Origin of the sequence: Sessilibacter corallicola, assembly GCF_021290925.1 — a bacterium.
Taxonomy (GTDB): Bacteria; Pseudomonadota; Gammaproteobacteria; order Pseudomonadales; family Cellvibrionaceae; genus Sessilibacter; species Sessilibacter corallicola.
Map to the genome: position 1 here is coordinate 980,418 of NZ_JAJSLX010000001.1, position 115,343 is coordinate 1,095,760.

At 44.8% G+C, this 115,343-nt stretch carries 98 protein-coding genes and 1 other RNA gene (2 of these 99 cut by a window edge); 42 read left to right on the forward strand and 57 right to left on the reverse strand.

The genetic code is table 11. The features are described 5' to 3' along the window. The 6 genes from carB to grpE all read right to left on the reverse strand — a co-directional run. Nucleotides 1-3,018, reverse strand: the 5' portion of a protein-coding gene (gene carB / locus LU361_RS04100; RefSeq protein ID WP_233087080.1) for a carbamoyl-phosphate synthase large subunit. The gene continues 198 nt to the left of window position 1, outside the view; the window shows 3,018 of its 3,216 coding nt (coding positions 1-3,018); its start codon is at nucleotides 3,016-3,018; its stop codon lies off the left edge, out of view. Between the two features lie 120 nt (nucleotides 3,019-3,138). Then, nucleotides 3,139-4,266: a glutamine-hydrolyzing carbamoyl-phosphate synthase small subunit gene (gene carA / locus LU361_RS04105; protein ID WP_233087083.1), complete on the reverse strand. Its 1,128-nt coding sequence runs from the start codon at nucleotides 4,264-4,266 to the stop codon at nucleotides 3,139-3,141. Between the two features lie 759 nt (nucleotides 4,267-5,025). Next, nucleotides 5,026-5,832, reverse strand: a complete 807-nt coding sequence (dapB, locus tag LU361_RS04110; RefSeq protein ID WP_233087084.1) for a 4-hydroxy-tetrahydrodipicolinate reductase — start codon at nucleotides 5,830-5,832, stop codon at nucleotides 5,026-5,028. A gap of 107 nt (nucleotides 5,833-5,939) precedes the next feature. Continuing rightward, nucleotides 5,940-7,061, reverse strand: coding sequence for a molecular chaperone DnaJ (gene dnaJ / locus LU361_RS04115; protein WP_233087085.1), 1,122 nt, complete (start codon nucleotides 7,059-7,061; stop codon nucleotides 5,940-5,942). A gap of 260 nt (nucleotides 7,062-7,321) precedes the next feature. Beyond that, nucleotides 7,322-9,253 (reverse strand): molecular chaperone DnaK, encoded by a 1,932-nt coding sequence (dnaK, locus tag LU361_RS04120; RefSeq protein WP_233087086.1) that lies wholly within the window; start codon nucleotides 9,251-9,253, stop codon nucleotides 7,322-7,324. Between the two features lie 169 nt (nucleotides 9,254-9,422). Next, on the reverse strand, nucleotides 9,423-9,998 hold the full coding sequence (grpE, locus tag LU361_RS04125) for a nucleotide exchange factor GrpE (RefSeq protein WP_233087095.1): 576 nt from the start codon (nucleotides 9,996-9,998) through the stop codon (nucleotides 9,423-9,425). A gap of 479 nt (nucleotides 9,999-10,477) precedes the next feature. Between grpE and recN the strand changes: the two genes are divergently transcribed. Continuing rightward, nucleotides 10,478-12,130: a DNA repair protein RecN gene (recN, locus tag LU361_RS04130; protein WP_233087096.1), complete on the forward strand. Its 1,653-nt coding sequence runs from the start codon at nucleotides 10,478-10,480 to the stop codon at nucleotides 12,128-12,130. Nucleotides 12,131-12,263: 133 nt separating this feature from the next. On the opposite strand, the gene fur is transcribed toward recN, so the two are convergent. Next, entirely contained in the window at nucleotides 12,264-12,674 is a 411-nt protein-coding gene (gene fur, locus LU361_RS04135) for a ferric iron uptake transcriptional regulator (RefSeq protein WP_233088197.1), read from the reverse strand. Nucleotides 12,675-12,749: 75 nt separating this feature from the next. Between fur and LU361_RS04140 the strand changes: the two genes are divergently transcribed. Then, on the forward strand, nucleotides 12,750-13,196 hold the full coding sequence (locus LU361_RS04140) for an outer membrane protein assembly factor BamE (protein WP_233087097.1): 447 nt from the start codon (nucleotides 12,750-12,752) through the stop codon (nucleotides 13,194-13,196). Between the two features lie 253 nt (nucleotides 13,197-13,449). Here LU361_RS04140 and LU361_RS04145 read toward each other — a convergent pair whose 3' ends face one another. The 3 genes from LU361_RS04145 to LU361_RS04155 form a co-directional block, all read right to left on the reverse strand. Then, nucleotides 13,450-13,767: an RnfH family protein gene (locus LU361_RS04145; protein WP_233087098.1), complete on the reverse strand. Its 318-nt coding sequence runs from the start codon at nucleotides 13,765-13,767 to the stop codon at nucleotides 13,450-13,452. 256 nt (nucleotides 13,768-14,023) lie between these two features. Further along, nucleotides 14,024-14,455: a type II toxin-antitoxin system RatA family toxin gene (locus LU361_RS04150; RefSeq protein WP_434064652.1), complete on the reverse strand. Its 432-nt coding sequence runs from the start codon at nucleotides 14,453-14,455 to the stop codon at nucleotides 14,024-14,026. 21 nt (nucleotides 14,456-14,476) lie between these two features. Continuing rightward, a complete protein-coding gene (locus LU361_RS04155) occupies nucleotides 14,477-14,743 on the reverse strand; it encodes a hypothetical protein (protein ID WP_233087099.1) in 267 nt (88 codons plus the stop codon). 423 nt (nucleotides 14,744-15,166) lie between these two features. Here LU361_RS04155 and LU361_RS04160 point away from each other — a divergent pair, with 423 nt between their 5' ends. From LU361_RS04160 to LU361_RS04190, 7 genes are all read left to right on the forward strand, one after another. After that, nucleotides 15,167-16,588: a sodium-dependent transporter gene (locus LU361_RS04160; protein WP_233087105.1), complete on the forward strand. Its 1,422-nt coding sequence runs from the start codon at nucleotides 15,167-15,169 to the stop codon at nucleotides 16,586-16,588. 42 nt (nucleotides 16,589-16,630) lie between these two features. Next, on the forward strand, nucleotides 16,631-17,977 hold the full coding sequence (locus LU361_RS04165; RefSeq protein ID WP_233087107.1) for a sodium-dependent transporter: 1,347 nt from the start codon (nucleotides 16,631-16,633) through the stop codon (nucleotides 17,975-17,977). A gap of 213 nt (nucleotides 17,978-18,190) precedes the next feature. Further along, on the forward strand, nucleotides 18,191-18,670 hold the full coding sequence (gene smpB / locus LU361_RS04170; protein ID WP_233087114.1) for an SsrA-binding protein SmpB: 480 nt from the start codon (nucleotides 18,191-18,193) through the stop codon (nucleotides 18,668-18,670). 47 nt (nucleotides 18,671-18,717) lie between these two features. Continuing rightward, a complete protein-coding gene (gene nrtS / locus LU361_RS04175) occupies nucleotides 18,718-19,044 on the forward strand; it encodes a nitrate/nitrite transporter NrtS (protein ID WP_233087123.1) in 327 nt (108 codons plus the stop codon). Nucleotides 19,045-19,417: 373 nt separating this feature from the next. Continuing rightward, nucleotides 19,418-19,882, forward strand: a complete 465-nt coding sequence (locus tag LU361_RS04180; protein WP_233087125.1) for a hypothetical protein — start codon at nucleotides 19,418-19,420, stop codon at nucleotides 19,880-19,882. Nucleotides 19,883-20,593: 711 nt separating this feature from the next. Then, nucleotides 20,594-20,988: a transfer-messenger RNA gene (gene ssrA / locus LU361_RS04185) on the forward strand. Then, nucleotides 20,952-21,212 carry a hypothetical protein gene (locus LU361_RS04190; protein WP_233087127.1) on the forward strand — a complete coding sequence of 87 codons (261 nt, stop codon included), beginning with the start codon at nucleotides 20,952-20,954 and terminating at the stop codon, nucleotides 21,210-21,212. Before ssrA ends, LU361_RS04190 begins: the two co-directional genes overlap by 37 nt. 94 nt (nucleotides 21,213-21,306) lie before the next feature. Here LU361_RS04190 and LU361_RS04195 read toward each other — a convergent pair whose 3' ends face one another. Further along, nucleotides 21,307-21,573 carry a hypothetical protein gene (locus LU361_RS04195; RefSeq protein ID WP_233087129.1) on the reverse strand — a complete coding sequence of 89 codons (267 nt, stop codon included), beginning with the start codon at nucleotides 21,571-21,573 and terminating at the stop codon, nucleotides 21,307-21,309. A 447-nt stretch (nucleotides 21,574-22,020) separates the two neighbouring features. Here LU361_RS04195 and LU361_RS04200 point away from each other — a divergent pair, with 447 nt between their 5' ends. Then, nucleotides 22,021-22,812 (forward strand): hypothetical protein, encoded by a 792-nt coding sequence (locus LU361_RS04200; RefSeq protein WP_233087131.1) that lies wholly within the window; start codon nucleotides 22,021-22,023, stop codon nucleotides 22,810-22,812. Here LU361_RS04200 and LU361_RS04205 read toward each other — a convergent pair. From LU361_RS04205 to LU361_RS04220, 4 genes are all read right to left on the reverse strand, one after another. After that, nucleotides 22,767-23,567, reverse strand: a complete 801-nt coding sequence (locus tag LU361_RS04205; protein ID WP_233087141.1) for a class I SAM-dependent methyltransferase — start codon at nucleotides 23,565-23,567, stop codon at nucleotides 22,767-22,769. The genes LU361_RS04200 and LU361_RS04205 overlap by 46 nt on opposite strands. Before the next feature lie 17 nt (nucleotides 23,568-23,584). Then, complete coding sequence (locus LU361_RS04210; protein ID WP_233087149.1) at nucleotides 23,585-24,538, reverse strand: tyrosine-type recombinase/integrase; 954 nt, start codon at nucleotides 24,536-24,538, stop codon at nucleotides 23,585-23,587. Nucleotides 24,539-24,797: 259 nt separating this feature from the next. After that, on the reverse strand, nucleotides 24,798-26,288 hold the full coding sequence (locus tag LU361_RS04215) for a peptidoglycan-binding domain-containing protein (protein WP_233087151.1): 1,491 nt from the start codon (nucleotides 26,286-26,288) through the stop codon (nucleotides 24,798-24,800). A gap of 49 nt (nucleotides 26,289-26,337) precedes the next feature. Next, nucleotides 26,338-26,676, reverse strand: a complete 339-nt coding sequence (locus LU361_RS04220; RefSeq protein ID WP_233087153.1) for a hypothetical protein — start codon at nucleotides 26,674-26,676, stop codon at nucleotides 26,338-26,340. A 479-nt stretch (nucleotides 26,677-27,155) separates the two neighbouring features. Between LU361_RS04220 and LU361_RS04225 the strand changes: the two genes are divergently transcribed. The 3 genes from LU361_RS04225 to LU361_RS04235 all read left to right on the forward strand — a co-directional run bounded on the left by LU361_RS04225 (nucleotide 27,156) and on the right by LU361_RS04235 (nucleotide 32,614). Then, a complete protein-coding gene (locus tag LU361_RS04225; RefSeq protein ID WP_233087155.1) occupies nucleotides 27,156-28,274 on the forward strand; it encodes a hypothetical protein in 1,119 nt (372 codons plus the stop codon). Nucleotides 28,275-28,560: 286 nt separating this feature from the next. After that, nucleotides 28,561-29,172, forward strand: coding sequence for a TRIC cation channel family protein (locus LU361_RS04230; protein ID WP_233087166.1), 612 nt, complete (start codon nucleotides 28,561-28,563; stop codon nucleotides 29,170-29,172). 400 nt (nucleotides 29,173-29,572) lie between these two features. After that, the gene (locus tag LU361_RS04235; RefSeq protein ID WP_233087168.1) at nucleotides 29,573-32,614 is read left to right on the forward strand and encodes a TonB-dependent receptor; all 3,042 of its coding nucleotides are present in this window, start codon (nucleotides 29,573-29,575) and stop codon (nucleotides 32,612-32,614) included. A gap of 186 nt (nucleotides 32,615-32,800) precedes the next feature. On the opposite strand, the gene LU361_RS04240 is transcribed toward LU361_RS04235, so the two are convergent. Together LU361_RS04240 and LU361_RS04245 are read right to left on the reverse strand one after the other, a co-directional pair. Beyond that, nucleotides 32,801-33,697, reverse strand: coding sequence for a tetratricopeptide repeat protein (locus LU361_RS04240; RefSeq protein ID WP_233087170.1), 897 nt, complete (start codon nucleotides 33,695-33,697; stop codon nucleotides 32,801-32,803). Then, nucleotides 33,682-35,115, reverse strand: a complete 1,434-nt coding sequence (locus LU361_RS04245) for an aspartate kinase (protein ID WP_233087172.1) — start codon at nucleotides 35,113-35,115, stop codon at nucleotides 33,682-33,684. The genes LU361_RS04240 and LU361_RS04245 overlap by 16 nt, the downstream gene beginning before the upstream one ends. A 796-nt stretch (nucleotides 35,116-35,911) precedes the next feature. Between LU361_RS04245 and LU361_RS04250 the strand changes: the two genes are divergently transcribed. From LU361_RS04250 to LU361_RS04260, 3 genes are all read left to right on the forward strand, one after another. Further along, nucleotides 35,912-36,337, forward strand: coding sequence for a DoxX family protein (locus LU361_RS04250; RefSeq protein WP_233087174.1), 426 nt, complete (start codon nucleotides 35,912-35,914; stop codon nucleotides 36,335-36,337). Between the two features lie 150 nt (nucleotides 36,338-36,487). Next, the gene (locus tag LU361_RS04255) at nucleotides 36,488-37,393 is read left to right on the forward strand and encodes a LysR family transcriptional regulator (protein ID WP_233087176.1); all 906 of its coding nucleotides are present in this window, start codon (nucleotides 36,488-36,490) and stop codon (nucleotides 37,391-37,393) included. A 162-nt stretch (nucleotides 37,394-37,555) separates the two neighbouring features. Continuing rightward, nucleotides 37,556-38,254 carry a pirin family protein gene (locus LU361_RS04260; RefSeq protein ID WP_233087177.1) on the forward strand — a complete coding sequence of 233 codons (699 nt, stop codon included), beginning with the start codon at nucleotides 37,556-37,558 and terminating at the stop codon, nucleotides 38,252-38,254. Between the two features lie 91 nt (nucleotides 38,255-38,345). Here the strand turns inward: LU361_RS04260 and LU361_RS04265 are convergent, their stop codons facing one another. Genes LU361_RS04265 through LU361_RS04280 form a run of 4 tightly spaced genes read right to left on the reverse strand, consistent with a single transcriptional unit; the run spans nucleotide 38,346 to nucleotide 44,122 of the window. Continuing rightward, the gene (locus LU361_RS04265; protein WP_233087179.1) at nucleotides 38,346-38,876 is read right to left on the reverse strand and encodes a condensin complex protein MksE; all 531 of its coding nucleotides are present in this window, start codon (nucleotides 38,874-38,876) and stop codon (nucleotides 38,346-38,348) included. A 4-nt stretch (nucleotides 38,877-38,880) separates the two neighbouring features. Continuing rightward, a complete protein-coding gene (locus LU361_RS04270) occupies nucleotides 38,881-40,326 on the reverse strand; it encodes a hypothetical protein (protein WP_233087181.1) in 1,446 nt (481 codons plus the stop codon). Nucleotides 40,327-40,356: 30 nt separating this feature from the next. Then, entirely contained in the window at nucleotides 40,357-43,308 is a 2,952-nt protein-coding gene (locus tag LU361_RS04275; RefSeq protein ID WP_233087183.1) for a coiled-coil domain-containing protein, read from the reverse strand. Nucleotides 43,309-43,312: 4 nt separating this feature from the next. After that, entirely contained in the window at nucleotides 43,313-44,122 is an 810-nt protein-coding gene (locus LU361_RS04280; RefSeq protein WP_233087185.1) for a hypothetical protein, read from the reverse strand. A gap of 371 nt (nucleotides 44,123-44,493) precedes the next feature. Between LU361_RS04280 and hisI the strand changes: the two genes are divergently transcribed. The 5 genes from hisI to LU361_RS04305 all read left to right on the forward strand — a co-directional run bounded on the left by hisI (nucleotide 44,494) and on the right by LU361_RS04305 (nucleotide 48,668). Beyond that, the gene (hisI, locus tag LU361_RS04285) at nucleotides 44,494-44,910 is read left to right on the forward strand and encodes a phosphoribosyl-AMP cyclohydrolase (protein ID WP_233087195.1); all 417 of its coding nucleotides are present in this window, start codon (nucleotides 44,494-44,496) and stop codon (nucleotides 44,908-44,910) included. Then, nucleotides 44,910-46,250 (forward strand): dihydroorotase, encoded by a 1,341-nt coding sequence (locus LU361_RS04290; RefSeq protein WP_233087197.1) that lies wholly within the window; start codon nucleotides 44,910-44,912, stop codon nucleotides 46,248-46,250. The genes hisI and LU361_RS04290 overlap by 1 nt, the downstream gene beginning before the upstream one ends. A gap of 23 nt (nucleotides 46,251-46,273) precedes the next feature. After that, nucleotides 46,274-47,164 (forward strand): GTP cyclohydrolase FolE2, encoded by an 891-nt coding sequence (gene folE2 / locus LU361_RS04295; protein ID WP_233087199.1) that lies wholly within the window; start codon nucleotides 46,274-46,276, stop codon nucleotides 47,162-47,164. An 85-nt stretch (nucleotides 47,165-47,249) separates the two neighbouring features. Next, complete coding sequence (locus LU361_RS04300) at nucleotides 47,250-47,810, forward strand: DapH/DapD/GlmU-related protein (protein ID WP_233087201.1); 561 nt, start codon at nucleotides 47,250-47,252, stop codon at nucleotides 47,808-47,810. A gap of 396 nt (nucleotides 47,811-48,206) precedes the next feature. After that, complete coding sequence (locus LU361_RS04305) at nucleotides 48,207-48,668, forward strand: hypothetical protein (protein ID WP_233087203.1); 462 nt, start codon at nucleotides 48,207-48,209, stop codon at nucleotides 48,666-48,668. 483 nt (nucleotides 48,669-49,151) lie between these two features. On the opposite strand, the gene LU361_RS04310 is transcribed toward LU361_RS04305, so the two are convergent. The 5 genes from LU361_RS04310 to LU361_RS04330 form a co-directional block, all read right to left on the reverse strand. Then, nucleotides 49,152-51,413 (reverse strand): EAL domain-containing protein, encoded by a 2,262-nt coding sequence (locus tag LU361_RS04310; RefSeq protein ID WP_233087205.1) that lies wholly within the window; start codon nucleotides 51,411-51,413, stop codon nucleotides 49,152-49,154. 461 nt (nucleotides 51,414-51,874) lie between these two features. Continuing rightward, a complete protein-coding gene (locus LU361_RS04315) occupies nucleotides 51,875-53,044 on the reverse strand; it encodes a type III PLP-dependent enzyme (RefSeq protein WP_233087207.1) in 1,170 nt (389 codons plus the stop codon). Between the two features lie 171 nt (nucleotides 53,045-53,215). After that, a complete protein-coding gene (gene speE / locus LU361_RS04320) occupies nucleotides 53,216-54,061 on the reverse strand; it encodes a polyamine aminopropyltransferase (protein ID WP_233087209.1) in 846 nt (281 codons plus the stop codon). 2 nt (nucleotides 54,062-54,063) lie between these two features. Beyond that, on the reverse strand, nucleotides 54,064-54,543 hold the full coding sequence (speD, locus tag LU361_RS04325; RefSeq protein WP_233087212.1) for an adenosylmethionine decarboxylase: 480 nt from the start codon (nucleotides 54,541-54,543) through the stop codon (nucleotides 54,064-54,066). A 461-nt stretch (nucleotides 54,544-55,004) separates the two neighbouring features. Next, nucleotides 55,005-55,667: a DsbA family oxidoreductase gene (locus LU361_RS04330; protein WP_233087214.1), complete on the reverse strand. Its 663-nt coding sequence runs from the start codon at nucleotides 55,665-55,667 to the stop codon at nucleotides 55,005-55,007. A gap of 309 nt (nucleotides 55,668-55,976) precedes the next feature. Between LU361_RS04330 and LU361_RS04335 the strand changes: the two genes are divergently transcribed. After that, complete coding sequence (locus LU361_RS04335) at nucleotides 55,977-56,492, forward strand: TrmH family RNA methyltransferase (RefSeq protein ID WP_233087216.1); 516 nt, start codon at nucleotides 55,977-55,979, stop codon at nucleotides 56,490-56,492. A 28-nt stretch (nucleotides 56,493-56,520) separates the two neighbouring features. On the opposite strand, the gene LU361_RS04340 is transcribed toward LU361_RS04335, so the two are convergent. Further along, nucleotides 56,521-58,488 carry a tetratricopeptide repeat-containing sulfotransferase family protein gene (locus LU361_RS04340; RefSeq protein ID WP_233087218.1) on the reverse strand — a complete coding sequence of 656 codons (1,968 nt, stop codon included), beginning with the start codon at nucleotides 58,486-58,488 and terminating at the stop codon, nucleotides 56,521-56,523. A 122-nt stretch (nucleotides 58,489-58,610) separates the two neighbouring features. Then, the gene (locus LU361_RS04345; protein ID WP_233087220.1) at nucleotides 58,611-61,205 is read right to left on the reverse strand and encodes a TonB-dependent receptor; all 2,595 of its coding nucleotides are present in this window, start codon (nucleotides 61,203-61,205) and stop codon (nucleotides 58,611-58,613) included. A gap of 288 nt (nucleotides 61,206-61,493) precedes the next feature. On the opposite strand from LU361_RS04345, the gene LU361_RS04350 reads away from it, so the two are divergent. From LU361_RS04350 to LU361_RS04360, 3 genes are all read left to right on the forward strand, one after another. Continuing rightward, nucleotides 61,494-63,062 (forward strand): BCCT family transporter, encoded by a 1,569-nt coding sequence (locus LU361_RS04350; protein WP_233087228.1) that lies wholly within the window; start codon nucleotides 61,494-61,496, stop codon nucleotides 63,060-63,062. Between the two features lie 61 nt (nucleotides 63,063-63,123). Continuing rightward, nucleotides 63,124-63,609 (forward strand): MarR family winged helix-turn-helix transcriptional regulator, encoded by a 486-nt coding sequence (locus LU361_RS04355; RefSeq protein WP_233087230.1) that lies wholly within the window; start codon nucleotides 63,124-63,126, stop codon nucleotides 63,607-63,609. After that, entirely contained in the window at nucleotides 63,560-64,264 is a 705-nt protein-coding gene (locus LU361_RS04360) for a YceI family protein (protein ID WP_233087232.1), read from the forward strand. Before LU361_RS04355 ends, LU361_RS04360 begins: the two co-directional genes overlap by 50 nt. 83 nt (nucleotides 64,265-64,347) lie before the next feature. Here the strand turns inward: LU361_RS04360 and ribA are convergent, their stop codons facing one another. The 10 genes from ribA to nrdR form a co-directional block, all read right to left on the reverse strand. After that, nucleotides 64,348-64,959: a GTP cyclohydrolase II gene (gene ribA / locus LU361_RS04365; RefSeq protein ID WP_233087234.1), complete on the reverse strand. Its 612-nt coding sequence runs from the start codon at nucleotides 64,957-64,959 to the stop codon at nucleotides 64,348-64,350. Between the two features lie 22 nt (nucleotides 64,960-64,981). Continuing rightward, nucleotides 64,982-65,647 (reverse strand): retropepsin-like aspartic protease family protein, encoded by a 666-nt coding sequence (locus tag LU361_RS04370; RefSeq protein WP_233087237.1) that lies wholly within the window; start codon nucleotides 65,645-65,647, stop codon nucleotides 64,982-64,984. A 66-nt stretch (nucleotides 65,648-65,713) separates the two neighbouring features. Continuing rightward, complete coding sequence (locus LU361_RS04375; protein WP_350337991.1) at nucleotides 65,714-66,331, reverse strand: phosphatidylglycerophosphatase A family protein; 618 nt, start codon at nucleotides 66,329-66,331, stop codon at nucleotides 65,714-65,716. After that, nucleotides 66,291-67,253, reverse strand: coding sequence for a thiamine-phosphate kinase (gene thiL / locus LU361_RS04380; RefSeq protein ID WP_233087239.1), 963 nt, complete (start codon nucleotides 67,251-67,253; stop codon nucleotides 66,291-66,293). The genes LU361_RS04375 and thiL overlap by 41 nt, the downstream gene beginning before the upstream one ends. Before the next feature lie 91 nt (nucleotides 67,254-67,344). After that, nucleotides 67,345-67,785, reverse strand: coding sequence for a transcription antitermination factor NusB (gene nusB, locus LU361_RS04385; protein WP_233087249.1), 441 nt, complete (start codon nucleotides 67,783-67,785; stop codon nucleotides 67,345-67,347). A 10-nt stretch (nucleotides 67,786-67,795) separates the two neighbouring features. Beyond that, a complete protein-coding gene (gene ribH, locus LU361_RS04390) occupies nucleotides 67,796-68,266 on the reverse strand; it encodes a 6,7-dimethyl-8-ribityllumazine synthase (protein ID WP_233087251.1) in 471 nt (156 codons plus the stop codon). Between the two features lie 50 nt (nucleotides 68,267-68,316). Further along, nucleotides 68,317-69,429, reverse strand: coding sequence for a bifunctional 3,4-dihydroxy-2-butanone-4-phosphate synthase/GTP cyclohydrolase II (ribBA, locus tag LU361_RS04395; RefSeq protein WP_233087253.1), 1,113 nt, complete (start codon nucleotides 69,427-69,429; stop codon nucleotides 68,317-68,319). Between the two features lie 94 nt (nucleotides 69,430-69,523). Then, nucleotides 69,524-70,195: a riboflavin synthase gene (locus tag LU361_RS04400; RefSeq protein WP_233087255.1), complete on the reverse strand. Its 672-nt coding sequence runs from the start codon at nucleotides 70,193-70,195 to the stop codon at nucleotides 69,524-69,526. 84 nt (nucleotides 70,196-70,279) lie between these two features. After that, nucleotides 70,280-71,419 (reverse strand): bifunctional diaminohydroxyphosphoribosylaminopyrimidine deaminase/5-amino-6-(5-phosphoribosylamino)uracil reductase RibD, encoded by a 1,140-nt coding sequence (ribD, locus tag LU361_RS04405; protein WP_233087263.1) that lies wholly within the window; start codon nucleotides 71,417-71,419, stop codon nucleotides 70,280-70,282. After that, entirely contained in the window at nucleotides 71,419-71,880 is a 462-nt protein-coding gene (gene nrdR / locus LU361_RS04410) for a transcriptional regulator NrdR (RefSeq protein WP_233087265.1), read from the reverse strand. The genes ribD and nrdR overlap by 1 nt, the downstream gene beginning before the upstream one ends. A gap of 111 nt (nucleotides 71,881-71,991) precedes the next feature. Here nrdR and LU361_RS04415 point away from each other — a divergent pair, with 111 nt between their 5' ends. From LU361_RS04415 to hemL, 3 genes are all read left to right on the forward strand, one after another. Next, complete coding sequence (locus LU361_RS04415; protein WP_233087267.1) at nucleotides 71,992-72,414, forward strand: CopD family protein; 423 nt, start codon at nucleotides 71,992-71,994, stop codon at nucleotides 72,412-72,414. Nucleotides 72,415-73,151: 737 nt separating this feature from the next. Beyond that, nucleotides 73,152-73,967, forward strand: coding sequence for a bifunctional hydroxymethylpyrimidine kinase/phosphomethylpyrimidine kinase (gene thiD / locus LU361_RS04420; RefSeq protein WP_233087269.1), 816 nt, complete (start codon nucleotides 73,152-73,154; stop codon nucleotides 73,965-73,967). Between the two features lie 246 nt (nucleotides 73,968-74,213). Then, on the forward strand, nucleotides 74,214-75,494 hold the full coding sequence (gene hemL, locus LU361_RS04425) for a glutamate-1-semialdehyde 2,1-aminomutase (protein ID WP_233087271.1): 1,281 nt from the start codon (nucleotides 74,214-74,216) through the stop codon (nucleotides 75,492-75,494). Nucleotides 75,495-75,612: 118 nt separating this feature from the next. On the opposite strand, the gene LU361_RS04430 is transcribed toward hemL, so the two are convergent. The 4 genes from LU361_RS04430 to mrcB all read right to left on the reverse strand — a co-directional run bounded on the left by LU361_RS04430 (nucleotide 75,613) and on the right by mrcB (nucleotide 81,914). Next, nucleotides 75,613-75,987 (reverse strand): PilZ domain-containing protein, encoded by a 375-nt coding sequence (locus LU361_RS04430; RefSeq protein WP_233087273.1) that lies wholly within the window; start codon nucleotides 75,985-75,987, stop codon nucleotides 75,613-75,615. After that, the gene (locus LU361_RS04435; protein ID WP_233087275.1) at nucleotides 75,987-78,344 is read right to left on the reverse strand and encodes a DUF1631 family protein; all 2,358 of its coding nucleotides are present in this window, start codon (nucleotides 78,342-78,344) and stop codon (nucleotides 75,987-75,989) included. Before LU361_RS04435 ends, LU361_RS04430 begins: the two co-directional genes overlap by 1 nt. A 628-nt stretch (nucleotides 78,345-78,972) precedes the next feature. Then, the gene (locus LU361_RS04440; RefSeq protein WP_233087277.1) at nucleotides 78,973-79,419 is read right to left on the reverse strand and encodes a hypothetical protein; all 447 of its coding nucleotides are present in this window, start codon (nucleotides 79,417-79,419) and stop codon (nucleotides 78,973-78,975) included. Between the two features lie 155 nt (nucleotides 79,420-79,574). Next, nucleotides 79,575-81,914, reverse strand: coding sequence for a penicillin-binding protein 1B (mrcB, locus tag LU361_RS04445; protein ID WP_233087279.1), 2,340 nt, complete (start codon nucleotides 81,912-81,914; stop codon nucleotides 79,575-79,577). 280 nt (nucleotides 81,915-82,194) lie between these two features. Between mrcB and LU361_RS04450 the strand changes: the two genes are divergently transcribed. The 3 genes from LU361_RS04450 (at nucleotide 82,195) to LU361_RS04460 (ending at nucleotide 85,166) form a co-directional block, all read left to right on the forward strand. Next, nucleotides 82,195-83,196 carry an adenosine kinase gene (locus LU361_RS04450; protein WP_233087281.1) on the forward strand — a complete coding sequence of 334 codons (1,002 nt, stop codon included), beginning with the start codon at nucleotides 82,195-82,197 and terminating at the stop codon, nucleotides 83,194-83,196. Between the two features lie 328 nt (nucleotides 83,197-83,524). Continuing rightward, on the forward strand, nucleotides 83,525-83,731 hold the full coding sequence (locus LU361_RS04455) for a cold-shock protein (RefSeq protein ID WP_233087283.1): 207 nt from the start codon (nucleotides 83,525-83,527) through the stop codon (nucleotides 83,729-83,731). 592 nt (nucleotides 83,732-84,323) lie between these two features. After that, the gene (locus LU361_RS04460) at nucleotides 84,324-85,166 is read left to right on the forward strand and encodes a ParA family protein (protein WP_233087285.1); all 843 of its coding nucleotides are present in this window, start codon (nucleotides 84,324-84,326) and stop codon (nucleotides 85,164-85,166) included. A 16-nt stretch (nucleotides 85,167-85,182) separates the two neighbouring features. Here the strand turns inward: LU361_RS04460 and hemB are convergent, their stop codons facing one another. The 7 genes from hemB to rpe form a co-directional block, all read right to left on the reverse strand. Continuing rightward, the gene (gene hemB / locus LU361_RS04465) at nucleotides 85,183-86,181 is read right to left on the reverse strand and encodes a porphobilinogen synthase (protein ID WP_233087302.1); all 999 of its coding nucleotides are present in this window, start codon (nucleotides 86,179-86,181) and stop codon (nucleotides 85,183-85,185) included. Between the two features lie 962 nt (nucleotides 86,182-87,143). Next, the gene (trpC, locus tag LU361_RS04470) at nucleotides 87,144-87,944 is read right to left on the reverse strand and encodes an indole-3-glycerol phosphate synthase TrpC (protein ID WP_233087312.1); all 801 of its coding nucleotides are present in this window, start codon (nucleotides 87,942-87,944) and stop codon (nucleotides 87,144-87,146) included. Nucleotides 87,945-88,046: 102 nt separating this feature from the next. Beyond that, nucleotides 88,047-89,084 (reverse strand): anthranilate phosphoribosyltransferase, encoded by a 1,038-nt coding sequence (gene trpD, locus LU361_RS04475; protein WP_233087314.1) that lies wholly within the window; start codon nucleotides 89,082-89,084, stop codon nucleotides 88,047-88,049. 28 nt (nucleotides 89,085-89,112) lie between these two features. Next, nucleotides 89,113-89,691, reverse strand: coding sequence for an anthranilate synthase component II (locus tag LU361_RS04480; RefSeq protein ID WP_233087316.1), 579 nt, complete (start codon nucleotides 89,689-89,691; stop codon nucleotides 89,113-89,115). A 21-nt stretch (nucleotides 89,692-89,712) separates the two neighbouring features. After that, the gene (trpE, locus tag LU361_RS04485) at nucleotides 89,713-91,179 is read right to left on the reverse strand and encodes an anthranilate synthase component I (protein ID WP_233088200.1); all 1,467 of its coding nucleotides are present in this window, start codon (nucleotides 91,177-91,179) and stop codon (nucleotides 89,713-89,715) included. Nucleotides 91,180-91,457: 278 nt separating this feature from the next. Further along, entirely contained in the window at nucleotides 91,458-92,165 is a 708-nt protein-coding gene (locus LU361_RS04490) for a phosphoglycolate phosphatase (RefSeq protein WP_233087318.1), read from the reverse strand. 34 nt (nucleotides 92,166-92,199) lie between these two features. Further along, nucleotides 92,200-92,883, reverse strand: coding sequence for a ribulose-phosphate 3-epimerase (rpe, locus tag LU361_RS04495; RefSeq protein WP_233087320.1), 684 nt, complete (start codon nucleotides 92,881-92,883; stop codon nucleotides 92,200-92,202). Nucleotides 92,884-93,144: 261 nt separating this feature from the next. On the opposite strand from rpe, the gene LU361_RS04500 reads away from it, so the two are divergent. Continuing rightward, nucleotides 93,145-94,263, forward strand: a complete 1,119-nt coding sequence (locus LU361_RS04500; protein ID WP_233087322.1) for a DUF3530 family protein — start codon at nucleotides 93,145-93,147, stop codon at nucleotides 94,261-94,263. Here the strand turns inward: LU361_RS04500 and murU are convergent. After that, on the reverse strand, nucleotides 94,260-94,940 hold the full coding sequence (murU, locus tag LU361_RS04505; RefSeq protein ID WP_233087324.1) for an N-acetylmuramate alpha-1-phosphate uridylyltransferase MurU: 681 nt from the start codon (nucleotides 94,938-94,940) through the stop codon (nucleotides 94,260-94,262). The genes LU361_RS04500 and murU overlap by 4 nt on opposite strands. Before the next feature lies 1 nt (nucleotide 94,941). Beyond that, on the reverse strand, nucleotides 94,942-96,039 hold the full coding sequence (locus LU361_RS04510) for an aminoglycoside phosphotransferase family protein (RefSeq protein ID WP_233087326.1): 1,098 nt from the start codon (nucleotides 96,037-96,039) through the stop codon (nucleotides 94,942-94,944). Between the two features lie 224 nt (nucleotides 96,040-96,263). Between LU361_RS04510 and LU361_RS04515 the strand changes: the two genes are divergently transcribed. The 6 genes from LU361_RS04515 to LU361_RS04540 all read left to right on the forward strand — a co-directional run bounded on the left by LU361_RS04515 (nucleotide 96,264) and on the right by LU361_RS04540 (nucleotide 103,453). Continuing rightward, nucleotides 96,264-98,846, forward strand: coding sequence for an LPS-assembly protein LptD (locus LU361_RS04515; RefSeq protein ID WP_233087328.1), 2,583 nt, complete (start codon nucleotides 96,264-96,266; stop codon nucleotides 98,844-98,846). 48 nt (nucleotides 98,847-98,894) lie between these two features. Then, complete coding sequence (locus tag LU361_RS04520) at nucleotides 98,895-100,244, forward strand: peptidylprolyl isomerase (protein WP_233087330.1); 1,350 nt, start codon at nucleotides 98,895-98,897, stop codon at nucleotides 100,242-100,244. Between the two features lie 9 nt (nucleotides 100,245-100,253). Beyond that, nucleotides 100,254-101,243 carry a 4-hydroxythreonine-4-phosphate dehydrogenase PdxA gene (gene pdxA / locus LU361_RS04525; protein ID WP_233087332.1) on the forward strand — a complete coding sequence of 330 codons (990 nt, stop codon included), beginning with the start codon at nucleotides 100,254-100,256 and terminating at the stop codon, nucleotides 101,241-101,243. 22 nt (nucleotides 101,244-101,265) lie between these two features. Next, nucleotides 101,266-102,096 (forward strand): 16S rRNA (adenine(1518)-N(6)/adenine(1519)-N(6))-dimethyltransferase RsmA, encoded by an 831-nt coding sequence (gene rsmA, locus LU361_RS04530; RefSeq protein ID WP_233088201.1) that lies wholly within the window; start codon nucleotides 101,266-101,268, stop codon nucleotides 102,094-102,096. A gap of 133 nt (nucleotides 102,097-102,229) precedes the next feature. Next, nucleotides 102,230-102,604, forward strand: coding sequence for a Co2+/Mg2+ efflux protein ApaG (gene apaG, locus LU361_RS04535; protein ID WP_233087334.1), 375 nt, complete (start codon nucleotides 102,230-102,232; stop codon nucleotides 102,602-102,604). Between the two features lie 24 nt (nucleotides 102,605-102,628). Continuing rightward, the gene (locus tag LU361_RS04540; RefSeq protein WP_233087336.1) at nucleotides 102,629-103,453 is read left to right on the forward strand and encodes a symmetrical bis(5'-nucleosyl)-tetraphosphatase; all 825 of its coding nucleotides are present in this window, start codon (nucleotides 102,629-102,631) and stop codon (nucleotides 103,451-103,453) included. Between the two features lie 20 nt (nucleotides 103,454-103,473). Here the strand turns inward: LU361_RS04540 and galE are convergent, their stop codons facing one another. Next, the gene (gene galE, locus LU361_RS04545; protein ID WP_233087338.1) at nucleotides 103,474-104,499 is read right to left on the reverse strand and encodes a UDP-glucose 4-epimerase GalE; all 1,026 of its coding nucleotides are present in this window, start codon (nucleotides 104,497-104,499) and stop codon (nucleotides 103,474-103,476) included. A gap of 420 nt (nucleotides 104,500-104,919) precedes the next feature. Here galE and LU361_RS04550 point away from each other — a divergent pair, with 420 nt between their 5' ends. From LU361_RS04550 to LU361_RS04560, 3 genes are read left to right on the forward strand one after another with little or no spacing between them, the layout of a single operon-like run. After that, entirely contained in the window at nucleotides 104,920-106,842 is a 1,923-nt protein-coding gene (locus LU361_RS04550; RefSeq protein ID WP_233087341.1) for a PrkA family serine protein kinase, read from the forward strand. 42 nt (nucleotides 106,843-106,884) lie between these two features. Next, the gene (locus LU361_RS04555) at nucleotides 106,885-108,165 is read left to right on the forward strand and encodes a YeaH/YhbH family protein (RefSeq protein ID WP_233087343.1); all 1,281 of its coding nucleotides are present in this window, start codon (nucleotides 106,885-106,887) and stop codon (nucleotides 108,163-108,165) included. Beyond that, entirely contained in the window at nucleotides 108,162-109,667 is a 1,506-nt protein-coding gene (locus tag LU361_RS04560; protein WP_233087345.1) for a SpoVR family protein, read from the forward strand. Before LU361_RS04555 ends, LU361_RS04560 begins: the two co-directional genes overlap by 4 nt. Before the next feature lie 184 nt (nucleotides 109,668-109,851). On the opposite strand, the gene LU361_RS04565 is transcribed toward LU361_RS04560, so the two are convergent. Further along, entirely contained in the window at nucleotides 109,852-110,418 is a 567-nt protein-coding gene (locus tag LU361_RS04565; RefSeq protein WP_233087347.1) for a response regulator, read from the reverse strand. Between the two features lie 489 nt (nucleotides 110,419-110,907). On the opposite strand from LU361_RS04565, the gene LU361_RS04570 reads away from it, so the two are divergent. Beyond that, nucleotides 110,908-112,170 (forward strand): hybrid sensor histidine kinase/response regulator, encoded by a 1,263-nt coding sequence (locus LU361_RS04570; protein ID WP_233087349.1) that lies wholly within the window; start codon nucleotides 110,908-110,910, stop codon nucleotides 112,168-112,170. A 1-nt stretch (nucleotide 112,171) separates the two neighbouring features. On the opposite strand, the gene LU361_RS04575 is transcribed toward LU361_RS04570, so the two are convergent. From LU361_RS04575 to tsaD, 4 genes are all read right to left on the reverse strand, one after another. Next, nucleotides 112,172-113,131: a DMT family transporter gene (locus LU361_RS04575; RefSeq protein ID WP_233087359.1), complete on the reverse strand. Its 960-nt coding sequence runs from the start codon at nucleotides 113,129-113,131 to the stop codon at nucleotides 112,172-112,174. A gap of 298 nt (nucleotides 113,132-113,429) precedes the next feature. Then, on the reverse strand, nucleotides 113,430-113,963 hold the full coding sequence (folK, locus tag LU361_RS04580) for a 2-amino-4-hydroxy-6-hydroxymethyldihydropteridine diphosphokinase (RefSeq protein ID WP_233087368.1): 534 nt from the start codon (nucleotides 113,961-113,963) through the stop codon (nucleotides 113,430-113,432). A gap of 15 nt (nucleotides 113,964-113,978) precedes the next feature. Further along, complete coding sequence (gene folB / locus LU361_RS04585; protein ID WP_233087370.1) at nucleotides 113,979-114,332, reverse strand: dihydroneopterin aldolase; 354 nt, start codon at nucleotides 114,330-114,332, stop codon at nucleotides 113,979-113,981. A 66-nt stretch (nucleotides 114,333-114,398) separates the two neighbouring features. Further along, nucleotides 114,399-115,343 carry the 3' portion of a tRNA (adenosine(37)-N6)-threonylcarbamoyltransferase complex transferase subunit TsaD gene (gene tsaD / locus LU361_RS04590; RefSeq protein ID WP_233087372.1) on the reverse strand. 99 nt of this gene lie beyond the right edge of the window, so only the last 945 of its 1,044 coding nucleotides appear in the window; its start codon lies off the right edge, out of view; it ends in the stop codon at nucleotides 114,399-114,401.

Sequence of the window (115,343 nt, forward strand, 5' to 3'; positions counted from 1 at the left end):
GTTCTTGATCAAATCAACAATATTTGGTCTGGCCTGATTCACTTTATTGACCGCTGTCACTTCCAAACCTAGCTCAGAAATCGCAGCTGCGGTTCCAGGAGTTGCAACAATCTTGAATCCTAAATCCAAGAACTCTTTCGCCATTTGACCGATATTAGGTTTATCGAAGTCGCGAACACTCAAAAATACCGTGCCACTTTCAGGAATCGCATCACCAGCACCTTTTTGCGCTTTGGCATAAGCTTCTGCAAAGGTTTCGCCAACTCCCATCACTTCACCGGTAGATTTCATCTCTGGGCCGAGAATTGGATCAACAGCTGGGAATTTATTGAATGGGAATACGGCTTCTTTAACGCTGTAATAAGAAGGAATTACCTCTTTAGTGAAGCCTTGAGACTCCAACGACTGCCCCGCCTGACAACGAGCAGCAACCTTCGCCAAGGAAATACCGATACATTTTGATACAAACGGCACAGTACGTGAGGCGCGTGGGTTCACTTCGATAACGTAAATCTCGCCACCTTGGTAAGCCAACTGTACGTTCATCAAACCAACCACACCCAATTCAAGCGCCATGCGTTTTACTTGATCACGCATTTGGTCTTGAACGTCATTTGGCAGTGAGTACGGCGGTAAAGAACACGCGGAGTCACCAGAATGGACACCACATTGCTCAATGTGCTGCATGATTGCGCCAATCACAACCACTTCACCATCAGACACGGCGTCGATATCGACTTCAATTGCCGAGTTTAAGAAGTGATCCAACAACACTGGCGCGTCATCAGATACCTGAACCGCTTCACGCATATAGGTGACAAGCTCAGACTCTTTATGAACGATTTCCATAGCACGGCCACCCAAAACGTAGGACGGACGAACCACCAATGGATAACCTACCGCTTCTGCTTTGCGAAGCGCTTCTTCGGTGGTGCGAACAATGGCATTGGACGGTTGTTTTAAACCCAAACGCTCAATCATTTGCTGGAAACGCTCACGGTCTTCAGCACGATCGATCGCTTCAGGTGACGTACCAATAATCGGCACACCTTCCGCTTCCAAAGCACGAGCCAGTTTCAGTGGGGTTTGACCACCAAACTGAACAATCACACCTTTTGGTTTTTCTTTGTGAACAATTTCAAGCACGTCTTCAAGCGTTACCGGCTCGAAATACAAACGATCGGACGTATCGTAATCGGTAGAAACGGTTTCTGGGTTACAGTTCACCATAATGGTTTCGTAGCCGTCATCGCGCATCGCGAGAGCGGCGTGAACACAGCAGTAATCGAACTCGATGCCCTGACCGATACGGTTTGGACCGCCACCGAGCACCATGATCTTGTCACGATCACTCGGGTTAGATTCACACTCTTCTTCGTAAGTGGAATACATGTATGCTGTTGATGTGCTGAATTCTGCCGCACAAGTATCAACGCGCTTGTAGGTTGGCATTACGCCCAACTTACGACGCTGATTGCGCAGCGCTTTTTCACTCACGCCAAGCAAGCTCGCCAAGCGTACATCGGAGAAACCTTTGCGCTTGAGATAAAACATGGTTTGAGCGTCGATTTCAGCCGATGGCTTGCTCGCCAATTGGTTTTCGATATCGACCAATTCTTCAATTTGAACCAAGAACCAACGATCAATTTTTGATGCGTTGAATACTTCATCCACACTCATACCGGCGCGGAAAGCATCAGCGACATACCAAATTCGGTTCGCACCTGGTGTGCTTAAATCGCGGAAAATTTGTTCTTTTGCGTCGTCAGACCCGAGATCAACGATAGGTTCAAAACCTGCTGAGCCAACTTCCAAACCACGCAATGCCTTTTGCATGGATTCTTGGAAAGTACGGCCGATGGCCATGACTTCACCCACAGATTTCATTTGCGTGGTTAAACGCGCATCTGCTTCACCAAATTTTTCAAAGGTGAAACGAGGAATCTTGGTAACAACGTAATCAATGGACGGCTCGAACGACGCAGGCGTTGCGCCACCGGTGATGTCATTTTTCAGCTCATCTAAGGTGTAACCAACCGCTAATTTCGCTGCAACTTTTGCAATCGGGAAACCAGTCGCTTTTGATGCCAAGGCAGAAGAGCGAGAAACACGCGGGTTCATCTCGATCACAACCAAGCGGCCGTTATCAGGATTTACTGCAAACTGAACGTTAGAACCACCGGTTTCAACACCGATTTCACGCAAGACGGCCAGCGAGGCGTCACGCATGATTTGCAACTCTTTATCGGTCAACGTCTGTGCCGGTGCAACCGTAATGGAGTCACCCGTGTGAACGCCCATTGGGTCAAAGTTTTCGATGGAACAAACGATAATGCAGTTGTCGTTTTTATCGCGAACCACTTCCATCTCGTACTCTTTCCAGCCGAGTAAGGATTCGTCGATCAACAATTCATTGGTTGGGGAAAGATCCAAACCGCGAACACAAATCTGCTCGAACTCTTCCCAGTTGTAGGCGATACCGCCACCGGAACCACCCATAGTGAACGATGGCCGAATAATTACCGGGAAGCCCAAACGCTTAGGCACTTCCATCGCTTCATCGAGAGTGTGTACGATTTCCGCACGTGCACACTCAAGACCAATGCGTTTCATGGCTTGGTCGAATAGGTTTCGATCTTCGGCTTTGTGAATGGCTTCGTAGTTCGCACCAATCAGCTCAACGTTGTACTTTTCAAGAATGCCGTTTTCGTGCAGATCCAGCGCGCAATTCAACGCCGTTTGACCACCCATGGTTGGCAGAATCGCATCTGGGCGTTCTTTTTCGACAATTTTCGCAACGGTTTGCCACTCGATAGGCTCAATGTAAGTAGCGTCGGCCATGGCCGGATCGGTCATGATGGTTGCCGGGTTGGAGTTGACGAGAATGACTCGATAACCTTCTTCACGCAACGCTTTACACGCTTGTGCGCCAGAGTAGTCAAACTCACACGCCTGACCGATAACAATTGGGCCGGCACCAATGATGAGAATACTTTTAAGGTCGGTTCTTTTTGGCATAGCGAAAAATCTGTATGTCTCTTAAGTTTTCAGCGCAATTCAAATCGCTGCTGATAAATTATTCGGTGTGACTTTGCGTCGTTGGTGATATTTGCGTTGCTGGCAATAACCGTTGGTTGGTTACGCCATCATCTCTACAAACTGATCAAACAACGGTGCTAAATCGTGCGGCCCTGGGCTTGCTTCTGGATGCCCTTGGAAACTGAACGCTGGATGCACAGTGCTGGCAATTCCTTGAAGCGAGCCGTCAAACAACGATTTATGAGTGACCTTGAGCGTTTCCGGCAAGCTGGTTTCATCCACAGCAAAACCGTGGTTTTGCGAGGTAATCATCACCTTTCCGCTTTCGATGTCTTGCACCGGATGGTTACCGCCGTGGTGGCCAAACTTCATTTTTACCGTTTTCGCACCGCAGGCAAGGCCCAACAATTGATGGCCCAAGCAGATGCCAAACGTTGGAATGTTGCTCGCAAGGATTTCTTTGATCGCCTCGATGGCGTAATCACAAGGCTCTGGATCGCCGGGACCGTTGGATAAGAACACACCGTCTGGTTTCATCGCAATCACCTCTGAAGCCGGTGTTTTTGCAGGTACAACCGTGAGTTCACAGCCGCGCTCAGCCAACATTCTCAGAATATTGCGCTTCACACCAAAATCGTAAGCAACCACTTTGTATTTGGGCGACTCAATATCACTGTGACCTTCACCAAGCTTCCAAACACCTTCTTTCCATTCGAACGGCTTTTCGGTGGTCACTTCTTTAGCGAGATCCATTCCCTTGAGACCCGCGAAGGATTTCGCCATCTCAAGTGCTTTCGCTTCGTCCACATCGCCGGCCATGATGCAGCCGTTTTGCGCGCCTTTGTCACGAAGAATTCGGGTCAATTTACGCGTGTCAATATCACAAATTCCCAGGATGTTGTGTTTCTCAAGGTATTCGTCTAATGACTGTTGATTGCGGAAATTGCTGGCAAGTAATGGGAAATCGCGAATAATCAAGCCTGAGCACCAGAGCTTTTCACGCTCTTCGTCTTCGCTGTTGGTTCCGGTATTACCAATGTGTGGATAAGTTAAAGTGACTATCTGACGTGCGTATGAAGGGTCGGTAAGTATCTCTTGGTAGCCCGTCATGGATGTATTGAAAACCACTTCCCCTACGGAAGCACCCTGTGCACCAATGGATCGTCCGCGAAAAATCGTGCCATCTTGCAGAACCAATACGGCGGGTTTTAATTCCCCAAAAAACAAAGCTGCCTCCTAACTCAGAGCACCTGTGTTGACAAGAATCTAGGTTCATCTCAACAACACAGAATTAAGATGAAATACAACACCAATAATAGTTGGTGAATTAAAAAACTTTTACTACTTTACGTGTCGGCAAAGGCCAAATTTTTGCCGAACACTACCGCCACACAAACTGCGCGGTGTCCGGAGATTGAAGCCTCGGGATTTTTTAGTTCAAGACAGGTGATTTACTGCTACCTATCTTTTTTGAAACACATTCGCGTACAAAAAAGCGAGACAAAGCTATTTGCTTCACCTCGCTTTTACAGACTGTGGATTGGCTCCGTAACGGATGCCACATTCCAGCGTATTACGTTTGGTTACAGGCGCACTTACTGTTTGTTCAAACTTTATCACTTATTCAAAATAGGGCGATAATTTTGAACGTAGCAAAATTACCAGCGACCAGAGCACGTCTTTTATTTAGATACCTAAATAAATCCAATTAATGTGGATTTAGGCCCTGCCTATAAATGATTTAGCTGCCTGAAATTAACGGCGCATTTTAGTGAATCGGCCGAGACTTGTCCACGTCAAAGCAGAATAAAATACCCAGAAAACAATCTCAGCTCGACACGCATTCACACACTGAACCGCTTAAGCCTCCAGAACAGGGAACAGCAACAGCCAAAACTCAATGTTGAAAAGTGCGCAAGAAAAGCAGAAAAGTGAGCAACGGTTGCCACTCACTTTTCGTATATTAGGAAGGGGGTAAGGTTAAGACTAAGACAGACCTAACACGTCTTGCATGTCGTAAACGCCCGGCTCTTTCTTCACCAACCAAGTTGCAGCGCGAACGGCACCGTGCGCAAACGCCATACGATTAGAAGCTTTATGAGTTACTTCAAGGCGTTCACCGTCAGCCATAAACATCACCGTATGATCACCAACCACATCGCCACCGCGAACGGTTGAGAAACCAATAGTATCTTTGCGGCGCGCACCAGTAATGCCTTCACGAGCAAACAGGGCAAACTCTTTAAAATCCAAATTGCGAGCTTTTGCAATGGTTTCACCCATCACCAATGCGGTACCAGAAGGTGCATCAACCTTGTGACGGTGATGGGCTTCGACTATTTCGATATCCACATCTTCATCAACCGCTTTAGCAGCCAACTCTAATAATTTAAGACTGATGTTCAAACCCGTGCTGTAGTTTGCGGCAATGCACATTGGAATTTTTGAAGACAGCTCAGTCAGCTGTTGCTTTTCTTCGTCGGAAAAGCCGGTCGTTCCCACAACAATAGGGGTGCCGTTATCTGCGCAAATTTGCGCATTGGCTAATGTCGCACTCGGAGTGGAAAAATCGATAATCACTTCTGTGCGAGAAATAATAGAGGACAAATCCCCAAGCACAGGAACACCAATACGGCCAACACCCGCAACTTCACCCGAATCATTACCAATTAAACTAGAACCTGGATGATCTAGCGCACCCACCAAAGAAGTTGCTTTGTTGGTATGCACAGATTCAACAAGCATTTTACCCATTCGGCCGCAAGCACCGGTTATTGCAATCGCAGTTGTCATTTTTCTCTCCGTCAAATTCAAGAAAACTCGATCAGGTCATCGAGTTTCTCGCGATACAGTGGCGTGTCGTCAATTTATAAAACACTCAGAACTTTTACTTGAGTGTATTAGAGCTTCATATCACCGAAGAAATTTTTCATTCCTTCAAACCACGTGCTTTGTTTAGGGCTGTGTTTGTCGTCGGTCACCAACGCCTTAAATTCACGCAGTAGCTCTTTTTGTTTTGCCGACAAGCTCACCGGAGTTTCAACCAATACGCGGCACATCAAATCACCCGTTGCTCCGCCGCGAACAGGTGAAACACCTTTGCCGCGCAAACGGAACAATTTACCGGTTTGAGTTCCCTCTGGAACCTTGAGCTTCACTCGACCATCCAGCGTCGGAACTTCCAACTCACCACCAAGCGCCGCATCGACAAAACTGATCGGCACTTCACAGTATAGATTGTTTCCTTCACGCTCGAAGATGGAATGTGGGCGAATGTTCATCTGAACGTACAAATCACCCGCCGGACCGCCATCGGCTCCCGCTTCACCTTCGCCAGCCAAGCGAATGCGATCGCCAGTATCAACACCAGACGGCACTTTTACAGACAGAGTTTTTGTTTCTTCAATACGGCCGTGACCGTGACAATCGGTACAAGGATCGGAAATAACCTTGCCGCTACCGTGACAATTAGGACAGGTTTGCTGAACAGAGAAGAATCCCTGCTGCATGCGCACCTGGCCGTGCCCACCACAAGTGGTACAGGTTTTTGGAGTTGAGCCTTTTTTAGCACCAGTTCCGTCACAGGTTTTACAGGCAACCAGTGTTGGGACTTTGATTTTCACCGTTGTGCCACGAACCGCGTCTTCTAAATCCAAATCCAACGTGTAACGTAAATCCGAACCACGCGCAGGGCCTCCGCGACCGCCGCGACCACCACCGCCAAAAATATCGCCGAAGACATCGCCGAAAATGTCGCTAAAGTTGTTGAAACCACCGCCCGCACCACCAGCGGATTGATCGACACCGGCATGACCGTACTGATCGTAAGCTGCACGCTTTTGATCGTTCGAGAGCACTTCGTAGGCTTCGTTAGCTTCTTTAAACTTTTCTTCCGCCGCTTGGTCATCGGGATTACGGTCGGGGTGGTACTTCATCGCCACACGACGATAGGCTTTTTTCAGGTCTTTATCTGAGACACTACGGTCTACGCCGAGAATTTCGTAATAATCGCGTTTGGACATGGATAATGATTCTGCGTGATGGTTGGATTACTGTTGTTCGAGCGTGGTTAATCACGAAGACAACCTGAGTATTTGCAGCAATTGGCGGACGCTGTTCACGGTTAAGAAGGGAAACAACGCAAAACCAAGTACAATTTTGGTAATGACTACAAACAGCAAACGCGGGCAAGCCCGCGCTGGAAAACAACGAATTTGAAGCGGAGCACCGTCGGCGCTCCTAAACCTGCCCTTTTTGGCTTTCGCCGAGCAGGTTTTAAGACTTATTTTTTATCGTCTTTAACTTCTTCAAACTCCGCGTCTACCACGCCGTCATCGGCTTTTTTATCGTCGCCGCCAGGAGCTGCACCAGGGCCTGCGTCACCGCCAGCTTGCTGCTGTTCTGCGTACATTTTTTGAGCCAAAGAGCCAGAAGCTTCGGTCAATTTGTTCAACGCAGCTTCCATTGCAGCCTTGTCGTCGCCTTTAACCGCAGTTTCAGCTTCTGCGATTGCAGCTTCGATAGCGGTTTTCTCTTCTTCGGTCGCTTTGTCGCCAGCTTCCGATAAAGTTTTGCGAGTGGCGCTGATCAAACCGTCAAGGTTGTTACGCGCTGAAACCAACTCTTCGAATTGCTTATCAGCTTCAGCGTTCGCCTCTGCGTCGCGTACCATGTTTTCGATTTCGTCATCGCTCAAACCAGAAGACGCTTTAATGACAATAGACTGCTCTTTGCCAGTCGCCTTGTCTTTTGCGCTTACGTTCAAGATGCCGTTGGCGTCGATGTCGAAGGTTACTTCAATTTGTGGCATGCCGCGTGGTGCTGGTGGGATGTCAGCCAAATCGAAACGACCCAAAGATTTGTTTTGTGCCGCTTGCTTACGCTCACCCTGAACTACGTGAATAGTTACCGCAGTTTGGTTGTCATCAGCAGTTGAGAACACTTGTGATTTCTTAGTAGGAATCGTGGTGTTTTTCTCGATTAACGGAGTCGCAACACCACCCATGGTTTCAATACCAAGCGTTAGCGGGGTTACATCTAACAACAATACGTCTTTCACGTCACCAGACAGTACCGCACCTTGAATTGCTGCACCCATAGCAACTGCTTCGTCTGGGTTTACATCGCGGCGCGCTTCTTTACCGAAGAACTCAGCGACTTTTTGCTGAACCATTGGCATACGAGTCTGACCACCTACCAAAATCACATCGTCGATTTCAGAGGTAGAAAGATCAGCGTCAGCAAGTGCTTGTTTTACAGGCGCCAGTGAATTAACCACCAACTCTTCAACCAAAGACTCAAGCTTGGCGCGAGTTAATTTAACAACCAAGTGCTTAGGACCGGTTGCATCAGCCGTGATGTAGGGCAAGTTAACTTCGGTTTGCTGGCTAGAAGACAATTCGATTTTGGCTTTCTCTGCCGCCTCTTTTAAGCGCTGCAATGCCAATGGGTCATTGTGAAGATCAATGCCGTTTTCTTTCTTGAATTCATCGGCCAAGTATTCGATCAAACGTAAATCGAAATCTTCACCACCGAGGAAAGTGTCACCGTTAGTCGCCAATACTTCGAACTGGTGCTCACCGTCTACATCAGCGATTTCGATGATAGAAATATCGAAGGTACCACCACCCAAGTCGTAAACAGCGATGGTGCGATCGCCTTTGGCTTTATCCATACCGTAGGCTAACGCTGCTGCGGTTGGCTCATTGATAATACGTTTTACGTCTAGGCCCGCGATTTTACCTGCGTCTTTGGTGGCCTGACGCTGAGAATCGTTGAAGTATGCAGGCACAGTAATTACCGCTTCGGTAACGGTCTCACCAAGGTAATCTTCCGCAGTTTTCTTCATTTTTTTCAAAACTTCAGCGGAGATTTGTGGCGGTGCTTTTTTCTCGCCTTTAACTTCAACCCACGCGTCACCGTTATCGGCAGCGGCGATGGTGTAAGGCACCATAGAAATGTCTTTTTGCACGACGTCGTCAGTAAACTTACGGCCGATCAAACGTTTTACCGCAAATAGCGTGTTAGTTGGGTTAGTGACTGCCTGACGTTTTGCGCTCTGGCCAACTAGGATTTCGTTATCATCGGTAAATGCTACGATTGAAGGGGTGGTGCGATCGCCTTCTGCGTTTTCAATAACCTTTGCTTTTTCACCTTCAAGTACACTCAAACATGAGTTAGTTGTACCCAGGTCGATACCAATAATTTTGGCCATCTGTTATCTCCAAAAAATCGAATAAGTTTCTTACGTTCCCGCGCGGTCTGATTCGCGCTGTGGGCAATTTTTTTGCTTGTTGTCTATATTGGCGCGCCTTGATTGATTTCAAGACTCATTGCAAGGAAAAATCTCGCAAATTTTCCGCCTGATAAATTCAGCCGATCACTTAGGCTTTGGCGACGACAACCATCGCTGGGCGAACTAAACGTCCGTTTAGGGTGTAGCCCTTTTGAAAAACATTAAGCACAGTATTTGGCTCAACGTCTGGGTTTTCCACCATCGTCATTGCCTGGTGCAAATTCGGGTCAAACGGCTGTCCTTCAGGATCAACCACTTCAAGATTGTTTCGGCCTAACGCATCGACAAGCGTCTTTAACGTCAACTCAACACCTTCAAGTAAAGGCTTAGATGCTTCGTCAGCACCTTCGAACGACTGAACCGCACGCTCTAGGTTGTCGGCGACCGGCAACATATCGTTGGCAAACTTTTCAACGGCAAACTTATGTGCTTTTTCAACGTCTTGCTCAGCGCGACGTCTCGCATTTTGCACTTCGGCTTGAGCACGAATCACTTGTTCTTGAGCTTGAGCAAGTTGGTCTTCCAACTCTGCAATTCGAGAATCCAACGCTTGCTCTTCATCGCCAGCGCCGTGCTCGGTTTCTTCTGATTCGACTTCCACTTCTGGGTTAACCGCTTCGCCCTGTTCTTGCGAAGTTACTTTCTCTTCTTCGTTGGACACCATTCACTCCGATATCTTTAAGGGTTAGGTTCGCTAAGCTCCACCCTATATGGGGTCTTGCCAGTGTCCTTCAAGGGCAGTTTTTTTGATTTGTCAGCAATTTTTTGCGGAAAAAATCGCCGACAACACTATCTCCACAATCGAACTTCCCGATCTGGCAACGGCTGTTAAACAACCGAGCACAGCAACTCGCCATACATTCTCGATCAACAATTGGTGACAAATTCGCAAATCTGATAAAAAAATCATCATCAAGCTCTTGGCGTAAACCAACAAAATACTGTATAAATAAACACTATTGTGATGGCGCGATCTTCAGTGAACTTTTCCTCCCCCAAGCGGGATCGCAAGAACTGCATATTGCACACTCACACATTTGCACACTCAAAAATTGTCGCTCGAACCCTTGAGCCAAGCGCGACTTAACACCAAGCGCGCGCAATCAACAACAATGCAGTCAGCTTCTAGAGGAATCCGACTCCGTGTTAACTCATCTCAGCATTCAGAATTTCACCCTGGTCGATAAACTCGATTTAGAAATTTACCGTGGAACGACTGCCGTAACCGGTGAGACCGGAGCGGGCAAATCCATCATGCTCGATGCACTCGGCCTTGCATTAGGTGACCGAGCCGACGCCGATCGCGTGCGACACGGCAGCTCAAAAGCCGAAATTTCAGCGTCCTTTGATGTGAGGAAAATTCCCGCCGCCAAAGCTTGGCTCAACAAACTCGATTTAGACGATGGCAATCACTGCATTTTGCGACGCGTCGTCACCGCAGAAGGTCGCTCGCGCGGCTACATCAACGGCCAACCAACAACCATGAGTCAGTTGCGTGAACTCGGCGATATGTTGATTGATATCCACAGCCAGCACGAACACCAATCGCTGTTAAGAAAAGACACTCACAGAAAACTGCTGGATGAATTTGGTAATCTTTCTTCCCTCACCGATAAAGTCGAGTCCGCTTACAAATACTGGCATTTGTTACGATCGAAACTCAACGATTTACAGCAGCAGTCTCAAGAAACCGAGCAACGCCAGCAGTTATTGAGTTTCCAAGTTGAAGAGCTGAATTTAATCGATCTAAAAGAAGGCGAGCTAGAAGCACTGGAACAAGAGCAAAAAAATCTTGCCAATGCAGAATCCAACTTACACGCCTGCCAGCAAGTCATCGACATTTCCCAGCAAGAGGAATACGGGCTGGATAACCAATTGCGCTTGGCCATTCACAAGCTTGGCGAATTGGCGCAAGACCACCCGCCTCTTGCCAACGCTCTGGAATTAATGACCAGCGCGGAAATTCAAATTCAAGAAGCCAATAATGCAATTGGCGATTTCGTCAGTGCGACCGAAATTAATCCCGAACGTCTCGAAGACGTTGAGCAGCGTTTGTCGTGTATTTACCAATGCGCACGCAAACACAAAGTACACCCAAGCAAGCTAATCGAGCTGCACCAAGCTTTGTGTGACGAACTCGAAAACCTAACCAGCGTTGAACGCCTGAACGAACTCATTGAAGCGGAAATCCAGGCAAAACAGGCGTACCTCGATATTGCCGAGGTCTTATCCGATGAGCGAAAAAAAGCGGCCGAGAAACTCACCAAAGCAGTGAACGGTCAGCTCAAAAAGCTCGCCATGACGAACGCTCGCTTTGCCATTGCTTTATCGCCGTTAAATGAAAAGCTCAGCGTACACGGCCTTGAGAACATCGAGTTTTTAATCAGCACCAACCCAGGCAATGAACCCAAAGCGTTGGCAAAAGTGGCCTCCGGCGGCGAGCTGTCTCGAATCAGCCTTGCCATTGTGGTGGTCACTGCAAAAACGTCGCGCATTCCCACGCTTGTTTTCGACGAAGTTGACGTTGGCATTGGTGGCGAAACCGCAGATGTTATCGGCTCGTTACTGAGAGAACTCGGAAAACGTGGTCAGGTTATTTGCGTTACTCATCTCGGCCAAGTTGCGGCGAAAGCCCATCAGCATTTTCAAGTAGAAAAGCAGTTCAGCCGAAAAACAACGTCGAGCCGACTTATTTCTCTGGATGAAGATCAGAAAATTGCTGAAATCGCCCGCATGATCGGCGGCAAGCAAAGCGAGCAGTCTTTAGCGCACGCCAAAGCTATGCTGAACCATTAACAGAACGTCAAACAGACAACTAATTAGAAGAAAAAAGAAAGAGAGAAAGGAAGAAGGGGCAAGAATCAGAATCGGATTCAGAGAGGAACAATCAAAACCAGAGCGCGCTCATCGACAGCGCGCTCCAAGAAACTTAGCCTTCTTTACGGCGAACGTATAAAACCAGGCTGTGGCCGGTCAGTTCAAAACCATTTTCTTCGGCAATTTTCTCTTGCAGATGCTCAATTTCTTCGCTGTGGAACTCAATCACTTCACCAGTATCCACGCAAACCATGTGGTCATGGTGATCACCACGATCAAGCTCAAAAACTGAATGACCACCATCAAAATTGTGGCGCTCAACCAATCCAGCACTTTCAAATTGAGTTAAAACTCGGTAAACCGTTGCCAAACCAACGTCTTCACCAGATTCCATCAGTGATTTGAATACATCTTCTGCGCTCAAGTGGCGCTGCTCGGAAGATTCTAATATTTGCAGGATTTTGACCCTTGGCAATGTAACCTTAAGACCTGCCTTTCTAAGTTCGTGATTTTCCACGTTTATTTTATCCCCGAGTCTATCCAGAATTAAATCGTTTGAGTATTATCCCCGTTCGTTTTCGAATGTGGAACCCCTACTATGCAAAAAACGGTACGCCTGTTGTTAACCGCTATCCTGTTAAGTGCGTTAGGTGGTTGCTCCTATCTCAAATTTCCGGGTGTTTATAAAATCGTTATCCAGCAAGGTAACGTAATCACGCAAGATATGATCGACGAACTTGAACCGGGCATGACCCGACGTCAGGTCCGCTTTGTTTTAGGAACACCACTTATTGATGATCCATTTGCCGATGATCGCTGGGATTACTTTTACAGTTTCACCGACCCCAATGGCCGAGAGTTCAGCCATTATGTCACCGTAGTTTTTCAAGACGATAAATTACAGTACTTGGTCGCGAGTGAGGAATTTAAGATTCCCGAAACATTGTTACCAGAGAATTCCCAAGAGACGGTCGAAGCACCGACTGCTAGCAACAACGAAGACGACAATAGTTCAGAAAACTCGTCAGAAAGTTCTGATTATTAACGTCTCATCTAGCGCCTAACCTTATATTTTCTAAGGAAATTCAGAGACCTACATAAGCATGATAGGTTATCTTGAAGCTTCCTGCGACACAGGGATGTGCCGCTCACTTCTATTTTTTGCAAATTTGTCTTCTGACTAAACCGCAAATAACCCGCCCAAGCCCGATTATTCAGGGCTTATTTAGATCGATATTAACGTATTATTTTTATTTAAGTTCTTTACAAGAAACTGGCGCTTACGCCTATTCAGCCTTTTACTTTTTTGCTGATTTTTCCGCTCTGCGTCGGCGTGCTTCTTTCGGATCCGATTTTAACGGGCGATAAATTTCAACACGATCACCGGCTTGCAGCACATGTTGATTCGGTGCCTTTAATCCTTTGGTGCCAAGTGCCTGACCAAAAATACCCATCTTTGCTGAGGAGATATCAATTTCAGGAAACTCAGACGCAATACCCGATTTTTCGACGGCTTCGAGTGCCGTGGTTCCTTCTTCTACTTCAAGAGAGAGGATTTTCTGCCGTTGAGGTAATGCGTAGGCAACTTCAACCACAATAACGTTTACGTGTGACATGTTTTTAAAACTATTCTAATAACAATAAGACTTTATTGGTTTCAAACTTATTGAAACCGTTAGTGTGCTTGGTACTTATATGTTCAGTACTCAATCGCGAACATCATTTTACTTAAACTCAAATTACCCAAACTCAAAAACAAGTAAGGCTGTTCGCCGTTTTATGTTTCCGATTAGAGCATGAATAACCGCAAACACTTAATCTGAATACTTTCTATAAATAAACTAATTTACTCGTCAATTAGCCATAAATATTCTAGGTGTATATTTGTTTGGCTCTACGACACAAAGATTCCACTTGATGAGTGGCAACAGTTTCAAACAATTTACCTGCGGCCATAGCCACCAATTTATTTTTGAACTCAAATTCTAATCGTAGCTGAACCTTGCAAGCTTGGTCTTTTAATTGTTTGAAACTCCAGTGGCCACGGAAGTATTTAAACGGGCCGTCAACCAACTCCAAACCGATTTCATTGGGTTCAGTCATGGTGTTGCGTGTAGTAAAGCTCTGGGTAATTTTCGCCTTGCTCAACTCCAAACGAGCAACCACCCAATCCTGCCCTTGCTCCAAAATAGTCGCGCCACTGCAACCGTCCATATACTCAGGATAACGTTCGATGTCTTTGACCAAATCAAACATTTGACGATCGGAAAAATTAACGAGGGCGGATCTTTCTACAGTTGTCACGATAGTTACCAAATTCTTAAATTAGCTTGAACAGTGTTCTTTAGACAGCCAAAGCTGCCAAGACGCTGCAATCGTCCACAGCACCAGTTCAACAGGCAGAACCGGCGCAAACACCCGATTCATCGCGAAAACTGATTCAAAACTGCTTAAAATCAAACAAAAACCCTTACATTCGGTGATTTGCAAGAATTTCTGGCGGCATTGACGGATTCTTTCGTCATAAGGCCAAGGGCGATTGTAGAGTTCTGCCTTAGCACTGCCAAGGATTGATTCTACACGGTGACGCAATCAACAAACTGTAATGATCAGTCAAAAACAGCACCCAAACACCCAACTTGAGCAAATTCTCAAAACACCTGACTGGCCAGATAAACCGGTGTTGTTTTGAAATACGCACCATAAACCGTATTGGATAGGTAACGTTAGAAACCCAACGAGCACGAGTTATAGCCGATTTACGTTGAGAACAGAAAATACCGGCCTCCAAACGCCCCATTCTCGAACGACAAATCCAAACTGCTTTTACCAGCAACTCTCTGTTTTTTAGTCTTCTAACACAACCCAGCCAATTCGTGTGAACAAGTGCCAAGTGAACGACAAATCGCTGCAAAATTGATAGTATCCGCCGCTTTTATTTAAGCAACACCTGATGAATGCCTCGCCGTTTATCAGGAGTTCTATAAGCCAATTAGTATTGGAAGATTCTCATCTATGGTTAAAAACGTCAGAGAGCATTTTGGCTCTAGACTAGGCTTTATTCTCGCGGCAGCAGGTTCAGCGGTTGGTATTGGTAATCTGGTTGGATTTCCAGTCAACGCCACTAAAAATGGCGGCGCAGCATTCTTATTTATCTACGCGTTGTTCGTGTTTTTTGTCTGCGTGCCAGTGATGATGGCTGAATTCGCCGCCGGCCGCGCCAGCCAGCGCGGCCCCTTAGGCAGTTATCAACACTTCGCCAAAAACAACAAGCTGTGGCACTTAGCCGGAATCTCGGCGGTAGTGACACCGTTCATGATTGCCGTGTTCTACACCGTGTTAACCATTTGGATCTTTGGTTACCTACTTGCCATTATCAGCGGCGATTTAAACCAGATGTCGAACGGCGAGTTCTTTGGCGATTTCATCAATTCCAAGGTCTTGTTCTTATATTTAGTCGTCGTTTCTATTTTTATTGCTTACACGTTGTTTGTGGGCGTGCAAAAAGGCATTGAACGCGGCGCAAAAATTATGATGCCGGCCTTGTTCATCATGCTCATTGCCTTGGTGATCTTTATTCTTACCCGCGACAACGCCATGGCCGGAGTTCGGTATTACCTGATTCCAGACTTTTCCAAAATTACCGCCAGTGTGATTAACGGTGCAATGTCACAAGCGTTTTTCTCGCTGTCGTTGGGCATGGGTATTCTAATTACCTACGGCTCCTATATGGGCTACCACGAGAGCATTCCCGGATCAGCTCGATTGGTCGCACTTGCCGATACCACCGTTGCCTTCACCGCAGGCTTATTAGTATTACCCGCCATTTTCTCATTCAATCCCGACACCAATACCGAAGAATTATCCAGCTCCTCGGTCTCTCTTATCTTCACCTTCTTGCCGAAAATCTTCCTCGCCATGCAAGACACCATCGGTTACACCGGAGCGAGTACCGTAGCAGCCGTCTTCTTTTTATTGGTGTTTTTCGCCGCACTTACGTCATTAATTTCAATCATCGAAGTTCCGGTGTCTGCGGCCATTGATCAGTTGTGTATCAGCCGTACCAAAGCGCTGATCATGGTGGGTAGCGCCATTTTGGTGTGCAGCTTGGCGTGTTTTGTCTCGTTTGGAATGGTCGACTTTTTCACTAATTTCACCAATTATGCGGGGCAAAGCAAATCGCTGTTTGACGTGGTGATAGACGTCTTCTACGACACCATTTTGCCGTTGAATGGCTTCTTGATTTGTATTTTTGTGGTCTACAAATGGCGCAAAGAAAACTTCGATAAAGAACTGGAAGACGGTGAACCCACTTACAAAGGGTCACTGGTTGAGAAGTACATTAATGTTTCACTCGGAACCTTTATTCCAGTGATTTTAATCTTGGTATTTATCAATACGGTATTGGCGAAGTTCTTCGGCATATCACTGATTTAAACCGATTTCGATACAAAGCATTTTAGGAAGACAGAGTATTCCATGGCCTCTAGGGAACAATTTTCGTCCAAAACCGGTTTTGTCATGGCCGCGGCAGGTTCCGCTATTGGCCTCGGTAATATCTGGGGATTCCCCACCCAAACCGCCAGTAATGGCGGTGCCGCATTTGTGGTTGTCTATTTTATTTTGGCCTACTGCCTAGCGTATCCCGCACTGATGGCAGAGCTTGTTATTGGCCGCCACTCCAAAAGTAATATCGTCAGCGCTCTTAAAGGTATTTCCGGCGATGTCGGCCAACCCTGGTTTGGCGTTGCCGTGGGCGTTTACGGCATTATTGTCGCGAGTTTAATTTTAAGCTTTTACGCCATTGTTGCCGGTTGGATGCTGTCGTATCTGGGCGAATCGACACTTAATATCGTCGGTATTACCGAGTACAACAGCTGGTTAACGGGTTTCTCCTTCGACCGTAACTTGGTGTTCTTAACCATTTTTATGGCGCTGACCATGTTCGTGATTTCACGCGGTGTCACCGCTGGTATCGAGCGCTGGTCGACCCGTTTAATGCCGCTGTTGTTCGTGCTGCTAATCGCCTTAATTATCTACGTACTCACCCAAGATGGCGCCAAAGAAGGCTTAAAAGTTTACCTACTGCCGGATTTTAGCCAGATCAATCCTAAGCTTGTGCTCGATGCCATGGGCCAAGCCTTTTTCTCCATGTCGCTCGGTGTGGGCACCATGCTGATTTACGGCTCTTACCTCAGCGAAAAAGAAAACCTACCCAAGCTTGGCGCAATTGTTACCTTTACCGACTCCAGCATCGCATTTATCGCGGGCTTACTCATTATTCCGGCGATCTACGTTGCCAAAGAATACGGCACCACCATCTTCACCGATTCCGGCAGTTTAATTGCCGGGCCTGATCTTATCTTCCAGGTATTGCCAACCCTGTTTGAATCGATGGGTTCGGTAGGCGTGTTTGTGGCGTTCGCGTTCTTCTTGTTGATGTCGATCGCGGCATTAACCTCCAGTATTTCCATGCTGGAAGTGCCGGTGTCGCTTACCACCGAAGAAACCGGAGCCAGCCGCCCGAAAGCAACACTGTTGATTGGCTCGGCCATCTTTGTGATTTCCATCGTGATCTTATTAAATTTCGATGCGCTGTTTGGCTTGGTAATTAACTTTACCACCGTCTACAGCCAGCCCATCTTAGGCATTATGTTGTGTTTATTTGTCGGCTGGATCTGGCATCGTAACCACGTGTTAAACGCCATTAAAAGCGGGATGAACGACGCAGAAAACACCATGTTTTGGAAAGTGTGGCCCTACTACGTGCGCTTTATCTGCCCGGTATTAATTTTGGCAAACTTTGTACAAAGCTTGCGCGGCTAGCCGTTGCTCATATGAGGTTAGCGCTTTTCTTATCTTACGAAGGCGCTAACCCATTCCACACCACGACCTCTACTGCATCTAACCCAATACCCAGCCAGCAAACATACTTTTGTATGGATTTATCCGAATTCAACCCAACCAGTCAACGAAAGCCGCAAATAATAGCGTTCGCGCTATTTCATCCGCGCCCACAACTGCCTATAATCCGCCGCCATGGCAAGTAAATCTAAGAAGAAAAAACCGGGCAGTAACACCATTGCCCAAAACCGACGTGCACGTTTCGATTTTCACATAGAAGAAAAGATGGAAGCGGGCTTGGCCCTGCAAGGCTGGGAAGTAAAAAGCTTGCGCGAAGGCAAAGGCCAACTCACCGACAGCTACGTAATCTTCAAAAATGGCGAAGCTTGGCTGCTGGGCTCACAAATTCAGCCACTGATTTCGGCCTCTACCCACTTTGTGACCGATCCCACCCGCACCCGTAAACTGCTGTTGCATCGCAAAGAAATCAGCCGGCTGCAAGATGCCACCGAGCAAAAAGGCCATACCATTGTTGCACTTTCGCTATACTGGAAGCAGCACATGGTGAAATGCGAAATCGCCATTGCTAAGGGTAAGAAAATGCACGACAAGCGCGATACTGAAAAGCAGCGCGACTGGAATCGACAAAAATCCCGCGTGATGCGCGCGCGCTAAACCGCCCAACGGCCGTTAACGTGTCATTGGACAAACCATAAAACGCAATGACACGTTACACACTCGAATCCACCATGACCTTCAACCCCGGAATAGATAACAAACCTGAAACGCTGTTAAAAGCCGAATCCGACAACAACAGCGCAACACATTCCGAGGCAAACACCTCTTCCCAATTACTCACCGTCAAAGACCACAAACGCTCTATCACCATTGCCTTAATTGTCGGTAGCCTTCTCGCCGCCATTAACTACGGCGATAAAATAATTGGCAACACAATGGTCAATACCGATTGGATAAAATTAGGCATGACCTACGTTGTACCCTATTGCGTATCGATTTATTCAGTATGGTCGGCAAAGAAGAAACATTAAATACAGCTGTTTTATTTTAATTGCTTAGCAATAATCTGATCATAAGGCATTAAATCCTTATGATTAGCTTCTAACTTTTTATACTCTTCCTCAAGCCATGCTTGAAAGTTTTCCAAGCACAGCAAGTGATCTTCATAGTCACTTACATCACGAATGGTTTCACTATTTAAAAACCCTCGTTATATTTAATGGCATCATTTAACGCAGAAACCATTAAGGCCAAATGAGGTTTGGATAGTTCTAACAATTCACGCTCCTTTTAAAAGATAGAAACTTTTGAATCACGCCCAATTACGCATTGACGCAGATGATATTGCCGTTAATCATAGTCTCTAAGAATAAAAACTACTTGACCTATAATGGTTTGTGACAAATGACAAAGAATAAAAAACTAAATGCCGCCCATTCAATATCATTAGGCATTGTATTATCAAACGTTTTAATGTGGCCGTTTAACACTGCCCATGCCGAAGACAACAAACAAAACAATGCCGCTGGTACTGCATTGCAAGAATGCAGGGTAATTAAAACCGATGCCGAACGCCTACAGTGTTACGACTTAGTCGCCAAGCAATTTGCTCCCCCCACTTACAAAGGCAAACTCGGCTCAGTAACCGAGCCGTTTACGTTAAAAATGCCCCATAAAATACGCTACCGCAGTTATGGCTTTATTTTTGTGTTGTACGTGCTCGATAGCGATAACAATATTGTGCAAAACCTTCACCTTGGCGGACGCGGCGAAGACGAATACATTATTGAAGTGCCGGGGACTTATTCATTGAGAATAGACGGCAGTGCTGGCTGGGAAATTTGGTTAGAGCCTTTGGAAGATAGTTAAATGTGACCGAAGTTATTCGGTGATTTAATTTAACTTAAATAATTCTAAGAGAAACAGTTACCACTACAGCAACTTTTTCGTTGCATTAGTAAATTTATTCTAAGGTTTCACAAACTCGTCAGTCAGAAATTTATAGCTATTTTCCACCCCAAGAATAAATAAAAATCTTACACGCCAATTTCATTGAAGATAGTTAACATGTACAACTCCACCTTCCTTATTTTTCGCTAAAAACCACATCCATTGTTCTAAGCTCGAATTAAATTTTTTCTACAGTCATACATCAGAAACGAGTCAAATCTGATATTTTTCCGGTATAGATTTCTCTTCTTTGATAGAGGTCTATTTGTTTTGAAAAAGTGAACCAGAACTAATTTAAGAAACTTAGAAACTCTGATTACTAACAATCAATTAAAGCGTTTCACCGTTATTTTCTTTTAATTTTTAATAAACGAATTTGATTCCAAATTTTCAATTGCGAATACCCACACATCTTTCTTACGCCAATACCTAAAGCACCAGTTATCCAACGTTTAGTTGGGTTGATGACTTAGTATTCCAACAAACTAACAAAAACACCCTTACGGTTGAATTTTGTGCACTTTTAAACATCTAACCCTTGGCAGGACGCGGTTTCTCAGTTAGTATCGCGCTCCTGCTCGGTGGAGCAATACAAAGTTTGGAATCTCCAAACCCTAGTTACCCGAATTCGGGGGCGATTAGGATTCGACGACGATGACAAAACTTTGAGTGCATGTGGTGATGACAGCCAATCACCTAAATCCAAAGCTGTACATTTATAGTTGCAAATGATGACAACTACGGTGCTCAACTAGCTGCTTAATTGCAGCCTAGCTGATGTACCTTCTAGCCGCCACGGCCGCTAGCGGTTGCTAACAAGATGCCTGTATCGCGTTAGGAACTGTCATTCAGAACAGGATCGCAGCAAAGTACGCTTGGGACGGCGCTGTTAAACTCTTACCAAGATCGCACTGCTCGCCCTGCCCGTTGGGCCGAATGGTGTTAAATTAATAAACGGACCTAAACATGTAGAGCTTAAAGCGGCGCATTGGCGGACGCGGGTTCAAATCCCGCCGCCTCCACCAATAAAATGACCCTGCCATCGCAAGATGGTGGGGTTTTTTATTGGCTGAAAGCCAGTGTTTTTAATTCTCAAATGCCTTACTTCCTAATGTCGGGGTTCAGCAAAGTGCAGGAAAGCACTTTGCCGCAACCGAAGGTTGCCCGTAGGGCGAGGGCCACGGATGGCCCGAGTGAATTCCCGCCCAGACACTTGAGTTTATTTACCCTCGGCATTATTAGCCAGTGAATTATTATCACTAACCGTTGAGCAGGAGAGCATTTAAAAGCAGGCGATATTCTCGATATCAAACAATCGAAGAATAATGATTACCAATTAATGGTCATAAACAGCGCAGCGATAGAAACAATTGAATATTGGTTGGCGCAACATCCCAATAAATACAATTCAAAAGCACCTTTATTTTTATCGCAAAAGCGAAAGAAGGCATAATAAGGTGTATCAGCAGTAAACCGATTGGTAAAAAGTTGGTGTAAAAAGCAAAAGCGCCTTGCAACATCGGCTCGTACACCTTACGTAAAACATCGGATACCATCAAAGAATAACAAATAACGCGTCCGTCGCCATCCTCATGCGCGCGTTTGGTCATGCCAGCGAAGCACAAATATTGGATTAACTATGTATTTTGCCAGTGGAGATTCAAGACCTATATGCCTAATTAGAGTTATAAATTTTTCTATGTCGCCCAAAAAACCACAAAATGAAAAAGAAAATAAAGGTGCCAAGATTCGCGAATAATCAATTAAAAGTAATGATTTTAAGAACAGATAGGAATTAAAAATTTTTAAACTAAATTAACTTATTTATAGCGTATTGAATTAAGTAAGTTCTTTTTACATACTAGTAAACATATTCAATATTAATAACTCATGTTGGCAACATAAATATCGAGGCATCATTGCATGCAGCGAAGGTTTATGCAGTTAATAATAAAAACAGACCCCATAACTCGATTTTGGCTAGAGGTCAAAGGTTTGTAGAGACAGAGCTGCCAAATCGATCAAATAATTATAGATAACTAGGAATTATAAACAATATGGGAAGTTATCGAGGGAGCTCAATCATAAAATGGGCCTACACTCTAGCAGGCCCAGTGTTAGCTCTAATTGCTTTCATCATTACTTTCTATTTTGACCCACTTAATTTCGGCAGCCAACAGCCTTTGTCTGCGATTCCAGCTTTCCTCCTATCGATAATTATATTAATAATTAACCAAAATATAAGCACAAACCATGAAATGCAAAGAGCATCTATTTACTCTGATCGTATTTATGAGGCAATAAAAGACTACATGCATGTAACACCAGCAGGATCTCCAGAGAATGCAATGCAATATATTATTGGACGAATCCCTATTTTAAGAGAAGTTAAAAACACATCATTTAATATCGAAGGAGAGATTGAGAGAGCTGATGAAAAATTTTACAAAACCAGCCAATATTACGAAGCAAAACAACAAATAGCCAACTATTCGACAAGAGGAATGATTTGGAAAGATTTGGGGGATAGATATGCTCTAGATAGATTTAGATCAATTCATAAGATATCGAATAAACTTTCCAAATCAAGAGAGAGTAAATACAAATTCAAATTGTTAATTCACAATGAACCGCAGATAAATTTTATTATTCTAGAATACAAAGATGGTAACAGAGAAGTGTTATTTAATTGGGACTTTAGAGGTATAGGACAAGATCCGACTGTGTTACTTTCAAGAGATCGTCAAATAATAGAGATGTTTTCAATTCAATATGAACATCTTTGGAGAAAGGCCTCTTTAGATCATGACAACACAGAAACTAAATCCACCTCAGTAAAGTATGACTGACAGTTTTCGTGATTATTTAGGTATTCATCCTCCCAAAGTCTCAATTTATGAGCTGCTATCTCGTTTGTGTAGTTACAAGTCCATGAAATGGTATTTTTATAGTACTCTAAAAACTCTTTTGCGTAGGGTGAAGTTCTCTTAAATAACTCAAAGTCTAGTTGCACATTGTTGAAATTGGTTTTTTGTAACAGTTTAAACATTCTGTCTAAGTCATAATGATGAAATTGGTTGCTTTTTCCAACTGCTGAATAGAGAGAGATATCTATATCGATTCTATCATCGTGTGGCATAGGGCCGAAACGCATGGCAGCACCGTCATACTGTCTCACCACAACTTTACCTCCGGGACGGACTTTTATTTTAAGTTTGTTGATGAAAGACAATGGATCAGATAAATATGGAAAAATATTAAAAGCTAGTAATATATCTGCTTCAGGTAAGTCATTAATATCTTTAACAATATCTAAATTTTTGAAGTCATATTTGTGGGACCAACCTTTAGCCTCGCATTTCGCAGCGGATATTGTTGATTGATCTGAATCGACACCGATGAGTTTGCAATTTTTTGGTGCTATTTCGTCGAACAACCCAAGCCACAAACCAGGTCCGCATCCCAAGTCGAGAATGATTTTAGTATCTCTTTCAACAACTTCTTTGGCAAAATTTCTACGCTCTCTTAGTTTGGCCAAATGATGAGTCTTTAGCCAAGCTATTGAACTTAAAGGTCGCCCACTCTGGTTATGCCATGAAGACATTGATAATTCCTAGTTATCTATAAAATCTCCTCCCTAATATTGGCTTTCACTACGTTTCTATATACTTCGTCGTGGTTTACATGGGTATAAATTTGGGTTGTGCTAATGCTCTGGTGACCAAGTAGCTTTTGTACGTAAACGATATCAACGCCAGCACTTAATAACTCAGTAGCCGTAGAATGGCGGTACATGTGTGGAGTTGCGATTTTATTTATCTTCGCTTTTTTGCTGATATTCTTTAACCAAATTCTTACTGTTTGAGTGGTAGCAGGTCTGCCGATACTATTAACCAATAGAGTATCGTGCTCGGGATTAGTTACTGTTCTATAGTGAATGTAGGATTTAATTAAGTTATAGATACTGTTGTCAGTAATAAATACTCTTCTTTCACGCTGGCCTTTGCCACGAATATGTATATATCTTTCATTAAGATAAATATCACTTAATGATATACCAGTAAGTTCGGCGACCCGAATTCCTGTAGTAAATAGTAACTCTATCGATATCAATGTAGTTAAATCGTTGATGTTACTCTTACTTATTTTTTTGAATTCTCGAGTCTCATAGGATGTTTTTCTCAAAAGACCTAAATTCTTGGATGCCACTCGAAGTATTTTATTCAACTCATTTGTACTTAAATTACGAGGAAGCTTTGCAGGAATTCGGATTTTTAAATCCAATTTATGGAATGGCGAAGTTTCTATAACTTCTTCGTTTTCAAGCCATTTAAAAAAGGTCTTTAAACATGCCAATCTTCGTTTCATCGTTAAGGGAGTCATGTCTTTTGCAAATGATGCGTCGACGTATTTTTTTATTGAATTTCGGTCAATTCTTTTAATGAGCTTTCTAGGGCCTAGTATTTCTTGAAATGTCGCTAGGTCTCGATGGTAAGCCCTGATGGAGTGGTGGGAGAGCTTTTTTACGTAGGTTGAATAGTCTAAAAATTCAGCACAAGCTTTTTGAAGATTCATATATCACCGTTATGCAACTTTAACCTTTATAAATCGCATAACAGTACTATATATATAGACATTCATGTCCTAAAAATGGCGTGATTTTCTGTATTTTATTCTCCAAAACACGTATTTTCTCCCTTTTACTCTTAATGCAGGGTAATCTAGAATGAGGTTTAGATCCAAAAATAGGATACTATCTATTTTTAGGTAAACAGGCTTTGATGCGTTGCGGTTGAGTAACTATACAGACGATAAATCTGTTCATTCATAAGGTTTAATAGTCAAAGGTTAAATAAGCGGACTTTATCAGTCGTATATCATCACTAGTTAATTTGTTCCGGAATTTCAGTACTGATTTTATTAGCCAGAACCAGGAAAACGCATTAACCGCAACGGTTATAAATTTTACGATACCCACTAATATCTTTGATAATTTTACAGCTGCTTTTAGTCGAAGATTAGAAGTTTCGATAAACTGAGTCATTTTTTTTGTATTTTTCGACGAAAGTTTGTTATCAATGAATACTTTCATGTCAAAATCAGTGTCTCGAACAATGACTAATTGTTGCTTAAAATCAAAGACCGGATTTCGAAAAAACATGGACAGACCATCAGACAGTAATTTAAAGGTTTTACGTACAAAACCAACGCTTTCATTAACCAAATTTTTTGCAATACGAACAATAACTTTCACTTTTTTGGCAATAAAATTAGCACCTTTTTTTACAAGGCCAAAAAACCATCGTGATGCTCTCTTTAACCCATCAACTATTCTTCCAGTGAAGGTCATTTCTTTCCAGGCTTTTCCTGAGAGTTTACTGTTTACTTCTAATTCTTCAATGACTGTATTGACATCAAGTTGATTTGATGTTCCAGATGTATCACTGGCAAGATATGGAAATCCTCGGAGGTACATGGCTAGTATGTTCTTACTATGCTTAACTCTTCTTACACCAACATCCCGCCAAAACTCTCTCAGAGCCTTGTAATCGTTGTGGTAACGATAGCTTCGTTTGTTTTTATTAACTTTTTTGAAACGTTCTAATTTTAAAGGCATTCCGTCAGGATAGATGCCTTCGACACCATACAACCAGAGTTCAATTTTCAATAGACTACCGACGCATTGTTGAATTAAGGACTGATCAGTTTTGTTTTCTCTAAGTCGTCGACTGTTTTGATTGGTGAGTTCTGTCAATGCATCAATATCGAACAGCCATTTAACGAGGTCTATACAGCTAATATTATTGGGTTTAACTCCTAATATGATCAAGAATCGTTGCCATTGCTGCAATACGTTGTTGAATGCTTCATCACTGCTTTGCACAGTTAGGTTAAAACCCAATGTTTTTAAACGAAGGCAAATCGCTCGTTTCATAAATGAGGTATAGGGAAAGACATTCCACTTGGTAAGATTAGAGTCGTGTTCAAATGAAAACAACTCTTGTAATGCTTGCCAAGTTTGCAGACCAACCCATCCATCAATGGCTAGTCCAGCCTCTGCTTGTAAGGTCGTAATGGCGTCTTGTAAATCTCCAGAATCTTTTCCCGTGGGGTGTTTTTTAGACAAATACCCCAATTGATAAAGTCTATCTCGAAGAATAACAATAATTTCGTCATTGAGTTCGATTTTATCAAAATTGGCTTTTTCTTCGGGAATACCAACAAACCCAGAAACTTTTAATTCTTTTGCCAGATCCAATTCTTTTTCAATTAATGTCAATACTCTTAGGTCGTCTTGCGATTGTTTAATAAGTTCAATAGACATGTCATACCTAATTTAGCCGATAACAGAATATTTTCTTTCGATGGTTTTATTAAACAATCTTTGATTTGAAAAAACTTAGAATTTCTGATCGTAGCGCCACCCCCGATTTTACGGCAGCATCATGAGCCATTTGAGCTTGCTCAGTAACGCCGGTTTCTGCAATAAATATCTCGGCGTCCCCATCCACTTTAAATGATGACGCTAACAGTATAGTTAATTCTACGTTGGCTTCGTCAAAAGCGCCTTTGGAAAGTTCAGGCCATTGAATTTTACCTTTATCATCGCGGCTGACTGCTGAGATCTTACCTGTATAGGTTTGAACATCTAGACTCGAAAAATCCCCACTAACTTTCACTAATTCATCGACTGCTTTACTTAATGCAGACATAAAAGCTCCTTTTTAATGATTATTAAATATAAAAACTGTAGCGACAATTTCGTTTGAATATACTCATACACCTTCAGCGCATGTACAACATTGAGTTTCCAGCAACATAAAAGCTGACGATTTATCTATATATCGACGAAACTGCCCAAATACCTTACCACGTTAAGAGACTATTCCCGAACGTATTAATAAAGAAATGCATATTTAATTTTTACTCGTGTTATTTCAGTCGCTTCGAGTAAATTATTTTATTTATTCGGTTAAACCTTACTTCCCGCACATGAGTCTACAAAGTAGAGTTATTCATTAATAGTTGATTATTGTTTTTGTTAATTCAGACGCAATTATTATCTTAAAAAATACACCTATGTACAAAAAATTGAAATCACACTCATCTACGGGTACTTATTCCAACCGACAATTAAAGAATTTGATATGTTATCACACAGATGAACATTTAAATTAATAGGAATCGTAATATGCAGTTTATTTGTTTAAAAATAAGTATAATATTGATTGGGCTCTTCTTTATTTTCTCCTCCAAGTCACAAGCCCAAGGTTTTGGGGGAGTAACTATTTCCTTTTCACCCTCTACCATCGAACGGGGTCAATCAACTCGTTTAACTTGGTCGTCTACAACGTTTTTTGCTCAATGTAATATCGGTGGAATAGGAATAGACCCAATTTCTAACATTCAAAGCAGAGGCTCAGTCACGCTTTCTCCAACCTCAAATGTAGAAGCATTTATTATTTGTAATAATGATTTTAATACGTTTGCTTCTGCGTCTTTAACAGTAACTGAACCTACGAACAGTGTTTCTGTAACCTCATCGTTCAGCCCATCAACGGTTAATGTCGGTCAATCTTCAACATTTCGCTGGAGTTCTACTGGCGCTACCAATTGTTCCAGCACTGGCGCTTTATCGATATCGGGTGTGTCGGGCACACGCACAATAACACCAAGCAGTGACGATAATGTATCGGTAACGGTAACATGTTCAGGCAACGGTAATAGCGGCACGAGTACATCAACGTTAACCGTCGTTCCTGCGCTTCCCACTATACGGTTTTTCCCTCTTCAAACAGGGCCAGGTGTGATCGCCGTTTCGTTTATTACCACCAACGCAACCTCGTGTACCAGTGAAGGCTCTGACGTCGGAACCTCTGGCACGCTCACGGCATTTGGTTTTGCCGGTGCGGTAATTCCGTTTTCATTAACCTGTACTGGTCCTGGCGGTTCAACCACAGATACCATATTTATTTTTGTTTCTGGCGGCGGCACATTCGATATCAACATTAATTCTTCGAGTCAGATTAATAGCGCGACGTCTTTACAAGCAACCACAGAAGTTAATGTGATGGATATTGTAGAAAGTTCTAATTACCAATCATTGTTAATGGATATTAATAACGATGGTGTTAAAGATTTAATGGGTGTCGACTTACTCACACAACGATTGTACATTTTGGTGAACAGCTCGAATGGTCAACAGGCGCTCAGTAAAGTTGTTGAAGGAATTTCAGACATCAACCAATTAAACAGCGTATCAGTCAGTATCGACGGAGATATTGTTGTAACCACCACCACGCAGCATTAATTATTTTTCAATTTAAATAACTGTTAAGCACCATAATTTAATTATGGTGCTTTTTTTAAAACTTAAACTTTTCAATGGCGACAAATAACTCACTCTTCCACAGTTGCATTCAATAATTTCGACGCCTCTATATTTCCTACTGATTGACCGCTGCTACAACATCACACTTTAGAAAAGGCTAATTTAAGCTCAAATTTACAAGCCAGCAAAAACGATTGCCAACAAGATAATTTCACTTTATACAGTGCTAAAATTTTTATACGTGTTGATATGAGCAAGCGTTTTTATGTTTCTTTATTTTATTGATTTGTTTGGAACGGCTGTATTTGCGGTCTCTGGCGTCATACTCGCCAGTAAATTAAGGATGGACCCGTTTGGAGTCATTGTTCTAGGCAGTGTTACCGCTGTGGGTGGTGGCACAATCCGGGATATTATTCTCGATGCAAGACCCATTTTTTGGATCAACGACACCACGTATTTGTGGGTTATATTGTGCACCTGCGTCTTGGCGATGCTGCTTGTTCGTCATCCCAAACGCATTCCTTGGTGGGTTTTACCGGTTTGTGATGCCATTGGACTATCGGTATTTGTTGGGATTGGTGTCGATAAAGCCTTGGCTTATCAAGATTCTGCATTCATCGCGATTATGATGGGTGTAATGACCGGTTGCGGCGGAGGCGTTCTTCGCGATGTTCTCGCCCGAGAAATTCCCTTGGTTTTACGCCATGAAATCTACGCAACGGCTTGTATTGTCGGCGGAATTTTTCACACTACAGCACTCAGCCTTGGTTATAACGATCAAATTGCCTTTATCTCAGGTGCCGCCTCTACGCTGATTATTCGCTTGTGCGCCATCCGTTGGCACCTGTCGTTGCCTGTGTTTGCAATGAATAAATAGTAATTATTATTTGAAAAAATGGTATTTTGTGAGTTCAGATGAATTGATTGCATTAATAATCTGAACTCGCAAAAAAGAATCTATTGTTAATTCTCTCGTTAACCCAACGATTACCAAATTGAAATCTTTGTCTATTTTTCTGAAAGAATTCTAGTCAATTTTTATTTTCCGATACCCTTCTTTCTCGTTTCTCTTTCATTTTTCTCCTTTATTTCTCTTTCTACCAATAAAACCACCCGCCACAATTCGTGCGCTCATTTATATCAATCGCTCCATCACACACTTAAATTGGTATTACCAATTTAACTTACAATAATTTAATATTTTGTTTGACAAAATAACGTAAATTTGGTCAATTAGTAGCCCCGATACAATAATGAATAACTAGAGGGATTCCATCATGAGGCTGCAACACACTCGGGCGCCCAATATATTTGCATCAGATAAATTAAAACCCGTAATTCTGTCTGGGCTTTTCTTACCCAGCACGGTTCTTACTTTGCCAGCAATGGCTCAGGATTCTGCACAAGACGATAACAACCTAAATAACGGTCTTATCGAAGAGGTTGTGGTTGAAGGTATCCGTAAAACGGTTCGCAATTCTATTGATATCAAACGCGACGCAACCACTATTGTTGATGGTCTGTCGGTTGATGATATTGGTGACTTACCGGCTCTTTCTATCGGCGAAGCTATCGAAACCATTACCGGCGCAGCATCGCATCGCGAGCAAGGTGGCGCTACTGAAATTTCGATTCGTGGATTGGGCCCGTTCCTTGGATCAACGGTGATTAACAATCGCGAAGCCACCAATGGCACGGGTGATCGCTCGGTAAATTTTTCTCAGTTTCCCTCCGAATTATTCAATGCCATTAAAGTTTATAAAACCCAGGAAGCCAGCCTCATCGAAGGCGGTGTTTCTGCGCAGATTGCGTTAGAAACCGTAAAGCCATTGGATTTTGGCAAGCAACGCATCCAAGCAGAATTAAAAGGCAACTGGAATCCAGACAACAGTGATATCGATGACAACGAGCGTGATTTTGGTTCGCGGACAACATTCAGTTACATCGATCAGTTCGAATTTGAAAACCTAGGTGCTCTCGGAATTTCACTGGGGGTTCAAAGTAATGTAACCACCAACCCTGAGCAAGAAGCTCGCTCCACAAGCACCTTCCGTGACTGCCGTTTCGATCCAAATACTCCGGAAGATGGTGTGTTTGCATCAGGCAACTGCGACAGTGGTAACGGTGGCCTTGATCTAGAAGTTGACCCAGAAACCGGGGTGGCACCCGATGCCGGAGTACCATTTGCAATTGTGCCAAGTTCACGTTCTTTCCGACAAAATATTACTGACGATGAACGCGAATCGTTTTTTGCGGCGTTGCAATGGCAGCCGAACAGTCGACTGGATATTAACGCCGATTTTCAGTATTCAGATCGCGAATTTACGGAGATTAGAAACGATTTAGTATTTGCTGAAAATCGTCGTATTGATGCGCCGAATGTCTCGTTAGACGAACGCTTACCCACGGATTTGGTGATTTTAGACAATGGCACGGTCACTCAATTTACCAATGAACAACGCATTGAAACCAACAGCCAATTCCAAGAACGTTTGGAAGAATACAAAGGCGGTGGTATTACTTTTGATTTCGACGTTAACGATGCATTGAGCGTATCTTTTGATGTTTCCTATTCCGACACCACTCGACGAGAAAACATTATTCAAACTCGTTTGCAGTCGGAGCCCGTGGATATTTTTGGTAACCCAGTACCAGGGGCAGCCGACGGCGGTCGTATCGAAACGGCAACCGTAATTGGCCAAATACCGACTTTTACAGTTCAAAATTTTGATGTTAATAACCACGATTTATTTGCCGATGCCGCACGAACTCGTGTCGATTTAAATCAGTTTAGGAACAACACCATTCGAGCTGCTCGGGGAGACTTCACTTACCATTTGGATAATTCTGAATTTTTCACCAGCGTTCAGGGCGGTATTCGAGTTTCCGAACTTGAGTTCGACAGTGTTCCTCGATCGAGAGATGAATTCAGCTTCGAAGATGATGCCATTCAAGCAGCCAGCTTAGCTTGTCGTAATGATTCATTTCCAGAGAGCGGATTTTTCTCGTCATTAAATGGCGTGGGAACACTAATCACGAACGTTGACGAAAATGGCAATATCATCGAGCAGGGAACGGGCAATACATTCGCCACTTTCGATCCTTTGTGTTTAGCGCATGAATTTTTAGGTGAGAATCCAACGATTCCTGGTCCAGAGGCCAATATTGCCAATGTTGATGTCGAAGAAAAAACCACGGCTTTTTATTTACAGGCCAATTACGATACAACTTTTGCGGGCTATCCAATAAGAGGGAATTTCGGTGTACGAGTCATTGAAACCGAAGTTGATTCCGTTGGTTTACGTGGTGCCTTAACGGCAACGTTTGATGGCGACGGAAATCTGAGCGAAATCGAAGCCGACGATGACGAATTAATCTCTGTGTCAGGCGGCTCTGATTACACGGAAATTTTACCGAGCTTTAACCTGGTTGTGGATGTGCACGACGACGTTGTCGTTCGCGGTGGGATTTTTAAAGCGCTATCTCGTCCCGATCCATCCGATTTGGGTTTTGGCCGCAGTTTTTCAGGGTTAAGTGGCGACAGCGATGGTGCAACCTCTATTAATGACGCCGTTGCTCTTGCAGTTGCAAATGGTAATCCTAATTTAGATCCATTCACGTCCTGGAACGTTGATGTGGCAGTGGAATGGTATCCCAACAACGATACGATTCTCGCCATTGGCGGTTATTACAAACGCTTTAAAGGTGGTTTAGAAAACGCCGCACAGGTAGAGCAATTTAATATCGATGGCGAAACCCTAGAAACCATTGTAACCACGCAGCAAGTCTCCGACGAAAACACGACCATTACGGGTTTGGAATTAACCGCCAGCCACGCGTTTTCTTATTTACCGGGCTTTTGGAGCGGCTTTGGTACCAAGCTTAGCTACAATTACGCGGATTCTGATTTTGAGTTTGAAGACGGCCAATTCGGTGAATCAACTGAAGTCACTGGCAACCAAGAAATAGAACGTATTGGTATTGTTAACCCAGCGAATCTTTTTGGGTTTTCACAACATGTATTTTCCGGTCAATTTTATTATCAAACCGGTGGTTTTAATGCATCGTTAAACTACAAATATCGCAGTGAATATTTTCAGCAGTTTATTTCTACGCCGGGCAATTTAAGATTTATTGGTGACACAGGCGTCTGGGAAGCCAGAATGAGCTATCGTGTGAATGATCACGTCAAACTGTCTCTTGAAGCCATTAATATTTTTGATGAGCCCAGAAAGCAATTTAATCCAACCACAAATAACGTGTCTGAGGTGAATATTTACGGGCCACGAATATTCGCTGGTGTGCAGGTAAGATTCTAAATTGTACTTGTGTTAACTAGGGCCTGTTCACACTAATTTAACCGCACCTGTCGGCCCTAAACACAAAACCACCAAGCAAGCGGGTTCATACCGGCTTGCTTGGTGAAAACACTTGAGTAACAAATACATTTAAGAATAAATAAAGCGGAAGCTTCGGTAAAAATAATAAAAATTAAGTACCGATAATTAACCGTTACTCTCTTCGCTTGAACCGGCAATTAAATTACTTAATTCTTGGAACACTTCGTTGGTGACTAAAGGCTCCAACGCGGGATCGGTGCGAATATCATCGAGATAACTGTCTCTGCGTTTAATGGCTTCGGCGATGTAGCGCAGCGCTTCGTCGTATTGTTCTAACACCGTATAAGCACAGGCAAGCTGGTAAAATGCGTGGCTGTTATCGGGGTCAATTTTAAGCACTTGATGACAAAGATTTACCGCCCAGTTGGGCTCGTTTAATTCCAGTACCGCATCGGCTTTATAAGTTAAAGCATCACAATCGTTATGGCGAAGCTTTAAAATTTCATCGTAAATTTCAATTTTGCTGGCAAATGACGATTCACGTTGGGCTCGCAACCAAAGCGATTGCACTTCTTGGGTACGTTCGATTTCATCGCGGTTTTCTTGAATGTTTTGAGTTTCTTGCTTAAGCACCGTTTCAATTTCAGCTAAGCGTTTTTCTGATTGCCGTATAATTTTCGAAATTTCTTCTTCGGCAATGGTGTGCACTCGCTCTTTAATATCGCGAATCGACGTCCAACCCACCAGCACCAATACCGACGTAGCCGCAGCAATCAAATAAAAGAAATAGGTGACGGTATCCGTTGCGTAGGCAACCGCACGATCTACGGATTTGTGTTCGCGATCGACAATTTGCTGAATTAATTCTTGCTTAGTTTTTTCTTGATCAATTCTGAGCTGCTTAAGCTCATCGAGCATGTAGCGTTCAATAAACGGTGAATACAACGGCTCTTCTAATGTATCCACCGTTTGTTGCACATCGCTCTCCGTCTCATCTTGAGCCGACGAGAACGGAGAAAACGTGAGAAAGGTAAACAGCAGAATCGCTACGACGCGAGACATATCGCCTGTCCGTGGTCGTGAACTTCAACCAAGGCTTCGTGCAGACTTTTTACGGTAGCGTCGTAGTCTTGTTCATTAACGATAAACTGCATGTCCACTTGGCGCATGGTTTGGTGAACCGCTAAAACCGATACCTCTTGGCTGGCAACCGCTTTTACGGTTTCGGCCAAAATCCCTGGGATCTGCATATTGCTGCCAATGGCAGACACAATCGCGACTTTTTGCTGATTGATTTCAGCTTCTGGGAAACGCTCTTCAAGGGCAGCACGAATGCGCTTCATGGTTTTTAAATTCGTGGATAAATAATGCGTGAGCGTATTTGCGTTCATATCTTTAGAAATAATGTGCGCTTTAAAACGCTTTATCAACGCAAGCACATCGCGATCGTAATCATCGATGCTGCCCGCCATATCTTGGTCGAACAACTCCAACGCGTAAACGCCGCGACAACCGGCAATAATTTCCACACACGGAGATTCACTGACGTAATCGCCGGTAATTAAGGTGCCTGTGTGCTCGGGTTCAAAGGTGTTTTTCACACGCAGCGGAATGTTGTTTTGGCGCAACCCTTTAGCGGCTTTGGGGTGAATGGCTTCCATACCCAAATTCGCAAGCTGATCGGCAACATCGTAGTTGGTACGACCAATCGGCACCGCATTGTCTTCACCCACCAATCGCGGATCGGCACTGCTCAGGTGGAATTCTTTGTGGATAACGGCTTCGGTGGCTTCACTCAATACCGCCAAACGGCTGAAGGTCATTTCACTGTAGCCGCGATCGAACGTACTCATCAAACCGGCATCGCTGTGGGCGTAACCGGTGACGATAGGAATTTGCTTGTCGATTTCAACACCGGCAATTTCTTGCTGAATGCGCTCATCCAAAGAAATATGGCTATTGGACTGCCAACCCGTCAGGTCAACAAAGCAGGCATTGATGCCGTCGCGCTGCAACAATGTAGCGGTATTCCAGGCGCTGTGCGCTTCACCGATACTCGCCAGCATTTCACGTACCGTGCTTAAATGCTCGCTCAACGCGAAATGTCCGTGCTGACACAAGCTTTGTAAATCGACCAAACATTGGCGGGCGCTGTTTAGTCGCTCGTCGAGGAATTGATTGGCCTGATCCAGCAATTCACCGTCACCAAACAAGCTCAGATTAATCTCGTGCAAGGTTTTGGTCAGCGCATCGAACTGGCTGATCCAGCTGTCGTCTTTGATGCCTGCGGCAAATAAGCCGTATACGCCGGGCTGCCCGCTCTTTTTGTGCTCTAGCAATTGGTCGGTAATGCCGCCGTATGCTGAAACCACAAACATGCGGTTATAAATCGTATCCAAGCCTGCTCGTTTAATGATGTTGTCTCGCACTGATTCGTAGTTGCTCATCGAAGTGCCACCGATTTTTTCAACCGTATGCATAAAACTCTCTTACCTTTTTCTAGCGGTCTTGTTAACAAAAGACGCGATTATGAATATTCATCAGTGCTAATTTAAACGGCAGTTTTGGATGTTTCCGTGTGGTTGGAGTAAAGCTTTCAACCACAATCTCTTATTTATTAAAGACTAGCCAATGATTCTGCATGCTGACTCGTAAACAATCAGTTAAGGGCTTCCCAAAACGATTTTCAAATCGAGCGATGGAAATCCCAAATTAACTCATTTAGACACTGGCCACACTGAGTTGGTCAGCTTTCTAACGGTTTGTGTTTCTACCTTACCTTCGCAGAAAACACAACAAAGGCGCGAAATGAATCTAAAAGTGTTTGTAAAAAACCAGAATTTTCTGTGTTTGAAGCGCAAATCTGCGTTTAGCCGCAAAAAAGCTATGGACTAATGTCGAATGCAGTAACGGCTTATGGTTTGGGTTGCTGGGGGTAATAACAGGGTAATGACAGGATAACGACAGAAAAAACAGGGAAAATTCAGCGAGCAGAACGAACGGAGAGATTTCTATTTAGATCACTATTTAACCATGACTGCGACTGATCGAATCCACTTTAATACCTTTTACATACCTCTTGCTTACCTCTTGCGTAACTCTTGCTTACCTCTTGCAATCGACAAACCTAACGGTAATAACCACCAAATATTCGCTTTATAAGAACGATTGATCCTACTTTAACTTATTTTTATTCTACCCAGTAGATTTATACTGTGTGTCATCGAAGCAAAGAGACCTAAACCAACCCATTTATCCCTTTCGGAGAATCCAACGATGACCACAACAACACTGAACCCCGTTAACACAGTCAACCAAGCCAACCTCAGTAATCTGGTGGATTTGATTGGCAGAATTGCACTGGCAGCCATCTTTTTCTTATCAGGCGTGGGTAAGCTTCAAAATTACGAAGGCAGCCAACAATTTCTAGCGCTTGCCGGTCTGCCAGAATTTCTATTGCCCGCCGTGATTGTGTTTGAAATTGTAGGTTCGTTATTGTTGGTGGCTGGTTTTCAAACCCGTTTGGTTGCACTCGCATTCGCAGGCTTCAGCGTTGCAACCGCCGTGCTTTATCACAGCAACTTGGGTGATCAAATTCAATTTTTAATGTTCTACAAAAATATAGCCATCGCTGGCGGATTTTTAGTATTAGCCGCAAACAGTGCCGGTGGTTTCAGTATTGATGCCCATCGTCGTAAATAATGATTCAACAAAAAAAGAATCATCGCTCAATGAGCTACTATCGTAATCATCCTACTGAATGAAATGTTAAATACTGAGCAATTAACAGTGTAAGAACAAAACTCGGCAGATTCACTCTGCCTTTTTTTGGTTTATCGCGCGGAGCAAAAAATGCAAAAAACAACCCTTGAACAATGGCGAATGTTTAAAGCAGTTGTTGACGCAGGTGGATTCAATCAAGCAGCCAACGTCGTCCATAAAAGCCAATCGTCCATTCACAGTGCGGTTAATAAACTCGAAGAAAACCTGGGTGTTGAATTGTTTTTGGTTGAAGGACGCAAAACCCATCTCACCCAAGCAGGAAAACTGCTGTTAAGGCGCGGTGAGTATTTACTGGAGGAAGTTCAACGGGTTGAACATATCGCGCAATCCCTTGGTTGCGGCGTGGAATCGGAATTGCGTTTAGCCATAGATGGCGCCTTCCCACAGGACGTTGTATTTTCCGCGTTAGAAAAAGTATCGGCATTGTTCCCGCAAATCAGAATCGACATTTTCGATACCGTTTTATCTGGCACCAACGAGCTGATCGAAACCAACAAGGCCGATATCGGCGTATCACCATTTCCGATGAAGTCAGGTTTAAACGAAGAGATATGCCTTCTGGAATTTATTGCCGTCGCCCATAAAAATCACCCGCTGCATCAACTCGATCGTCAATTAACTTACGAAGATTTAAAATCGTACCGACAAATTATCACGCGAGATTCCGCCTCTCATACCAAGGTCGATTCAGGTTGGTTGGGCTCAGAACAACAATGGACAGTAAGTCATTTACGATCCTCCATTGATTTAATTGTTCAAGGATTAGGGTACGCCTGGTTGCCAACGCAATCAATTAAAGGTCCGTTGCAATCTGGAACCGTAAAACCGTTATTACTGACAGAAGGCGCTAAGCGCAGCGTCAGTTTTTATCTGAATTATCAAGATAAAGATTTAATTGGCCCTGCCACTCGTGAATTTTTAGGTGAAATTAGATTACTGACGTTGAACATGCCAACCTCGGAAGATTTAGTCTAGGAACCTTTGATTAAGAAACTTTGATTAAGAACCTCTGATTAGGAACCCGCGATGTTGAGTAACACTTTCTACTTTTGCGAACAGTAGAGCCATAATTTTTAAATATTCTCCAACCGATATTACTTTCACAATACACACAAAGTACCTTATTGGAGAATTGTTATGCGTTACTACCGCCGCGCAAAAAATCGTGGAACTGAACAACTGAGTTGGCTTACCAGCAAGCACACCTTTTCTTTTGGCAGCTATTACGACCCCAATCATATGGGTATCTCGGCTCTGCGAGTCATTAACGACGATTTGGTCAGCCCCGGCGCTGGTTTTGATACTCACGGCCACCGAGATATGGAGATTATTTCCTACGTGTTAGAAGGCTCAATTGAACACCGCGACAGCTTAGGTAATCGCTTTATTATTCCCGCCGGAGAAGTGCAACGCATGAGCGCAGGCACGGGAATTACGCATTCAGAGTTTAATCATTCCGGTAATGAATCCTTGCGCTTCTTACAAATTTGGATACAGCCTAACGTCGCTGGCTCGCAACCGAGTTACGAACAAAAGTCCATTCAACAAAGCGACGTATTAACACCGCTGGTTACGCCTGATGGCCGCGATGGCTCGTTATCGATGCAACAAGATGCCAGTATCTATCGATTGCAATTAGCGCCCCGCGAGACATTTTCATTGGCAAAGAGTAACCGCCCAGGTTACCTGCATATTCTCAATGGTGGTGGTGAAACCGGGCAATGCACGCTATCGGAAGGCGACGGTTTAGGAATACTCGACGAAAAAATAACAATCAAGGCAAACCAACCACTGTCTGCACTGTGGTTTGATTTGCCTTCGGTGAATCATTCTTAAATAACGCAATGAACACTAAGAATTAAGAAGCTGAAAACTGAGCAGAGATCTCCGTCGACAATAATCCATTAAATCGACGTTATGTTATCTGCTAAGCTTCCTGCATATGATCGAGCAATGCTAAGCCTCCGTCTGATAAAACCAATCGATCCATATGATTCCAAAAAGCTATTTTTCGGGTCACTAATACGTTTTCGATTTCTTTTATCAACGGATTTTTTAAATCAACCGCTTTGAGTATTTGGTCATACTCATCAACCTCGGCGATTTTTTCGATGTGATCTCGACTCAAACCGGCACTTGAATCAGTAATCACACTGATCAGTAATGGAATTTGGGTAATACCGCGACACAGTACCACCAACAACGCTTGAATACGCATGGCAACGTCTGAAAGCACATCGTCCTTGCCAATTTCATTTAAGAAAAAACAATCGCCAAGTTGTTTTAATTCGTAGCCAATGCAGGAATACAACTGTTCGTAATGAGGACGATTTAATTCAGAGGCGAGTTCGTCGAACAATGGGTTCGGCACCATATGATCACCGTCGCGCTTTAGCTTATTAATTAAATTACCGTTAATTAATTCGCGGTAGATAACTTGGCTTAATTCTTTTTGCATTTTTTTATTGACTCTCTGAATCAGACGCAGCAACACGGCTGACAAAACAACGCTTACGATAATTCAACCGCATTCCTTGGTATTCAATAGCGTGTTGAACAACTGGAATAGCCAGTTCAACGTTGCCGTTGGCCGACAGAAAGGGAACGGCATCCATTAAATGGTTGAGCGAATAATTTTCTAGGTGATCACACAAATACTCGTGCACGCCCAAATAGGCGTCGTCTTGGCTTTGTTGGTAATCAAAGTCTGTCATGACCGCGAGCATTTTCTCAATAAACTGGCGCTGAGCGATTTCTTTGTCAGAAGTGGGATCTCCCACTTTTGAAATCACCGGTTTCGGTTTATTGATTTCCGCTTCAATGCGCACACGCAAAATTTCATTGAGCGCAAAATTGCCTTCAGACTTCGGCCAGTTAACATTGGCCGATTGCGCACGAACAAAACTCTTCAAGCCGCCCAACGGCCGCACGACTGAAAATACCGGATGATCGGCTCGCAACTTAAAATCGCGCAACAGGCCGGTTTGTTTTTCAATAACAGCGCCTCGCAAGGCGTTGTAGAGTTGTTCGGTACGGTTGTAGCGTCGGCGTTCATCTTCGGCGTATTTTACGTAGCTATCCAGACCTTTTGCGATGTCGCCAACTTCTCGACCCATCGCCAAAATATGAAACTGAATACGTTGGAGACGCGCGACATGATCGGTTAATTTACGTTGCTCGAATCGGGTAATGATTTTTTTCAGCAACGCCATCGGCGCGGTTTCACCGAACAATTCGGTTCGAGCGCGACGAATGTCTAAACGTTCGTCCAAAAATTGCAGCGTCGGTGTTACGTGACGCTCGTGAATACGCAGAATTTCGTTCAGTGCAACCCGCACCTGATCCGAACGCGCTAAATCGATGTACTTTTGCTCATCAACCACGTTGGCCAAACGTTCGGTTTGGCCTTTTAACGCCCGCACGTTAGATTTAAGGCGCGAGGCAACGTGCTGCAAGCTCGAATATACCGATGCAACCATCTCTTCGAACTCGTTATCACCAACGAGCCACATAATGTTGGGATCGCTCACTTGGCGGTAGCATTCTTCGAGCTGCTTCATCAATTGATTTAATTCCGCCGAGGACAATTCACGCAAACGTTTACTGTCGAGATGGCGCAACATTTCTAGGATAAAATCTTGCAACCGAAAACGGCCAGTGCGTCGATCGGCGTAATTGAGTAAACCATTACGCTCCAAATTATCGAGACTTAACGTATCAAACAATCGACGCTTTTCGGTTTCATTGTGTTTATTGGCTACCGCAACCAGCAGAGATTCGTAATCACTGATGGTAAATTCCATCGCGTGATTTCTAAAATCCGCCAGGGCGTGATCCATTAACCGAAAAAACAACGCTTTATTGTTGAGAATGGTAATAATCGTTTGATCACTATTAACAACAGGCATAACTTAATTCACCTACACTTCACTCGCCGACTAAGCCAGCTCAAATGACGCTTGAGACTCTACTGTTTTTAGTGATTCTGTTTCAGCAACATAAATTGCCAAACATTTATTGACCACCTCACCTTCGGTTACGTTGTGCAAATACACATCGTGCCAGTGACCAATGTGTTGGGCGATGTAACCGTTATTGTTCGGGTTGGCAACCAACAACACGAAATGATTGAACTCCACTACACGGCGTAACTCCGGCAGGTTGTCTTCGTCCAAACTGCCGATTTCATCGAATACCACAGGCAAGGTAAAGGTTACATCTTCAGGTACCAAACGACGCATCAATATGGCGAGCAATACTGCGTTGACCATACCGCTGGTACCGTTTGATTGCGACGTTGATTCTTTTTTGCCGTTAATCTCGTAAACGAATTTTACGTCGGTAACGATTTTCTCTAAATCCAGTTTGCCGTAACCCGAACCGGTGGTGAGATATTGCTCGCAGAAATCCATTAACCGTTGATAAAAAGAATCTTCCATCAGTTGGTCGGACGTTGAACCGTGATTGGCCAATTCTCGACGCAACGTGTTAAAACCATCCAGGGTTTTAATTTCGATGGTCACACCAGTTAGGTTGGAAATTTTAACGCTGCCCAGCTGCGCATTAATGCGTTCTTCAAAGTTTTTAATGGCTCGCGCCATATTATCCAACAAACTGATTTCAACGCTGGTTTCATGGTTGTGGTTGCGAACTTGAATCAGGTGTTCTTTTTCTTTGGAATCAATATTTTCGAACTCGGAACGCAATTTTTGATAGGCGTCAGAAAAATCGATGGATTCTAAATCGGTGCGATGAGCAAGCTCGGCGTCTAATGCCAAGACATTACCAGAAATAATCGCTCTGAATTTTTCCAATGATTTTTGCTTATCATTTTTCAACGTATTTTGCAGCGTTTCGAGTGTACCCAGATGCTGTTCCACTTCGTCAACACTGAGCACCAAATCAATATCAACAGCCTCACTAACCGTTTCGCCATCCTCGGCAATCAGCTTTTTCAGGTATTGCAGCTGGGTATCACACTGTTTGATACGCTCAAAATTTTTCTCAATAGATGTGACTTTTTTGCGGGTTTCTTCTTCGATGGCAAAGCATTCAATGTATTGATTGTTTAGAGTGTCTTTTTCGACTTCCAAGCTTTCTAGATAGTCATCCAAGCCCGCCAGTGTAAGCTGTTTTTCCTGCAAGTCTTCTTGGTCTCGATCCAAACTCACTAAGGCTTTTATTTCATCATCAATTTCTTTCAGTTCTTGATGCTTTTCTTCCACCAAGGCGGTAGATAACTCACCGCCGGCTTTGATTAGGCGATTGAGTTCATCGATGGACTTTTCGTTCTTTTCTTGTTGATCGCGCAGCTTATCCAGCTCTGCAATGATATTGTCTCTAAATGATTGAGCATCAAACGATTTAATTTGAAAATTATCTAACACCTCGCCACAAAATAAGACTTGATCGTTTTCAAGTTCGAACAATTCGGCAAAGCATTCAATGGCCTGAGTTTGAACAAACATCGGCTCTTGAGACAAGCCTTTAAAGCCTGCATTCAAGCTATTTAAAATGGTGGCCGAGTGCTCATCTAAAAAGCTCAAAAAGCCTTGAGAATCTTCGGCCAATTGCTGGTCCAGCAATTTAATTTTAGTGGCAAGCTTAGTTTTATTGCCGACTAAAACCTCTAAACGAGCATTGGCTTTCTCTCTATTTTGAAAGCTCTCCAGCTCAACTTCAGCTTCTTTTTTAATTTCACGCAGATAATTACTGATATCAAACGCATCCTGGCTATCAATCACCGGGCCTTCACGGGCGATCACTTCCTTGGCAAGTTCGATACTGGTGTTAAGCTTTTCAAGGTCTTTCACGATGGGCTTTCGCTCACCGTTTTTGGTGGATATTTCTGCGGTTTTACCCGCTAAGTTTTTTTCGATGCGTTTTCGATCCGAAACAAGGGCTTGGAGTTGCTCTTGCGCAGCTTCGTGCTCGGGCTGAAATTGATTCAACAAAGTAACAATCGCACCGCTCAGACCGGCAACGTCTTTGTGCCACTTACGCAGATTAAGACCGTAATCCCGATAGGACTTTCCTAACGCCAACCAATTTTGCTGGTGATTTTTAACGTTGTGAATGTGATTTGCTTCTTGACGTAAACGCTCGCGCTCAGAATGAATGCGTTTAAAATCGATATTCACCGGCTCTTTGCTGGTAGAGATTTCACTATCAATAATATTCGCAATCGCCAGCGGTAAATTTTTGGTGTTTGCGCCTTTAATATCAAACGATAACTGCAACAACGCTTTAATGGATCGCATCATGGGCGGTTTTGGCAGCTGCACCAGCGGCATTAAACAAAAGCGAGTCTCTGGCTTTGTTGGGCTGACGCGGGTATACAATGCCGTGCGAATGGATTCTTGATCAATAAGCGCAATGCCTTTTTGAGCCATTAATTGCTGTTGAACCGTGCTCAAATTAAAATCAACGGGATGGCTGCCCATGCCCTGGTTAGCATCGGATTCTGTGTTCCAAAACAAATGACGAATATCGGCATAGGATTTGGGCACAGCAATACGGTTGTAACCCAACGCTTCTTTTGGGTTTTGGTGCAAAACAATACAGAAGTCACCTTGAATATTGGTGGCCTCTAAAATAATAAATGAGGTAGCGCTGGGAAAGTAATAACTGAAGCTCTCTTCTCCGGTATACACTTTACCACCGGAGGAAAAGCCAAATTTCTTTTCACAGGCTTTAAAATTAATTTCTGGCAATAAAAATAATTTCAGCGCATTGAGCGCCGAGGTTTTACCTTTGTTATTTTTACTGAGTAAAGCAGCGGTTTCATCAATGGGAATTTCAACGTAGGCCGCACTGCCAGAATTCACCATAACTAGACGTAGAACTTTGTACAAGTCCCCATCGGACAATAAATCAAAAACGTCATCCATGAATTTAGCCTAGGTAGGTCTCCTGCTCTAATTTCTTTTTGGTTTGGTACATATCATTTAACAAAGGGGCTATTTCAGGATACTTTTGTTTTGCATCGTGAATAAATTTTAATTCTTTATCGGACAATTCTTGAGGTGATTTTTCCAAGCGCTCACGGCAGTCTTTGGGATACAAAAACTGAATTGGAATTGGAAAATCTTTCAATAATGCGTTGAGTTTTATGTAGGCTAAAATGCCACCGGCATCAATATCGAACAGACAATACACGGATTTAAACTGCGATAAATAGTTTTTGTTACACGCTTTAGTCACCGCGTTGCCAGCGCCGTACAAAAACAGCAAAGATTCGCCTCTGAGTTTGGCATCGCAATATTCGTTGGCAAACACAAACGAATCATCCGGGCGCAAAAAATTTTGCATGTTTTCAATAATCAGCAAATGCGTGCCCGCATCGGGTTCCGGTTGCCAATCGTGACCATCCCAGGAAACCGCCACCTCTGGCCGGGGCCAGTTTAAACGGTAGGTAACGAGCATGTTTCCATCGACAGGCACCTGGTGAGAATCCCCCGCTTGCGCGGCACTGACGCGATCGGTGACGGTAATTGCAGGCAAAAAGCGCTGTTCCAGCTTCATGCAGCCGTCGTCATCGAGAATCTTAATCGGCGTTTTCGAGGCGTAGTGAGATTCGCGCTCAAAGATTCGACACACAACGCTGGGCAAAACGTCGTGTTTGGCCATAACACCCAAAAATGACGACCATTCAATCATTTCGCCCGCGCGAATGGCCGCTAAAAATTCATAGGGAGTTTTCATATGTACCTGGTACCTGTTTGGTCATCAAGCCGGCTATTGTAATTAACCTGGGGCGACTAAAACAGAACTAACCAAGGTTTCTCGGGGATTGTTGGCACCGGTTGTGAATCAGCAAACCCTAAAGCGCGTAAAACTGTGAAATAGCGACAAAAATACTGAAGTTTGCTCCTAACACCGTCAAGTTTTGAGAGGCAAACGAAATAAACCGCGCAATCTGAACAGGTATTAAACATCGTCTAATCCGCAAGCTGGATACGTTCGTAAATTGCTTCAAATCAAATAAGCTATGATATAACATAACAATAAGTTTGTATTTCACCCAATGGAGCGCTACGACACGGCGTTCCCGACACAGGTAACCACGGCTTCACATGAGACACAGCTACTTTCGAGCGCTAGAAAACCTGACTCACAGCACCAAATTACCCCTACCCGAAGTTATTGATCAACTGGCTTTCAATAGCGATGGATTAATGCCAGTGATTACTCAAGACGCCGAGACTCTTGAAGTGCTTATGCTGGCGTGGATGAACAAAGAATCCCTGCAAAAAACCCTGGATAAAGGCCGCATGATCTACTGGTCACGCAGCCGACAAGAGTTCTGGGAAAAAGGCGCGACCAGCGGCCACATACAAGAGTTGGTGAATATGTCATTCGATTGCGACGGCGACGCCATTCTCTGCAAAGTCATTCAAACGGGTGCGGCTTGCCATACCGGCCGCAAAGACTGTTTTTATCTCAAAGTAAAACCCGACAATAAAATAGAAATTTCAGGAAATCCCGCTTAATGACTACCACATTAATTACCAACGCGTGCGTGGTTAATGAAAATCGTGCAGAGGTGATGGACGTTCGTATCGTCGATCAACGCATCGAAAAAATAGACAAACAGATTACTGCCAACGAGAACGAACAGGTAATTGACGCACAAGGCAACTGGTTACTGCCGGGCATGATTGATGACCAGGTGCATTTTCGCGAGCCGGGCCTAACCCACAAAGGCAATATTGCCAGCGAATCTCGCGCGGCAGTTGCAGGTGGAATTACCAGCTATATGGAAATGCCTAACGTCAGTCCCTCAACCACCACACAAGCCGCGCTCGATTTTAAATACGATATTGCCCAACAGCATTCGATGGCAAACTACGCGTTTTATTTGGGGGCAACCGAATCTAACCTTGAAGACATTAAAGCGTTAGATCCCGAAAAAACCTGCGGTGTAAAAGTATTTATGGGAGCGTCTACCGGTAATTTATTGGTAGAAAAACCACAGGCACTGGAAGCCATATTTCGAGACAGCCCAGTCACCATTCTGACTCACTGTGAATACGGGCCGGTTATCAAAAATAATCTAGCCAGCTTTCACAACAGTGGCAAAATACCAGTTATTACCGATCACCCAATCATCCGAGACGCAAACGCGTGTTATCAATCGTCTTCATACGCGGTGGGTTTGGCCAAGAAATTTCAATCCAATTTGCACGTATTACACATCACCACAGAAAAAGAATTGGAATTATTTTCTCCCGGCGCCATTGAAAACAAACGCATAACCGCCGAAGCCTGTGTACACCATCTGTGGTTTTCGGAACAAGATTATCCGCGCTTGGGCAATTTAATTAAATGCAATCCGGCGATTAAAGCCGAATCCGATCGCTCCGCTTTATTAAATGCCGTAAATACCGGTGTGATCGATATAATTGCCACCGATCATGCCCCGCACACGTGGCAGGAAAAAAATCAAGATTACAATCAAGCACCGGCAGGATTGCCGTTGGTTCAACACGCGTTATTAAGCTTGTTGGATCACGTTAAACAGTCGCGTTTTACCATTGAACAAATCGTCGAAAAAACCGCACACAATCCAGCAAAACGTTTTAACGTTGTCGAGCGAGGATTTATCCGCGAAGGTTATTACGCCGACTTGGTGTTGGTATCGCCTAACCAGACCACGCCGGTCACTCATAAAAATACCTTTTATCATTGTCAGTGGTCACCGTTTGCGGGTCACGAATTCTCGTCAAAAATTCTTTCGACCTGGGTCAATGGACAACAAGTATTTGACGGCCAACAACTCATTACAGAAAAGTCTGCCGGACTTCCACTCAGCTTTTTTAACCCAAATTAAAAACCATGATTACATCGAAAATAATGCCGGATGTCGCCAATAGCGACGTCGCTAACTACGCTAGAAAACTACAGTGGGTAGGAATGGAAAAAATTTCTGCCCCCATAATAATTGAGAATAACGGTAAAGCTATACCTGCTGTTGCAAAAGCCGATCTCTACGTCAGTTTGGATCAAGAAGCGGTTAAAGGCATTCACATGTCGCGACTGCACTTATTGTTGAACAATCAACTGGCCAATACGACCATCAATTTTGACACCATTGATGCGCTATTGAAAGCCATGGTGGAATCTCAACAAGGCATCAGCAACAGCGCTAAAATTAATTTAACCTTTGATTTATTGCTAGAAAAGCCGTCGCTGCTCAGTAATGAACAGGGGTATCAATCTTATCCGATTACTGTCGCAGCCGAAAATAACCGTGGCGTCACTACCGTAAAAACCACCCTTGAAATTCCATATTCCAGTACCTGCCCCTGCTCTGCATCTTTATCACGACAGTTATTGAGTGAAGCTCTGGATTCCGAATTTGACTCTAACACCATTAACAAAGAACAGTTGTTGCAATGGATAGAATCAAAACAAGGCTCCATCGCGACGCCTCACAGCCAACGCTCGTACGCAACCATCACCATGCAATACAGCGACGGTTATTTTCCTGACTTACCATCATTGGTATTTCAACTTGAAGAAGCCATCGGCACACCTGTGCAAACCGCCGTTAAACGCCAAGACGAACAAGAATTTGCCCGTTTAAATGCTGAAAACTTAATGTTCTGCGAAGACGCAGCACGACGATTTAAAAATCTATTAGAACACCAAACCAACGTGACCGATTATTGGTTTAAAGTAGAACACCAAGAAAGCTTGCACGCTCACAATGCTGTGGTTATTGATCAGAAATACACAGATTAAAAGCAATTGAATCTACGTAAAAACCAAATTTTAAAAATTAACGTCTATAAATAACCGTAACGATTAAAATAAAGAGAAGATTACCATGTTAAGAAAAAACCCTTCTGGGCATTATCCCGAAGTGTCTGAGAAAGCCTTTATCGATCCAACCGCCATTATTTGCGGCAACGTAATTATCGAAGATAACGTCTTTGTTGGCCCCTACGCCGTGATCCGTGCCGACGAAGTCAATGATGAAGGCAACATGGAACCGATCATCATCAAAAAAGATTCCAATATTCAAGACGGCGTGGTCATTCATTCTAAAGCGGGTGCCGAAGTTATTATTGGTGCACGTACATCTATTGCTCACCGATCAATTATTCACGGACCGTGCACCGTGGGTGACGACGTTTTTATCGGTTTTAACAGCGTAGTATTCGACACTCATATTGGCGACCTTTGCGTCATTCGTCACAACTGCGTAGTTGACGGCTTAGATTTACCGGTCGAATTCCACGTACCGCCCATGACCAACATTGGCCCAGGTTTCGATTTAAATTCTATTGATAAAGTACCACCAGAATATTCCAGTTTTTCGGAATCGGTGGTATCAGCGAACCATGCCTTAGTAGCTGGGTATAAAAAATTGAATAATGAGCTTTAATTCCTTGTTAATTGTTTTATCTTTCTTATAACTGATCGGTTCAAGGATGAATTGATCCCTCCTCTCCAAAACAGCATTCGCTAACGTAAAAATCACAGGCGTAAAATCCATTCGTAACCGGTAAACTCTCCATATACCCTTAAACTTAACCTTCAATTTGAACGAAGAAGCATTATGGACACGGAAGTAATTTACGTACTCACTAACGAAGCCATGCCCGGTTACATTAAACTCGGCTAAATCCTCAAACACCGGAACCAACCCAGCCCCATAATGACGGACATTCCCGAAGGTGAAGCACTCTATCAACGTAGATTACGTTTTAAAAACGCGTAAACTAGCAAATAGGGGCATCAATAACCCATGCAGTATAAAATATGCTCAAGGTAACTAACGATGGTGAATATAAATAAAGAGCAAAAAGCTGGTCACATAAACACTATTGGCTGGTTAGCTGCATCGCTAAAAGTGACAACACTCTTTGCAGGTATACCCGCTTATGTGCTTTATTTCGGCCATACGTTTTTATATGGCTTTTTAACAGGTTATGGCTTTGAGAGTCCCTCTTTTTCGGCAAGTACGTATGATTTAGTTCTCTATTTTATGATTGGGACTCGAAAAGTATTCGACGCATTTCTTGGCCCTAAGATAGTTTTCGGTTTGGTTGGGATATTTTTTGCAATTTCAATTTTCTTTATTTTCATTCTATTGTCTTTGTTACTCTTGAGAAAATTTTCTCCAACACGCTTTACCAAACTCTCGTCACTTATACTCGACAACAAAAAAGAAGCACCAGCGTCAGATGAAGTAAAATTACTTTATGTAACCTTAAATTTTTTCGAGAGAATTCATACATGAGTAAGTAGGGGCGTAGGTATCTACATTGTTTTCGCGATTGTATTCTATATCGCATGTCGTCTCGGCATAAGTAGATTAGCCAGTGGTATAGACTTAGCCAAAGAACAGATCAATGGTTTTCAATGCTACGAAAGCTCTGATCAAATAACCGAATCTGGCGTTAAATCCGGCTGTACGATGGTAACAATTAAATCTGGAGAAGTATTAACGGGCAGAAGAATTTACCAAAGCACTGATCGTGTATTTTTCTATACGAAAAACGGATCTTATGAGCTAACAAATGACTTAGAAATTCGTTTCTTTTCGCCTGCTCTAGAATCTACTGACAATCATTAAATAAGTAAAACTGACCAACATGATGCCAAAACATGTAAACCAGAACCGTTGACTGTACATCATCTAAACGAATTTTTATTCTTCCCAGCCCAGCATCAAAGCACTGCTCTCAACAATTCAATTAACGCACTATAAAAATCACTAAGATCAATACTCTCTATTGTGTTTTAACCACACCAACAAGTTATCCAAACTCATTGGTTCGGCAAATAAAAACCCTTGTCCGTACAAGCAATTCATTCCAATTAACGAATCTCTTTGCTCTTCTGTTTCAATGCCTTCGGCGAAAACTGCATAGTCGTATCGGGTACCTAATCGCAAAATCACTTCTACAACGGGTCGGCCAACTTCTTTGTTTGATAGTGATGCAATAAAGGTTTTATCGATTTTTAGGTTTTTTGCGGGCAAACGATAGATATTTGAAATAGACGAGACACCGGTTCCGAAATCATCAACGCTCACGCTGATACCGGTAGCCATTAATGCTCTCAAGCGTTTTTCGACAAGAGAGTAGTCTTTAATAAGTTCTGTTTCAGTAATTTCGAGTTCGAGAAAGTTTCGATCAAAATTGGAATTGTCGATAATTTCATTGATCTTTTCGAACGACGCTTCTGGCATTATTTGCTTCGCGCTAATGTTGTAGGCAATGGGTATTTTAAAGCCTTTATTGTGGATGGCTTTTCCCGCTGCCAGTGTTTTCTCTAACACTAATGCGCCCAAAACGTCGATTATTCCAGCCGCTTCCGCAACCCAAATAAATTCTTTTGGGTCGACAAATTCGCCCGAGTCTAATCGCCAACGCGCTAATGATTCAACGGCAACCGCTTTTCCCGTGGTCAGCTCGACTTTAGGTTGTAAAGCAACTTCGATTTTTTTGGACTTGGTGGCGTCACGTAACGCAATCAGCAGTTGATTTTTGCTGGTTACGTTGTTTCTTATTTCATTCGAGAACGACAAGGAATGCGCTTTGTATTCACGGGCGCGTGCAATTAACGCTTCGCCAATATGAATCAACATATTGGGCGAATATTTATCAAGTTCTTGCAGGGAAATTAAAGAGGTTGTTGCAGACAATTGGTGCTCAACACCACTCATTTCAATAGAGAAGTTTTCTACCGGGTTTTTATTTTGTGTATTTTCAAAAGCGTTCTTTTTAATGACAAGCACCAGTTCGCCGGTTGCCAATTTGGCCGTTGGCGCGTCGGCACCAAAGATACTTTTTAAAACCCGAAATACAGCGGTATACAAATGAATAGAAAACTCGATGCCAAGGTCAGCGCCCATCTGATCGTAATCATCAATGGTCATCACCATTAGAAAGTGGTTTTCTTTGGTATCTTGATCGAGTTGAGATAAATGGCGAATCATCCAATGCCGATTAGGAATGTTTAAATTTATGTCGTAATAAGCAAGATGATTTAAACGTTCATGCTCAATCATAAAATGATACTTGTAATGAACGGTTTTGGAGAAATTTAAAAATAGATTTTGTTGTAAGATGCTCGGAGCACGTTCACAATGAAACAACACCAGTATTGAAGGAAGATTGCTGTTTTTGTCTTTATTGAGAACCACTGCAGCCAAGTTTTCAGATAGACAAACACCGCTATCCGATAAACACTCTTCTAACAAAGTGACAGTGCTTTCAGGTAGTACTTCACCCAATCGTGTTTCATAAGAACCGTAGCTCGGTGCATTTAGATTGGTATTGACAACATCGGTGATCGACCAAGTACTTAAATCGGATTCAATTTGCCAAGGCAGGGCTCTCGCAATAACGCCGTAGCCAGAATCGTTAAACATTATTCTCATGGCTTCCATCATAGATTGATAAAAGCTTTCTAAATCTAACGCGGTATAGATTTTTTCAACGTTTTCAGTGAGTTTTTGCAGTGTTACTGACTGATCGGCTAACTCTTTTTCTAATTTCTTTTTTGCCAACAACTCTTCGATCAGGGTAGTAAAAACTGATTCGGTAATCGCAGATTGGAAAATAACTTTTCCTACGTTAGCTTCTCCTGAATTAACTCTTCCCGCATCAATTTGGCTCAAATCATTATTTTTATCAGCATCACTTACTACAACAAGAAAATCGACCGTATGGGCACTCTGTAATTGAGTCTTACGAACCCATTCGTTAATATCATTAAATTGTAACAAAGCAGAATTGATGATGATTAGATGCACACAATCATCAAACTGGCTGTAATCGGCAACCAAAGAGGTTTTATTACAATGTTCAACAAGAGTATTAGTGTGTGCTTTCTGATAATGAGTGAGCAGGTCGAAAAGATCTGATGATTTATGATTTGAGTTGGAATCGTCAACAAACAATATTTTAAATTGTACCGCAGTGCGATTGACACTGACCGTCTCAACGTCTTCATTTAGCGTGTTAGTAATTTTCAAAGTGTATCCTTCAAGCTAAGGATTTAGAATTACATCTCGCGTTGATATTAGATTCTTTCAATCAATCCGAATCATTAAGCTTAACAAGCTACGATAAGTATTTGGATTTTTAATCAAAAACCGTTATATCTATAATCTTTGATTGTTAAATAAAAATAGTATCCCATCCTCTAACTCTAGTGGATTACCTAATAAAAACAATAATTCTGCAAATTTAGGCGACAATGCATTGATCGGATTTAAGAAACGGTAGGCACGTTATCATTCGTGTGAAATCGAATATTATTAACGTCGAATATTAGTGCTTGATAAAACTACGAGGAAAACTGGGTGCAGCTACACATATTGCCGAAACTGGATTCGTTTCTTCCTACTAAACAATATGTGTAACTGGAGTGAATATTAAATGCTTGTATGGGGTCTTGCCGACTAAACGTCCTTTTATTCGGTATGCTTTGCCACTAAAAAGCGGCATCAGTGGACTCGATTATTTTTGCACGAGGGAACAAATTAAAGTCTGTTGCCGTCGCATTAGTGTAAGCACCCATCATTTCGCCTACGACTAAATCACCGATTTTTAATTCTGGAATATTAATATTTTCCGCAAAAACATCGATGCTATCGCACGTTGGTCCAGCCATGATCGTCGGATGAGTTACTGAGGTCTCGTCACTGAATACTCGGATAGGATAATTAGCATGGTCGTAGATTCGGCCACTGTAAGAACCGTAAACACCATCGTCCAAGTAGTACCAACGTCCATCACAACGATCAGCAACACCAATGACGGTAGACACTGCGGTAGCTGCATCTGCTACTAAGAAACGGCCTGGCTCGGCAATAACAGCGATATGCTCAGGTAAAAGCTTTAACGCGTTACGAATAGGCGCGCAGAACGATTCAATGTCTGGAGTACCGTTATCGTAAGGCACAGGGAAACCACCACCAATGTCTAAAATCGACATGTTCTGTTCATGGGTTTCGTTGTAATGCATCAGCAATTCAGCACAACGTTCTACCGCGTGGGTGTGATTTTCTGGACAAGCACACTGAGAACCTGCGTGGAACGAAAAACCTTTAATTTTAATTCCCATCTCGGTCGCTGTTTCAGCAAGCTGAATCGCGTTATCAGGCGTGCAACCAAATTTTTTCGAGAGATCAACGGGAGAATTCGGATTAGGAAAACTAACGCGTAATAAAATGCCAACACGGTTGCGATAAGGAATGAATTTTTTAATTTCTTCTAGATTATCAACAACGAATTTTGTGCAGCCGTATCGAAGCGCATCGCGAATGTCTTTATCGCGTTTAATGGGATGCGTGTGAATACAATTATCACCGCGAACTTTAATTTCACGCAGTAATTCGATTTCGCCCGAGGTGGCAATATCAAAAGAGGCACCGCATTCAGCAAGAGTTTTTACAACAGCACGGTGTGGATTGGCTTTAATTGCAAAATACAAACCTACGCCCGGTAAAGCATCGTTTAATGATCTGTAAGCTCGGCGAATTTTTGCAGGGTTGATCACTAATAAAGGTGATCCGTGAGTTTCGATGGCTTTCCGATAAATTTCTGCTTCTGATGCGGGTGAAATTGTTACGGGAGGCGCGGGTAAGCTGACGCTGGCCACTGATAGTTTCTCCTCTAGAATTGTTGAATGATTATAACAATTGGGAATATACCAGTTATATCTTTTAGTTTGAACTTTTACCGATGTCTATAATTAAACTTAACACTAGTTAAGGGAAAATGCCGCCAAAAAACACTTTTTTGACGGCTAAATTTTCTTTTTCAAAAAAATTTATTTAAGGTGCTCTTGGATATAACCAGGCAATGCGAATGCACCTAAATGTAATTCAGGTGTATAAAAACGAACAGCAAGTTCTGCTTGTTCAAAACGAGCTTTAATAATTTCTAAATTTTGCGCGCGTAAATCTTTATTATCACTCGCCCAACTGAACGCCATCACACCGCCCACATAAGTGGGAATTGCTGCGGTATAAAATGTATTATCGGCAAAATGCACTTGCTGGCGTTCATGCGTACTGATTAATTCGTCTGCCTGCATAAAGGGAACGCCATTTTGCGTTACCAACACACCGCCAGGATTTAAACAGCGTTTACAATTCCCGTAAAAATCTTGAGTAAATAAAACTTCACCCGGACCAATTGGGTCAGTACTGTCGGAAATAATTACGTCAAAGGTTTGCTCGGTTTCGGCAACAAAATTAGCACCGTCATCAATGACGAGCTGGAAGCGAGAATCATCAAAAGCGCCGTCACTGTGTTTGGGCAAATGTTCACGACTCATTTCAACAACGGCGTTATCGATTTCTACCATCGTGATGGATTCAACGTTTTTGTGCTTGCACACCTCACGCAAAATACCGCCGTCGCCGCCGCCGATGATTAATACTTTTTTCACGTCACCATGGGCGAGAAGAGGAATATGCGTTAACGACTCATGATAAATAAATTCGTCGGCTTCGGTAGTTTGAATAACTCCGTCCAATGCCATGACTCGACCATAATGTGAATTTTTAAAAATCACCAAATGCTGGTGGTCGGTATGGGTTTCAAACAATACTTTATCGACCGCGAAAGACTGGCCCCAAGCATCGTATAATGTTTCGCTGTATCGATTCATTGCTATCTTATGACTCCACGTAAATGTTCGCTGACTTCGATTCTTTCTGGAAAGAAAGCTCGCTTTAATTCCACAATGGCTAATTCAGGCATGGCGTCACCACACATGAATACGTCAAAAGCGGCGTATTCGCGTTCGGGCCATGTATGAACACTGATGTGCGATTCAGCAAGTACAGCAACACCGGATACGCCATCGGGCGCAAAGTGGTGTACGTGAATATGGAGTAGTGTTGCGCCACAAACCTCGACACATCTGCGCATGGCATTTTCCATGTGCTCGATATCGTCTAGGTGTTTAGCACCCCAAAGATCAATGATGAGATGTGAACCTGCGAAGGTAACGCCATTTCGAGTAATGAAATGATCTTTACTTTCTTCAACAGGGGCTGAAACTGGTTCAGCTATTCGCTTAGTAGTCGGTACACTTGAAGTCAGCCCATCTAACATGGCTGGCTTGAGGGCATCAGCGGCACTCAGCATTAACGCATTCCTCCGAATCGCAATGGTTTGTCTATTCAGTCACCATCGCAGGCTTCGGTTGCAGACAACGTCAGCTGATCGATGGCGCTTTAAAGAACTCGCATAAAATAGTGTCAGTAGTTAAGGGAGCGGCGATTGTAACTATTTTTGGTGACAGTGCAACAACAAAATTAGTCTATCCGACTAAACCCATAAAACTAGCGCAGCTATTGAGCAAATGGTTAATAGAATTTCACCCAATTAATATTTATTAACTTAAATAACCAGAGGGTAATCACGGAATTAAATGGTTCAAATTTAATTATCGAAAACCCAAATTAAGTTAACGTTTGATTTTGAATTCTTAATCAGGATTAGAAGGATAAGGCAAAAAAGGCAGGTTTCAAAACCACCACTGCTTAAAAACAACGACAAAACAGTGGTGTTAAAAAGAAATTTTTTAGTGAAGAAAAATTTTAAAATTAAGTTTCGGTGAGCGCTTCGGAATTAATTTTTTCAAACACTTTGGCAATTTGTTCGGGCTCTTGTGCGCCGTTGATTAAATATTTTCTGTTTAAAATAATCGACGGAACCGATTGAATACCAGATTGTAGCCAAAACTGTTGTTCGGCGTCGGTTTTCTTGCGAATTAATTCGTCGTCGAGCGCCGCTCTTGCTTCCTCTACATTTAACCCAACTGCTTCGCAGGCAGACAATAAAATTTCGGTGTCAGAAATATTTAAACTTTCACTGAAATTAAACTGAAACAATTTCAATTTTAGTTCGGTTTGCAAATTAAATTGTTGAGCCCAGGTTAGCAGTCGATGCGCCGCTTTTGTGTCGTACATACGGAAGTCTTCACCGATGTTAAATTCGAAATCCAACGACTCACCAATCGACTTAAGACGAGCAGAAAAATTTTCTGAATCGGCTTTAGACATGTTGTATTTTCGCTGTAAGTTATCCAAAAGTAACTCACCTTGCGGCGGCAATCCGGGGTTCAACTCAAACGGTTGCCACTGAATGCTCACTGGTTGGCTGAATTCGGTTTGACCGAGGGCTTGCTCTAACTTCTTGAAACCAACAATGCACCAAGGGCAGGTCACGTCGGAGACAAGATCAATGGTTATCGGTACGCTTATCATTGGGTTTTCCTGAAATTTCGAATTAAAAATCAACGTTTACGGATAAGATTGCCGCAATGGAATAAAAGTTCGCTTTCACAGGCTGCAATCGTTTTTATCAATATGCGGTTTTTACTAATCCACCGTTTTTACTAATCTATGGTTTAAATGGATAAGTTTCGTTAAGATCCAGTGTAACACTGAAGCGTACGAAATTGTGTTGAAAAATAACACACATTCAAAAATTTCAGTCACACTGATACTTACGCCACAGGCGTTCACCATAAACGACTGTTGATCGTTTATGTTTTACCGAAATACTTGCAAGCAATGACACAACTGACTCACTCTGATCACCAAACCACGGGAAAAAAATTTCCACTCTGTTTTTTACTCATTGATGTAGAAAGACCTGAAAACGTCGGTAGCGTGTTTCGCATTGCCGATGCTCTGGGGGTAGAAAAAGTCTTTTTGTCAGGAAAGTCAGTTGTGCCACCGAATAAAAAAATTCGGAAAGTCTCGCGCACTACCGAACGTTTTGTGCCTTATTCTTATGAAGAAAAGCCGGAACAGATTATTCACGCGTTGAAAGCTGAGAACTACCGCGTCGTCAGTTTGGAAATTGCCGAAAACAGCAAACCGCTGCATCGACTATCGTTATCTAGTGATGCCAAAGTTTGCTTGGTGCTTGGTTCTGAATCGCACGGTATCAACGATAATGTACTAGCACTCTCAGATGAGGTTGTGCATATTCCCATGCTTGGAGAAAACTCGTCGATGAATGTTGCCAATGCCTGTTCGATTGCCACCTATGTGATGACTCAAGCGTATTTGGATACTGAATAATTTTTTAACAGGCCTTTTGTACAAGCTCTTATACAAGCTCAGGCCCAAGTGCGTCTTTAAGCGGCGTTAAAAACTCGGAATAATTCTGCCACTGGTCCAGGCCCGAGCGGTAAATGGGTTTTCGGACTTGTTCAGAACTTGCCGTGCGTACGGCGCGCTGGTTTTTATAAAAGCTTAAGCACGCGTCTTCAAACGGCAGCCCGCAGTAATCTAAAAGTCGTCGCACTTGATTTTCAACATCATCAACTACATCTTCGTAGCGGACCAAAAGAATGTCGCCTGGGTATTGGGCTTGCCAAAAATCCATGAGGTCAACATAGTCGCGATAATAGCGGCCGATGTCTGCCAACGAATAAGAAAATTCTTGACCCTCAGCAAAGAGCTGTTTGAAACCGCTGAAACAACACGCGAGTGAATATCGACGCGCATCAATAATTTTCGCATTGGGCAAAATGGTTTTAATCAAACCGATATGACGGAAGTTATTGGGCATTTTGTCGATAAAAAATGGCGCACCTTTGCGATGTATTTGAGTTTCGGCAATAAATTGCTCTCCGAATGCTCGAAATTTTTCTGCGGCCAATTCAGGAATAATCTTGGGATAAAGGTTGTCACCGGAGCGCTGCTCACCACGACGCAGCTGATGCACTAAAGATAAAATATTGGGCAATTCTAACGTGCCATCGACCTGACTGTGCGATGCTAAAATCTGCTCCAAAAGGGTTGAACCCGAGCGCGGCAAACCCACAATAAAAATAGGATCAGGGCGATCACAACCAACCGCTTTATGGTTTTGAATAAAGTCAGCGGTAAATACGGTTTTTTGCTGGGCGAACTCTTCCGTCATTTGTTCAGAAGAATATCGACTTTGGGCTTTTTTCTGGGCGTTACCTAACGAGTAAAAATGAAAAGACTGCCCAAAATTTTTCTCATCTTCATAAGCTTTTCCCAACGCAAAATACAAATGCACCAAATCAGCGGGGTTAAGATCACCTTGGTTGAGTTGCTCAAGCATGGTTTCAATATCAGCTTGTTCGAAGGCAACGGTTTTTAAATTGGCCAGCGAATACCAGGCTTCACCGTGATTGGCTTTTGAATCAATAGCGTCACGATAAGAGTTAACAGCTTGCTCTGTTTTTCCCCAGGTTTTTAGGGCGTGACCACGTGAAGTTAGGGTTATGGGTTCCTTGGGAAGGGTTGTTAACACTTGATCAAACAATTGAATCGCTTGCTCGTAATCACCAGTTTGCATCAACTCAATGGCATACAACGATTGCGCTTGTGGATGGTTGGGAAATTTTGCCAATAGAATCTTGGCCTGGTCTAACGCTTTTTGAAACTGTTGACGTTTTCTTAAAACAAGAATGTAATCTTTGTGCACATTGAAATTATTGGGGTCAAAACTGAGCGCACTTTCCAATAAAAATTCAGCGTCGTCCAACACCCCCAATTGAACCCCAATTTCCGCCAATAATCGCATGGCTTCAACATGCTTGGGATTTTTCTGCAAGAACTGACGGCACAAGGTTTCGGCTTTAATCCAGCGACCGCTGGACATTAAATCAATGACTCGCTGAATGGCTTTGGGTTGTTTTTGAATGTATTCGAACTGTTGCTTAGCCTGATTCGCCGTTTGCACATCACCTTTGGCGACCAGAATTTTCAGTTGGCCGATCCAGGAGGCAATTAATGCGGGATTAATCTGCGTTGCTCGTTGATAAGCTTGTAATGCTTTATCACTTTCTGAAATTTTTGCGTAGCAATGCCCTTCTTCTTGAATACCTCGGCTGTGCCCAGGTGCAATCATTTTTAATTGTTGCAACAGAGATAACGCGGTTGTTACCTCCCCTAAATAACGCAAGCAAACACATTTAAAATACAGAGCATCGGAATCGGGTTTCTCTTGAGCAATGAGTGGCTCTAAAAATTCGATGGCTTCGGTAAATTTTTTTTCGCGCATTAACGCTTCAATGTGTTTTTCGTCTGAGGATTTCACAGTATGTCCGTCGTTGTTGTGTCGCAATCACAATCGCAGAAAGAAAAATACCCCTAAAAAGGGGTATTTTTAAATTCACACTACGTTGATATCAACGCAGTGTCAAAGCGCTGTTGTCGTATTTAGAAATTGTAACTTAAACGAACACCACCGGTACGCGGGCGCGAGTATGTTACGCGTTCACGATCGTTAACAAAGTTTTTTGCAAGCTCGGCGCGCTCATCGAATAAGTTATCCACGTAAAGTTCTGCGGTCCATTGTTCGCTGGAAACACCTGCGGTAATACCAACCATTACCCAACTGTCGAGCTTGGCGCGGTTGATGGTAATGATGTCACTGAAGGATTCATCCGCATAGGCAACGTGAGGCATAACATGGGCGGTCAACCCGGATAATCCCCATTCATAACGCGCTTGTAAATTTGCTTGGATTTCTGGCGCGTAGGCTAAGGAATCGCCTTCGCGTACGTCATCGGTAGGCGTTAATACGTCGGTAATTTCAGTATCCAATAATGAGATTGCACCACTGACCGTTAATCCTTGAACGGAGTACGGCGCCCAAATAAAGTCTGCTTCCAACCCGAGAACTTCGGCATTGGCGGCATTATCTGAGAAAAATAAATTGGTAATACTCGGATCAAAAATGGTGGTTTGCAGATCGTCGATCTCAACGAAGAAAATGCTGCCGTTAAAACGCAAAGCGCCGTCGAGCAAATCGGTTTTCCAGCCAAATTCTGTGTTGAGAATTTCATCAGTATCTAATGCAAAAGGTACTGAAAAGGAACCATCGGCATTGGTGGCACCACCCGGACGGTTCAATAACCCCGGCCGGAACCCTTCGGAAACGGTTAAATAAAATAAGGCGTTGTCTGTTGGTGTCCAATTACCGGTAATTTTAAAAATGGTGCCGTCGGTAGAAGCGTTGTCCGGTGCGTTCAGTGCAGCAACGACCGCCGCCGGTACTTCAATGGTAGGATCATCCACATCGGCTTGGGTAAAGGTTATTTGCGCATCAGGGTCACAGGTTCCTCGGAAAGTCACCTGACCGTCGTTATTGAACACATCGGAGATGTCGGTTCCGAAACCATTGACATCAACATCGCTGCCTAAGTTACAAAAAGACGAGTTGGCGCTGCCGTCGAAATCAACTTCAATATCGTAGTAACGCGCCCCAAGGGTTAAGGCAAATTGATCCGAGACATCAAAGGTTACTTCACCGAAGGTACCAAACTGCTCGTCGGTGCGTTGAATATCATTGCGGAAAATAACTCCAGCGGGGAATGGTCCGGCGTCGGAACTGAATCCGGTCGGGAACGGGAAGTTATCGGCAAAACCAATTTGGCCATTAAAGCCTTCAACGAGGGTTGAGCCCGGATAATTAAAATCGTTGCGCTCTTCCAATTCCAATTCACTGTAAAAAGCACCAAAGGTTGCACGAATCGGCGCGGATTGATCGGTAGAGAAACGAATTTCGTGGGTAATAATTTCGGTTTCTGTGCGGCTATCAACGAATAAATCCGGCGCATAACAGGTGCCCGAAGGGGCTGCATCGCCAGGGTAAGAGACCGAACCATCACAGATGTAATACGGCAGATATTGGCCGACAAATAAATAGTCGGAGTAATCGACTAATTGTTCGGTTTCACGATCGGTAAACGCACCGGTGTACACCACTTCCAATGCAGCAATACGACCGGTAAGTGTCCAGGCGGTGTTGCTGAATTCGTCTTCTAATGAATCCGGCTGAAAATGTTGGATGGCTGGATCATCATCGCCGAGTTCTGGATCGGCGAAAAATACGCCGTCGGAATCCAGTTCTTGCTCAGCGTGGGCGATCAATAAATTCCAATCGTCGGCCAAATCAATGGACGCACTCACACGACCACCGGTATAGGTGGTTTCATTAAAGTCGTCTTCGACTAAATCGCTGTTGTCGGCTTCAATAAAATTAACACCACTTAGATCGGCGTTGGATTGAAAACCAGCTCGCGCAGCGCTGACCGGTACGCCGTTATCACGCACAGTGCCTTCAGGTCGAAAACGCGCGCTGTCTGCGGCGGATAAACTTCCGGCTACGTTATCCACATAACCGCCTTGCTCATCCCGATAGACAACCGCTCGTAATGCAACGTTATCGTTCACCGCTAAGTTGCCAACAAATTCAATATTGTTGCTAGGATCACCGCCGGAGGTGGTGGCCGCGCCTAACTTCACCTTGCCATAGCTTTCAGAATGATCCGGCTTATTGGTAATTAATCGCACCGTACCGGCTTGAGAACTGGCGCCAAACAATGTGCCTTGTGGGCCAGATAACACTTCAACTCGGCTGATGTCGGCGGTGTAAACATCGAGATTTCTGCCCGGTTGCGATAGCGGTTGTTCATCCAAATACAGCGCCACATTGGGGGCCAACCCAGCAACACCAGCAGTGGTTAAATTTGGCGTGGTAGAGGCAACGCCGCGAATGTAAATCGTATTTTGGCCAGGGCCTGAACCGCCTGCGGTAATTCCGGGTAGCTGAATTAAATAGTCAGTGAAATTGGTCACTCCGAGCTGTTCGAGCGACTCTTCAGAAATGGCAGAAACAGTAACCGGGATGTCCTGAGTGCTTTGTTCGCGTTTAGTGGCGGTTACGATAACTTCTTCAATTTGCGCATTGACCGAGACACTTGCCGATGCCGCAAGAACGGACCCCACTAATAGCTTTTTCTTAAACATACACTCCCCTTTAATTGGTCACCGCGTTACGGCGACGTACAAAAAACAATCAACACCACGGTAAAAATCATTAGTAATCGAAGCTTTTTAGCTAATAAATTGCTTTGAGCTCTATTTATTTTATTCCTTCAACAAGGCTTTCTCAAGGAAGCACCCCTACATACACCTCGAATTAACCGATTATTTCTACAGAAAACGCCACCAAACCAGCGGTTATTTAATCAAAAACGAGAAAATGCTAGCATTGCAATAAGCATAGAAATCTAAATAATAAATCAGTGGAGATGTATGAATAACTGCCCCCAAGGTCGGTATGAGACCAGCTACGAAATCGGTCAAGACAATGTGGAAATTTGGGGGATGGATCTTCACAATCCTGTTTTCTTTATCAGCGCAACCTTGATGTTGGTGTTTGTTGCCACCAGCGTTATTGCGCCAGAGACTGCCAACGAATTCTTAAGCGCCGCCAAGTCTTGGACGATCAATCAATTTGACTGGCTGTTTATGTCAACCGCTAGCGTATTAATCATCTTTTGTATTGCGTTGATTGTTCTGCCAGTTGGAAAGATTCGCCTCGGCGGCAATGAGGCAAAACCTGAATTTTCAAAACTGTCTTGGTTTGCGATGTTGTTCGCCGCTGGCATGGGAATCGGCCTGCTATTTTGGGGCGTGACCGAACCTTTGGCCTACTACACCGGCTGGGGCGGCACCCCTCTGGCGGTAGAAGCACGATCCGATGAAGCCGCACAACTGGCCTTACCGGCGACGATTTACCACTGGGGATTACACGCCTGGGCTATTTATGCTGTAGTCGGTTTATCGCTGGCATTTTTCGCGTTTAACAAAGGGCTGCCGCTAACCATTCGCTCTGTGTTTTACCCACTGTTAAAAGACCGAGTTTGGGGTTGGTGGGGCCACGTTATTGATATCACCGCGGTACTGGCAACGATATTTGGCTTAGCAACGTCGTTAGGATTTGGCGCAACACAAGCAGCCACCGGATTAAACTTTCTGTTTGGTTTGCCCAACGATCTCACAATGCGAGTTGCCGTTATTGTCGGGGTTACCTTTTTTGCCGTGTTGTCGGTGGTTCGCGGCATTGATAAAGGCGTGAAAATACTGAGCAACATCAATATGGTGTTAGCCACCTTATTATTGCTCGGTATTTTTTTGCTCGGTGCTTCCAGCAATGTCTTGGTCAGCGTATTCAGCTCAATAAAAAATTATTTCGTCCATATCGTGCCGCTAAGTTATTGGAGTGACCGACCGGATCATGAGTGGATGCAAAGCTGGACGGTTTTTTATTGGGCTTGGTGGATCAGTTGGTCGCCGTTTGTTGGAATGTTCATCGCCCGAATTTCAAAGGGGCGAACCATCGCAGAGTTTTTAATTGCTGTATTAATTGTACCTACCCTAGTTACTCTTATTTGGATGAACGTGTTTGGCTCTAACGCGTTACTCCAGGCACAGCAGGGAATCGGCAGCCTGGCCAACGGTATTGATGATGCAAGCCTTGCTCTGTTTCAAATGCTAGAAAATATTCCGCTCACCGAACTGACCAGTGCCGTGGCTATCGTGTTGGTATTATTATTTTTCGTCACCTCGTCGGATTCTGGATCGCTGGTGATCGACAGCATTACCGCCGGCGGTAAATTAGATGCCCCAATTCCACAACGCGTGTTTTGGGCGGTCACCGAAGGTGCAATTGCAGCGGCCTTATTAATTGGCGGAGGAGCACAAGCACTAGGTGCTTTACAGGCAGGTACAATCGCTACCGGTTTGCCGTTTACGGTTGTCTTGTTGGTGATGTGTTTGAGCTTAACAATCGGCTTGCGCGATGAGCAAAAAAGCCGGTAGTGCCAAACTCATTTTCTTGCTTATAATTCGCAGAATAAGGAAACCAACAGAACGGTAATCGATGTCGACATCCCCTCAATCAGAAGAAGTGTTAATCGCGCTACGGCGAGTTATTCGAGCAACGGATTTACATTCAAAACACTTGGCGAAAACAACCGGCCTAACCGCGCCGCAGATTTTGCTGCTTCAAACCATTCACAACAAAGGCCAGATGACGGTGGGCGAGCTGGCCAATGAAATCAGCCTGAGCCAAGCAACCGTAACCACAATTATTGATCGCCTGGAAAAACGCGAGTTGGTGTATCGTGAGCGCTCCTGTAAAGATAAGCGAAAGGTGTACGCGTTTTTAACCGAAACCGGTAAAACCACCATAGAAAAAGCTCCCACGCCGTTGCAGGAACAATTTGTCACGCAATTTGCGGCGCTTAAATCCTGGGAGCAAATGATGATTATTAGCTCACTTCAGCGCGTTGCTCACATGATGGATGCAACCAATATTGACGCTTCTCCCGTACTTGATGTTGGCACTCTCGATCGACAACCCTAAACGCATCGGTAACATCATGAACCCAGCAAACATTCCCTATTTTCCGAACGCATTGAAAGTGGGTGTATTCAGCGTAATGGTCACTTTGACCGGTTGTGTGTCTTGGCTGGCACCAAACGTAAATACCGACGTTGCCACCTTAAAACCCGGCGAATACGAACTAGACGATGATCATGCTCGATTACTGTTTAAGATTTCCCATTTAGGTTTATCGGACTTTGTCGGTCGTTTTAACGACTTTGAAGCCTCGCTCAGCTTTGATCCGAAAGCTCCTGAAAATTCATCGCTGCACGCGCTGGTTAACATGGCGTCGTTGGATGTGAACAACGCCGAACTTGAGGAACAACTCAATGGCTCGGGCTGGCTCGACACCAAAAGTTTTCCACAGGCAGAATTCACCAGCGTGTCGGTATCGGTGATCAGCGAAAATACCTATGAATTTGTTGGCAATCTAAACTGGCGCAATGTCACTAAGCCGGTTGTGTTTGACCTAACCTTTAATGGCGGCGCCCACAATTGGCTAAGCGGGCATTACACCATTGGCTTTAGCGCAACCGGGAGTTTTAAACGTTCCGATTTTGGATTGAGCAGTTATCAGAGCTTGGTGGGAGACGAGATTCGCCTGGAAGTGTACGCGGAATTTTTGCAGCAATAGAACCGTGACTTTCAAGCAACGGATAAACAACAGATAAGCAACGGGTGGGAAGTTCGATTCCAAATTTCCCACCAATTATGCTCTTATTCTTCAGGCTCAGATTGAGAGCCTTCAAACATATGGCCAAGCTTGCCTTTTTTGGTGTCTAAGTATTTTTGGTTGTGAGGATTACGACCGGTTTCGTGCGCCAACCTTTCTACCACATCAATACCAATTTCTCGCAGTGCTTGAATCTTACGAGGATTATTGGTCATTAAACGCAGTTGTTTAACACCAAAGTGTTCGAGCATTGGCTTGAGTAAATCGTACTTGCGCATGTCAGCGCCAAAACCCAACGCCTCATTGGCTTCGACGGTATCGGCTCCGGCATCTTGAAGATGATAAGCTTTGATTTTGTTCAGTAAGCCAATGCCACGACCTTCTTGGCGCAGATAAAACACGGCGCCGCGACCAACTTGGGCAATTTTGTGTAACGCAGCCTGCAATTGAGCGCCACAGTCACAGCGCAGGCTGAATAAGCCATCGCCGGTTAAACATTCGGAGTGGATACGAGCAAGTAATGGCTCGGGTTTGGTCATATCTCCCATGGTGAGCACAACGTGCTCTTTTTGCGTTTCTTGCTCAAAAAAGCCATGCATATCGAAAATCCCCCAAGGGGTCGGAAGCTTGCATGACTCGATATATTCTATTGACACTATGTTCCCCAAAAACCGCTAATCAGCGATCACTACTCAACAACAAGACACCGTTTTCGGTGCTCATTTTGACTTCATTTAAAAAGCTATTGCCCAACAGGGCGACATCAGGAGAGTCGTCCAAATGCACGGAAGCTCTGACATTGTGGACGGTAATGCCGCCAATGGTCACACTGTCGAGATTGACAATAAACACCCCCACGGTGCCGTTGGCTGTGCTGACAACGCCCTCTTGGCCCGCGCGGTAATTAATACCTAAATCAATGGCCGTTTGTTTGTTCAGGGCAATCACCGACGCCCCGGTATCGACAAGAAAGTGAACACTGCGGCCGTTGACTAAACCGTTTGTGAAAAAGTGCCCATTGCGCCCTGCCTGAATTCGAATTTCGGCTTTTTCAGCACTCTGAAAACCCGATGATATCTGCTGACTAATACCAAGTTTATGACGTCGGCCATCAATCAAGAACAGCGCTTCTTGGCTGTTCGCCGACAGTAACTTCACCCCTTCTGGCGAGGTTTTGCCCTGCTTGAGAATGCGCTGCGTACCATTGATGGTGACAACTGCGCTGCCCTTAAATAGCCCGTGAACCTGAACGTCCACTGCGTGCGCGGTTTCAGATAGAAATGCTGCAAACAGAGACAGAAATAAAAAACCTACCGCAAATAATCGACCTTGAACCTTGACCATTGTTTATCGCTCCGAATCTTCCCTAAACTGATTGGGTGAGCACTTTTTACAGTGTCATGCCTAATTCTAGCCCCAATATGCAGCGGCAATTTGAACAACTGCAAATGCGAAAATTCCAGCGAGTATATCATCGATCATTATCCCCAGGCCGCCGCTGACTCTGCGATCTAGCCAGGAGATCGGCCAAGGCTTGAGGATGTCGAAGATTCTAAACATGACAAACCCAAAGACGATCCAAAACCAGCCACTTGGCGCGGCAATCATCGTAATCCAGTATCCGACAAATTCGTCCCAAACAATGCCGGGGTGATCGTGCACCGCCATTGCATCACTGGCAGCCTGACAAATCCAAACACCGAGTATTGACGCCACCAGGACAACACCCAGGAACAAAAACAGCGGAAAATCAGACATGAGCCAGTAAAACGGCACAGCCGCTAAAGTACCGACGGTACCTGGAGCCCATTTGGAAAGACCCGAACCAAAACCGAATGCAAACAGCATCGACGGCGATTTTATAATATCTTGGAACTTCGGAGTAACTGTTGAGTTCAACTTTTGATGGTTATCTTTATTATGAGCGTTCAAACTGGAACCCATCAGAGAGTTAACGTGACTTTTGGAAAGGACAACACGGCTAAAATCAGAAGTGCTTGTATCCGGTTCGCTCAGGCACAACCACACGCCCTTCACTCAAACAGACACAGTCTTTACCGCGAACGATTTCACCAATAGCGGTGCATTCGATTTGATGTTGCTCTTGCAATTCTTCTAGGCGAGCAATTTTGTTGGGCGATACCGTAAAGCACACTTGATAATCGTCGCCACCGGCCAGCGCCCAATTTAACGCGGTTTCGCTGTCGGTAAGCTTTCGCAGGGGATCGGAAATCGGCAAACGTTCGGCCTCAATAACGGCACCGACACCACTGGCGTTACAAATGTGGCCTAAATCCGCCAGCAAACCATCGGAAATATCGATGGCGCAGCGCGACACATCCGCCAACGCACGCATGGGTCGAATTTGAATTTTTGGCGTGTAGTAGCGACTCATAAAATAACTGAACGCCGATTTACCGACCTCCAATTCTTTTTTGATCACCGCCAATGCCGCCGCACCGTCGCCGACGGTTCCAGTGACGAAAACAATATCACCAACGCGTGCTTCGGAGCGCAACATGGCTTTTTCAGGCTCGACACTGCCGTGAACTTGCAGCGTCACTGCCAGAGGGCCGCGAGTGGTATCGCCGCCAACCAGAGAAATATTGAACTCTTCCGCCGAGCGAAACAGGCCTCGACTGAATCCGGCGAGCCACTGGCTCTCGGCAGAAGGCAGCGTAATTGCCAGTGTCATCCACATAGGGTCTGCACCCATAGCGGCCAAATCACTGATGCTGACACGCAATGCCCGCTCGGCAATTAATTCAGGGTCGGCATTTTTAGGAAAATGCGAGCCGCCAATTAACGTATCGATGGAGACTGCCAGCTGGCGCCCCTGGGGCACAGTAAGCAACGCGCAATCATCGCCAATCCCGAGGTTCACACCGTAGGATGCTATTTGTCCACCGAAGTATTGATCGATTAATTCAAATTCGCTGAGATTGGCCATGAGGGTAATCTGTAATGGTCTAAATGGTTGGCGCGCTAACGCAGATAACACACTAAGCTTAGTGCCAATTTGATGAGCGCGCCGCGCTCAATCAGTGCCCGGCACCGACTTCAACGGCCCGCAATTCGGTTGCCGTTTTATCCAATACGCCATTGATAAACTTATGAGCATCGGAGGCGCCGAATTTCTTGGCGAGAGAAACAGATTCGTTGATAACAACTTTGTAAGGAACATCGATACGATTTTTCAGCTCGTAGGTTGCCATACGCAACAGAGCTAGGGTAATCGGATCAAGCTCTTTCAGCTGTCGATCTTGCAGATACTTGCCAAACACTGTCTCCAGCGCATCAAGCTGCGCTGGGACTTCGTGCAACAACTCGTGGAAATACTGGATATCCACGGGCTTCATGTCGTAATCGGTACGAAATTCAGCTTCAATTACATTGATTGCTGAACCCGCCATCTGCCATTGATAAAGTGCTTGCATGGCGTAATGGCGCGCTTTGCGTCGTGCCGCAGGAGATACATTCATTCACTAACCTTTAAACTTTTGCTAAGACTGACACCATTTCCATCGCAGTGACAGCAGCTTCTTCGCCTTTGTTACCTGCTTTGGTGCCAGAACGTTCAATCGCCTGTTCAATAGAATCGACGGTTAAAACACCGAATGATACAGGAATTGAGCTGTCGAGGGACACTTGTGCTAAGCCTTTTGTACATTCGCCAGCAACATAATCAAAGTGTGGGGTTCCACCTCGAATCACAGCACCTAAAGCAATAATGGCATCAAATTTACCACTTCGTGCAAGTTTTTGCGCCATTATTGGAAATTCGAACGCGCCTGGCACGTAGTAAAGGGTGATATTTTCATCCTCAACACCGTGACGGTGAAGGGCATCTAACGCACCACTTTTTAGACTTTCAACAACGAAGCTGTTCCAACGGCTGACAATAACGGCGTATTTACCAGAAACTGAGCGAAAATCGCCCTCAACTACCTGTACATCACTCATGAAAATTACTCTCTGTTATTCGCAATAATTCGCGACTGTTTGTTCAGAATTTAAGGCGCATCAATGCGCTCAACCACTTCTAAGTCGAAACCCGACAAAGCGGTAAATTTAAGCGGAGCCGATAGGATATTCATTTTACGAACACCTAAATCGCGAAGCATTTGTGCACCGGCACCAACTTGGCGGTAGGCGGCATCTTGAGAGGGGTGGTTTTGCTTACCGCTCAACAACCAATCAATGCTTTCTTCGATTTCATGGGTTGTCATGGAATGACAAATTAACACCACAACACCAGTACCTTCGTTTTGAACGTACTCAAGTGCCTGAGTTAGGGTCCAAGATTTGTACTTTTTATCCGACTCTCGCAAGATGCTGAGAATATCGCGAGCGGTATTGAGAACATGCACACGAACCGGTACCGGCACGTTTGGATCGATCTCACCTTTTGAAAGGACAAAATGGAATTCGTCGGTGATTAAATCGCGGTAAGTGTGAAGGTCGAACTCGCCGTACAACGTTTCCACTCGGCGCTCGTTCACACGCTCAACAGTTTGTTCTTTCACCGAGCGGTAGTGAATCAAATCGGCGATGGTGCCGACTTTTAAGTCGTGCTCTTTGGCGAATTTTTCAAGATCGGGACGACGCGCCATGGTGCCGTCTTCGTTCATGATCTCAACAATGGCCGCCGCAGGTTCGCGACCAGCAAGACGAGCGAGATCACAACCGGCTTCGGTGTGGCCTGCACGACTCAATACGCCACCGGGCTGAGCCATCAACGGGAAAATATGGCCGGGCTGAACAATGTCGCGGGCAACGGCGTTTTCAGCAACCGCAGCGCGAATGGTTTTTGCGCGGTCAGCAGCAGAGATACCGGTGGTAACACCTTCTGCGGCTTCAATAGAAACGGTAAAGTTAGTGGAATGAGCGGCCTGATTATCACTTACCATAAGCGGTAATTCTAATGTGCGGCAGCGCTGTTCGGTCAGTGTAAGACAGATCAGACCACGGGCATGAGTCGCCATAAAATTGATGTCTTGAGGGCGAACCATATCTGCCGCCATGATCAAGTCACCTTCATTTTCTCGATCTTCATCGTCCATGAGAATAATCATCTTGCCTTGACGAATGTCTTCGATGAGTTCTTCTACTGTATTTAATTGCATAACTTGCTCGTCGAGATTGTATTTCTGTGTTTCAGATGTGCAGGCTATTACACACCAATAATTTTAAACTGTTTGGTTTGGTTAATGACTGTCATTAACGCTTATTACGACCGTCAAAACCGTTCTGGGCTAGAAACGCCATGTCGATTGAACTGCTTTGTGCATCGGCGGCTTTTTCTCCCATCAGGAGTCGCTCCAGATACCGCGAAATAACGTCGACTTCTAAATTCACTTTAGTGCCTATTTTATAGTCACCAAAAATAGTTTCAGCAACGGTGTGCGGTACGATGGTTAACTGGAAAGTATCACCTTCAACCGCGTTCACGGTGAGGCTGGTGCCATCGACAGTGATCGATCCTTTATAGGCTATGTATTTCGCCAGTGAACTCGGCGCTTTAACAAAAAACTGCTCGGCGCGGGCGTCGGTGTAACGATTAACAACTTCGCCAATTCCATCGACGTGACCACTGACAATATGACCGCCCAAACGAGTTTCCGGCGTCAGCGCTTTTTCGAGGTTAACTCGGGTACCAACTTGCCACTGACCCACACTGGTAAGCTTTAATGTTTCGACAGAAACATCGGCCCAATAACCATCGCCAGGAAGATCAACAACGGTTAAGCAAACACCATTGGTCGCGATGGAATCCCCCAAACGAACATCGTTCAAGTCGAGTTTATTGGTGCGAATTCTTACCCGTAAATCACCGGATTTCGGTTCGAGAGCAACAACATCGCCAACGGCTTCGATTATTCCTGTAAACATGGTTCACTCATCAATTAGTCAGTCGCCCAAATTCTACCATCAAAATCAGCCTTTAACGGTTACCCAATTAGGCAATTTTAGGATTCAGTTTTTTGCTTTTGGTTTGGCAATCACCTGCCAATCGCTGCCAACACTTCGAATATCGGTAATCTCAAGCTCGACTTTTTCGCTCATGGATGCCAACGGCAGTGCCAACAGTGGCCTAGCGTCCGAGCCCATCAATGTCGGTGCGATAAATACGACAATTTCGTCCACCAAACCTTGTTCAACAAAAGCACCTGCGAGAGTGGCGCCGCATTCAACCAGGATCTCATTACATTGCCGCTGTGCCAAGTCATCCAAAAGATCCGTCAGACTCACTCGATTGGCAATATCTGGCAGTGATTTCCACTCGACTGTCGGCAAAATATCGTTCGGCTTCGCGCCTGCGGTCACCCAAAGACACTCACTCTGTTCGTGAAAAAAGGGCTCGTGACCGGTCAATGTCGCGTTGGAATCGAGCACCACCCGCAATGGACGGCGAAGTCTGCCGGGGACTGGGTGATTTTTCAACGGTTGCAGCGGGATTTTTGGTAATTCGCTGTCGCGAACTGTCAATCTGGCCTGATCCATACTTACGGTTGTATGGCCAGTCACTACTGCACAGCTGCGCGCACGTAACGCCTGCACTTGTGCTCGCGCTTTGGGACCGGTGATCCACTGACTTTCACCAGAAGCCATTGCTGTTCGGCCATCAAGGCTCATGGCTAATTTGAGTCTAACGTAGGGTCGTTGATGAACCATTCGGTGAATAAAACCAGGATTCAATGCCTGGGCTTGTTCTTCCAAAACCGGTCCTTCAACTGCGATATTTCGGTCTTGTAAATACTTGAGCCCTCTGCCCGAGACTTGCGGATTAGGGTCTGACATGCCGTACACCAAGCGCGCAATTCCGGCTTTCTCCAAGGCTTGGCAACACGGTCCTGTGCGGCCGTGATGACTGCAAGGCTCCAAAGTTACGTAGGCTGTCGCACCGACGGCAGCTTGTGGGTCATCCAGGGAATTTAAGGCGTTAACCTCTGCGTGGCCGGTACCGGCCTCAATGTGAAAACCTTCACCGATGATTTGATGATCTTTGACGAGAACACACCCGACTCTGGGATTCGGGGAGGTCGTGTTCAACCCGCGCTCAGCCAGTTGAATCGCTCGCGCCATAAATTGATGATCTTCGACGGTGCTCGACATTATTCTTTCTCGCGGCTTTCCAAGCGATCAATTTCTTGACGGAATTCGTTGAGATCTTTGAAGCTTCGATAAACCGACGCAAAACGCACATAGGCTACTTCATCGAGCCCACGCAATGCTCTCATGACTTGCTCACCGATCATACGCGATTGCACTTCGCGCTCGCCGGTGGCCTGTAAAAAGTGTTTGATCTGGGCGATGGCAGATTCGATTTGCTCGGTACCGACCGGGCGCTTCTCTAAAGAACGCAGTAAACCGGCCCGCAATTTTGCTTCATCGAACGGTTCTCGAACGCCGTTATTCTTGATTACGCGCGGCATCAGCAATTCAGCCACTTCATAGGTGGTGAAACGTTCTTTGCACCCCTGACATTCGCGCCGACGTCGCACCTGATCGCCTTCGGCAACTAATCGGGAATCAATAACTTTTGTATCTTCTGCGCTACAAAACGGACAATGCATGGCTTAACCGAGCTTGTTATGATGGGACGGTATAAAAATTTTTGCGGCATCTTAGCACAAACCTTTTCGTTTTAGCGTATAGATGCCTGAAGCCGTCGATTAGGAGAGATTATGCTTTGGGTTAAGGCCTTTCATCTATTTTTTGTTGTTGCTTGGTTCGCTGTACTTTTTTATCTGCCAAGGCTGTTTGTCTATCATGCTCAAACCGAGGATGAAGCAGGCAAAGAGCGGTTCAAAATCATGGAGCGCAAGCTCTACTGGGGAATGGGATTACCGTGCATGTTGGGCACGCTTATTCTCGGAGTATGGACGGCTACGTTTAACGCCAGCTACTATTTTTCGGCGGGTTGGATGCATGCAAAACTCGCCATCGTCGTATTGCTGATTGGTTATCACCACATGTGCGGAATGTACGTTAAGCGATTTGCAAAAGACGCAAACACCAAAAGCCATGTTTATTTTCGCTGGTTTAACGAAGTGCCGGTCTTGTTTTTGTTAGCGATTATTATTTTGGTTATTGTTAAACCTTTTTAAATAAAATTTTTCGGCAATCTCTCGAACAGTTTTGTAGACAAGCATTCTTCTCCAAAAAAGAATTTCTGACTTGAGATTGCCACCAACAGACAAACCTTTATTTTCGAAAATAGCGCTTGTACTCAAGCAATAAAAATTTCCACACACGCTGAAAAAACTTTTCTGATTCTTTCTAAACCCGCCTTAATAATTAAAAACTCACCAATAAATTTAAATCGTTAATTTTAGTCTAGGTTTTCGCGATCAAACGTGTGACTCAATCATGATTTATTGGCGTTGCGAAGCCACTGAAATCTACCCAAACAGTCAAAAACTTCGATCATTTTATTCATCCAATATTCAGATAATACTAAGTTACTATCAAGATTTACGAGGCAGTAAACTGTTGCGTTTCCAGGTATATTTGTGAACTGAAAAATATCCTTGGTTTGATCAACACCTAATCGTTGATTTTCCCTTTTTGTAAAATATTAAATTCACAAAAAGTAAATGATTTCTACACATTGTGTCTTCCAGGCACAATCCGAATTAAATAGTTTAGGAATATTTTTTCGTTGTCTAAATTAGTCACGGCCAAATAAAATTTTGCCGTTGAATATCTGAGTTTCTAGTAGCACCATTGGCGCCATTGTTGCGATTGCGTTTGGCAAGATCATTAAACGTATCGATATTAATGTGCTCATTTTTTGTTTCTTTCAAAGCACACATGTTCTGAGATATAACTAGAGTTACCTCACATGATTAAACACAGTACACCGAAAATACCGGTTATTCTTTGTCTAAACTGCCACGATCCGAGCGGGTTTGGTGGCATACAAGCAGATATAGAAACAGGCAGCAGCTTGGGTTGCCAAACGCTGACTGTGTTGACAGGTGCGCTGGTTAAAGACACCCGAGAGATCAAAAAACTGGTTCCCTCAAGCCCTGAATTGGTGATTGATCAAATTCGCGCACAGCTCGAAGACACTCCTGTCGACATCATCAAAGCGGGATACATGTCGTCCATCGAAAATATCGAAGCATTGCATTCGGTGCTAATCGACTACCCAGACATTCCGTTTGTATTGGAGCCTAAGGTACTCAATGTTCCCAAGCTCTCGCCCAATTACAACGCCGAAATGATCGACGCGATTCGCTCTCTGCTGTTGCCGAAAGCCAGAGTAGCGGTTACAACCCACGAGCAAGCACTCACGCTTTCAAACTACTCCGATACTATTGACGCCTGCGCGGCAGAAATCTTGGAGTCTGGCTGCCAACACGTATTGATCAATGGCTCCCACAACTTCAAACCCACACGATGCAGCCAATTATTCGGTAAGCGTGGGTTAATTCACAGCTACGACTGCCAGTACGAAAACCTCTCGGAAATTTTGTGCACCTCCACCCTCGGTGCCGCTGTCGCCTGTTATCAAGCCCACGGCTTGGCCATTCACGACGGTGTCGATCTGGCGCAAAAGTATCTGTGGGATTCAGTATTCAAAAGTCGACAATTCGGCATGGGGGCGCCAACGCCTAACCGCATGCACTGGGCAGAAAGCTTAAGCAAGCAGTAGCCGAAAAGAGCACCACAACTGCATTATCGTCATTTCGTGACTGCCTCAAACATGGCTGGATCGTCTCATTCGCTCATATCAACTATCGTGAGATGATCCAGGGCCCGTTTTACTCCTGTTAGCACAACCCACATCCCTGCCTACTTTTGCCTGAATTTTTTATTCGACAATGGCAAAATAGATCCTTTTACGAAATTTTGCCGAATCAACTAGTGTTTGCTAGCTGAGACCAATTAAGGACTTTGTATGAGTCGATCTGAACAACTGTTTAAACAAGCCCAATCATTCATTCCTGGCGGAGTTAATTCTCCGGTCCGAGCCTTCAAAGCGGTAGGCGGTACGCCGATATTTTTCCAAAAGGCCCAAGGTGCTTATTTATACGATGTCGACGACCAGCGTTATGTTGATTACGTTCAATCTTGGGGACCGATGATTCTCGGTCACGCCCACCCCGACGTCATTCAAGCCGTGGTTGACAAATTGCAGTACGGTTTAAGCTTTGGCGCACCGACTGAAATCGAAACCACACTGGCTGAACAACTTTGCGACATCATTCCGGGCATGGATTTGGTGCGCTTTGTGAATTCAGGCACCGAAGCCACCATGAGCGCGATTCGCTTAGCGAGAGGCGTAACCGGTCGCGATAAAATCATTAAGTTTGAAGGCTGCTACCACGGACACAGTGATTCCTTGCTCATCAAAGCGGGGTCCGGCGCACTCACGATGGGTGTTCCGAGTTCCCCAGGCGTACCAGCATCTCTGGCAGAACACACAATCACTCTCACCTACAACGACATCGAAGGCCTAAAACAAGCGTTTGCCGAGCTGGGTGATCAAGTAGCGTGTGTGATTGTCGAGCCGGTTGCTGGCAACATGAACTGTGTGCCTCCTGTACCAGGATTCTTAGAAGCCATCCGAGAACTTTGTGACCAATCGGGATCAGTGTTTATTGCCGACGAAGTAATGACGGGTTTTCGTGTCAGCCTTTCTGGCGCTCAGGGTCATTACGGCGTCACTGCCGATATTACGACTCTAGGCAAGGTGATTGGCGGCGGTATGCCGGTGGGAGCATTTGGTGGCAAGCGTGAAATCATGGAACAAATTGCACCCTTAGGTCCCATTTATCAGGCGGGAACTCTTTCGGGTAACCCGGTAGCCATGGCCGCGGGATTGACCAATCTTGGGCTGATTCAGGCCGACGGCTTTTATCAAGCGCTCACCGCAAAGACACAGTTGCTTGTCGATGGTATGAAAGCCATCGCTCTCGACAAAGGCATTCCATTTACAACCAATAATGTCGGCAGCATGTTTGGTTTCTTCTTCACCGAAGAAACTAAGGTAACCAATTACTCTCAGGTTATGGCCTGTGACATTGAGCGATTCAATCGCTTCTTCCACTTAATGCTTGAACAAGGTGTTTACTTCGCGCCAGCGTCTTATGAAGCAGGATTTATGTCGCAAGCACACACGCAAGACGACATAGAGTTCACGCTCAGCGCTTGTGAACAAGCGATGTCTAAGCTGTAGCTGTATTCAGCAAACGTACAACACTGGTTCTGTGTGAACCAGTGTTTGTGTCATCCAAAGGGAATTGCGGAAAACGAATACGATTCAGCGCAAAAGTGCCAAAAACGCAAAGAAAACGCTAGAAACTTTCTTGGGCGATAATTTTTTCTAGTGTGGATTTATTGGTGGGAGACAGTTCAACAATTTGAAAACCGTACCAATACGCTGAAGGGTCTTCGCTCATACCCTGGGCTCGCCAAACGCACTCGGCAGCGAACTCAACGGTGGAATAACCCTGCACATTTTCCGCAAGATTGAGCATCATTGATAACCGTTCGCCAGTCTCTATCTCAGCAAACCCGTAACCCATGAATCCCTGGTGATGAATATTCACTAAGCGACCAATGCAGTCGCCATCAACAGAATACAATTCTGCGGAACAACGCAATTGATGACGCTTTAGTGTTCGACGTTCCTTATCTCGCTGCTGTTGACTGGCGAGGTGATCAGTCATTAACTGGCTCCGGCTCTAACCTTTGCAGTATCAGAGTTCATTGTCTCAAAGATGTTCTCAAGCGCTCGCTCGAAGAACGGTTTGGTGCTACCAACAATGACACGCGCTTTGCGAGCTAACATATCGCGGGCCAATTCAACGCCCGTTTTCATGCCCACTTTTTTACCGGTTTGATCGACCAGCATGTAATGGGAAGTTTTGGAGTTATACCAAGCGACTTTTAATCGTCGACCCTTATCGAATTCGAACCAGGTGCCAAACTCAATCATTTTCAGGCTTTCAACCAATCGAGATTCTTCTTCTGTAAGCTTCTCTTTCGATTGCATTGGCTTGCCCGCTTTTTTCGCTGCCATTGCTTCTAGTTTAGATCGCATAGGCGCAGGCGCCACCTCGACGGCGCGTTTTGTGATAGCAGCGCGCTGCAACGCGGATAAGGCGTCAACCAACTTCTTGCCTTTGGCTTGGTCGTAACCGATGGTTTCAAGGCCAGATTCCAGATAATCCAACAGCTCATCTTGAATCTCTAACTGTCGGGCACGCTCATCGGGATTCTGCTTGGGAGCGACACTCCAAATAACGTCATCCACGGTTTGAATAGCCCGGCGCCACTGATCGGAATCATCGCCGTAACGCAACAACACAAACGCCAAATAATCCGACCAGGGCTGTAACAGCAACAGTAAGACCGCCGAGGGCATTTCTTTACCATCGGTACGGTTTCTGACTTCGGTATTCACACGAATCTTAACTTCACGCAGCTTTTCTTCGCCGTGGACTTTTTCCATGGCGCGCTTTTCGAGAAGCTCTTGGCGGCGCAACACTTTTTTGGTGAAGGCACTGAATTCCACCAACAATTCGGCAAACAGTTTGACGTCGTCTTTGAAGTCTTCGAGAACTCGCGACACCGTCGCCTTAATTTTGTCGTAGATATCGTATTGGCTGGAGCCATCATTAGACACCCAGCGAACACCAGCCTCAGCCAAGTTGTTCAACAACAAACGAGCTGGATGTTCGGTTTCTTCGAAGAACTCGGAATCCATAAACGCCACTTTTAGATACGGCGTATGCAAATAGCTCAACAGCGCTTTAACGTTATCAGGCAAGCAATCATCGGAAAGCATGTAGTCAAACAACATACCCACCAGTTCGATGATGTGCATGTCTTGGGAATCGACGGCGCCGTCTTCGGAATCCTTAGAAAGCTCTTCACTCAATTGCGCCGTCACCGCAGACACATTCACCGGCTGAATCGTATCGACCGACGCTTGGCGAATATTGAGAATCTGCTCCTGCATGGATTGCAGGGCACCGACCAACTGTTGGTTACTAAACACCTGCATCGGTCGGCCACCGGCAGCCCCGCCGGTAATCGGGCGAGCAGTAAGACCGGCAAAATCGCCGTCAAAATTAGATAACGATTGCAGTGGAACCGCGGTTTCTTGTGCACCTGCTGCTGGCGCTACTGTAGGATCAGCAGGAATATTGCTGCCGTGATTTTGAATTTCGCGAATCGCTCGCATCAGATTCGCTTGATTCTGAATGCTCACCTCAGGATCGGGCTGAGCCATTTCTGCAACTTGCTCGGCGGGATCACTGTTGGGATCAAAATCGGTATTAAATACCGGCGCTGATTGCTGTGCAGGTGTTGCGCTTTGCTGGTGAAAATTCAGGTCAGGCAGAATGCCTTCGCCCACCAAATAATCGTTGATGCGCAACAATAAAGTTTCTAAATCAGAGGTGTAGTGACGCTCGAACTCTTCGTAAGCGATGAGCTTGGGCTTTAATTCCAGATTTAAAATCGCCAAGGCTCTGCGCATGGAATCGCAAAACTGAATGGGCGACGTTGGATTGTTGGCGTCAGTCACGGGTACGCCGCCAATCAGTGCTGAAAAACGTTTGTTAAGTGCCCACAACGCTTCTACGTATTTGGTGTCCGCCCGACGCGCAGCGGAAGAAACCGCAATATCTTCTTCGAGTTCATCGTTCTCGACCAAAGATAAGCTGTTTGAGGAATTTGATACCGAATGAGTGTTTAAGTCGCCTTTCTTAAACTTTACGAACCCTTCACCGACATAACCGACCAAATGGCGCAACAGTTCATCTACGTTGTGTCTTAGGTGTCGTTGCACGTCGTAAAAATAACGTTGCTCCGCATTACTAGCAGCTTCACGAATGGTTTCTGCAATGCGATCATCTAAAGCCTTGTAGAAGGTCTGAAATCTATCTTCAATGAAATCCGATGTGATCTTTTGACAAGACTTGAGGCGAGCAATCAGCTGCTTCTCCGCGTTACTTTGCGCGCTGGATTCCAGCGGATTACGCGATGCGGGTGTCGAGTTCATATCGTTGATGGGCACAATTACTTACCGCCTACAGTCATTCGCCATTACCACCCTCAGTGGCGTGGGCTAGAGGTTGCAAAATTGCTCGGTCAATTTACGAAAGAAAAACCTGTTCAGAAGTCGATAAAAGGCGACTCTCTCCGAGATTAATACGTCCTTGATATCACTGCTAATGAATCCATCTGAATATAACAGGCCCCAGTATAACTTTTAGTTTAGTTATTCGTTATAAATGGACGATAAAGTTTTACTTTTTCCACGCAATTTAGGCACTAATTCCTAAAATCTTGCTTCGGTTAACAAAATTCGTTGCTGTTATTGCGAAAATTGAATCTAAAACACCAGCAAAAACAACGCCTTTCCTGACCACGCATGTTGTAACGTTACATGAATCAACGCTGCACTCGCACTTAAATTGAAAGTGTAGCCAATAGATTGAATGCCGAATCTGTTCATTGAAAACAGAATACCTGTCTAAAGACTTCTATATAACTAAAGCCGTTACCGACAATTCAGTTGCAATATCAAATCGTACTTTTTTTATTCAAAGATATACAGAAATTTCTGCGCGTTCATTTCAAATTTTGGCGTAAAATTTTACAAAACAAACTTTAATGAAGAATTTTAATTCCATACAAAGCGACTAATTTTCGGTAAATTTTTGCAACTTTTGCTTAAGCAAAAATTGACTGTTAGACACATAACGCAAACCTTGGCGCGCAAAATTCGCCGCTTTTGTCACTTCACCTAACGCGTCGTAGGCACGCGCCAGTAGTAAATACAATTCCGGTTCCGTGCGATCAATGCGAATGCCGCGCTCGGCTTGTTCGATGGCAAGCATCGGCTGCTTACTTGAAAGCGCTCTTTTACCTTTCGCTAAAAGATCATCAATCACACGGCTGGTTGAATTAACCGGAGCTTGCGCTGGCGGCGGTGGTGTTTTTGAACCAGTGGCCTGTCCTTGCTCTTGCCCTGGAATAATCGGCGCCGACGAGTTACTCCCCGTTGTCGCACAACCAACAGCACCTGCGCAGGTAATTATTACGAAAAATATTCGAATAAACGAATGTACTTTTTTTCGTATATTCAAGTTCGTAACAATGTTCGTAACAGTGTTTGTAACAAAGAATAGGTTTCTAGAATTCGCAAACAACATAGGTCTTTATTTCTTATTGTAAGGGAAAGGCAGAGTAAAAATTCATTACATCAAATTACACGTCGCTAAAATACCCTAGGCGTTGGGATTTAATTGCCCCATAAACGCTGCCACCAAGGCTTTTTAGTGCCCGAAACAGGCACGCAACGAGATTTCGTTTTCGGTTGATGACCTTTCAACAACGGCAAAGACACCGCATTTTGGCAACGCGATTTACTGAGTAATCCCGACTGTGAATCAATCCAATAATATTCCACCGAACTGGGTTTTACTTTATTGATTCCATCTAACGGCGCTTTAGAAAATACGTCCGTCCAAATTCTCAGTGCACCGCTGGAACCGGTCAGAGGCAAAGGTTGATTGTCATCGGTTCCCACCCAAAACACGCCTTGTAAATTACCGGAGTATCCCGCAAACCAGCTGTCGCGTTGATCGTTGGTGGTGCCGGTTTTTCCCGCTAGCGCTATATCTGGTGAAATTGTTGAATAAATGGATTTCGCCGTGCCCTGACGTGCGGCTACTTGCAAGGCAAAATCAATAAAGTACGCGTCGGTCGGTTCAATACGTTCACTGGCATCGAGCGGGTAGCGTTGGAGTCGCTCACCTTCGGAGGTATACACCGAGCGAATCGCGCGCAGTGGAGAATAGATCCCGTCATTGGCAATGGTGTGATAGAAGTGACTCATATCGTAGGGCGATAATTCCACCGCACCCAATAACACCGCTGGCACTTGCGGTAAGGGTTCATCGATACCGAGTCGTTCAATGGCATTGAATACTTCTCGCAAACCCACCGACATCCCGACACGGGCAGCCGATTGATTGTAGGATTGTGCTAACGCGTTATAGAGAGGAATGTGGCCGTGGTCTTTATTGTCGAAATTATTGGGCCGCCACACATCTCCCTGCCCCAAATCCACGGCCACCTCGGAATCGTCTACGGTGGTTGCCAAGGAATAATCCCCAGATTCTAGCGCCGCTAAATAAATGGCCGGTTTAATCAACGAACCCACCGGGCGCTTTGCATTCAGGGCGCGATTAAAACCTTTGTAGCGGGGATTGCGGTCGCCGACAACCGCGAGCACTTCGGCACTGCCAACTGCGGTGAGAATACCGGCGCCTTGCAAGCTGTCGCGATTGATTTTGTAACCCTTCTCCAAAGACGACAGCCGTTTCGACAAACTGTTTTCTAGAACACTCTGAAGGCTTGGCGAGAGTGTGGTGTGAACTTGCAACCCTTCCGACTGTAAATCTTCTAATTCATAGTCGCGCAACAACTGCTGTTTTACCAAATCGATGAAGGCGGGATAAGCGTGCTGACTCGACGGTGTTTTGGTTACCGCCAGCGGTTTTTTAGAGAGATCACGAGCCTCGCGCGCGCTAATCAAACCGGATTCGGCCATAACCTCAAGTACGGTATTGCGCCGTGAGGTTGCGCGCTCGGGGTTACGCCGTGGGTTGTAATAGGACGCGCCTTTCACCAACCCCACCAACAAAGCCACTTGCTGGGTGTTTAAGTTTTCGATGGGTTCATCGAAATAAAATTGCGATGCCAAGGCAAAGCCGTGAATGCCGCGACGACCCGCTTGTCCCAAGTAAACTTCGTTGATGTAGGTTTCGAGTATTTCAGCTTTCGAATAATGAAGCTCCAAAGAAATGGTCATTAGCGCTTCAACCACTTTCCTAGAAATGGATCGCTCATTACTGAGATACAGGTTTTTGACCAACTGTTGGGTTAAAGTGCTCCCGCCCTGAACAATCTCTCCAGACTTCAAGTTCACCAACATTGCTCGGGCAATGGCTTTAAAGGAAATGCCGTGGTGGTGGATAAAGTTTTTATCTTCCACCGCAATGAGGGTTTCCCCAAGTAACGGCGGAATGTCTTCCAGACGCGTTAAAATTCTGTCCTCACCGCTGGCGGGATAAATCGCACCGATTTCCAAAGGCTCGACCACAACAATATCTGAGGTGGCTTTGCCGTTGACTCGCAAAGAGGCAATCGTCTGCTGCCGGGTTTGTACCTGAACCTTTTGCGCTGGATAGGTTTGCCCGTTTACCGTTCTTTTACGCAGGTATATCTCGGTTTTACCGCGTTGATACGTCACCTGTCCCGGACTGGAAAGATAACTCACTGATTGATAGCTCAGCTGAGACAACTCCGCTTTTAGAGCTTCGTCGCTCACCTTAGCGCCGACATAAAGCTCTAGCGGTCGAGCGTAAACCCGAGCGGCCAGCGCCCACTTTTTACCGCTGAATTTTTGCGTAACCGTGTAATCAACAACACCGAATCCAACCATCAAAGCCAGAATCGAAATTCCAAACACAACGCCAAAAAACTTTAAAAGCTTTGATCGCCAGGATTTTGGGGGAGACTTTTTGCGAGATTTACTGCGTCGAGATTTTGAGCGGGAGCCTTTTGAATGGCGCATTTTAACAACGGTTCTAAACTTGGGCCGTCAGTTTAACCCTGAGTCGCCAACAAATCACCCTTGTACGTCGGTTTTATACAATTCAGCCTCGAGGAGCTTCTAATAGGAATTTGCGTTTCTAGGTTCGAATCTCTAAGGTGTCGAATTTTCGTAGAAACAGTGGCGCGTTTTACTCCGGCCAGCTCAGTCACTCGCGCTGAACGGATGAATTTATTGAGCACCTTAGGCCGAAGCAACTACTTTTATTATTGAAACTTTTTAGACACATGAGAGAACCGACGTGAGCGAATACGACATTTACGGCATTGGAAATGCGTTAGTTGATACAGAAATTGAAGTAACCGACAGTGACCTTGAAGCATTTGGCATCGAAAAAGGCTTCATGACTCTTGTGGATGAAAGTCGTCAATTTGAGTTGATGGAATTACTGAAAAGCCACCTTGTGGCGTCGAGACGTGCCAGCGGTGGCTCCGCGTGCAACACCATTATTGCCGCCAGTTATTTCGGCGCTAAAACATTTTACAGCTGTAAACTCGCTAACGACGAAAACGGTAAATTTTACTTAAACGATTTGGAACGTGCCGGCGTGGATTATTTGCCGGAGTTCGCCAATCACGAAGGTACCAGTGGCAAATGCCTGGTAATGATTACACCTGACGCCGAAAGAACAATGAACACCTATCTCGGTATCAGTGAAAAAATCGGCGAAGAACAATTGTACTTGCCTGCTATCGGTAAAAGCCAATACATTTATATAGAAGGCTATTTATCGTCATCGGATACTGCTCGCGCGGCTGTTGCGAAACTTCGAGAGCAAGCAAAAAACTCCAACGTGAAAACCGCGCTTACGTTCTCTGATCCAGCAATGGTTAACTATTTCCGCGAACCTTTAACCGAAATGATAGGCGACGGCGTTGATCTTCTGTTTTGCAACGAAGAAGAAGCATTAAGTTTTACCGATACATCAGAACTGTCTGATGCAATCGAAGCAATCAAGGCATTCACAAAAACCTTCGCCATCACTCGCGGTGCTGAGGGAGCGATTGTCTTTGACGGAGAGACCTTGTCAGAAATCGCACCAAATAAAGCCAACCCGATTGACACTAATGGTGCTGGCGATCTATTTGCGGGCGCATTTTTATACGCCATCAGCCAAGGCCACAGTTTTGTCGAAGCAGGAAATTTAGCCAGCCTCGCTTCGGCGACATTGGTTGAGCAGTTTGGTCCAAGATTACGACCAGAGCAGTACGCGGATATTCGCTCAAAAGTACTTGGACATTAGTTTTAGTATCGATTAGTCATAAAAATTTAGCACTCGGCGCTGAAGCCTATTTTATGGGCATGACACTCAGCGCCAATTCCTCGACGTTCATCAATTAACTTAAAATTTGAAAGAATTTTTCTTGCCTTTTATCGCCTGTGCAGTACGATGGAAGCGCTTAAATTTCGGTCCAATATTGTCACTTGTTATACCGCACCACGTTACACCTGCTAACGCCTTCGGCGAACCAAATCAGCAGTGCCGCGTCCTGTATGCAAAGCAAAATACCGTATTTAACAGCTAAATCGCCGACTTTCGGCTAAATACACTAAAACAGGATTCTTTATTCATGGCTAAAACTACTGGTACTGTTAAATGGTTCAACGAAACCAAAGGTTTCGGATTTATTTCTCAAGAGTCTGGTCCAGACGTATTTGTTCACTTCAGCGCTATTTCTGGCGACGGTTTCAAAACCCTAGCTGAAGGTCAAAAAGTTGAAATGACTGTTACTGACGGTAAAAAAGGCCCACAAGCCGAAGAAGTTGTCGCTATTTAATTAACAGGCGATCAATAAAATACACGTTTACACGGTATTTTATCTTTCTGAGAGTTATTTGCTGATTTTAAGCACCGAAACATCAGAATAACTTGCTTAGGCAGGTAGTTTGAGTTGAGTACAATCACCCTGTATTCAGCTCAAACGTTAATCACTCTCAATTCTTCTCTTCTCTCCCTTTTATTTATTTCTACCTCTCACCAACATTGTTTTTTGGAAATTGTTTTTTGGAACATAAAAACATCTATTTTATTTGACTGTTTAATGACAGCAAAATGACAAAACAAATGATGTGAATGAGCATCTATAAATTAACCCCGCATCAGTATTTTTAAATCTAACTAATAGATTTAAAAAATCATTTACAAACATAGGTTAATATTTAAATTCTTTAAATAAAAATTTTTAATTCTTAAAAAAGTTTTTTTAATTTTTTATTTTAATAAGAATTGAGCGAAACCCAAGCACAAGTAAGTAAAGTTGCCGCAGATACCTTATTAGTTCATTATGGCGTCAATTCACCCAATGTATCGACATAAATCCAATTAAATCATCGAAACAATCTGATCACGTTATTAGACGAGGGTAATCTATGATTCGCGCTATCTTCAATCGTAAAGGCGGTGTAGGTAAATCAACAATCACGTGTAACTTAGCTGCGGTCGCCGCTAAAAGTGGGAAAAAAACCCTAGTTATTGATATTGACCCTCAGGCGAACAGCACGATTTATCTCGGCCACGACGGCCAAGATGATGTTGTTGGTATTGCTGACTTTTTTGATTCGCAGATTAATTATTCGTTTCGAGATTTGGCACCCGATGATTTTGTTCGCACGACAAACTTCGAAAACCTCTACTTAGTGTCGGCCAACTCGGATTTAATCGATTTAGAAAACAAATTATCTTCACGCCACAAAATTTATAAGCTTCGAGATTTTCTCAAAAATCTAGAATCAATTTACGATGAGATTTATATCGACACGCCGCCGGTGTTAAATTTTTATTCCTTATCTGCACTCATTGCCAGCGACCGCTGTTTGATTCCCTTTGATTGCGATATCTTCAGTCGCAACGCGCTGTTTGAACTGGTTAAGAATATTCAGGAAGTGAAAGAAGATCACAACGACCAGCTAACTATTGAAGGCATTGTCATTAATCAATTTAATGCCCAAGCAAACTTACCCAGCCAGGCAGTCTCAGAATTGATGAACGAAGGGCTGCCAATTCTGCAACCCTACCTGTCCAGCTCCATTAAAATTCGCGAATCACATCGCGCCCATAAACCGGTTATTTTTATGTCGCCAAAACACAAAGTTGCGCAGGAATTTACTGAGTTGTATCAACGCTTGAGCGGCACTTGGGAAGCGCCAAAACAAACTGAATTGGTGGAAAGCTCGCACCGAGAAGAATCGAGTGCAGAGCTAGTAGAAGGGTAAACACAAAAAAGGCGAGCTATTGCTCGCCTGCTAATATTCTTGCGACCATCGGTGCAAAGTAAGTCAGAATCCCGTCAGCGCCTGCACGCTTAAAACCAATGAGCGATTCCATTACTGTGGATTCTAAATCCAGCCAACCAGCGTTGGCTGACGCGTAAATCATCGAATACTCGCCACTGACTTGATAAGCAAACGTCGGCACACCGAACTCCTGCTTCACACGGTACACAATATCTAAATACGGCTGTCCCGGTTTAACCATTACCATGTCGGCGCCTTCTTCAATATCGAGGGCGACCTCATGCAGAGCTTCATCAGTATTAGCGGGATCCATCTGGTAAGAGTATTTATTGCCACCACCGAGATTTCCAGCAGAGCCTACCGCATCGCGAAACGGCCCATAATAAGCTGAGGCGTATTTTGCCGAATACGCCATAATCAACGTATTAATGTGACCTTGAGTCTCTAGTCCTTCTCGAATAGCGCCGATACGTCCGTCCATCATGTCTGATGGCGCTACCATATCTGCTCCGGCCTGTGCGTGTGATAAAGCCTGTTTCACCAACACATCAATGGTTTCGTCATTTAACACATAACCAGTGTCGTCGATAATCCCGTCTTGGCCATGAGTGGTAAAAGGATCGAGAGCAACGTCGGTCATTACACCCAGCTCTGGGTAAGCTTGTTTTAAGGCTCTAACGGCGCGCTGAGCCAATCCCTGAGGGTTATAAGCCTCTTCTGCCAATCGAGACTTAACATGGTCAGGAGTCACCGGAAATAAGGCGACAGCGGGAATGCCTAACTCGACCCATTCTTGTGCTTGTTGCACCAACACATCAATGCTTAAACGCTCGACCCCAGGCATTGAAGGAACCGGCTGAACAACACCTTCGCCTTCTGTGACAAATACGGGGTAAATTAAATCGTTGACGGAGAGTTGGTTCTCTCTAACAAGTCGACGAGAAAAATCGTTTGCGCGCAAGCGACGCATGCGAGTAATTGGAAATGAACGCATAGAAACCTACTTAGCCATGTCTTTTAAAGCAGTTTATCAAGATACGTCTTGCAACCACTAAGAAAAAATCAAAAACCGTTTTTGGCCGTTGTTCTCAGAAAGTTCGCATAGATGCATTATGAATTTGAGACCCTGCCGTGAAACATTAATTGTTAAGGTAAAGAATAGGAAAATATTCGTCTATTTTATTAACACAATCCATTAACTCACGATTTTTTTCCACTTTAATCCACTAACCCACAGATACCGTGAATAGGACTGAAGATAAGCTGTGGATAATGTCTCGAAAAAGTCACAATACGTAACCCACAGCCAACTGTCTATTATTTATACAGAATCAAGGTGCGAACATTCTGTAATCCATTTGTTACTTATATAGACAGCACGCTGATCAATCCGTGCACGAAAAGTAACACCACTAAAAACACACTGTAAAAATTTTGCATTGCAAAACAGCACGATATAACTTTTTCCAAGATTTCAATGCCCAAAGTTAGGTGTTTGCCTAATAACTTTCGTGGAACATATTTTTGCAACAGCAAAATTTTCAACTGTCAAATTAATGTAACACTTTTTTAAAAGCACCCAGTCTACCAATCAGTTTCAAGTCAAAGTTTTAAACGCCATTAACGGCCAAAACAATCACAAGCTGTGCATAAGTTTGGGGATAAGCATTGGAATATGACACCATTTCTGGTGATTGAATCATCGTATTGCGTATCTATGAACAATACGATCAACAAAGCACCCAATTAAGCGCAACCCATCGATAAATTGAGTGGTTTAAACGTCGAAACTGGCGATGAAATAGTGAAAGCAACTGAGAGAGAACAGAAGCTACAGAGCGCGATGAAAAGCCCGCAATGTAAGTTGAGAAGTCTCATATTTGTTATTCACCAGCGTTGGGCGAATAACAAATATGAGAGACACAGAGAAAGAGGAAAGAAAAAGGACCGAATGGATTAAAGGAACATTTCCGCTAAACGCTCGCCTGGATCATCCGCTCTCATGAGTGACTCACCTACTAAAAAGGCATTAACGTTATGACCACGCATAGCAGCGATATCATCGATGGTATGAATACCACTTTCGGTCACGACAATTTTATCGTCGGGAATGGTGCCTAATAAATCGAAGGTCGTGTCTAGACTCACCTCAAATGTGTGCAGGTTTCGATTGTTAATACCAACCAAACGAATTGGTAACTCAAGCGCGGTTTGAAGCTCTGCGGCATCGTGAACTTCAACCAAAACATCCATGCCTAACTCAACGGCTAAGTTATAGAGATGACTCAGACGTTCAGGCTCTAAACAGGCAACGATTAAAAGAATACAGTCGGCGCCGATGGCTCGGGCTTCAAACACTTGATAATCGTCGACAATAAAGTCTTTGCGAATTACCGGTAAATCAACGGTTTTTCGGACGTCTTGAAGGTAGGCGTCGCTGCCTTGAAAATAATCCACATCGGTCAATACCGACAGACACGCTGCGCCACCTTTTTTGTAGCTCAGTGCAATTTCTTGAGGATTAAAGTTTTCGCGAATAACGCCTTTACTCGGCGATGCTTTTTTAATTTCAGCAATAACAGCAGCGGAATTTTGTCCGAGCTTAGACTCAATCGCCTGAATAAATCCACGCGGTGTGTCGTTATTTGCTTGAATTTGATCTTTTAAAACTTCGATACTCAGGAGCGCTTTACGCTCTTCTATTTCTTGAAATTTACGTTCGACAATTTTCTTAAGTATGGTCGGCGTATTCATCATTGTGCGCTTTTCTGTGGTTGTAGTCGGGGGGTCAAGGACTGAGTCATTGAACCCGACAGAAGTGTCGATTTCATGATTGTAAAACGACAATAAAATAAAATTTTATTCGCCTTTATAGATTTGGGTAAAAGACGCTAGTTCCGATAACTTTTCTCTAGCAAGACCGCTGCCGAGTGCGTCGTTAGCCATCTCAATACCTTCGGCAAGGGTCGAGGCAACGGCACTGGCATAAATCGCGGCGCCTGCGTTTAACGCGATAATATCCAAGGCTTTTTGGGCGACCTCGGATTTTTCGTTCGCCAACGCGTTTTGAATGAGTTCAAGGGATTCTTCGGCACTGTTAACAGACAGACCGTCTAAGTCGCGGCATTCGATACCAAAATCTTCAGGCTTAATTTCGTATTCTGTAATCTTGCCATCGATAAGCTCAGCAACATGAGTTGGGCCGGAAATGGAAATTTCATCCAAACCATCATTGGCGTGAATCACCAAAACTCGCTCGCTGCCCAAACGCGATAAAACTTCGGCAACTGGGCGGCACAAGCTCTTGGAAAAAACACCGATCACTTGGTTTTTAACACCCGCAGGATTGGTAAGTGGGCCGAGCATGTTAAAAATGGTACGCAACCCCAACTCTTTACGAGGGCCGATGGCGTGCTTCATGGCACTGTGATGGGCAGGCGCAAACATAAAGCCAACGCCAATTTCTTCAACGCATCGGGCAACTTGCTCGGGCGTGAGCATTAAATGAATGCCCGCGGCTTCTAAAACATCGGCGCTGCCTGTGCTGCTGGAAACCGATCGGTTACCGTGCTTAGCCACTTTAACGCCAGCGGCGGCGGCAACAAAAGCAGACGCCGTCGAGACATTAAATAAGTTCGCACCGTCACCGCCAGTGCCACAGGTATCGACCAAATTATCCAGATCAAGCTCGACTCCGCTGGCAAGCTCACGCATCACCTCAGCAGCGCCGGTAATCTCGTCAAGCGATTCACCTTTCATGCGCATGGCAACTAAGAAGCCACCAATTTGGGCTTCTGTCGCACCACCGGTCATAATCTGACGGGTGACGTCTTTCATGTTTTCAATACTGAGATCATTACCGCAAACGACTTGGTCAAGTGCTTGTTTGATATCCATGCTATCTACCTTTGTGAGTCATCTGAGCTTAATCATCTAAGAAGTTCTTGAGTAGAGCATGACCGTGCTCTGACAAGATCGATTCGGGGTGGAACTGAACGCCTTCTACTGCCAAGGTTTTGTGGCGAACACCCATAATTTCTTCGATATCGCCATTGTCATCTTGGGTCCAAGCTGTCATTTCCAAGCACTCTGGCAGGGAATTTTTATCCAACACCAACGAGTGGTAACGAGTCGCCTGATACGGGCTTGGCAAACCGCGGAACACGCCGGTTCCGGTGTGGTGAATCTGAGAAATCTTGCCGTGCATGATTTTACCCGCACGGACAATGCTTCCACCGTATACCTGACCGATGGTTTGGTGTCCCAGACATATGCCCAAAATTGGAATCACACCGGCCAATTGTTCAATCACCGACAGGGAAATTCCCGCCTCATCTGGATTGCCCGGACCGGGAGAAATAACGATTTTCTCTGGGTTGAGCGCTTTGACGTCTGCAACCGTTAATTCGTCGTTGCGAACAACTTTGACATCCGCTTGCAATTCCGCCAAATACTGAACAACGTTGTAGGTAAATGAATCGTAGTTATCAATCATTAAAATCATATCTGCAGCCTCAATCCGACGTTATAGAACCATATCCACAGCACGGAACATCGCCCGCGCCTTATTCATGGTTTCTTTCCACTCCAGTTCGGGCTTGGAATCAGCCACAACACCAGCGCCAGATTGCACATACAACGTGCCATTTTTGATAACTGCCGTACGAATTGCGATGGCGGTATCCATATTGCCACACCAGCCAAGATAACCTACTGCGCCGCCATAAATACCGCGCTTTTCACTTTCGAGATCGTCGATGATTTCCATCGCCCGGATTTTAGGCGCACCACTTAAGGTGCCAGCCGGTAAACTCGCTTTGAGAACATCCATTGCCGTCATGCCATCGCGGACTTGGCCGGTAACGTTGGAAGTAATGTGCATTACATGAGAGTAACGCTCAACCACCATCTTATCGGTGAGTTGTACCGTTCCACTTTTAGCAACACGACCAACGTCATTGCGACCGAGGTCAATCAGCATTAGATGCTCAGCGATTTCTTTCGGATCTTCGAGCATCTCCTGTTCGAGCGCCAAGTCCTCTTCTTCAGTTTTACCCCGTCGACGAGTACCGGCGATGGGTCGAACCGTGACTTCCCCGTGTTCTAATCGGGCTAAGATTTCTGGACTGGAACCCACCACTTGGTGATCGTCCAAATCCAAAAAGTACAAATAAGGCGAAGGATTCAGGTTGCGCAATGCGCGGTACAAGCTCAATGGCGAGGCATTAAACGGAATCGACAATCGCTGCGACAACACAACCTGCATGGTGTTGCCATCGAGAACGTGCTGTTTGATTTCACCAATGGCTTTTGTGAAGTTCTCTTCGCCAAAGCTCGATTTGAATTCGCCTTCGCGCGCGGCGCCACTGGTAAGCTTGATGGTCTCGGTTTGATGAATCGGGTTTTCTAACTGAGATTGAAGTTCGTCCAACCGTTGATTTGCCGCAGCTAACGCGTCGTCTTCACTGGCATTGGCGTGCACAATTAAGATCAGCTTGCCGGCGAGATTATCGAATACCAGCACTTCTTCGGACACCATCAGGAGAATGTCTGGATTACCGATCACATCTTTATTGACGCTATCTTTAAGTTTTGGCTCCACATAACGAACACAGTCGTAGCCAAAATAGCCAACCAGACCACCGTTGAATTCAGGCAACCCATCTATTTTGGGGACGCTGTAACGCTGGCGAAACTCTTCGACAAATTCTAACGGGTCAGGCAGTTCAAACGACTCAACCACCTCGCCGTCGGTTTCAATAGTGACCTTTTCGGCGAACGCTTTCAGGATCGTTTTTGCGGGCAAACCGATAATGGAGTAACGCCCCCATTTCTCGCCGCCGTGGACGGATTCAAACAGGTACGAGTATTTGCCTTGGGCAAGCTTCAAATAGCATGAAACAGGCGTTTCAACGTCAGCGAGGATTTCTCGGCAGACGGGAATGCGGTTATAGCCTTGCTCGGCGTAAGTTTTAAATTGTTCTGGCGTCATGGTTTTCTCAAGTGCAATAGACAATCAAAGATTGCAATAGAAATCGGGAATTTAGCGATAAATTCGGAAGTTGCCATAATCTATGGCTAATCAAACGAGGATTAGTGACGCCATCGCCAGGAAATAACCGCAACGCCGGAGCGTGTGCAGGTCATTGGGATATTTGGTTCAAGCTGTTTAAACATTAAACGCTTCCAAATCGAGAAAGTAATCAAATAGAACGTAGTTTTGCGCGCTAGTTTATCCAGTCGCTGAGATTAGGTCCAGCAAAACCGACATCAAGCGCACAATTGGCTGAGGTCATCGCCCAGCCAAATAGACGCGAATTGACTGATATCAACGCCACGAGAATAGCCGTAAGTCACCGCCAAGCTCTTTACTTTTGCGGCTTGTGCCGCCAGCAAATCGTTACTGGAATCACCCACCATCAACGATTGCTCAGCCGTTACTGAAAAGCGCGCCATCATGTGTTCAAGCGGCAACGCAGAAGGTTTCTTCTCTGGCAAGCACTCGCCACCGAGAGTCTCGGGGAAGTAGTGATCAATCCCGAGGCTTTCCAAAATCTTGGGGACAAAATCAATGGGCTTGTTGGTCACCACCGCCATGGCAATACGGTTTTGGTGCAAAAACTCCAAGAACGCTTTCACGCCAGGAAACAACGTTAAACCCTGATCACTGCACTGCGCGTAGTGCTTGCGAAAGCCTTTAACGCCTGCATCTAGGTAGTCGGCTTCTGGCAACCCCGCGAACTCCAGGGCTTGTTGGACTAGCAGCCATTGTCCACCACCGACCCAACGTCTCACCAAATCCACGCCCGCAGGCTTACAACCCAGGTCGATCAACATGCCATCAACAGCAGCAGCTAAGCCCGGCACACTATCCACTAGGGTTCCGTCCAAATCGAACATAACCAGTTTAGGAATATCGCCAAAGCGCTCAACCAGTGCGGTTTGAGAAATATTGGTAGGCGTGGAAATTTGGTTCATTACTTCATCCAAAATAGGTTCAGTGAATAATCAGTTACGCGCTTTTGGCACCGGCCAACGCCAACTGCTCACGCATGGCGGTGATCGCGTCTTTGTAGCTGGGTTTGCTGAAAATAGCAGAACCGGCAACAAACGTATCAGCGCCAGCTTCGGCGATTTCGCGAATGTTATCAGCGGTAACACCACCGTCGATCTCTAAACGAATAGATTGACCGGTAGCATCAATGGCCGCGCGCGCTTGGCGAAGCTTATCGATGGTGTAGGGAATAAATTTCTGACCGCCGAAACCTGGGTTAACTGACATCAGCAGCAACATGTCCAGCTGAGGCAACACGGTTTTGATGCTATCGACTTCGGTAGCTGGATTCAGCACCAAACCCGCTTTACAGCCTGCGGCTTTGATGAGCTGGATGGAACGATCAACGTGGCGAGACGCTTCTGGGTGAAACGTAATGTAGGTTGCCCCGGCGTCAGCAAACATACCGATCAAATCATCGACGGGCTCTACCATCAAATGAACGTCAATCGGTGCGGTAATTCCATAGTTGCGCAGTGCTTTGGCAACCATTGGCCCAACGGTTAAGTTAGGTACGTAGTGGTTGTCCATGACATCAAAATGAACGATATCGGCGCCTGCTTCGAGAACATCATCGACTTCTTGACCAAGGCGGGCGAAATCAGCGGCTAAAATAGATGGAGCGATCTTAAAATCTTGCATGTGGCTTACTCAATGCTATCTCCGTCCTTGGTGTTAATTGTGTTGGTTTCTCTCAAACGCTTTCGATCAATAACTGTGATCCAAAACGTTAAATCTCTTTGTTATCGCCCAAGTGGCGACACTGCGAAGGCTTCGATAAACCGATACCTTCAAAATCAATACCATCAAAAAAGGCGCGCCATTGTACTGAAATTACGTGAAATAACCCACCGAATCACCAAAATATCGCCTTTCTTACCAGCAAAATATTTTCATCTTCGAATGAGCGCTATCACACGCTGGCTGTTAACCCTTACCTTGAGCTTTTTGGCATCAAACGGTTACAGCCAGGAACCAGAATCTGAGGCTCAAACCGCCGAGAGCCAAGAGTCGCAAGAATCGACCGAAACCAGTCAAGAAAAGGCGCCGGTAAAACGGGTTTCGGTCAATCGCGCAGATCAGTTCCAGAAAAATATGGAATTGTTAAACCATACCAATACGCGCGGTGAAAACCACTGGCTGTCCACCGACGATGGAGAATTCCTGGCCATCTTTCAGCCTGCACTCAAAGCCGATATTCACGGCAATGTCATTATCGTTCCCGATTCTCAGCAACACGGCACCTGGCCGCAGTGGGTGCAACCGATCAGTCAACGTCTCGCTGATTTTGGCTGGAACAATATTTCGTTCTCACTCTATTTAAAACCCGACCCACCCAAAGCTGAGAGACAGCCGCCAATCTCAGCCAACGACGATACCTCCGATAACCAAGATGATGAGTCTTCAGAAACATCATCAGAAGCATCTGACAAAGATAAATCCATGGCAATGCAAGAAAACGCCATGACTGAAAACAAGATGATGACCGATGAAAAAATGCAGATGCAGGAAAAACCAAAAGACATGGCAATGATGGCAGAAGAGTCCAACAAGCTCATGCCAAAACCCTACAACGAGCGAGTGGTGGATCAACTAAATGCATTGCTGACACTGGTTCAATCCAAGAACCGCGGCCCTATTGTCATGATTGGTATTGGTGAGGGGGCAATTTGGGCCACTCAATACGCGGATTCACTCAACCGAGAAAGCGGCAGCAATCGCGTCGCAGCTGCCGTAGTGTTGATTAACGCCCAGAATGAAACCCACTTTGCAGTCAATGAAAAAGACATGCAGACCTTAGACTTTGCCGACTATTTAAATAATCCCGTGCCAGTACTCGACATCTACATTAACAGTGGGCTGCAAAAAAGCCGCGCACAGCAGAGAAAGTCCGCAGCTGTCAGACAGGGTTTCGATCAATACTTCCAACAAACCTTACTCACTGACAGAAACTCAGCAAGTTTCGTTGCCAATCGCGTGGCCAGCTTTATCACTGCTCGGTCAGCGAGCGACCAGCCTTAACTGAGCTGACTGTTCAATTGCTGCAAACGCTCGGGCGTACCCACATCAACCCAATCCCCTTGGTGCACCACACCGCGCAAACGGTTTTGGGCAATGGCCCAATCAAACACTTCTTTTAAAGGATAGGCTGAGCGCCGACGCGGGTAATCAAACAACAATTGTGGTGTCAGTAACGCCAAGCCGCTGTAAGTATAAGTCGACTGGTGACGATCAACATCGCAAGGCCGAACGTAACCCTCAACGATTTGGAAATCACCGCCGTGGTTGTGATTCGGATTGTCCACCATCACCAAACAGCCTAAGTCGTTATCCAGAGAAAAGCTGCGCCATTGTGACAGTGGGAAATCACACCAAACATCGCCATTTACCAGCACAAACGGATCATTGCCCAGCAATTCGAGCGCGTTATCAATACCACCGGCCGTTTCTAGCGGTTCTTCTTCTTTTGAGAAAGCAATAGACAGGCCGTACTGAGAGCCATCGCCAAGGGCTTCGACAATCTGCTCCCCCAAATAGGCAACGTTAATGACAACATCATTGAAACCGGCGGCTTTAATACGTCGCAGTTGATGACCAATAAGCGTGTCATCACCGACACGAAGTAGCGGTTTCGGCGTTTTTTCAGTCAAAGGCAGCATTCGTTTGCCGAACCCTGCCGCTAAAAGCATGACTTTCATGCTACGAAATCTTATCCAATGCAATCGGCGTTGCAGAATCTGGGTCGTACCAAGTTTGGCTGCTGATCAACGGCATCAGATCGTCATTGATGAACGTGCCGAACGCCTGTGTTTCGGGGTATTTTTCACAGACCTCAATGACGTAACTTAGCACTCTGGTTAGATCGTGCAGATAAGCCGATTTGCCGTCGCGTAAAAAGAGCCGTGCGAAAATACCGAGCACTTTTATGTGCCGCTGTAGACCCACTAAATCCAACCAACGAATAAATTGCTCATCGCTGACTTCACCGATGATTCCCGCATCTTGGGCAAGATTGCGATAGCTCAGCGCCCATGTGCGCACCTGTTCTGGCTGCCAGCGCAGATAACAATCTTTGAGCAAGCTCACGACATCGTAGGTAACCGGGCCCCAAACGGCATCCTGAAAATCGATCACCGCCAAAGGCAAACCATCGCGGACAATCAAGTTGCGGCAATGGTAATCGCGATGCACCAACACCTGGGGCTGCGCCAGTGCATTCGCCACTAACACTGGGAATAGCTCATCGCGAATAGCAACCCATTTATCGAGTTCACTAAAACCGATCAATTTTGGCAAAAACCACTGCTCAAACAGCGCCATTTCTTCAATCAGCTTTTTCGGGCTGTAGCTGTCAATGGCTAGATTGTAGTCGCGGTTTTGCTGAATGCTGAGTAACGTCATCGCCGACTGAGCGTAGAGCGAATGCACGTCTTCGGGCTGGTTTTGGATGATATTGAACAGTAAATCGTCGCCAAAATCTTCGATCAATAACCAGCCTTTGTCGTTATCGATGGCAAGAATCTCGGGCGCGCTGACACCGCAGGCGTTTAGGCTGTGGCTGATGTCGGAAAAAATCGTGGTATTAGTGGTTGTCGGCGGAACGGCGGCGGCTAAAAAACTCAAATTAGCAACCTTCACTCGATGGTATTGGCGAAAACCGGCGTCGCCAGAAAGCGGAGTTATTTCTAGGTTGGACAATGCTTGCGTTGTTAAGTCGTTTAACACGCTGAGGTTAGCAACGGCATTGTGCACCCAGCGTTCGAATTCGGGACCGATATTCGGTTGCGGTTCAGTCATAGCGGTTAATCTATTGTGTTTTTCTAGACTGTAACCTGCTTACTTTGGAAAGGCACTGGTTTTGTTATTCCCAAACCTGTTTTCTAGCAATTTTTTGTCAAGTTTTAGATCCAGTTATTCAATATTTGACACTTTTGCCACTTATATCTCCACATCTCTTCTATTAGAGCCCTGCTTTCGCGTAGAATCTGCGCCTTCTTGATAACACAGTCACAGAATTACACATGCCGCTAAGACCACTTGATGACGCCGTTTTACCTCCGCGAACATTCCAGCAATGGCGGCTGACTGAACTTATCCGATCGATTAACGCACGCCGCTTTGGTCGAATGCTGTTATCGGTTGCAGGCATTGGCTTTTCCGGTGCTTTGCTCGCCGAGAATACCCCTGAATCCCAAAACCCATCGAACGCCACCGTACCCGTGGAGTTTATTGATTGGGTGGAGCGCAACGCAGCCAACGAACAGCAATATCGCTTCAGTAATGATCACTGCGTGGGCCAGTATTTTCCGCCGGTAAGTACTGCGCAAACCTCAGATATTTCAAGCGCGCCCATTGAAGCCACCGCAGATCGCTCCGAAGTTTTGGATGGCAACATTTACTCGTTAACGGGAAATGTTGAAGCTAACCAAGGCAATCAGTCGATTAACGCCGATCAGATTAGAATCAACCAAGCCACAGGCCAGGCCGATATTCAGGGCAACGTCACCTTTCGCGAACCCAGATTTCGGGTCTACGGCGACAGCGGTGAGGTCAATAATCTGAACAACACGGCGGAATTCAATGACGTAAATATTCTGCTGTACGAGACTCAAATCCGCTCCGACGCGAAACGCTTCAAACGCCACGGCGACGACAGCATCCATTTGAATCAAGCAGTTATTACCACCTGCCCGCCCGGCACAACGCCGTCTTGGTCGATTCAAGCTGAGTCGATTGATATTCGCGAAGAAAACCTGTGGGGCGTTGCGAGAAATCCGGTTTTTAAATTCAAAGGCGTACCGGTTTTTTATCTGCCGTTTATGACCTTCCCAACCAGCAACGATCGCTTGTCGGGTTTCTTATTTCCAGCCGTAAGCTTCAGTGACAACGGCGGTCTCGATGTCAGCTTACCTTACTACTTCAATTTAGCACCGAATTACGACCTAATTTTGAGTCCGCGCCACATCAATGATCGCGGCTCCATTTTAGAATCGCAATTGCGCCATCTTTCAAAACGATTTGAATCAGAGCTAAATCTGGCGTTTTTGGATGACGACCCTGGTGTCGATAACCGCGATACGGATTCACTGGTGGATGCCGGTGTTATCGAAGAAGGCGAAGACAACCCCTTCATCAATCGCGACCGCTGGTTGATCGGACTCTACCAAGATGGCGGCGCCTCGGCCGGTCACAATACGCGTTGGTTCAGCTCCATAGACTTTACCCGAGTCAGCGACCAAAACTATTTTCGTGACTTAAACAACACTGCTATTGAAGTCAGCTCAGAAACACATCTGCGCAGAAACGGTACATTGGGCTATCGATTTGATAACTGGACGACGACGATTTCTGCCACCAGTTACCAAACCTTAGTGTTTGATATTGTTGAGCCCTACCAAGAGCTGCCCAAAATCAACGTGGACGGCAGTTATCAGTTCGACAACTGGTTACTCGATGCCAAACATGAATTCGTCAGTTTTGAACACAGCGATGAATTTGATTTCCGTGATCGCAACTTGATCATCGGTGATCGCAGTCGCATTGAGTACGATTTGCAGTGGCAAAACCAAGAAGTTTGGGGCTTTTTTACACCGGGAGTGCACCTAAAGCACTTGGCGTTTGAACTCGACGACGCCAACTTATCCGACGGCGTAGAAACCTCACAAGACTACACCACCTTGCAGGGCAGCCTAGATACGGGTTTGTATTTCGAACGCGAAGGCTCCTTGTTTGGCAATAATTATCTACAAACATTCGAGCCGCGACTGTTCTACTTCTACAGTGATTTTACCGATCAGAGCGACTTATTAAGAATCACTGACGACAATCAAAGTGTCGACTTTGATACCGCCGATTTAAGCTTTGATTACAACCAGCTCTTTCGCACCACCCGCTTTACCGGTGGCGACCGCTTGGACGACGATCACCGCTTATCCGTGGGCCTCACCACTCGCTTCGTCAACGATGCCTCGGGCCAAGAAGTCTTTCGCGCCAGTATCGGTCAGATCTATTACTTTGAAGATCGACGTGTTTTCTTAACTTCGGTTAATGAAGAAATCACCCCCAGTTCTGAAATTGCCGGTGAGTTTTCTGCCGCACTTTCTAATTCCTTTACCTGGAATGCCGATTTAATTTACGACGAAGAAGAACAAGAAGTCGGTGAAGGAAGAACGAATTTCCGCTATACCGATGATCACCGTTTGATTAATGTGGGCTTTAACTTTCGCAGACGAGCCGATCGCATCGACGACTTTGGCCGCAACGTCGAAACGCACACTCGCCAGAGTGACATTTCGATGATTTTGCCAGTCACAGATAACGTCAATATCATTTTGCGCAACCTGCATGACTTTACATTCGATCGGGAACTGGACTCTTTCGGTGGCCTCGAATACAACAGTTGCTGCTACAAAGCACGATTTGTGTGGCGACGCTGGTTAGACAGTGACCTTGCCGAGGTCATTGACGAAGAAGATTTGGATTTCAAACGCGGCTTTTTCTTCGACATTCAATTTAAAGGACTCGGCAGCGGACAAGGAAAATTCCACAAATTGCTCTCTGAGGCCATTCCCGGCTTTAGCAGTCGAGAGCAACGTAATAACTGACCGTCCAGAGCAACAACGACAGATTGACACTTAGGTATACAAATTATTATGAAGCAGCTGGGTTTAATTAGATTCTTCAAGCGCGGTCAATCGCCACTGCGTAAAAGTATGGGCGCGTTAGGGTTAGCTGGGCTTTGCCTGTGCGCTCAATTGAGCAACGCAAAAACAGAAAATCTTGATCGAGTGATTGCCGTTGTTGACGAAGATGTCGTACTCGAAAGTGAGTTAAATCACCAGCTCAACCAAGTCAAAAAGCAAATTCGTCAACGCGGCGAATTGCCGCCAGAAGACGTTTTACTCAATCAAGTGTTGGAACACTTGGTGGTCAAGCGTTTGCAATTGGCGCTGGGTGCACGCATGGGCATTCAAATCACCGAAGAAGAAATCGAACGCACTCTTACCCGATTACACAGCTCAAATAATTTAACCCGTGAGCAGTTTATCGAGACGCTCTCCCAAGACGGTATCAGCGTGCCAACCATGCGCAAGCAACTGCGCGACGAAATTATGGTGCAGCGCGTACAGCAAGCGCGTGTGAATTTCCGAATTCAAATCACCGAGCAAGAAATCGATAACTTCCTGAGTTCAGAAGAAGGTAAGTTCTGGCTCTCACCTGAGTACGAGTTAGGCCACATTTTACTGTCGTTCTCCAGCAACGGCAGAGGCGAAGACCTAACCAATACACAAGCAAAAGCCGACGCGATCTATGAACAGCTGTCACAGGGTAGCGATTTTAGAAGTTTAGCCATCGCTCACTCTGGCGGCCAAAAAGCCCTTCAAGGCGGCGATTTGGGTTGGCGTCGTGGCGTTGAACTGCCAGAAATTTTTGCCAGCGAACTCAAAGACATGAAAGCCGGAGACCTGAGCAAACCCTTCAAAAGTGGTGCTGGCTTCCACATTTTGAAAGTGTATAACCGCAAAGGCGCAGAAGAGACCGTCATCGAGCAATCGAAAGTTCGCCACATTCTGCTGAAACCCTCAGAAATTCTCACCGACGACGAAGCATACGAACAGTTGTTGGAAATTCGCAATCAAGCACTGGAAGGCGAAGTCAGCTTTGAAGAACTGGCAAAAGAACATTCCGAAGACATCGGCTCCATGCTTGCCGGTGGTGATCTCGGTTGGTCATTACCCGGAAAATTTGTTCCGGAATTCGAGCAAACACTGAACAACACAGACATCGGCGCCATTAGCTTGCCATTCAGAAGTCAGTTTGGCTGGCACATCTTAAAAATTGATGACCGCCGCGATGAGAACATGACTGAAACAGTCGTGAGAAATCGCGCTGAAAATCTGTTGCGCAGTCGCCGATTCAACGAAGAGTTGGAAATTTGGTTGCAGGAATTGCGCAGCCAAGCCTACGTTGAAACTCGTATTCCTGACTTGGAACAACCCTAAGGTAATTCTGTGGCAAATCGGATTCCAGTCATTGCGGTAACACCTGGAGAGCCTGCAGGCATTGGCCCTGACGTTGTTATTAAACTGTGTCAGCAAGCCTTATCCACCCAGGTTGTTGCCATCGCAGACCCAACTTTGCTCGCCAATCGAGCAGCCAGATTGGGTTTGCCGTTGGAACTCAAGGAATACGACGCAACCATCAACCGAACCAACAACGCCCAAGAATTATTTTATGTTCCGGTTTCCTTAGCAGCGAAAGTTGAGGTTGGAAAGCTCAATCCTGCCAATGGCCGTTACATTCTCAACACCCTAGATATTGCCATCGACGGATGCATGTCTAAACGATTCGACGCGATGGTTACCGCACCCGTGCACAAAGGCGTTATTAATGACGCCGGAGTCCCGTTCAGCGGTCACACCGAATACCTCGCTGAACGTTCGAATACCGAAAAAGTGGTTATGATGTTGGCAACCGAAGGCTTAAGAGTGGCCCTCGTGACAACGCATTTGCCCTTAGCACAGGTACCCGCTGCGATTACACCTCACACACTTGAGCAGGTCATCAAAATCCTGCACAAAGATTTGCACGATCGCTTTGGTGTTGAACAACCACTGATTAAAGTCTGTGGCTTAAATCCCCACGCGGGCGAAAGCGGCCATATGGGGCGGGAAGAAATCGACGTCATTACGCCCACACTGAACCGATTGAATGCAAGCGGTTTCACTCTTGAAGGCCCGCTACCGGCCGATACTGTCTTTACGCCCAAGCATATGGCAAACGCTGATACCATTTTAGCGATGTATCACGACCAGGGTTTACCCGTACTAAAATACAAAGGTTTCCACAACGCCGTAAACATTACCTTGGGCTTGCCTTTTATACGCACTTCGGTCGATCACGGTACGGCACTCGATATTGCAGGCACTGGTGCAGCAGATCACCACAGTCTCGCCTATGCTCTAAATCAAGCGGTTTTAATGTGTAAAAATACCGTTTAAACCGCTTATTCACTCATTACTTATTGAAAGAACACCCAACTTGTCAAAGCAACAATTTCAGCACACTGCACGTAAACGCTTCGGTCAAAACTTCTTGCACGATCTCGGTATTATCTCGCGGATTGTAGCCAGCATTAATCCCCAACCTGAGGACAACCTGGTTGAAATTGGCCCAGGTAAAGGTGCAATCACCGAGCTACTTCTGGCCGAATGCCCGCGATTACACGTCGTCGAATTGGACCGAGATTTAGTGCCATTTTTGTTGGCAAGTTTTTCAACCTTCCCAGAATTTCATCTGCATCAGGCCGATGCCTTAAAGTTTGATTTCTCAGCTCTGGCATCACCAGAAAAGCCGTTGCGAGTTGTCGGCAACTTGCCTTACAACATTTCAACGCCGCTGATTTTTCACTTATTGAAACTCGGCAGCCAAATTAAAGACATGCACTTTATGCTGCAAAAAGAAGTGGTAGAACGCATGTCGGCAACGCCGGGTACTAAAGAATACGGAAAACTGAGTGTGATGACTCAGTATCATTGCCAGGTCGAGCAATTATTTAACGTGCCGCCAGAGTGCTTTGTTCCCCGACCTAAGGTAGAATCGGCAATTATTCGATTGCAACCATACAGTCGTCCTCCGCTTGAAGCTTTGAACGTCAAAACGCTTGAGCAAATCGTTAACAGCGCTTTTCAGCAACGTCGAAAAACTTTACGCAATGCACTCAAACAATGGTGCACCGACAAAGACTTAGAAACTTTGGGAATTGATTCTTCCGCTCGAGCTGAGAATATTTCAATCGAAGGTTTTGTAAAAATTGCAAACCACTGTTCAAACGGTGATTCGCCAGCACGTTAAATACTTAAACGACTGATGCTTTAAAGGCCATTGTTTCCAAAACCATCGTGTTGTTATCGCACACGATGGCGCACTGGCAAGCGTCAATGCGCAACACGCTGAATGACCCTAATTTATCGAGATTCGCTTACCCATGTCAGACATACCTATTCAAGTGAGCGTCAAAACCCACTATATTCCAGAGCAATCTGACCCAACAGATCAGCGTTTTGTCTACGCTTACACGATTACTATTCGCAATCAAAGCGCAGACCCGGCCCAATTGATCAGCCGCCACTGGTTAATTACCAATGGCGATGACTCCACACAGGAAGTCCGTGGCGAAGGTGTTGTCGGCGAACAGCCCCATCTTGCGCCAGGAGAAGAGTATACTTACACCAGCGGTGTGGTTCTGGAAACGGAATTTGGCACCATGGAAGGCAGCTATCAAATGCGAACTGCCAACGGAGATATGTTTGACGCCCCTGTTCCTGCATTCGCATTGGTCCCACCCCACGCCCTACACTAAATTTTTTTGATTGATCGTTAGTCTATGCCTACCTATGCTGTCGGCGACCTTCAAGGTTGCCTAGATCCACTCCTCTCTTTATTAAAAGAAGTTAACTTTTGCCCTGAAAAAGACAAACTTTGGCTGGTCGGTGACCTCGTCAATCGAGGCCCACAATCCCTTGAAACACTCCGCTATCTCTACAGTATTCGCCATTGCGTAACTTCGGTATTGGGGAATCACGACCTGCATTTGATTGCCATCTATTACGGCAAGAAGAAACACTCCAACAGCGACACGCTCATGGAAATCATCGAAGCTGATGACGCCCAAGAGTTGATTAACTGGATGCGCTCCATGCCATTGTTTTACTGGGACGAATCGTTCCAGTGCGGGTTGGTTCACGCCGGATTACATCCAAACTGGTCTTTGCAAGAAGCGCTTTCTTACAGCCAAGAAGTGGAAAAAGTTATCCAAAGTGATATCGCCATTGAAGAGTTCTTGAACAATATGTACGGGAACTCACCGGACCAATGGCACTCGGATCTCGGCGGGTATACACGTTTGCGAGTAATTACTAACTATTTTACGAGAATGCGTTTTTGCAATGCCAACGGTAAATTACAACTCGCCGACAAGGGCGATCCTGATCACGGACCGGAAGGCTATGAACCCTGGTTCACGCATTATTTAGCCAACCCAAACAGCGTCAAATTGATCTTTGGTCACTGGGCAGCACTGGAAGGAAAAACAGGAAGTCATAAAGTTGTTGGCCTAGACACCGGTTGTGTCTGGGGCCAAGAAATGACCATGTATCGCCTAGAGGACGGCGCAACCTTTACTTGCAGTTGCGCCAATTTAGGAAACTGAGTGTTTGTTGGTTTCGATATTTACTCCGAAGGGAAACCTTCGGGGTTGCTCGATTGCCAGCGCCAGGTGTCGGCCACCATCGCATCGATATCCAATTCGACTTCCCAACCCAGCTCTGTTTTTGCTTTTGTCGCGTCGGCATAGAATTCAGCGAGATCACCTTCGCGTCTTGGCAAAATTTTATAAGGAATGGGTTTTCCACAGGCTTGTTCGTAAGCCTTTACTACTTCCAATACGCTGATACCACGCCCAGCACCCAAATTAAAGGCATCCCAACCCGGAGAAGCTGTTAATAACTTTTTCAGCGCGGCAACGTGACCTTTGGCCAAATCCACCACGTGAATATAATCGCGAACGCCTGTTCCATCTCGGGTTGGATAATCGTCGCCAAAAACCCCTAAAAATTCGCGTTTACCGACACTCACTTGAGCGACGTAAGGCAATAAATTATTGGGGATTCCATTGGGGTCTTCACCAATCATTCCACTTGGGTGTGCACCAATGGGATTAAAATATCGAAGCAGAGAAACGCACCAGCTTGAATCCGGTTTTGCAGTTGCATCTTTTAAAATTTCTTCGACCATTAATTTGGTACGACCGTAAACATTACTCGCCGCAGTCGGTAAAGTTTCAACGTATGGAATTGGTGCTTTTTCACCGTAAACCGTTGCCGAAGAGCTAAAGACAATTTTAGTACACTGATACTCTTCCATGACTTCACACAAAGCCACGGTGCCGGCGACGTTATTGTCATAATAAGCCAGTGGTTTTTCTGCGGATTCTCCCACCGCTTTAAGACCGGCAAAATGGATCACAGCGTCGATAGAATATTTTGCGAATATTTTACTAACTTGTTGTTTATCGCGGATATCTGCTTGTTCAAATAAAACCGATTTTCCCGAAATTTGCTCCACTCGTCGCAAAGATTCCCGCTTACTGTTTGCTAGGTTATCAATAATAATTAATTCAAAACCTGCGCTTAATAACTCAATACAAGTATGACTGCCAATGTATCCAGCCCCACCTGTAACCAAAATTAATCCCATCGTTCTTTCCAATTCCTTACTGACATTTTTGTCGTATAAAAAAAATTTGGCTTGTATTTTCCTGGCGTATCATCAAATAATAACTGCAACAGGATTTTGATTACAGCCCGGTCTTTGACGACGGCATTAATATCAAGAAAAATTCCTTAAAAGTGTGACTCGCCAAAAAATTGGCTGTGAACTTTATTGAATGATAGGAATCGATTTTTTTGATATTTGGTTATGCATTGGGGGATAACCACGACGAATAATTAGCCAAAGCAACGGCGACAACATTTAATGGTACTGCGTACCTATCAATATACAATCTGTTAGCTATATTTATATTAACTAACTTAAGTATTTAGCACGCACTCGCCCTACCAGTCATTTATGACCAGTTGCCCGCCGCGCTCAATAATACGCAAGAGGATGCACTCGATGAGTATTTTCAACCACTATCAGGAGCGGTACTCCGCGACACAGCAGGAAGAACTCACGATTCAAGAGTACCTTGACCTGTGTAAATCTGATCCCAGTGTTTACGCAAGCGCCGCCGAACGAATGTTAATGGCGATCGGCGAACCCGAATTAATCGATACATCGCTCGATCCTCGCCTCAGTCGAATATTTTCTAACAAAGTTATCAAACGCTATAAAGCCTTTGCAGACTTCTACGGCATGGAGGAATGCATCGAGCAAATTGTTTCTTTTTTCAAACACGCGGCACAAGGTTTGGAAGAGAAGAAACAAATTCTCTATTTATTAGGCCCAGTTGGCGGCGGTAAATCTTCTCTAGCAGAGAAATTAAAATCTTTAATGGAACGCCAACCCATTTACTGCATTAAAGATTCTCCTGTTTTCGAATCCCCCCTAGGATTATTTGATCCCGAAGAAGACGGCGACATTCTGAGAGAAGATTACGGTATTCCTTCTCGTTATATTAAAACCATCATGTCACCTTGGGCCGTTAAACGGTTACACGAATACAAAGGTGATATCGGTAAATTCAAAGTTGTAAAAATTTACCCATCCATGCTCGATCAAGTGGCAATTTCCAAAACTGAGCCGGGCGATGAAAACAACCAAGACATTTCGTCTCTTGTCGGTAAAGTTGATATTCGTAAACTCGAAGAATATCCACAAAACGACCCTGATGCCTACAGTTTCTCTGGCGGTTTATGCCGAGCAAACCAAGGGATCATGGAATTCGTAGAAATGTTTAAAGCACCTATTAAGGTGTTACACCCACTGTTAACAGCTACCCAAGAAGGTAACTACAACAGTACCGAAGGTTTAGGTGCCATTCCTTACGATGGCGTCATTCTTGCTCACTCCAATGAAAGTGAATGGCAAACCTTTAAAACCAACAAAAATAATGAAGCGTTTATCGATCGGGTATATATCGTAAAAGTGCCTTATTGCTTGCGTGTTTCAGAAGAAATTCGCATTTACGAAAAATTACTTGAGCACTCTTCATTACAAAGCGCGCCTTGCGCCCCAGATACCTTGCACATGCTCGGCCAATTCAGTGTTTTGTCACGAATTAAATCGCCCGAAAATTCAAACATTTATTCAAAAATGCGAATTTATAACGGTGAGAATTTAAAAGACACTGATCCAAACGCAAAATCGTTGCAAGAATACAAAGACAACGCAGGTGTCGATGAAGGCATGGCCGGATTATCTACCCGGTTTGCATTCAAAATCTTATCCAAGGTTTTCAACTTTGACGCAACCGAAGTCGCGGCAAATCCCGTTCATTTACTGTATGTCCTTGAACAGCAAATAGAACAAGAGCAATTTCCACAAGAAGTCCAAGATCGCTACGTCGGCTTTATTAAAGAGTATTTAGCGCCGAAGTATGTCGACTTTATTGGAAAGGAAATTCAAACAGCTTATTTAGAATCTTACGCCGAATACGGACAAAATATTTTTGATCGCTACGTTACCTATGCCGACTTCTGGATACAAGATCAAGAATACCGAGACCCCGAAACTGGCGAAATTCTCGATCGAGCATCGCTGAACGAAGAACTGGAAAAAATCGAGAAGCCTGCTGGAATCAGCAATCCAAAAGACTTCCGAAATGAAATTGTTAACTTTGTACTTCGTGCACGCGCTAACAATAACGGTAAGAATCCTGCTTGGAACAGTTACGAAAAACTACGAACCGTTATTGAGAAGAAAATGTTCTCAAATACCGAAGATTTACTGCCAGTTATTTCGTTTAACGCTAAGGCTTCAAACGACGACAAGAAAAAGCATCAAGATTTTGTCAAACGTATGGTTGAACGTGGCTATACCGAAAAACAAGTCCGATTGCTTTCTGAATGGTATTTACGTGTAAGAAAATCACAATAGAAAAGCCAAAAGCGCTGTTCGAAATCACTGTTAGGAGTATTGATGAGTTATATTATCGACCGACGACTCAACGCCAAAAACAAATCCACAGTTAATCGGCAGCGCTTTTTGCGTCGTTACAGGCAACACATTAAAAAGGCGGTTTCCGAAGCCGTCACTCGCCGGTCTATCACCGATATGCAAACCGGCGAGCAAATCAGCATTCCCACCAAAGACATTTCCGAACCCGTATTTCACCACGGCCAAGGCGGTTACCAAGAGCGAGTGTTACCCGGTAACGATCAGTTCTCGCAAGGGGATCATATTCCCCGGCCAGAAGGCGGTGGCGAGGGTAATGGTTCTGGCGAAGGTAACGCCAGCAACCAAGGTGAAGGAATGGACGATTTCGTCTTCCAAATCACCCAGGAAGAATTCCTCGATTTTATGTTTGAGGATTTGGAACTGCCCAATCTCGTCAAACGTCAACTTGCCGGTGCCGAGGAATTCAAAACTCGCCGCGCGGGTGTTTCTAATCAAGGTTCTCCCGGTCAAATTAATATCGTTCGCTCGCTGCGTTCGGCCAACGCCCGCCGCATTGCACTGACTGGCAGCAAGCGTAAAAAATTAAAAGTCCTAGAGGAAGAATTAGAAAAACTGGAAGCGGCAGACCCCGTTGTTAAAGACAACAAGCGGATCGAATCACTGCTTCAAGAAATTGCCGCTCTAAAAGGAAGAATTCAAAAAGTTCCTTGGCTCGACGATTTCGATATCAAATACAACTTACAGGTTAAATACCCTGTGCCATCGAGCAAAGCGGTGATGTTTTGCGTCATGGACGTATCGGGCTCCATGAGCCAGGCAACGAAAGATATGGCAAAACGATTTTTTATTTTGCTGTATTTATTTTTGCAAAAAAATTACGAGCGCACCGAAGTTGTTTTTATTCGTCACCACACCAGCGCCAAAGAAGTGGAAGAAGAAGAGTTTTTCTATTCCAGAGAAACCGGCGGCACGATTGTTTCCAGCGCACTGTACCTAATGAAAGAAATTCTGGAAGATCGCTACCCAACCAGCGAGTGGAATATTTACGGAGCGCAGGCATCCGACGGTGACAACTGGAACGATGACTCCACCACTTGTTCAAAATTACTCACACAAGAAATATTACCGAAACTGCAATACTACTCCTACATAGAAATCACGCCGCGGCAACACCAGGCATTATGGGAAGAATACGAAAGCGTCGCAGACGAGTTCCCCGATCAATTTGCGATGCAACAAATCGTTGATCCCAGTGATATTTATCCCGTGTTTAGAGAACTATTTCAGAAGAAAAGCGCATGACAGCACAACAGCCCATTTCAACTTCCTCCGAATGGACCTTTGAGTTGGTGGAAGAATACGACCGAGAAATTTCGGCACTTGCCAAAGAATTCGGCCTAGATACCTATCCTAATCAGATAGAAATTATCAGTTCTGAACAAATGATGGATGCCTACTCTTCGGTGGGCATGCCGATCGGTTACAGTCATTGGTCGTACGGAAAACAATTCCTCAATACTGAGCGATCATATCGCCGTGGCCACATGGGATTGGCTTACGAAATCGTCATTAATTCCAGCCCTTGTATCGCTTATCTCATGGAAGAAAACACCATGACGATGCAAGCTCTGGTTATTGCTCACGCCTGTTACGGTCACAACTCATTTTTCAAAGGTAATTATTTATTTCGCGCGTGGACCGATGCCGAATCCATTATTGATTATTTGGTGTTTGCCAAAAATTACGTTGCCAAGTGCGAAGAGCGTTACGGCATTGATGCTGTCGAACAACTGATAGATTCCTGCCACGCATTAATGAATTATGGCGTCGATCGATATCAACGGCCCTACCCCATTTCTAACGCAGAAGAAGAATTCCGCCAAAAAGAACGCGAAGAATATTTACAGCGGCAAATCAACGACTTGTGGCGGACAATACCCAAAAGCGAAGGTGGAGAAATTGAAGAAGAAGCGATTCAGTTTCCACCTGAGCCACAAGAAAATTTACTGTACTTCTTTGAAAAAAATGCCCCATTGCTTGAGCCTTGGCAGCGAGAAATTTTAAGAATTGTTCGAAAAATTGCGCAGTACTTTTATCCGCAACGACAAACACAAGTGATGAACGAAGGCTGGGCTACCTTCTGGCACTATACCTTATTAAATACGTTGTTCGAACGCGGTAAACTTAGCGAAGGTTTTATGCTGGAGTTTTTAAAATCCCACACCAGCGTTGTCTACCAACCGCCGTACAACAGCCAGTATTTCAGCGGTATTAATCCTTATACGCTCGGTTTTAGCATGTTCTGCGATATCAAAAGAATTTGCCAAGAACCAACGGCTGAAGACAGAGAATGGTTTCCAGATATCGCGGGCTCAGACTGGATAAAAACTCTCGACTTTGCAATGCGCAACTTCAAGGATGAGAGCTTCATTCTTCAATACTTGTCACCCAAGGTAATGAGAGACTTAAAGCTGTTTTCCATTGTCGACGACAATCTCGAAGACGATATTATTGTAGGAGCCATCCACAATAAAGAAGGCTATCAGGCCATACGAGAATCGTTAGCGGGGCAATATAATTTAGGAAATCGCGAACCCAACATTCAGGTCACTAAAGTTAACATTCGTGGGGATCGCTCAATTACGTTGGAACACGCACGACACAATCGAGTACCTTTGGGTGAATCCACGCAAGAAGTGTTAAAACACATTCACCGCATTTGGGGATTTGATGTTCACCTTCACTCTACCGACAACGGCATTCTCTGCGAAAGTTTCCAATGCCCAGCGCCGGTAGATGACTAAAAGCTCTGTTCAATTACTCACACAGCCCGTGTGAGTATTCCAATAATAAAAAAGCTCTGAGTATTTCAGAGCTTTTTTATTGACTGCAAATATTGTCAGGGGCATTGGGCTTTATTTACACGCCACCTTATTTATAAAGTACTCCATTTACAAATCACTTTATTTAAACACTATTGAATTTAAATTAATTTGATAACAATTCCTGAATCTTTTCAACCAATTCAATATTGTCGAAGGGTTTTTCCATCACCGCACTGGCTCCTTCAACCAACGCTCTTTCTAGCGCCGCGGGCGGTTCTGCGGAAATCACCAAGACTTTTATCGATTTATATTCACTGTTGTTGCGAATAAATTCCAAAACACCAAACCCATCTAAGCCTGGCATTTTCAAATCCAAAGTAATCATTCGAGGCTTGTGCGAAGACATCATGGCACCGGCGCTGAAGCCGTCGTGGGCAATGGCAACGTCCATACCCTCGCGTCGCAACACACGCGCAATGGCGGAGGCCATCTCTTTGCTGTCCTCAACCACCAAAACACGACTGCTCTGTGCTTCAAACTCTTCCGGAATGGGGAAATCATTCTCTTTGAGAAACACAACAAAATCATCTTCGCGAATACGGTGATCACCGCGCCCGGGAAGTTTGTAAGCTTTTAAACGCCCACGCTCAATCCAACGAATTATCGTACGAAAGTTAACACCACAGTATTTCGCCGCTTCGCCGGTTGTCAGCACGCGAACTTCAGACATAAAAACCAACCTTTATGGCTCTTCGAAACGCCAAGGGAATTTTTAGACAATCACCTTAACGGGTTAATTTTATCAGGAACGGGACTTTAACCGAAAATCGAACCTGACAAAAATGACATTAATGACAATTTTATCACTTTGTAACACGCACTTTTACAAACGACACAATTGACAGGTTAGACATGTAACGTATAATTATCAACATTAATTGAAGCACTTCCCTTAACCGATGATCGGAAAAGCTCGATAGTTTCGGTTTATTCTTCCTTGTTTCGATTTATGCGCGTTAATTCCGAACGCGCCAAGAACACCCTAAGACCCTTCCCCCTCGGTAGTACAGAGGGGATTTTTTTTCAGCTAGTTTCTTAGACATCCTTGTATTCAATAAAGTGTTCAGCCCTAATAGACATTAGGGCTTTTTTTATGTGTATACTTGCCTAATTATTTAAGCTCAATAAATGATTAATGACTCTGAAAAAGACTTTCTAAATGATTGCCAATTATTCAGCTTCGGCTCGAATTTTAATTACTGACGACAACTTAATTAATTTAGGCATACTGAATAAAATTCTATCGAGCGAATTTTCGCAGATAGAAAAAGCCCACGATGGCGAACAGTGTTTGGCAGCCGTCCAACAAAAGTCTTTCGATTTATTACTGCTCGATATGAACATGCCAAATCTATCAGGTATGGAAGTCATTGAGGCAATTGCTAAATTACCCAGAAACAGACAACCGAGAATTATGGTTGTCTCAGCCGATCATTCTCCAGAAACCGTAGCCAATGCCTTTTTATTGGGCGCCGACGATTATTTAAAAACGCCGTACAGTAAAGAAGAATTACTCGCACGAGTGACAACCCAACTGGCGTTAAGAAGCCGTTCTCAATACTTAGAAGAATTGGTTAATCGAAGAACTCGGGAATTAACCGAAACCAACCAACGCCTGAAAGAAACCCATTCCCAACTGATGCAAGCCGAAAAAATGGCTTCTCTCGGGCAGCTAGCGGCGGGCGTTGCCCATGAAATTAATAATCCTTTAGCTTATGTAAATTCCAATCTACAAATGCTAGACGATTACTGCAAAGATATAGGCGCATTGATTCAAGCCTACTCCGAGCTTTTAGTGGATAAAAAAGACGACAAATCGTTTGAGAATATCGCGCAATTAACCAGAAAAATTAACCCTGAGTTTTTATTTGAAGACATTAATCAAATACTGCACGAATCTTTATCCGGGGTTAAACGCGTCAAAAAAATTGTTAATGATTTAAAAACCTTTTCTCACCCAGAACAAAAAATTTGGCAACAGACCGACATTAACCAAAGTTTGGACTCGGCCATTAATATCGCTAACAGCACTCTTAAATACAAAGCTCGAATTAATAAAGAAATTGAAGACCTACCACCCATTGATTGCATTGCCCCGCAGATCAATCAGGTGTTTGTCAATTTATTGGTAAACGCTGCACAATCCATTCAAGATCGCGGTGAAATTACCATTGTTACTCAAGCGTTAAACAATGAATCCATCCAGGTAAAAATTGCCGATACCGGAATTGGCATTGACAAAGAAAACCAATCTAAAATCTTTGATCCGTTTTACACCACCAAACCTGTCGGCGAAGGAACCGGCCTTGGGCTCTCGGTATCTTACGGAATTATTCAGGCACACAACGGAACCATCAAAGTTGACAGTAAAAAAGGTGAAGGTACTACATTTACCATCACCTTACCGATACAAAGAAATTAATCTATTTTACTTTGCTCGCTGCAAAATCAGACGTAAAACTGCCTTCATCAGAATTCGTAATATCACTTTCAACAGGCGGTTTTTTGACGAAAAAACCCATCACTCGTTTTACCAACCCCAGATAAACCCCAAGCCCTACTAACAAAACCGCGGCTCCCCAAATCAATAACGGATTGAATAATTCGTTATTAAAAAAGGTACCGAGAAACATCGCAAAAATAGGAGAAATCATACTGGTGAGCGATACCGTGCTCGCCGAAAGATTCTTAAGTAAAAAGAAATACACACTGAATCCAACTAACGAGCCAACCACCACTAAATACGCCAACGACAAGGTTGGTAACCAATGAATTTCTGCGGGAGTTTGCGCTCCCAACATAAACCACGTTATCCACAAACCCGGCAATGCAAACAGCATGCTCCCTGCGGATTGTTCCAGGGGTCCGGAGTTAACGCCGAGCTTTTTAATTAACACCGCACTGGTAGAAAATAAAAAGGTCGACATAACCATAGCAACAATACCGGCAACTGCCTCTGGACCAAATCGCACTTGATCACTAAAAACAACCGCCATACCAACAAAAGCGATGGCCATTCCAACAATTCGATGAAAACCGATTTTTTCTTTTAATATTATTTTAGACAACAGCCCAACAAAAAAAGGCGACGTAGAAAATAATAACGATATCAAACCCGTTGGGATTTTTTCAGCGGCCCAATAAACCAATGGCATATTAGGAAAGACACCAATCGATGCCGCCAAATACAAGCGCCAAGAATCTTTGTTAAAGAATAGAGGTTTACGCAAAATCAATAAGCACGCCCATACCAAAGCTGCACCTAACGTCATACGCGCAGTAACGGATAAAATAAATCCGAGGTCGTCACTGCTGATATGAATGGCCAACGGCGTCGTTGACCAAATTAAAATAACCAATATGTAGCTAATGAAAACTTTCACGCTAGCCTCATTCTTTTTTAAAGCAACAAAAAAGGCCGCAGTGTTTATGCTGCGGCCTTTGTGAAATTCTTAAGCGAATACTATAACTTAAACGGGCATTACTCTCTGCTTAGTAATTGACACAAAGGCACTTGTTGGCGAAGTCGCACTGGGCGCCACCAATAAGAGACAATATGTAACGGAGAACAAGCAAAAAGCTTCATAAAATTCTGACTAATAAAAACGGAGTTTAACAAGAGCAATGGAAATATCGCCCCAATTCGAGATGCGGTTAGTCTGTGCCAGATTCAGATCGAGGTCAAGCCGTTAAACTTAAATTAACGGATAAAAATTCTTTTTTAAGACGATGTGTGAACTCGTACTCCGGTGACAATTGTTCGTTCCCAGAATAACTCAACCACAACGAACGATAAGTGAAGCCAAGTTCAGGGTGAACACCCTCAGAGAAAATTTCCGCCAACGGTTTTAATACAAACGCGTGGTAAGTAATCTCGTCTCGCGGCAAACTGACACCGGCAAATTCACCGACCTTGTCATCAAACAGTAAAATATCAATATCCAAATGGCGATTGGAAAACTTCTTCGCGTTTTCGGGTCTTCCGTGCTGATATTCGATCGCACGCAAACTTTGGTGTAAGTCTTCGACCGATAAATCGGTTGATAACGAAATGACTAAGTTCCAGAAATCAGGCCCATCAAACCCCACTGCAGCGCACTCGAAGACCGTAGAGATTCGATTAATCTCACCGATTTTCTTCAACGAGGTTAACGCTTTAACAATGTTTTCTTTAGGAGATAAATTACTGCCCAAACCAAGAAATACTTGCGCCACAACCATGAACCTTATTTAGCGTGAACCACGCTCGACAACCAAACCGACAGACGCAGCATTTGCCACTGCACCCAGTTTTCTCACTTTGATACGAACCCAAGGCAGGTGATATTTTTGGATTAATTGATCCAATAAAATACCGACAAACGCTTCCAATAAAAGACACTGATGATTACCCGCTAATTGCTGAATGTCGTTTGCGACTTCGGCATAGTTGAGCGTGTCTTTTAAATTATCGCTCGCCATGGCGTTTGCGACATCAAAACCCATCTCAAGATCAACGCTTAACGTTTGGCGAACGTTTCGCTCCCAGTCATAAACACCAATGACTGTCTCTACCGTCAAGCCTTCAATAAAAACTGTATCCAAGGTACTTCTCTTATTTTGCTAATTGTTCATTCATAACCGCGCAAACGGAGTAAATAAACAGAGACTCTATAATGATGCGTTATCAAGCGGCGGCAGTTGCGTCATATCCCAACGCGGGCGAACGTGAACCTCCAGCGGTTCCGACTGCCCGGCCAACAGTCGCTGACAACCGGCAAATGCAATCATGGCACCGTTGTCGGTACAAAACTCATTGCGTGCGTAAAAAACACTGGCACCGACTTTTTTAAGATTTTCAGACAACAATTCTCGCAAGCGAATATTTGCAGAAACACCGCCGGCCATCACCAGGGTTTTGTAGCCTGTTTGTTCAATGGCGCGCTTGCATTTAATCGCCAGGGTTTGAACCACCGCTTCTTGGAACGCGAAAGCGATATCAGCGCAGGTTTGGTCGTCGGGAAGTCCGGTTTCAGTTTTGTGCTCGGCGACGGTATTTAAGGTATAGGTTTTCAAGCCACTAAAGCTGAAATCCAATCCTGGTCGATCCACCATGGGGCGAGGAAATTTAAAACGATTCGCCGTACCAGATTTTGCCAACGCAGCTATTGCCGGACCGCCAGGGTAATCGAGATCAAGCATTTTAGCGGCTTTATCGAATGCCTCACCAGCTGCATCATCGAGCGACTCGCCGATAATGTCGTAATCACCCAAACCGCGCACATCAACCAACTGCGTATGACCGCCAGAAACCAACAGCGCCACAAACGGAAATTCTGGTGGCCTATCTTCTAACATTGGCGCCAACAAATGGCCTTCCATATGATGCACACCCAGGGCTTCGCATCCCCAGGCAAACGCCAACGATCGAGCAAAACAGGCACCGACCATTAGTGCGCCGATTAATCCCGGCCCAGCAGTATAGGCAATAGCATCAATATCGGAGGTATCCGTCTGGCTTTCGGCCAGTGTTTCTTTTACCAAGGGCAACAACTTAACCACGTGATCGCGAGAGGCAAGCTCCGGCACCACGCCGCCGTACTCGGCGTGCACAGC

Excerpts from the sequence above, each read along its gene's own strand:
- hemL (WP_233087271.1), top strand. The coding sequence starts at position 74,214 with ATGAGTCGATCTGAACAACTGTTTAAACAAGCCCAATCATTCATTCCT.
- LU361_RS04265 (WP_233087179.1), bottom strand. The coding sequence starts at position 38,876 with ATGCAAAAAGAATTAAGCCAAGTTATCTACCGCGAATTAATTAACGGT.
- LU361_RS04350 (WP_233087228.1), top strand. The coding sequence starts at position 61,494 with ATGAATAACTGCCCCCAAGGTCGGTATGAGACCAGCTACGAAATCGGT.
- LU361_RS04290 (WP_233087197.1), top strand. The coding sequence starts at position 44,910 with ATGACTACCACATTAATTACCAACGCGTGCGTGGTTAATGAAAATCGT.
- smpB (WP_233087114.1), top strand. The coding sequence starts at position 18,191 with ATGGCAAGTAAATCTAAGAAGAAAAAACCGGGCAGTAACACCATTGCC.
- dnaJ (WP_233087085.1), bottom strand. The coding sequence starts at position 7,061 with ATGTCCAAACGCGATTATTACGAAATTCTCGGCGTAGACCGTAGTGTC.
- LU361_RS04520 (WP_233087330.1), top strand. The coding sequence starts at position 98,895 with ATGAAGCAGCTGGGTTTAATTAGATTCTTCAAGCGCGGTCAATCGCCA.
- LU361_RS04560 (WP_233087345.1), top strand. The coding sequence starts at position 108,162 with ATGACAGCACAACAGCCCATTTCAACTTCCTCCGAATGGACCTTTGAG.
- LU361_RS04225 (WP_233087155.1), top strand. The coding sequence starts at position 27,156 with ATGCAGTTTATTTGTTTAAAAATAAGTATAATATTGATTGGGCTCTTC.
- LU361_RS04455 (WP_233087283.1), top strand. The coding sequence starts at position 83,525 with ATGGCTAAAACTACTGGTACTGTTAAATGGTTCAACGAAACCAAAGGT.
- LU361_RS04305 (WP_233087203.1), top strand. The coding sequence starts at position 48,207 with ATGGTGAATATAAATAAAGAGCAAAAAGCTGGTCACATAAACACTATT.
- thiD (WP_233087269.1), top strand. The coding sequence starts at position 73,152 with ATGATTAAACACAGTACACCGAAAATACCGGTTATTCTTTGTCTAAAC.
- trpE (WP_233088200.1), bottom strand. The coding sequence starts at position 91,179 with ATGACGCCAGAACAATTTAAAACTTACGCCGAGCAAGGCTATAACCGC.
- trpC (WP_233087312.1), bottom strand. The coding sequence starts at position 87,944 with ATGATGAATACGCCGACCATACTTAAGAAAATTGTCGAACGTAAATTT.
- LU361_RS04245 (WP_233087172.1), bottom strand. The coding sequence starts at position 35,115 with ATGCATACGGTTGAAAAAATCGGTGGCACTTCGATGAGCAACTACGAA.
- LU361_RS04140 (WP_233087097.1), top strand. The coding sequence starts at position 12,750 with ATGCAAAAAACGGTACGCCTGTTGTTAACCGCTATCCTGTTAAGTGCG.
- folE2 (WP_233087199.1), top strand. The coding sequence starts at position 46,274 with ATGCCGGATGTCGCCAATAGCGACGTCGCTAACTACGCTAGAAAACTA.
- murU (WP_233087324.1), bottom strand. The coding sequence starts at position 94,940 with ATGAAAGTCATGCTTTTAGCGGCAGGGTTCGGCAAACGAATGCTGCCT.
- LU361_RS04460 (WP_233087285.1), top strand. The coding sequence starts at position 84,324 with ATGATTCGCGCTATCTTCAATCGTAAAGGCGGTGTAGGTAAATCAACA.
- LU361_RS04145 (WP_233087098.1), bottom strand. The coding sequence starts at position 13,767 with ATGTCACACGTAAACGTTATTGTGGTTGAAGTTGCCTACGCATTACCT.
- LU361_RS04240 (WP_233087170.1), bottom strand. The coding sequence starts at position 33,697 with ATGTCTCGCGTCGTAGCGATTCTGCTGTTTACCTTTCTCACGTTTTCT.
- LU361_RS04160 (WP_233087105.1), top strand. The coding sequence starts at position 15,167 with ATGGTTAAAAACGTCAGAGAGCATTTTGGCTCTAGACTAGGCTTTATT.
- LU361_RS04570 (WP_233087349.1), top strand. The coding sequence starts at position 110,908 with ATGATTGCCAATTATTCAGCTTCGGCTCGAATTTTAATTACTGACGAC.
- LU361_RS04250 (WP_233087174.1), top strand. The coding sequence starts at position 35,912 with ATGACCACAACAACACTGAACCCCGTTAACACAGTCAACCAAGCCAAC.
- LU361_RS04415 (WP_233087267.1), top strand. The coding sequence starts at position 71,992 with ATGCTTTGGGTTAAGGCCTTTCATCTATTTTTTGTTGTTGCTTGGTTC.
- LU361_RS04270 (WP_233087181.1), bottom strand. The coding sequence starts at position 40,326 with ATGCCTGTTGTTAATAGTGATCAAACGATTATTACCATTCTCAACAAT.
- LU361_RS04195 (WP_233087129.1), bottom strand. The coding sequence starts at position 21,573 with ATGACCAAACGCGCGCATGAGGATGGCGACGGACGCGTTATTTGTTAT.
- LU361_RS04215 (WP_233087151.1), bottom strand. The coding sequence starts at position 26,288 with ATGTCTATTGAACTTATTAAACAATCGCAAGACGACCTAAGAGTATTG.
- speE (WP_233087209.1), bottom strand. The coding sequence starts at position 54,061 with ATGAATCGATACAGCGAAACATTATACGATGCTTGGGGCCAGTCTTTC.
- LU361_RS04335 (WP_233087216.1), top strand. The coding sequence starts at position 55,977 with ATGACACAACTGACTCACTCTGATCACCAAACCACGGGAAAAAAATTT.
- LU361_RS04355 (WP_233087230.1), top strand. The coding sequence starts at position 63,124 with ATGTCGACATCCCCTCAATCAGAAGAAGTGTTAATCGCGCTACGGCGA.
- LU361_RS04430 (WP_233087273.1), bottom strand. The coding sequence starts at position 75,987 with ATGACTGATCACCTCGCCAGTCAACAGCAGCGAGATAAGGAACGTCGA.
- dapB (WP_233087084.1), bottom strand. The coding sequence starts at position 5,832 with ATGACAACTGCGATTGCAATAACCGGTGCTTGCGGCCGAATGGGTAAA.
- LU361_RS04280 (WP_233087185.1), bottom strand. The coding sequence starts at position 44,122 with ATGAAAACTCCCTATGAATTTTTAGCGGCCATTCGCGCGGGCGAAATG.
- dnaK (WP_233087086.1), bottom strand. The coding sequence starts at position 9,253 with ATGGCCAAAATTATTGGTATCGACCTGGGTACAACTAACTCATGTTTG.
- hemB (WP_233087302.1), bottom strand. The coding sequence starts at position 86,181 with ATGCGTTCATTTCCAATTACTCGCATGCGTCGCTTGCGCGCAAACGAT.
- LU361_RS04370 (WP_233087237.1), bottom strand. The coding sequence starts at position 65,647 with ATGGTCAAGGTTCAAGGTCGATTATTTGCGGTAGGTTTTTTATTTCTG.
- LU361_RS04205 (WP_233087141.1), bottom strand. The coding sequence starts at position 23,567 with ATGTCTTCATGGCATAACCAGAGTGGGCGACCTTTAAGTTCAATAGCT.
- rpe (WP_233087320.1), bottom strand. The coding sequence starts at position 92,883 with ATGCAAGATTTTAAGATCGCTCCATCTATTTTAGCCGCTGATTTCGCC.
- mrcB (WP_233087279.1), bottom strand. The coding sequence starts at position 81,914 with ATGCGCCATTCAAAAGGCTCCCGCTCAAAATCTCGACGCAGTAAATCT.
- ribD (WP_233087263.1), bottom strand. The coding sequence starts at position 71,419 with ATGTCGAGCACCGTCGAAGATCATCAATTTATGGCGCGAGCGATTCAA.
- LU361_RS04220 (WP_233087153.1), bottom strand. The coding sequence starts at position 26,676 with ATGTCTGCATTAAGTAAAGCAGTCGATGAATTAGTGAAAGTTAGTGGG.
- LU361_RS04480 (WP_233087316.1), bottom strand. The coding sequence starts at position 89,691 with ATGATTTTAATGATTGATAACTACGATTCATTTACCTACAACGTTGTT.
- trpD (WP_233087314.1), bottom strand. The coding sequence starts at position 89,084 with ATGGATATCAAACAAGCACTTGACCAAGTCGTTTGCGGTAATGATCTC.
- nrtS (WP_233087123.1), top strand. The coding sequence starts at position 18,718 with ATGACACGTTACACACTCGAATCCACCATGACCTTCAACCCCGGAATA.
- hisI (WP_233087195.1), top strand. The coding sequence starts at position 44,494 with ATGAGACACAGCTACTTTCGAGCGCTAGAAAACCTGACTCACAGCACC.
- grpE (WP_233087095.1), bottom strand. The coding sequence starts at position 9,998 with ATGGTGTCCAACGAAGAAGAGAAAGTAACTTCGCAAGAACAGGGCGAA.
- LU361_RS04200 (WP_233087131.1), top strand. The coding sequence starts at position 22,021 with ATGGGAAGTTATCGAGGGAGCTCAATCATAAAATGGGCCTACACTCTA.
- LU361_RS04555 (WP_233087343.1), top strand. The coding sequence starts at position 106,885 with ATGAGTTATATTATCGACCGACGACTCAACGCCAAAAACAAATCCACA.
- LU361_RS04260 (WP_233087177.1), top strand. The coding sequence starts at position 37,556 with ATGCGTTACTACCGCCGCGCAAAAAATCGTGGAACTGAACAACTGAGT.
- speD (WP_233087212.1), bottom strand. The coding sequence starts at position 54,543 with ATGCTGAGTGCCGCTGATGCCCTCAAGCCAGCCATGTTAGATGGGCTG.
- galE (WP_233087338.1), bottom strand. The coding sequence starts at position 104,499 with ATGGGATTAATTTTGGTTACAGGTGGGGCTGGATACATTGGCAGTCAT.
- LU361_RS04510 (WP_233087326.1), bottom strand. The coding sequence starts at position 96,039 with ATGACTGAACCGCAACCGAATATCGGTCCCGAATTCGAACGCTGGGTG.
- LU361_RS04330 (WP_233087214.1), bottom strand. The coding sequence starts at position 55,667 with ATGATAAGCGTACCGATAACCATTGATCTTGTCTCCGACGTGACCTGC.
- LU361_RS04400 (WP_233087255.1), bottom strand. The coding sequence starts at position 70,195 with ATGTTTACAGGAATAATCGAAGCCGTTGGCGATGTTGTTGCTCTCGAA.
- LU361_RS04490 (WP_233087318.1), bottom strand. The coding sequence starts at position 92,165 with ATGAACCAAATTTCCACGCCTACCAATATTTCTCAAACCGCACTGGTT.
- LU361_RS04550 (WP_233087341.1), top strand. The coding sequence starts at position 104,920 with ATGAGTATTTTCAACCACTATCAGGAGCGGTACTCCGCGACACAGCAG.
- nusB (WP_233087249.1), bottom strand. The coding sequence starts at position 67,785 with ATGAATGTATCTCCTGCGGCACGACGCAAAGCGCGCCATTACGCCATG.
- LU361_RS04540 (WP_233087336.1), top strand. The coding sequence starts at position 102,629 with ATGCCTACCTATGCTGTCGGCGACCTTCAAGGTTGCCTAGATCCACTC.
- LU361_RS04235 (WP_233087168.1), top strand. The coding sequence starts at position 29,573 with ATGAGGCTGCAACACACTCGGGCGCCCAATATATTTGCATCAGATAAA.
- thiL (WP_233087239.1), bottom strand. The coding sequence starts at position 67,253 with ATGGCCAATCTCAGCGAATTTGAATTAATCGATCAATACTTCGGTGGA.
- LU361_RS04300 (WP_233087201.1), top strand. The coding sequence starts at position 47,250 with ATGTTAAGAAAAAACCCTTCTGGGCATTATCCCGAAGTGTCTGAGAAA.
- ribBA (WP_233087253.1), bottom strand. The coding sequence starts at position 69,429 with ATGCAATTAAATACAGTAGAAGAACTCATCGAAGACATTCGTCAAGGC.
- LU361_RS04165 (WP_233087107.1), top strand. The coding sequence starts at position 16,631 with ATGGCCTCTAGGGAACAATTTTCGTCCAAAACCGGTTTTGTCATGGCC.
- LU361_RS04565 (WP_233087347.1), bottom strand. The coding sequence starts at position 110,418 with ATGTCTGAAGTTCGCGTGCTGACAACCGGCGAAGCGGCGAAATACTGT.
- nrdR (WP_233087265.1), bottom strand. The coding sequence starts at position 71,880 with ATGCATTGTCCGTTTTGTAGCGCAGAAGATACAAAAGTTATTGATTCC.
- LU361_RS04210 (WP_233087149.1), bottom strand. The coding sequence starts at position 24,538 with ATGAATCTTCAAAAAGCTTGTGCTGAATTTTTAGACTATTCAACCTAC.
- LU361_RS04515 (WP_233087328.1), top strand. The coding sequence starts at position 96,264 with ATGCCGCTAAGACCACTTGATGACGCCGTTTTACCTCCGCGAACATTC.
- LU361_RS04345 (WP_233087220.1), bottom strand. The coding sequence starts at position 61,205 with ATGTTTAAGAAAAAGCTATTAGTGGGGTCCGTTCTTGCGGCATCGGCA.
- LU361_RS04255 (WP_233087176.1), top strand. The coding sequence starts at position 36,488 with ATGCAAAAAACAACCCTTGAACAATGGCGAATGTTTAAAGCAGTTGTT.
- LU361_RS04275 (WP_233087183.1), bottom strand. The coding sequence starts at position 43,308 with ATGGATGACGTTTTTGATTTATTGTCCGATGGGGACTTGTACAAAGTT.
- LU361_RS04180 (WP_233087125.1), top strand. The coding sequence starts at position 19,418 with ATGACAAAGAATAAAAAACTAAATGCCGCCCATTCAATATCATTAGGC.
- LU361_RS04230 (WP_233087166.1), top strand. The coding sequence starts at position 28,561 with ATGTTTCTTTATTTTATTGATTTGTTTGGAACGGCTGTATTTGCGGTC.
- LU361_RS04500 (WP_233087322.1), top strand. The coding sequence starts at position 93,145 with ATGAGCGCTATCACACGCTGGCTGTTAACCCTTACCTTGAGCTTTTTG.
- ribH (WP_233087251.1), bottom strand. The coding sequence starts at position 68,266 with ATGAGTGATGTACAGGTAGTTGAGGGCGATTTTCGCTCAGTTTCTGGT.
- apaG (WP_233087334.1), top strand. The coding sequence starts at position 102,230 with ATGTCAGACATACCTATTCAAGTGAGCGTCAAAACCCACTATATTCCA.